The following is a 115,343-nucleotide window of genomic DNA, read 5'->3' as shown; positions in this document are numbered from 1 at the left end:
GCTCTACCAAAATCACCATAAAAACGGCTTACATCAAAATTTCTTGAAGGATGAAAATCAACTTTTGAATTACTATTAGTCAGTTCTAATGTTATGTTTACTAATTCTTCCAAGCTACAAGGTCTGCAAGTGGTAAAATGAATTGGGGGTAGGGAAGACTTGATATTTTGCAAATGACTAACAGTTAAAGATATACCATCTACTACATCTTCTAGGTAAGTAAAATCAAAAACACATTCCTTACCTTCTATTCTTACAGATTCTCCTTTTAATGCGTTAATACAAAATGCTGGAACTACTCTATTATAATGATCTGATAAACCACCATACACATTTGAAAACCTTAAAATTGCTATATTAAAACCAAAATTTTCTAAATTTGCTACAAGTTCTTCTATTAATACTTTGCCCCTAGCATAATTATTCATTGGACTTAAAGGAGCGGATTCTGTTACTGGTAAATTTCTTTGTTCTCCGTATACTTCTCTACTACTTCCATAAATAAACCAAGGTTTATGGGGAAGTAACTTACATAGTTCTAAAAATTTTGTTGTATCTTCAACATTAACCTTCTTACATAAATCTGGATATTGTTCTCCATGAATAACTCTTGAAATTGCTGCAAGATGAACAATTCCAATGCACTCATTAAGCAACGGTATAATTTGTTCTGAGTAAAAATTTAGTGGATTATCCTTTAACCTTATATCACAGCAAATTACTTCATAACCATGTTGTTCTAATTTCTCTACTAAAGCTAATCCAATTAAACCAGCTGCTCCTGTAACCAATATTTTATTCATTATAGCTCAAGTTTTTAAATATTTAGATTAGATTATAATAAGAAAATCAAATTAACAAGTATATTAGCCATAAATTTTATACAAATTGTCAAAATTATCAGTCTCATATTGAATTTTGACTATAATTGTCGGTAATCAAAAGAATTTAGTTAACCCGAGCATCTGGGTTCTGTCGCATCTATTGCGAAGTTTTGAGATATAGAGTATAAGGAGCGAAAAATTATAAACATGCCCTTCCATATATCGCCAGAACTTTTAAGCCATTTTAAGGGGTTTTCTACAGGAAAGGACAATTTTTCTCGCAAGAGGTATTTAGCCCTTTACTTATAAGGCTTTCAGAGGACAAATTGATTTTAAAATCATGAGCTAGTATTACTCTAAAAGCCTGTTAAATCAAGGAATTCGGCTTTGCATAATTTTCATATTTTAAGGCTTGTTTGTAATAGCCCGATAATATACAGATCTGCTAATCCCAACCATATTACAGATTTCGGTTACTGAAAAATCCTTTGATTTTGCTAATGATTTTAATTTTTTAAGCTTTTCGTGAGTAAGAGCTTTAGGTCTTCCACCTTTTCTACCTTTGAGATAAGCCGCTTCAAGCCCCGCTTTAACTCGTTCGGTAATAAGTGCTCTTTCCATTTCAGCAAACGCTGCACATATTATAAACAGTGCCATTCCCATTGGAGTTGTGGTATCAATATTATTTTCTAATGAAATAAATTCAATTCCCTTTACTTTAAAATCATTTATAAGCTCCATTAGTTTTGTGGTTCTTCGTCCTAAGCGGTCAAGCCGAACAACACGCACGGTATCGCCTTTCCGGAGTTTACTGATAAGACGGTTTAACTCTAATCTATCATCTTTTGCTCCGGAAACTTTTTCTTTAAAAATTTCATCACAACCGGCAGCAGTTAGTTTTTGAATTTGAATATCTAAATTTTGTTCATTTTTAGAAACCCTAGCATAACCAAATTTCATTTTTTACTTTTTATTTTAAATAAAATGTTCCAAAAACCTAAATGATAAGGTATTTTCATCTAATGTCAATTGGCATTAGTTTTGGAATAGATATTTACTAAGAATACATTACAGAAGTGTAATATAATTTTGGGATATCAAAAACAGCAGTTTCTGGAATAACAAATTATGACAAGATTGAGAATCTTATCTGATGATGATTACGATAAATTATATAAAATACCTAAACTCACTGATGAAGAACGTCAATTTATTTTTGAGTTAGATGAGATTGATAAAAATTACTTAAATACAATAAATAATACTTCAGTAAAAATTAATTACATTTTGGGACTGTTGCGAGATGAAAAATTTTTGATCAAATTATAAAATATATACCCCGAAATCCTGATACTTTTGTTCTCAAATTAGAAAATTTGAAACAAAACATTTATCTTGCAACAGTCCCATAAAATGCGTTATTACTGCAAGAGCAATCAGCATGGGAATTCACTTAATCCTAAAAGGGTAGCATCATGATATTGTTCTACTGGAAAATGAAAGTTTTTGTTTTCGATGACAGTTACAGGTCTTGGGTGTAGAGGAGGGTAATCATAAACTGGACCACAATCGTCATATATTGGCATCCCAGAGTCTTTGTCCTCTATATCAACACTTATTTGCAGTTGAGTCTTAACTTGTCTTTTAATATGTGGTGTTTCTTTTGTGATCATGCTATAAAAAAACGTACAAATCGAATTAAGATGAGATAAAATAAATCTTAGGAGGATTTGCAATGAGTCAAAAAATATACGATAAAGAATTTAAAATTAATGCAGTAAAACTGTATTTAGCAAATAAAGGTAGTAAAAGCATCAATGATATTGCTAAGGATTTAGGGGTTTCACGCTCTGGTTTGGGATATTGGCTTAAGAATTACAAAGGCAAAGGAGAGGCTAGCTTTGTTGGTAGTGGCAATGTAATGAATCAAGAGGTACGAGATTTAAAGAGGGAATTACATCTTGTAAAACAAGAGCGAGATATCCTAAAAAAAGCAGTGGTCATCTTTTCAGCTCCCGCAAACAAAGGTACGAATTTATGAAGAATCATAGTTCTTGTTTTTGTGTAGATCAGATGGCTAAGATTTTAGGGGTTAGTAGAAGTGGTTATTATGATTTTATTAATCACATGCCAAGTAAAAGAGCTGAATATAATGAGGAATTGATAAGTAAGATTAAAACTATTTTTACAGAAAGTTATAAAACTTATGGAAGTCCAAGGATTCATACAGAGTTAAAAGAACAAGGCTTTGTTTGCTCACGCCCTCGAGTAGCAAGGCTAATGCAAGTAAATAGCATTCAAGCAAAAATGTACAGAAAGTTTAAAAAGACTACAAGGCAGTCTGATAAACCTTATCATAGGGGAGAAGATTTGGTTAAACAAAATTTTTCTGCCTCAAGCCCAAATAGCATTTGGGTAGCTGATATAAGTTATATTTCTGTAAATAATAAATGGGCTTATCTTGCTATAGTACTTGACCTGTTCTCACGGAAAGTAGTAGGTATGGCGTTAGAAGAAACTATGAGAACTGATTTGATAATTAAAGCTCTTAACTCTGCTGCATTACAACGTAAACCCTTAAAAGGGCTTATTCATCATTCTGATCTTGGAAGCCAATTTACTAGTTTTGACTTTTATAATGCAACCAAAAAACACGGAATTGTTTTAAGTCATGGAAAGACTGGTGTGTCCTATGATAATGCTGCTATGGAAAGCTTTTTCCACACTCTGAAAACTGAGCTTGTTTATTTTAAAAAATACCAAAGCTTAGAAGAAGCAAAGCTTGATATATTTACTTATATTTTTACTTTTTATAACCAAAAACGGAGGCACTCTACATTAAATTATCAAACTCCAAATGAGTACGAGTTACATTATAAAAAAATTAAAAACGTCTCTCTTTAATTTGTCCGTTTTTTTGTTGCAAGATCAATTTTAGATGAAGCAACTTCAAGTCTTGATAGTCATACAGAACAAGAAATACAAAAATCTATTAATACAATGCTTGATATTGAGAATGTCACTATAATTGCTATAGCCCATAGATTATCTACCATTAAACATATGGATAGGATTATTGTTATGGATAAAGGGGATATTGTTGAAAGCGGTACTTTTGCAGAACTTATTCGTAAGGAAAAAGGTAAATTTAAGGAACTTTGGGAGCATCAAGTTAACGGGTTTGTTTAACATTAGCTTGCAATAAACTTAAACCTTGGAACTTGCTTTTCATCCACCGGAGTCAATTCATGTTAGTGTTATTGCGTGGATCGAATCTTTGGTGTCATACCAGCGAAAGCTGGTATCTAACTTACTAATTTTGTTATATCGTTAAGTAGATTCCCTCTTTCGAGGGAATGACATCAAACATTTGAGCCAGGCAACAACGCTCTGCCTTTGTGGGAATGACATCAAAGGTGCTTTGTGGCTATCCACGCAACAATGCCGACCGACGGTATAGTGCATACTCAAAAAAAACTACTCTACAATAATACTGCCGATTATTCCTCTATAGTAAATATTTGGATTATACATAGGTTCGCTATAGACGGCAGGGGTTGCGAAGATTCCTTTATTGATAGCTTTTATTTTATATTGATATTTTATTTCGTAATTTGGAATAGTGCCGAATAGAATTACTCTATCTTCACTACGTTCGATATTGATAGGTTGCCATATAAGTGTTTTGTTGTCATCTCGTAATATATTTATAGTATTATTTACTGGTAATAATTCAAAGCCCGCCGGCAATAAGTCTAACACTACGATATTATTCAGCGTATCTTTGCTGCCTGACCGAAGCGTAAGCGAAACAATAATATTTTCACCTAATTTTACTTTATTAACTTCTTTATTATTTTCATCTAAATATTTCTTCGTTATCTCGATTCCTTTACTTATTTCCTGATTATCTTTTAACGATTTATCAAAACCTGAAGTTAAGAGCTGATAAAAGAATCCCTTCGTCGACGAAATTAATTCTAAACTTTGAGTATCGCTTGCCGCAAAGTCGGCAGTCATTATTTTATTGCCTTGCATTGAAAGCTCTTGCTGCTCTTTATCATGACTATAAGCTTTAACCTTAATACTATTTTCTTCTACATTATTTATATTATCGGCATAAGCCACGCTTGCCATAATTGCGTAACTTGCTGCTAAACTATTATAATTATCATTCGACAAGTTAGCAATTTCCTGAACAATTAATTTGTCGATAGTTTTTAATCTTTCCGGAAAATGCCGGGATATTATATATAGATACTGACTATATTTTATTAGAGCATTATAATATTGATAATCTGAAATTGTTGAGGAGTTAATAGCTTTATTTAAAGTAAAACTATCTAGTAAATTATTAGCTTCCTCATTCATTTGTAGCATTTTATAGCTAGCGGCTAAATACACCGAAGTTAAATCGTCCCGCCAAATATCTTTCTGAGAAGTTTCTAAGTAATTTAAAACATTAGCTATATAATTAGTAGTAATCTCGTTATTTTTGGTAAGTATATAAATAGCATAAGCCTTTTCTCGTGCAGAATTTAAAGAATTAATTGATCTATTTGCCGTATTTTTAAGGTAATTTATGCCGGACGTAAAAGTATCGCTCGGTACGGGTAAGTATTTTGCCGAGCTTTCCGTTAAAAAATGCATAGCATAAATGGAAATGAAGTCATCTGAAACGTTGTCGGAGTTACTCCACATATTAAACCCGCCATCGTAATTTTGTCTTTCGCTTAAGGTTTGAAATGCTTTAGATAATGACTTATCGATTTTTTGCCGTTCAAGCTCAAGAGTTTTTACTAATTCTTGTTCATTATATAATACGACATTAGCAAAATTTCGGCTTACTAATTGCTCGGTACAAGCAAACGGGTAATTATCAAGATAACTTTTAAAGCCCCGAATAATAGCTAGCGGTGATTTGGCAACCGATAGCTGAAGTTTAGCAAATTCCGAATATAAATCTCTTGAGGTTTTTAGAGTAATTTTATCTAACTGTGCATATCCCGTATCGATAGTAGTAACATTCGGCAGAGGAGGACGCACGCTAGCGGTGGAAGTCATTACCGATTTTGTATTATTCAAAGAGGCGGTTACTTTAAAATTTGCCGAACCGAGTTTAGAAGTAGCTTGTAATTTAACGTTAATACTCCCTTCTTTACCTTCGCTTATTTTTATCTCTCTAGGATAATCTAGTATTTTCAGCCCTTCGCTTGTTTCAATATTTACTGAAACTTTAGCATCTCCTGAATTTTTTACATTATTGGCGATTGTTACGGGGACTAAAAACTCGTCAGTCGGTGCAACGAATAAAGGTAGGTTCGGGCTAATCACGAAATCCGATTGAACATAAAGCTTAGTATCGGTGCTACCCACGGAATCAAGATTTGCAGCAACAGCCATAACTCTTAAAGTGCCGTTAAAATAATCGGGAATATCAAACGTAATTTGTTTTTTATCAAGCGTCGAGTCAATAATACCTGACCAAAAAGCAACAGGAGGCTGATCTGATCTTTTAAACGGGTTTAAGTTTTTGTTTAAACTCATATAATTACCGCCGCCAGGGGCTGCCATAAAGGTTCGCATCATAATTGAATTTTCCGGTAATATTAAATCCATAATATGCGAAGTTGTGACCTCTAACGCTTTATCTTTAATAAAATAATTAAGTGGATCAGGCGTTTTATAATTGCTAAAAGATAATATACCTTCATCAACGGCAAATATTATGATTTTACCGGGTTTAGAGGTACGATAATTTACGGTTAGCTTCTCACCTGATTTTACCCTGTCAGGTACGGTTAATTCAATTTTTTGTTCATGCTTATAAATATCAGCGGTAAAGGGTAGGCTCGCATAGCTAAAAGGAGAAACAAAAATTTCTTCAGAATCTAGTTCTCGCATAAACTGAACATTAATAAATCCTTTGCCGGTAAAATCTTCAGGGATTTTGATTTCTTGAATACTGCTAGTTCTGTCTGCTTTAAACCAGGTGAAATTATGCACTTTATCGGTTTCAATAGTGATTAAACCATAGCCCGTATAAGGAGCGATAACATTTATAAGAATTTTCTCACCGGATTTATAGTCGCTTTTATTTAGTTTTAAAGTAAGGTTAGCCTTCTCGGTTAAATTTGCCGCAATATTTCCTTCGCCGAGTATTGAAAATTCCGCCTGAGAAAAAATAATATTATTTTTATCCGTTAAATAAATAACATAGTCTCCTATTTCTTTAGTAGGGAGATTATAAACATAGCCGGATTTTTTTGTTATATTAATCTCGGTTGAGGATAAAGGAGCTTCTACCGGTGTTGATTGATATGAATAACTACCGTCACCGTTTGCAACTAAGCTATTTACATAGTTAATTTTCTTCAAGATAAGCTGCAATTTCGTAGTATCTATTTTGTTACCATAGCTATCTATTGCGATAAACTCGACTTTAGAGTTTGATTGTTGTTTTAGATGTTTTAAATCATTGGCAGTTTTAAAGCCGATAATATAAGGTAACGGGGAAACGATAATTGATTTATTAGCGTTAACGCTTCTGCCGGAATCAGGTTCAAACCCTTCGGCTGAAAAAGTTAGATTGTAAGTAGCTCCATTATATTTTGCCAGATTTAAATCAAATATTCCGACGCCCTTATCATCGGTGGTAACGTCACCAAGTCGGTCATTAAAACTTTCTTTATTATCTTTGCCGCTATAAAATATGTAATCCCTAAAAGCAGCTACTGAAAATTTGGCAGGGTTAACTTGAATATAAGCAGTAATTTTTCTATTTGCTGCCGGCGTGCCGTAAAGATTACTTAAATTAACCGTAGCTTTTAGCTTTTCCGGTGCAATCCATAATTTATCCTTAACATCAGCAAAATCTATATTTATTTTCATTCTATCAGGCAGAAAATCTTCTACCCTTACGGATAAATTATTAAGGTAACTAGTAGTTTCTTTATCTTTCGTTAGGTATAAATTTATATTATATGAACCGGTAAAAGAATCCTCGCTAGTTTGAAATAAATACTCGGTAAAGCCTTCTTCATTTAAAAATACTTTCTTCTTATCTATTATTTTTCCGTGTGGATTAGTAACTTGTAGCTCTAGCGGTAAGCCGGCAAATTTACTTTGCCAGTTACTTTGTTTGACGAGTATCCCGATATTGCCTTGCTCACCGGGCTTATAAATTCCACGATCGGAAAATAAATAAGCTTTCAGTCCTTCAGGTGAGCTTTGTGCTCCCGATACATCAAACCGTGAATAATTAACTTCTCTATCAACTCGACCATACGGCATAAAAGAAAAGTCATCGCCGCCTGTTAGCACATAAGCAATAGGTTTCTTTTCTTTAGTAAAATCCCGAATACTGGGCAAAGTCGTATGACCGTTAGAGTCTGTTACACCGCTCGCTAAAACCTCGCCGTTAAGACCGATAATATCCGCCTTAACTCCTTGTGCCGGCTTACCGGTGCTGATAGAGGAAACAAATATATGCTGCAAACCGTCTTTATCTGTTTTAACTATAAATCCAAGGTCGGTTACTAAAATTAACCTTTTATCCTCGGCAATATTATTGCCGTTCTCATCTTTATAAGAAACTTTTGTTAGGAATAAACCTTTGCTATAAGAATCTGAAGAGTCAGGTTTTAAATATTTACCGAAATCTAACGTAGAATAACTAGGTAAGTTGGTATTTTTAGAGTCTATAGCTATATCTTCTTCAAATATTTCAGAAATATTATATTCGTTGAAAGAATATTCATTGATAAAAGTTGGATTTTGGAAACTGTTATATCTACTTGTTTGACTGATTAAATGGTTAATGTCATCTTGGTTAATTTTATCGATTTCTACGTGTAATTTATCTATACCGATCGAGTAAACTGATAATTTCTTTTCTCCCGAAAGCGATAATATTGAGCCGTTAGACATTAATTTAACTTCTTTAAGCTCGCTCGGTACTTGTATTATTTGACTGTAATCATTTCCTAAAACTAAATTTCCTTGAGCTTCCATACCTTGTTTTATTGTGAGCAACAAATATCTAGAGGGAATGGTATTAATTTTAAAACTATGTAGTGTGCCGATTTCTGAAGCAGAAGGCAAAAGTTCAAAATTTACTTTTTCGGCTTTCTTCAATATATCATCGGTGATTTCTTTAGGGCTTTGCCAAGCATAATCCTTTTTCCCTAAGCCTCCATGCAAAGAAGCCGGTTTATCTTTCGGTAATAATAATAATTCTAGGTGGTTTTTAACCTCTTCGCCTGATATAGGGGCATTGGTCGTAACTATTATTATTTGCTGTGGGATATATTTATTATCTTTAACTATCGTAGCCGCTGTCTTGGTAACTTTTAGATATGATGAAAGGCTCGGCACTAATACTTGCTGTTTGTATGAATATTTTTGAGGATCGATATTTTTATGCTCAAAATCCTCTCCGCCATATAACGGTTTAATTCCGTCTTCAATAGTCAAGGCAACAATATATTCGCTATTCTCTAAAGTTTTTATATTAGTAATTATAGTAGCTTCAGTATTGTTATCATTAAATTTTATCAAGAAAGGTAGTTTTTCTTTACTACCGGATTTAACAAAGCTAAGCCTTTCTTCTAAAGTTTTAGGGTCAATAGGATAGTTAAATTCTATCTTTGTTTGAATAAGCTTTTTGTCATTATCTTGCAGATAATTCATTTCTTTGATGAGCGGTAATAAAGGCAGAGTTTTGAAAGTGATATTATTCTGATCTAGATTTATAAATTGTGGGAAAATAGCTTTTTCATTAATAGTGATTTTATAAGTTTGATTAGCTAAAAAATGCTCTTTCGGTGTGAAAATTATATTATAATCCCGGTTAAATCGCCATTCGCCGGCAATTTTGGGTTCGATAGTTACATATTCATTTATTTTTTGTCCTGCAAGCCCTAAATCCCTATTGGGGGTGGCACACCAGTCTTTAATTCGTGTATCGCACAGATTAATGTTTAAAGAATTTTGACCGGCTAATTTGTCTAAATTATATTGCGGTATTTTTAGATATAAGGGGATTTTTTCATCAAAACTTACTTGTGTAAGATTATTTTTACCCTCTGCTAGCGTCGTCAAATTAACTAACAGGAAAAAGATAATAAGCAGAAATTTATAATAAGGATAAAATATATTTCTCATGCTGTCACTTATATTTAACGTTATAAAATTTTTATGCTAGCATATCAGTTAATCAATTAACAGAAATTTATTTTATACTACTCTATAATATTTATGAGCAGGATATATACATAAATAAGATTGTGTTATACAAAATAAATATTTTTATATATATAATATTTACACATTAACTTTATAAATCACCGTAAACTAAAAAATACATATGACTTTTATTAAAGAATTTGCAAATAGGGGATATTTGCACCAATGCACCGATCTTGTGCGGTTAACCGAATTAACGGCAAAAACAAAAATAGCTGCTTATATCGGCTTTGATTGTACGGCTACGTCGCTACATATCGGTAGTTTGATGCAGATAATGATTTTGCGGCTGCTGCAGCAACACGGACACAAGCCGATCGTGATAATCGGCGGCGGAACAAGTAAAATCGGTGATCCCACTTGGAAAGATGAAGCTCGTAAAATCTTAAGTAAAGAAGATATTGCCAAGAATGCCGAAGGTATTAAAAAATCTTTGTCGAAATTTATTAAATTCGGTAGCGGTGAAAGCGACGCTATTATGTTTGATAATGCCGAGTGGTTAGACTCTCTTAATTATTTAGATTTCTTAAGAGATTTCGGTGCGTTTTTCTCCGTTAATCGTATGCTTACTATGGATTCGGTAAAGTTGCGTTTAGATCGTGAGCAGCATTTAAGTTTTCTAGAATTTAACTATATGCTACTACAAGCCTATGATTTTTACCATTTAAGTAAAAATTACGATTGTGTGTTACAGTTAGGCGGTAGCGACCAATGGGGTAATATAGTAATGGGTGCGGAGCTTATCAGAAAGCTAACCGGCAAGGAAGTTTTCGGGATGACGACGCCGCTACTTACGACTTCTTCAGGGGATAAAATGGGTAAGTCGGTCGGTGGAGCGATATGGCTTAACGAAGACCTTTTAAGTCCTTACGAATATTACCAATATTGGCGTAATTGTGAGGATGCGGATGTTATAAGATTTGCTCGATTATATAGTGAGTTATCGGAAAATGCTTTAGCAGAGTTTGAAAATTTAGCAGTTTCGGACATTAACGGTGCAAAAAAACAATTAGCTTATAATTTGACTAAATTATGCCATGGAGAAGAAGCGGCAAAATCGGCATTAGAGACGTCAGTTAAACTATTTGAACAGGGAGAAATTGACGAGAATTTACCGACGATCATAATTGAACAGGAAATTTTGCAATTAGGCATTCCGGCATTTGAATTATTTTATAAAGCAGGGCTTAGCACTTCAAAGTCCGAAAGCCGTAAATTAATTAGAGGTAAGGGGGGCAAAGTTAACAATCAAACTATACTTGATGAAAATATGTTAATTAATAATAGTTTTTTATTGGACGGTCAGATAATTAAGCTTTCCGTCGGTAAGAAGAAGCATATACTGGTTAGAGCTGAATAAATTTAACACCTGTTATTCCCGCTAGGTGTCGTTGCGTGGGCGGTACAAAACACCTTCGATGTCATTCCCGCGAAAGCGGGAATCCAGAAAAAATACTCAAAATAAGCAAAATTATATAAAAATTTACTATATAATCCGCTTAAATATTCTCTGGATTCCCGCTTTCGCGGGAATGACATCAAAAATTCGATTCACGCAACAATGCCGCCTCGCCATGACGTTTGGGGTATCCATGCAACAACGCCGGTATTATTCTTTAAACTGATAGCTATAGAGTATATTATGAGTAAAATTAGGCTTGATGAATATTTGTTAAAGTTGGGTCTCGTTGAAAACATTACTTTAGCACAAAGCCTTATCATACAAGGGAAAGTACATAACGAATCTAGACAATTAACTAAACCCGGCATGCAAGTCAATGTTAATGCTACAAATATTAAGGTAAAGCAACCGGAACATAATTACGTATCACGGGGAGCTTTAAAACTGATTGCTGCTTTAGACCATTTTAAAGTTAATCCGCAAAATTCGGTTTGCCTAGATATCGGCAGCAGTACCGGCGGCTTTACCGAAATATTACTTGAGAGAAAAGCAAAATTAATTTTTGCTGTAGATGTCGGTTACGGAGAATTACATCATAGGTTACGAGATAATCCAAGTATAATAGTGTTAGAGCGAACTAATGCACGTTATTTAACCAATAGACATATCACCGCTCCGCCTGATTTAATCGTTTGTGATGCTAGTTTTATTAGTTTAACAACAATATTGCCGGCTTCTTTAAGCCTGGCTAAACAAGATTGCAAGCTTATTGCTTTAATAAAACCGCAATTTGAAGTAGAAAAACATGAAGTAGAAAAGGGCGGAATTATTAAAAATCCTCTTTTGCACCAAAAAGTATGCGATAAAATCAAAATTTGGCTTGAAGAAGAGCATAATTTTAAAATATTCGGTATAATAGAAAGCCCAATACTCGGAGCAAAAGGTAATAAAGAATTTTTAATCTACGGAAGACGAAAGATTTTATAATTTTGAATTAAATATTGCTAATATATTCTAACTGGTGTATCTTGTTTATAATATGATATATGGGTAGGAAATTAGGTGGGTTATCCCACCTTTTTTGTTGGTAAAGCGATTCGTTGTCATACCGTGGTCAAGCCGGTGCATTATTGCATGGCTCGAAAAAAGCACCGTATGTCATTCCCGCGAAAGCGGGAATCCAGACCTTTTTTTGTCATGCTGAACTTGTTTCAGCATCTCTTGCAAAAGGTCCTGAAATAAATTCAGGATGACTTAAAAATATTTTTTTTCTGGATTCCCGCCTTTAGCTAGAATGACATCAAAAATTCGAGCCATGCGTACAAGTCACGGCATGATATCATCCATAAACTACAAGTAATAAAATTTAAAAATGCCATCCATTGAACAACAAATAACGAGCTTGATAGAAGAAACCTTAACAATTATGGGTTTTGAGTTGGTGGTTGTACGTTTGCGAGGATTAAACTATAAAATACTTGAAATATTAATTGATAGGTTAGACGGCGAAAAAGTAACTATAGAAGATTGCCGACGAGTTAGCCAAAATATTTCCGCTATTCTTGATGTAGAAGATATTATTGATGATGCATATAATTTAGAAGTGTCATCAAGCGGTGCGGAACGCCCATTAGTAAAATTTGCAGATTATAATAGATTTAGCGGTAAAGAAGTTAATATAAAACTTAAAGCATTATTAAACGGAAAAACTCGTTATCAAGGTAAGATAATTAAAGCCGAAGATGATAAAGTTTACGTAAATCTTAAGGGAGAAGAGTTAGTAATTGATTTTAACTTAATTAAAAACGCTTCTTTAGTTCTAACGGATGAAATGTTTCAAGAATTATTAGGTAAAAAATAAAATACGGTAAAAAATTTATGTCTAACATAGGTAATGTGGAAATTTTACAAATTATAGATTCTGTAGCTCGTGAAAAGGGTATATCAAAAGAAAATTTAATTTCGGCAGTTGAGCAGGCAGTCCAGGTTGCGGGACGAAAAAAATACGGTAACGAATATAATATTAAAGCACAAATTAATAAAAAGACCGGCGAAATAAATCTTTTAAGAGTTCTTGAAATAGTAGAAGAGGTAGAAGATTATTTAACTCAAATTTTTCTGAAGGATGCTCTTGAAAAAACAGCGGATGCTAAAATCGGTGATGAGATATATGAATACTTACCGTCGATCGATCATGCAAGGGTGGCGGCACAAGCTGCAAAGCAAGTAATAGCTCAACGTATGGTAGAAGCAGAAAGAGAAAAACAATATTATGATTTCAAAGATCGGAAAGGTGAAATTATAAACGGTATAATTAAAAGAATAGAATACGGTGATGTATTTGTTGATTTGGGACGTACCGAAGCAATCATTAAAAGAGAGCAATTAATTAGAGGAGAAAGCTTTAAAATTAATGATCGTGTTAAAGCTTATGTACAAGATGTAAGATTAGAAGCTAAAGGACCGCAAATTTTCTTATCTAGAACCGATAATCAAATGTTAATTAAACTATTTGAATTAGAGGTACCGGAAATTTATGATAATATTATCGAAATAAAAGCAGTAGCTCGTGATCCTGGTTCAAAAGCTAAAATAGCGGTGTTTGCTTCGGATACAAGCATTGACCCCGTAGGGTCATGCGTCGGCATTAGAGGCAATAGAGTTCGGGCAGTGACAAATGAGCTAAACGGTGAGAAGATAGATATAGTATTATGGACTAATAACGTTGCTCAATTCGTAATTAATGCTTTGGCACCGGCAGAAATTACCAAAATTTTAATTGATGAAGATAAGAGAAAAGTAGAAGTTGTAGTATCTCGGGAAAATCAAAGTATGGCTATCGGCAGGCGAGGGCAAAATGTGCGTTTAGCCTCAAAGCTAACAGGCTGGAATATCGATATAATGACGGAAGAACAAGAATCAAAAAGAAGAAATGATGAATTTTTAACTTCAACCGAATTATTTATGGAAGCCTTAGACGTTGAAGAAGTTATAGCACAGCTTTTATCGGTTACAGGCTTTACTTCAGTGGAACAAATAGCAAATAGTGAAGTTGATTCGTTAACGGCAATTGAAGGTTTTGAAGAAGAACTTGCTATAGAAATTAAAAAAAGAGCGAATGATTATGTTGATATTAAAAACGAAAAAATTGTTAAAAAGCTTGAAGATCTTGGAGTTGAACAAGAATTAATAGATATTTTAGAACTGCAACCTGATGCTATATTAAAATTTGCCGAATACGGTATAAAAACAATAGAAGATTTAGGAGAAGTAAGCTTAAACGAATTTAAAACTTTAGCTCCTGATTCTAATATAACGGATGAAAACATTAAATTGTTAATTAAAACTGCCCGCCAACACGGCGAGTTTAAGGATAGTCAAGAAAAGGATAATATAGTTAATTGAATATGTCATTCTAGCTAAAGGCGGGAATCCAGAGAATATTTAAACGAATTATATAGTAAATTTTTATATAATTTTGCCTATTTTAAGTGTTTTTTCTGGATTCCTGCTTTCGCAGGAATGACATATAGCACTTTTTTAGAGCCATACAACAACGCTTTCAGTCGCTCGCAATGACGTTTGGGGGATTCATGCAACAACGCTCCTATTGCACGTGAATGACATCAAAAATTTGAATTAACTACAATAATTTAATAATTGCTAATTATAGGCGGTAAAGTTATACTACTCGTATTTCGAGAAACTTTATACTAAATATAATATTGCTACGTAAAGGTTTAATATTTATGACGGATAACCAGGAAATCAAACCCAAAAAGTTGACGCTTGGCAATTCAAAACTATCGCTTAATAAATCTATTGAGTCTCTCAGTGGGTCTCAAAGCTTTGTTAATTCTAAATCTAGAACATTAGTTGAAATTAGAAAAAGTACAGTAACCGGCGGTACACTTTCTTTAGGTAAAGAAAAAAATAATTCAAATCAAAATCTAGAATCGACTAATGAAGAGTTTAATAGGCGTTTATCTATTCTTAAAAAAGCTGCAGAGCAGGCAAGGTCTAACGAAAATGCACCAATAAGCACTTTAAGCAGACTTGCAAGCATGAATCAAGTTACTGCTCCGAAAGAAGAAGTCGCAGAAGAGTTATTGCCTAGTGATAGTGAAGCTGAAACATCGAACGATGTTGTTACGGATTTACCGAAACCGGAAAAAAAACTAGAGACTTTTGTAAAATCTCCTTTAATCGGTGTTCGTAGTCGTTTTGGCATTGAATCCGAAAGCGATATGGGAAAGGAAAAGTTAACGGAAGGAAAAATAGTTGCACCAAAAATCAAAATTGAAGAACCAAAGAAGCTAAAAAAGACCGACATCTTTAATATGCTCGGTGAAGACGGCGGTGATTCGGGGGCTAAAACTAGAAGTCTTGCATCAATAAAAAGAGCTAGAGATAAAGAGAAACGAAAATCACAGCAGCAGCAACCGGAAAAAATATATCGAGAAGTTACAATCCCTGAAGTTATAAGTATTAGCGATTTAGCAAGCGGTATGTCGGAGCGGGCTGCCGACGTTATAAAAGAACTAATGAAATTAGGGATTTTGGCAAATACCGCTCAAATGATCGATGCAGATACGGCGGAATTAGTCGCTACAAATTTAGGTCATACGGTAAAAAGAGTTCAAGAATCGGATATTGAAAATATTTTAATTAATAAAAATGAAAAAGGTGAAGATTTAAAGCCGCGTGCTCCTATTGTGACTGTTATGGGTCACGTAGATCACGGTAAAACTTCATTACTCGATGCTTTAAAATCTACTGATATTGCAGCAGGAGAAACCGGCGGCATTACTCAGCATATCGGTGCTTATAGAGTTACTTTGGAGGGCGGTAGAGCCATTACTTTTATTGATACACCCGGGCATGAAGCTTTTTCGGAAATGCGTGGTCGAGGTGCACAAGTAACCGATATAGTAATTATAGTAGTTGCTGCCGACGACGGAATTAAAACGCAGACAATAGAAGCAATTAATCATGCTAAGGCTGCCGGTGTGCCTATAATTGTTGCCATTAATAAAATCGATAAACCTGATATTGATATTGAGAAGGTTAAAAATGAACTTTATGTTCATGACGTTATTAGTGATGAGTCGGGTGGCGATGTCATGGTTATACCGGTTTCTGCTTTGAAAAAAATAAATTTAGATAAGTTAGAAGAAGCGATTTTACTAGTTGCCGAAATGCAAGACCTTAAAGCAAGTCCGGTCGGTGCTGCAGCCGGAGTCGTGATCGAATCAAGAGTTGAGAAAGGTAAAGGAGTAGTTGCAACTATATTAGTGCAACAAGGTACTTTAAAAAACGGTGATATAATAATTGCCGGTACTTCTTACGGTAAAGTTAAACGAATGAGCAATGACAAAGGATTAGATATCCGTGAAGCATTACCATCCGTACCGGTTGAAGTTTACGGTTTAAATGAAGTTCCGCATGCCGGCGATAAATTTAACGTAGTACAAAATGAAAAACAAGCAAAAGATATCGTAGAATACCGCACACGTATAGTAAAAGAACGTAAAATCTCTATTGCTCCAAGGTCAAGCTTGGAGGAGTTATTCCTGAAAGCCGCAGGCACGGGTAAAATAAAAGAATTGCCGGTAATTATTAAAGGGGATGTCCACGGCTCAGTTGAAGCTATTAGCGGTAGCTTATTAAAATTACCGAATGATGAGGTGAAGCTTCGAGTTCTTCATAGCGGGGTAGGACCGATAACCGAGTCCGATATAACTTTAGCACAAGCTTCCAAGGCTATTGTGCTTGGCTTTAACGTTAGAGCCGGTAATAATGCTACGGCAATGGCGGAAGAAGAAAAGGTGGAAATTAGGTATTATAGTATAATATACGATTTATTAGATGACATAAAAGCGATAATGAGCGGTATGCTTGACCCTATTATCCGTGAGCAATATATCGGTTCAGTAGAAATTAGACAAGTATTTAACGTTTCAAAAGTCGGAAAAATAGCCGGCTCTTATGTAACGAAAGGGGTTATAAAGAAAGGTGCCGGCGTACGCTTATTGCGTGATAATGTAGTAATTCACGAAGGCAAGCTTAAAACTCTCAAACGTTTTAAAGAAGAAGTTAAAGAAGTTAGAGAAAATTTTGAATGCGGTATAGCTTTTGAACATTATGAAGATATAAAAGAGGGCGACGTAGTTGAAGTTTTTGAGCTTATTGAAGAGAAAAAACAGTTATAGGCGGCACGGGCATTGTTGCATGGCTCGAGAAATCAGTGTGTCATCCCCCCACGGGTCGGCGTTATTGCATGGATAGGTTAAAGCATGTTCTATGTCATTCTAGCTAAAGGCGGGAATCTAGAAAAAACACTTAAAATAAGCAAAATTATATAAAAATTTACTATATAATTCGTTTAAATATTCTCTGGATTCCCGCCTTCGCGGGAATGACATCAAAAACTGGATGACCACGGCGTCAAGGGACGCCTCGCCATGACAGTTTGGGTATCCATACAACAATGCCAATGCCTCCTCACAATGATGATTTCGGAAGCCAGGCAACAACGCCACAAGTTTACTGTATCTATAAAAGATATCCTGAAACAAATTCAGGATGACCTTTTAAATAATTTTTCTGGATTCCCGCCTATGTGGGAATAACATCAAGGATGTTCAACAAACAAAATTTTCTAGATTCTTTAAATGATCAGCAACGAAAAGCGGCTCTTCACACCGAAGGACCGCTGCTTTTGCTTGCCGGAGCAGGGACGGGCAAAACAAAAGTATTAACTTCCCGGATAGCTAATATCATTTATGAGAATTTAGCCGAACCGCAGAATATCTTAGCCGTTACTTTTACTAACAAAGCTGCTAAAGAAATGGCTGAACGAGTTAATAGCTTAATTAGCTGTTACGGTCTTAATATCGGTACTTTTCACTCAATGGCAGCAAAAATACTTCGTGAGCAAGCCGAACATTTAAATTTATCTTTAACTAGTAGATTTACGATTATCAACCATGATGATCAAATGAAATTAGTTAAAGATATCGTTAAGCAAAAGGATATTGACGTAAAAAAATATGCTCCTAAGTTGTTACATATTATAATTTCACGCTGGAAAGATCAAGGATTGCTACCTTCTAAATTATCAAATTCGGATGTCACTCTTCCTATTCAACGTGTAGCTAAGCTTGTCTATGAAGAATATCAACAAAATTTACTTATCTCTAATGTGGTAGATTTTGGCGATTTATTACTTTACAACAACGAACTTTTTATTAAAAATCCCGATATATTAAGGCATTACCAAAATAAATATCAATATATTTTAATTGACGAGTATCAAGATACTAATATAGTGCAATATTTATGGGCAAGGATGCTGGCTAGCTTTTCTAAAAATATTTGCTGTGTCGGTGATGATGATCAGTCTATTTATGGCTGGCGAGGTGCTGAAGTCGGGAATATATTACGTTTTGAAAAAGATTTTTCAAATGCAACAATCATCAAATTAGAACAAAATTATCGTTCAACTCTGCCGATACTTGCCGCTGCTTCTAACGTCATTAACAATAATAAAAATCGTCATAGTAAAACACTATGGACTGACACAGATAGCGGAGAGAAAATTAAAATTGTTTCATGTTGGAGCGATAAAGAAGAAGCAAGGTTTATTGCCTCCGAAATAGATAGGTTAGTGCGGGAAGGAAAATATAACGCTAGCGGTATTGCAATATTAGTCAGGGCAGGTTTTCAAACTAGAAGTTTTGAAGAGGCTTTTATCAATAGTGCCATGCCCTATAAAATTATCGGCGGTCTTAGATTTTACGAACGAATGGAAATACGAGATTTACTAAGCTATATAAGAATTGCTTTAAATCATAATGATAATTTAGCTTTAGAGCGTATTATAAACGTTCCTCGGCGGTCAATCGGTGCTGCTACGGTTGCTCGTATCAAAAGCTATGCCGCAGAGGTCAATATTTCTATTTTCGTGGCTATTAAAGAAATGTTACAAAAAGGAGAGTTTAAAGCCAAATTATATGATAGCTTAAACGACTTCATTAACAAAATAGAGAGCTGGCAGGCAAGGTATAGCTTAGAAAGTCCGTTAGACGTTACGAAAGCCATATTAGATGAATCCGGTTACCTTGAAATGCTACAGGAGGAAAAAACTGATGAAGCTTTAGGGCGTATTGAAAATATCAATGAAATGCTAAGAGCGATAGCGGACTTTAACGATATTCACGATTTTGTTGAGCATTCTAGTTTAGTTATGGAAAATGAAGCGTTAGAAACAAATTTTGGCGGTTCTGTGACTATAATGACACTACATTCTGCTAAAGGCTTAGAATTTGACGTAGTGTTTTTACCGGGTTGGGAGGAGGGGGTGTTTCCTCATCAAAGAACTCTTAACGAAGACGGTGAAAAGGGTATTGAAGAAGAGCGGCGTATCGCTTATGTCGGTATTACCAGAGCAAAAAAAGAGTTATATATTACCTTTGCCGAAAGCCGTAAGATATTCTTTGAAATAGTTAGGTCGTCACCCTCTAGATTCCTTGCTGAAATCCCCGAAGAAATAACTATTAGAACCTCCTCTACGAAAAAATATTATCCTTATCACAATAAATTTTCTTTTTAAAACTTTACTTTAATTTGATTTCTTTAACTAATTATTGTTTAATTTTAATCGGTAAATAAATAATTGAGGAAATACGGTAATGGAAGGAAAACCAGGTACGCCGTCTGTTACTCCTAAGAACCTATCCAAATCCCAAGTAGAGAAAAAAGGTCATGGTCGTTAAAGTGTTGTTGCATGGATCGAAAAAGTGCTATATGTCATTCCCGCGAAAGCGGGAATCCAGAGAATATTTAAGCGAATTATATAGTAAATTTTTATATAATTTTGCTTATTTTAAGTGTTTTTTCTGGATTCCCGCTTTCGCGGGAATGACATCAAAAATTTGATTCATACAACAATGCCGATCATTAATAAGAACGGATAATAAATTTTAATTTAATTAACAAATAATTAATCGAGGAAGAATATGCCGCAATTAGATGAAGAATTACAAAAAAAATATGAAGGAGTAATAAAAGGTATAAGGAAAGACGCATTGGACAATATAGGGTTTTATGCACAAAGTTTGTATACTGCCGCTACTAATAATAACGGTATAGTAGATATGGATAATCCGGCTCTTAAAGATGCTATAGATCGTAGTCTTGGGAAAGTAGAAGAAAAGAAGGAAGAAGGTACTGAAGAACAAAAATTAAAAGAACAAATAGGAAAGGATGGGTATAGTGTAGAAGGAGTATTATATAGTGCTAAAAAAGCAATAATAGAACTGCAAGAAGCAGGAGTGCCGGAAGAAAATTTTGTAGAAATTACAGAGGAACTAAAGAAGTATAAAGAAGATGTAGGAAATAAAATGTCTTCTAAAGAGGGAGTAACCTCTTTAATTAATGATTACATAAAGGATAAGGGGATTGTAAACAGTATTGGAATAGTAGACGAAAATAGTAATTTTATTCCTGATAAAGGAGACATAGTAAAAAAGGTTGGAACAAATTTAAAATTACCTGAAGAGGTTTTAAATGCTGGCTTAAAAAGAATTGATCTCATAAGCCCATTGCATAAAGGAATAAATAAACATATGGCTCAGTGTTTTGCAATAGAGGGACAACAAGAAAATCCAGTGTGGTGTGTCCTCGATAGAGCGAAATTAACCCCAGAAAATATTGAGAAATTTACTAAATTAGTCAATCATGATATGAAGGCTTTTTCAGTCATTCAAGAAAATTTAACTTCTGAAATAAATGTTGAAAAAAATAAAGAAATTACTTCAGTATTATTACCAACAATAACCAAATTAAACCCTGAAGAAATGCAAGAAAAAGGTAAGGAAATTGTTAAAAATTTTGCTCCATTACTTGAAAGTAAAAACGAGAAGCTTGCCAAATCAACGGAATCGGCGTTAGCTAAATTAGATAGCGGGTATTTATCCGAGTATAGTGCGGTGATAGCAGCAGAGTTAAAAACGGTAAATGAAAAGGGAACTTCATTGTGGGAGAAGTTTAAATCGGTCTTTACGCATACAGATTACTTAGCAGAAAGGTTGAAAAAAGTTACCGATAATTATGTTTTAAAAAATAACGAATACGTTGAAAAAGAAATTAATAATAAAATCTTTTTAAATGCTATGCCGGAAAAACAACTTGCAACAGGGCTATCAGAATTTATTGAACAAAATAAAGATAAATTACAGGGTTTAGAAGACATTACATCAAAAATAAAAACTTCTTCTAAAAAAATTAATTCAAAAGAACTTGCAGAACTTCGTAAAGTTAACCCTGTCGGATTTGATAAAGCATTATTTGGTCAAGCACCGCATTATACAGTACCGGAAAATAGAGAAGAAATACAGGCAGCAATGGTAGTACCGCCGCCGCCGTTAATTTCTCCGGAAGAAGAATTAGCAAAAGAACTTGCATCTGTTCCACCGCCTCCTCTTGAGCAATCAGCAAAGGTAGCACAGCAAACACAACAAGCTAAGCAAGCACCGTCTTATGATAAAATTCCACCGCCGCCGCCATCGCCTGAAGTAACAAGAGAAGTAGCACAGACACAAAAACCGGTTACCCCTACTAAGACTCCTTCGTGGCAACAAACAGTAAGCAACCGAGGAGAAAGCCAGAAAAAAGACGGAGGGATAGCACCGTAATATATAATCAATGCATAAAAATATCGATGTCGTTCCAGCCGAGCAGGTCTAAGTTAATTCTAGTCGGTAGGAAGCTAAAAATATTTTTAGCTATTTCAAGCCTATCCTCGGCGATGAGCATTTTTTGTAAAATATCTCTTAATTGATGTAAATAAAGCACATCTTTAGCGGCGTATTCTTTTTGCTCATTAGATAATTGCTCGGCTCCCCAATAGGAAGATTGTTGTTGTTTTGAGAGCTGCATAGAAAGTAATTCACGGCATAAATCTTTGAGTCCGTGGCTTTCAGTATAAGTTCTAACTAATTTTGACGATATTTTAGTACAAAAAATATTTTCTAAATCAATTTGTAAATATTTTTTTATTGCTGCCAAATCAAATCTAGCAAAATGGAATATTTTACATCTATCTTTATCTAATAATAATTTTTTTAAATTAGGAGCGGCATAATTTTTATCAATGAAATTTATCAGATAAGCATCACCGTTGCCGTTGCTTAGCTGTAATAGGCATAATTTATCCCGATGGAGATTTAAGCCCATTGTTTCGGTATCAATTGCTAAATCCCCTTCAAGGTTAAAATCATCCGGAAGGTCGTGTTGATAAATCGTAATAGCCATAGTTATATTACCTTTATTGGTGTTATGTTTAAGAAATAATGCTTGAATATGTCATTCCCTATAGTACTTTATGTCATTCCCGCGAAGGCGGGAATCCAGAGAATATTTAAGCGAATTATATAGTAAATTTTTATATAATTTTGCTTATTTTAAGTGTTTTTTCTGGATTCCCGCCTTTAGCTAGAATGACATCAAAGAAGTATTTATAATCAAATCATTTAACCGTGTATACCTTTTCGTTAGGAGAAGCTACCCCTAAAACTTTTCGTGCTTGCTCATCTAACATATCCTTATCCAGCGATTCCGGTCTTAATAATTTTACGTTATGTTCAAGCTCGACTCTTTCCGCTCTTAAAGTTCGGAGTTCGCCATATGCTTTTTCAAGCTGCTGATTCACTCTTAAATAAGCAATAATACCTTTATTGCCATAAATTGAATGAAAAACAAAATAGCCGAGCAATAAGGCTAAAGATATATTAAATATCAATTTTTTAGAGTTATTATTTAATATAAAATTAAAAATAGTCATAAAGATACAAAAATAATAAGATTGGAGCAGTTAAAATTATGCTATCAAATCGGTCTAACACACCGCCGTGACCGGGTATTATAGTGCCGCTATCTTTGATATTAAATTTTCGTTTAAAATATGAAACAAATAAATCACTTAATTGTGCCGTTAATGCTAAGCTACAACTTATTATAAATAAATAATAAGCTCGTGAAAAATAACTATGTAAAAAATAATAATTTACAAAAACAGTAATAAACCCTGCCGAGATTACGCCGACAATTAAGCCGCTCCAGGTTTTCTTTGGGCTAATTTTAGGTGCTAGCCTTAGCCCCCCGACAATTTTACCGCCGATCATTGCAAAAGTATCGACCGACCAAATAATAACAAAGTAAAGCAATATTAACCATTGATTATTATCCCTTGCATGTAATAGAATCAGCGAGCCGATAGGCAGCGGAATAACAACCAAACCCGTTAACAAGTGCAAAAGTGAGGAACTTGTCATATCATACCACTCGCACAGCATACCTATTGCCACTAAAATCATTAAAACATAAAATAACGGTTTTAGCCACAATATAGCAACAATAAATAACGGTCCTAAAACCATAGCTGATAAAATTCGTAATAACATAATAATATTTGTTTAGTATTTTAAGAATTAAAAATGTCACCCCGTGGCTTGTACCTGTGTTGTTGCATGGCTCTAAAAAAGTGCTATATGTCATTCTAGCTAAAGGCGGGAATCCAGAGAATATTTAAGCGAATTATTATAGTAAATTTTTATATAATTTTGCTTATTTTAAGTATTTTTTCTGGATTCCCGCCTTTAGCTAGAATGACATCAAAAATTTGAGTTATGCAACAAAATTTCTGAGCGATATTTTAGCGTTTACCAAAAGTCCTCTTCCTTTTTGAATAATCATTTAATGTCTCTATTATATCATCTTTATTAAAATCAGGCCAATATTTAGGAGAAAAATATAATTCGGCATAAGCAGCTTGCCACAGTAAAAAATTACTAATCCGAAAAACTCCGCCCGGGCGTAATAATAAATCTACGTCCGGCATTTCTGGATCGTAAAGAGCATTTTTAAAATCATTTTCGGTAATTTCTTTTTTACCGCTAATAATAAGTTTTTGACAAGCATCGATTATTTCGTCACGGCTACCATAGCTAAAAGCTATACATACCGTTATTTTATTATTAAATTTTGTTAATTCTATTGCATCTTTTATTTGTTTTTGCAAGAGAGGGCTTAAACGCTCAAGTCGCCCTATTACTTTTATTCTAACACCTTCTTTATGAAGAGTATTTACTTCCTTTGTTAAATACACACCTAATAACTTTATTAAAAAAGCAATTTCCGACTCTGATCGCTGCCAATTTTCCGAAGAAAAAGTATATAATGTTACGTAAGGTATTTTGAGCTTAATAAGCTCCGGTAGCAGCTCACGGATTTTATTAGCTCCGACTCGGTGACCTTCCGCTTTCGGTAAATTATGTTTTTCTGCCCAGCGTGCGTTGCCGTCCATGATAATTGCTAAGTGTTTTATGTTTATAACCATTGTAATTTATATTTTTAAGTTTTTATGTCATTCCCGTGAAAACGGGAATCCAGGCTTTTTTTTGTTATGCTGAACTTGTTTCAGCATCTAATTCAAGAGATCTTGAAATAAATTCAGGATGACTATAATTTTTCTGGATTCCCGTTTTCACGGGAATGACATAGAACACGCTTAACCTATCCACATAACAACGCTGAACTAAAATGATATCTAGAGTGCTTTGCACAAAGGCAATTCTATTCTAACCGACAATCCGCCTAAATCCTGACTATCCTCCAAGTAAATAAATCCTTTATGATCATTTATTATTTCGCGAGTTATAGCAAGCCCAAGCCCGACACTGCCTGAATCGTCAAGATGCCTTGCCTTATCGGAGCGATAAAAAGGCTTAAAAACAAACGGTTTTTCTTCATCACTTATGCCGATGCCGTTATCTTCGATTTTTATCGTTACTAAAGAAGAATGAGACTGCATTGATATTTTTATTTTAGTTGAGTATTTTATAGCGTTACCGATTAAATTTGCCAAGGCTCTTTCAAAAGAATTTGGTTTAATTTGTATTTGTACATTATTTATATTATCTAAATTTATTAATTCTATATCTATATGCGACCATTTATTTAAAAAAGATGCAATCCACGAATAAATAAAAACTACTTCAAATTCTTCGGTATTTTCACCTTTGGCAAAATCAAGATAAGAATTGATCATTTGCTGCATGGTTAATATATCTAGCTTTAATCCTTCTGTTTCTTCAGAAATTTCCATTAACTCTAATTGTAATTTCATCCGAGTCAAAGGAGTACGTAAATCGTGCGAAATCATGGCCAGCATATTAGTTCTTTTGGTAATTTGCTTTTCAATACGATTTTTCATTTTTAAAAAAGCAAGCCCGGCTTTTTTTATTTCTAAAGCACCGGAGGGCTTAAAGTTTTTGGCCTTTTGGACTCCACGACCGAATTCATCAGCTGCATCAGCTAAAGCTAAAATTGATTTTATTTGATTTTTGGAAAAAATTATAGATACGGTAAGTAAGACGATAGTTAAAAATATTAACCATAAAACAAAAATATATACTGTCGGGTTAAGTAATAGCTTTGCCGGAAAAGTAATGTGTAATACGCCTGAAGCTAGTTGAAAAGATGCTTCTATTTTATGGTCGTTATTTAATTTAACAATATTTTTTTCGGTGATTTTGGCGTTTAAAATATTTTTAAAAATTTCTAACGATTCGTTTAATTTCGGTTGCTTTGCAGGCAACTTGGCATTTGGCTGAAATTGATATAACAAATTAAGATAATTTTCCTCTAACTGTGTTTTTTTTCGACCGCTATCTTTATATTCTTTAATTAAAGATTCTATTTCGTTAATAATAATCGTACTGGTATAATATGAAACATTGTACCAATGGCGATCATAAAATAAAAATATTGCTAAAAGTTGACCTATTAAAATTGGAATAATTATAATAAGCATGAAACGTGCAAATAACGTTTTAGGTAAAGCATATTTCAGGAAGCTTGATTCAAGCGAATTTTTAGATATAAAGTGCATAACCCTCATTCCGCACGGTTTTTAAATATCTAGGTTCTTTGGGGTTATCTTCAATTTTACTTCTAATCCTAGTAATTTGTACGTCAATAGAACGCAAGCTAAGTCCGCCCATTATTTTGGATAATTCATCACGTGATATTGCTTTTCCCGTACGTTCTATTAGTATTTCAAGTAATTTTTGTTCGGTTGAGCTTAAGGGGATTAGCTGATCGTCTTTAATAAATTCTTTGGTATCAAAGTTATAATAATTATTACCGAATTTTTTTATATTTTTTTCTTTTTTATACGTGTTATAATTATTAATTAAATTATTTATTCGCAGTAATAGCTCTCTTGGCTCAAAGGGTTTTGTTAGATAGTCCGAAGCTCCGGCTTCTAAGCCCTTAACTCGATCGTCAGGTTCGGATAAAGCCGTTAACATAACAATCGGTATAGTATTGCCGGCATCCCTGATAGTTTCAGCAAAATCAAGCCCAGTTATCTCAGGCAGCATGACATCAAGAATGATTAAATCATAATTAGAATGCACAAGTAAATTTTTAGCTTCAATAACAGATTCTGCTGTCGATACTAAAAAATCATTTTTATGTAAAAATTTCTTCAAAAGTGCTAATATTCTGTTATCATCATCGACAATTAAAATATGAGCTTTATATTCTTTCATAATTAAAACGTTATAGGGTTTAATTTTTTTAAGTTTAATCTAATTAAGGTTTATTGACAATGACAATTCTACAAGAACAGCCTGTTTATCTAGAACAATCTGCCGGTTATATATGGATTAACGGTAAGTTAATTTCTTGCCTTGATGCCAAAATTAATGTTTTAACGCATAGTTTACATTATTCAGGAGCGGTATTTGAAGGAGAAAGAGCTTATAACGGCAAAGTTTTTAAGTTAAAAGAACATACGATAAGGCTGATAAAATCAGCAGAAGCTTTAAAATTACAAGTTCCTTACAGCGTTGATGAGATTATAGAAGCACATAAATTAGTTATTGAAAAGAATAATATTAAAGATGCTTATGTAAGACCGCTTATTTGGTGTGGTAGTGAGTCGATGAATATTAGTCATGAAAGTTTAAGTGTTAATGTGATGGTTGTTGCTATTCCTTCGGAGCCGAGATTCCCAGCAGAAGGAATAAATGTGCATATTAGCCGCTGGCGTAAAGCATCACCGGATAGCTTACCGCCGCAATGCAAAGGGGCAGGACATTATAGTACGATGATAGTAAGTATAAGAGAAGCTACAGCCCTTGGCTATGACGATGCAATTTTACTGGACTTTCGTGGATATATTGCCGAATTTACCAGTAGTAATATTTTTTTTGTTAAAGATAATACATTATACACCCCTATAGCCGATGCTTTTTTAAATGGTATAACCCGCCAAACTATTATTGAAATTGCTAAAAAATTAGGGATAGAAGCTAAAGAAGAATATATAAAATTAGAAGATATAGAAAATTTTACTGAATGTTTTGCCACAGGTACGGCTGTTGAAATACAAAAAATTCGTTCTATAGATTTGGGAAATAAAAAAATAACTTTTAAGGATCACAAAATTACCGACTCTTTAAAAAAAGAATACGATAAATTAGTACGGCAGTAATTAGAGCTTGTCATTGCGAGGAGGCATTGTTGTGTAGCTCCCGAAATCGTCATGGCGAGGAGCCTCTTGGGGCATTGTTGCGTGGATCGGAATCATTACAAAAAACCCCGTCATTGCGAGGAGGGACGTAGTGTCGACGTGGCAATCTAGGAAAAAAACAGCAAAAAATGCTATGAAAATTATTATTTTCTAGATTGCCACGCCGCTTGCAGCGGCTCGCGATGACGTTACAGGTATCCACGCAACAATGCCGTCTCTTAGTGCCGTGACCATCCAGAAAATCATAGTCATCCTGAATTTATTTCATGTTTATATTAGGAGCATTCTATAAAATTATTATACTAATGAAAAAAAAGCTTAAGTTAATATTAGTTATATTTGCGGCATCTCTATTGTTATATACAGCGATATGGTTTGCTATTCTTATCTCTCTATCAAATTCGATCAATCAACAATATTCTAACCGCTATATTGACGCAAAAATATTTAATAATAATGAGCCGTATTTTATTAAATTTTCTAAAGTTAGACCGTACGGTTTTCCTTTTAAATTTGCTATTGCTATAATTAATTGGTCGGAAGAAAGTAGTACCAGAAAAGTTGAATTTAATTCTCCTATTCATATGGGGTATGATTTACTAGCACAACATTTATTCCTATCTTTTGGCGGGGAGGCAATAGGGCGACATAAACCGGTAGAAAGAGGCTTCGGTGTAAAATTTAATAATAAAGAAAGTATTTTGTCGGCTAAAATCCCGTTAAGTTTTCAATTATTTAAAATAATCTGGTTTAAAATCTCGGGACAAAAAAGAGATTTATTTGAAATTATTAATTTAATAGAAATTTTTAAATTTCGCTCTGATAAAGTAGAGATATTTGATTTAATAGATAACCAAAAGCTTTATGATGAAGATTATACGTTATTTTCTTTAGCGTTTGATAAAAGTAAATATTATTTAGATAAAGGCGATTTTTTGGAGAACATACCGCAAAAGTTAGATATTATTTATTCAACTAAAATATCTGAAAGTAACCTTGAGGATAGAACAATCCCCGCCGGATTATTATTATATAGATTTGCGTGGCCTCATAGCTTTACGTTTGAAAGTAAATTTTATATTAAGACTAAAGCGTTGAATTTTAATGCCAAAAATATTAACGATTGGGCTAAAGACTTTGAGATAGGGATAGATTACGCTAAAATCATCAGTGATATTTGTGAAGGATCGACGCAATTATTATATAAAGGGGCGGTAGATGATTTAGGTAATAATAATATCGTCCTTAAGATTGACTCGCAAATTAAATTAAAGCAAGATTTTATAGAAAAATTATTAAACGCTATAAAAACTTATAATGATAAGCAAGCCTATTTATTAAAGCTTTCCAAACTCGATAGTGCCAACGAAGAACTTGTATATATTATTAATAATAAGGATAAGTTTGATTTTACTCCTCTTGAGAATCGAGTGTATGAATTTGCCTTAGACGTTAATTTAGTTACGGAATTAAATAAAGTAACCAGAGCACAAATAAATAATTTAAGCTTATTTTCCGGCAGCTCCGGTTTTAATTTTACAAATGAGAGTACGGTAAATATACTTAAAAAATCTGTAAGTAAAGGGGTAATAATATTTAATAATTACTTTAAAATAATAGATATTTTAGGTGCATATTTTTATAATTTAGGAAAATTTAAAGCTTTTTCCGATGAGAGTAGAGAGTTATATAAAGACGCTTTAAAATCATTTTTAAGAACTATTTCGGATCATCCGGATTCTAACTCAACCGATATAAGCTTTGAGTATGAATTAGATTTATCTAACCTAAATAATACCAAAATAGGGATGATTGACGATATAAACAAAATTATACCGTTATATTATTTATCGCTATATAAAAGTGCGGTGGAAAAAGTTGAAGTGGGAGATAATATAAAAGAAAAAATGCAGGAATTAATCCCTGATTTTGCTCAACATCAAAAGATATTAGAGCAATTTAGCTTGCCGCAATTTCAAGAAATTACTCAAAGCCTTTGGGAAGAAATTATAAAATAAGGTTTGAAAATTGGATATTATAGAAAAAATACATCACGATTTAAAGGATGAAGTCATTAAGTTAAATAACCTTATTATTAACTGCTTAAAAAGCGATGAGGAACTAATTGAAAGAGTCGGAAAATATTTATTAGAAGCAGGAGGAAAAAGGATTCGTCCTATCCTTACTATTTTAACTAGTAAAATATTTGATTATCAAGGTGAGAATCATATAAAACTTGCCGGTGCCGTGGAGTTTATCCATACTGCAACGTTGCTACACGATGATGTAGTTGATGATAGCACGATGAGAAGATTTAAACCTACGGCAAATGTTATTTGGGGAAGCAAAACGAGTATTTTAGTCGGTGATTTTCTTTTTAGTCAGTCATTTAAGTTAATGGTAGCTTCGGGTTCTATTTCAGCTATGGAAATTTTGGCAAAAGCTTCGGCGATTATTTCCGAAGGAGAGGTAGCACAGCTGGTAAAACTTAATGAGTGCCGAATTATCACGAGAGAAGAATATCATGAAATAGTACACTCAAAAACTGCCGAGTTATTTGGAGCTTCCTGCTCGGTAGGTGCTATTATTGCAGGACAATCTAGTTCTGTCTCTACTATAATGCAAAATCTTGGCAAGTTGTTAGGTAACATATTCCAAATCATCGATGATTTACTTGATTATCTAGGAAATAGCCAGCAAGTAGGGAAAAATATCGGTGATGATTTTTTAGAAGGAAAAGTTACGCTACCGCTGATTTTTTTATATGAAAAATTAGATAATGAAGGAAGGTTAAAACTTGAAAATATGATTAAAGCGGATAAACGCACCAATGATGAATTTCAAGAAATACAGAATTTAATAATAGAAAATGAGATAAAACAGCAAATTATAAATTATTTAAGTCTGTTAGAAGACGAAGCAAATAAATTATTAACACAAATCACACAGCAAAATATTTATAAAGATTATCTTTCTTCCCTTATTAAATTTATTTCAAGTAGATCGTATTAGTAGACTTTAAATTTAAAATATGATATAAGACAAAGATAATATGGTATCATAGGGAGACGGCTTAAGTATAAGAATATCCCAATTAGGAAAACCCTAAGGAGATTATGTGAGAACTATTATTGATATAGCTGATTCGCAAATTAAAATTCTAGATCAACTATCCCAGAAAAAAAAAGTAGCGAGAGCTGACATTATAAGGCAAGCTTTAGCTGATTATATTGCTAACTATAATCAGAGTAAAAAAGGCTTTGACGCTGCTTTGGGACTTTGGAAGGATAAAAATCTAGATAGTTTAGAGTATCAGGCTAAATTACGTAATGAGTGGAACAAAAAAAGCTAGGATTAAAAAATGTCACCTTTCCATAATCTATTTAAAAATTCTTTGATAGGTAATATATTAATTTCCTGGGCTTCTAAATATATTTTTCTTGGAGCTTCTTCTAAGCAGATAATATAGCCTTTATCAAGCTTATGCTCTTCCATAAAAGCTTTCATTCCTCGAAGTTCGCTTTTATGTAAATTTGAAGATATTTTTACTTCAATTGCTAACGGTTTGCTTTTTATAGTACTAATTATAAAATCAATTTCTAAACCTGTTTTAGTACGCCAGTAATTTATACGATGATCTAAATCATTTAAACTTATATATGCTTTTAATTCCGTAAATACATAATGTTCTAGTGCTTTACCTGCCGCTGCACCTTTTAGATCATCAAAATTATTTTCCGTGATATTACTTGCTACTCCTACATCAAAAAAATAAAATTTAGGAGTTGATGATATAATTTCTCGATTAACTTTTTTTGTGTATGGATAAATCAAATATCCAACCAACGTATCAATAAGTATTTGATAATATTCTTTAACTGTTTTGGCATCAATATAGCAATCACGAGCAATATTAGAATAATTTAATAACTCTCCATGAGAGAAAGCCGTGCTATCCATAAATCTACTAAATGCAGTAATATTGCGTACTAGTCCTTCGGCACGTATTTCATTAGTTAGATAATCTTCCACATATGCTTTAAGTAATTTATGTGGGTTATTGTTGATAAAATGTAAGGGAATTAAACCATGATTAAATATTCTTAAAAGATTAAATTCTTCTTTTATTTCCGGATATACTAAAGGATAAAAATGATACTTTATAGCTCTACCGCCAAGTAAGTTTGTACCGGATGATCGTAACTTCCTACTACTTGAACCGCATAAAATAAAATAACTATCTGTATTTTCTATAAGCCAATGAATTTCATCAAGTAATGCCGGTACTTTTTGTATTTCATCGACTATTATAGGGAAGGTAAGTTTTGTGTATCTAATGCTAAGATTTCTTCCCGAAATATGGATGGTTGTTTTAGATATTTAAATTGCAAATCAGTTTTTAATAAATCATATATATTGCTTCAGGGTAGAGATTTTTTAAATAAGTTGATTTTCCTACTTTCCTTGCTCCCCATAGAAAGCTGTTTGTTTCTTTTCCAAATGTAATTTTAAATATCTATTATACATAATATGCTAACTTATTAGGAGTTAATTCCTAATTAGTATAAACTTATTAGGAGTTAAGTCCAGAATTTTCTTATTAAGATAATTGTTAGAGTCTTGTTAAATCAAGCGGTTCTTTAATAACATAACGCCATAATTTATCTATTCCTTTAGTAATGCCGATACGAGAGGTGATAGAAAAAGAAGTTTCAAGACCTATATCGCTTACAAAAAATCATTATTATTAATAATATCACATTTATTATGAGCAATATTAATTCCTAAATATCGACATAATTTACCGGGGACCGTTTAAATGCTGATTTTCGGGTGTGATAATATGTGCACCTCTTATCAAGGTTGCGGCAGGGAAGCCTTCTTGTTCCGTTACAAAGTTTAAACAATAATACATGCCGTAAATTAGATATACATAACTAAATCCAGGCAAACCAAACATTATATCGGTTCTTTTTGTGCGTCCTCTTGCAGCATGACAAGCAGGATCATCTTGACCTATATAGCTTTCCGTTTCGGTAATAATAGCTTTTTTTCCTTGAAAATATAATAATTTCCCCAGTAATTCTTGACTTACTATATTAGTATCTCGAGCGAAAAAATCACGGGTTAGGGGATTAGATTATTATTCATTTGATATCGTCATTGCGTAGTGGTACAGGATCATAACCGCCTTGACAGAAAGGATGGCATTTAATTATTCTCTTAAGAACTAACCATAACCCTGTGAAACTTCCGTATATTATTATTGCATCCTTGGCATATTCCGAGCAGGAAGGATGAAAACGACAATTATTGCCGAGTAGCGGAGATATAAAATATCGATAGAATTTAAGTAGTAATAATAATATTCTAGCCATTTTGGAGTTTGCTTATTATCTCTTCTATTTTTTCTGCGGTTAGATCCTCAAAATAATCATCGTTAATTTGCACGACAGGGGCATTTACGCAAGCACCTAAACATTCTATTTCTACTAAACTAAATTTTTTATCCGGTGTTACTTCACCGCATTTAATTTTTAGTGTTTGCTCACAAGCTTTAACTATTTGATCGCTACCACGAAGCCAGCAGGGCGTAGTAGTACATATTTGAATATGATGTTTGCCGACAGGCTTTAAATTAAACATAGTATAGAAGCTTGCTACCTCATAAGCTCGCATATAAGGCATATCAAGTAAGTTTGCTACATATTCCATAGCAGCGGTAGGAAGCCAGCCGCCCACTTGACGTTGAGCAAGATCAAGCAGCGGTAAAACAGCACTTCTTTTGCCTTCCGCCGGATATTTTTTTATAATATCCTCTGCCAGCTTCGAGTTTTTCTTATCGAATGTAAAATTTGTAATTTTTGTAGTCATATACTCCTAATAAATACATTTGATGTCATACCGTGGCTTGACCACGGTATCCAGAAAAAACATAATAAAAAGACTGGATGCCGTGGTCAAGCCACGGCATGACACCGAATGCTTTGCAAAAATTCGATCCATGCAACGACGCCCGAAAGTAGGAATGTCATAAAAAGGTGCAGGAATGACACAGTAAGAGTATCATCGATCAATTTCTCCAAACACAATATCAAGCGTGGCGATAATAGCCACTATATCTGCCATCAAATGACCTTTTGCCATAAAATCAAGCCCTTGCAGATGTGCAAACCCGGGAGCTTTAATTCGGCATCGATAGGGTCTATTACTGCCGTCGGAATATAAATATACGCCGAATTCGCCTTTCGGGGCTTCCACCGCTTTATAAGTTTCTCCTTCCGGCACGTTGTAACCTTCAGTATAAAGCTTAAAGTGATGAATCATTGCTTCCATAGATTCTTTCATTTTAGCACGAGTCGGCGGTGTAATTTTATGATCATTAGTTTTAATCTCTCCTTGCGGTATTTTTTCAATGCATTGCTTAATTATTCTTAACGATTGATATATTTCTTCAACACGCACTAAATATCGATCATAACAATCGCCCGATTTGCCAATAGGTACGTCAAAATCCATTTCATTATAAACGTCATAAGGGTTTGATTTACGTAAATCCCAAGCAATTCCTGAACCTCTAAGCATTGGTCCGGAAAACCCCCAATCCATCGCTTCTTTCTGCGAAACAACACCGATATCGACTAATCGCTGTTTCCATAACCTATTATTATTTAACAATGTTTCGACATCTTGCAAGCGGGTAGGGAACTGCTCTATGAAAATAGCGATATCCTCTAATAACCTATCCGGCAAATCCTGTGCAACGCCGCCCGGTCTAAAATAATTGGCATGCATGCGAGAACCTGAAACACGCTCGTAAAATTCCATGATTTTCTCTCGCTCTTCAAATAGCCATAATAAAGGAGTAGTAGCACCGACGTCTAACGCTTGGCTACCGATATTTAAAGTATGGTTAAGAATGCGAGTAAGCTCGGAAAACATGACTCTAATAAACTGTGCACGCCTCGGTACATCACAGCCTAGCAGCGACTCAACGGCTAAAGCAAAAGCGTGTTCTTGACACATCGGGGATACGTAATCCAGCCGATCAAAAATAAGGTATGGCTTGCAGATATGTTTTATGCTCGATTAACTTTTCAGTACCGCGATGCAGCAAACCGATATGCAGATCGGCTAGATTTACTACTTCGCCGTCCATCTCAAGAATTAGCCTGAGCACCCCGTGAGTAGCCGGATGCTGCGGACCAAGATTTAGAGTTATAGTTTTGGTGTTATCGGGCATAATATCGGGCATAATGTTTGGTTGTTGTGGTTATATGACACTGATGTCATTCCTGCGAAAGCAGGAATCCAGGAAAAATATCCTTAATAAATTTCATACTTGACAAAATAAAGCTATAAAAAAACAAGTTTTTTATAGCTTTTACTGGATTCCTGCTTTCGCAGGAAAGACATAAAGAATACAGGTATGACACCCTACTTCGCCTTCTCATCACCTGGTAACACGTAACTCGGACCTTGCCAAGGAGAAGAAAAATTAAACTCTCTATATTCTACATCAAGTTTGACAGGTTCATATACTACTTTTTGTAAAGTTTCGTCATATTTAACCTGCGTATAACCGGTTAGCGGAAAGTCTTTGCGTAAAGGATGACCCTTCAAAGCCGTAATCGGTTAAGATACGCCGAATATCATGGCTATCCGTGAAATTTTATCCCGAACATACAAATGCCTCCCTCTCATACCAACAAGCAGCATTAAATATTTTAGTTATAGAAGGCAGAGCTTCATTTTCAGCAACGATAATTTTTAGCAATAAACGCTTATTTAACTTTAAACTTAGTAGATTATAAACTATTTCAAATCTTCTATCACGCTCCGGAAAATCTGCACCGAATAGATCGGTTAAGATAGTAAAACGTAAATCTTCCGACTCCTTTAAAAAAGTAATAAAAGATATAAATTATCCTGTTCTATTTTATAACTACTAAAACCCGTTATCTCTATAGGAGTTGATTTGATATATGTGCAGATATAAATTTATTGATAATTTTTACCGGATCACTCATATTTCCTGCCGTCATATTTAAAGCCCGTGCTACGCTTAATTTTCTTTTGTAGCTGCAATAATCCGTAAATTAAAGCTTCAGCAGTAGGAGGGCAACCGGGGACGTATATATCAACCGGTACAATCCGATCACAGCCTCGTACTACCGCATAAGAAAAATGATAATACCGCCGCCGTTAGCACAGCTCCCCATAGATAAAACCATTTAGGTTCAGGCATTTGATCATATACTTTGCGGAGTGCCGGTGCCATTTTATTAGTTAGCGTGCCTGCAAACTATCATTAAATCGGCTTGGCCTTGGGCTTGGTCTAATAACATCCCGAAACGATCCATATCGTAGCGGCTCGCTGCTGCCTGCATCATCTCAACCGCACAGCAAGCAAGCCCGAAAGTCATCGGCCATAAAGAATTTGCTCTTGCCCAGCCGACTACATCATCAACCGTAGTTAACAAAAAACCCCGATTAGAAAGCTTCTCGTTAATTAGTTCGTTTTCTTCATGAAAGCTATTTTTCATAATATTCCTGTAAAATAAAGGAAGGTTAGACGAAGATCAACTTCAAAAAGAGTAATCGGTCTACAAAGCGAGGATCGGAGCGTATACTTAATACGTGAGAACCGAAGCTTTTGTAAGACGACGTAGCCAATTTTTGAAGTTCATCGAGTATAACTATTCCCACTCTAATGCACCTTTCTTCCACTCATATATAAAACCGATAATAAGTACAAAGAGGAAAAACATCATTGAAAAGAAACCCATTTACCGATTTTTCCGAGAGTAATAGCCCACGGTATTAAAAACGTCACTTCGAGATCAAAAATAATAAATAAAATGGCAACTAAATAAAAACGTATATCAAATTTAGCTCGTGCGTCGCTAAAAGGCTCAAAGCCGCATTCATAAGGCTCTAATTTATCTTTATTATACTTCTTAGTAGCTAATAAATTCGGTAAAATCATTATTAAGCTAGATATTAATACCGCAATACCGAAAAAAAACACTAATAGTATAATATTCCTGTAAAAATTTTGATTCTTGCCACATAGGATTTGTTTTATGTTGTTCCTAAAAGGTATAAATAGGAGCGATTAAAGCCGGTTTTATGTCATTCCCGCCTTTGCGAGAAGGCTTGCGTGGCTCTAAAAAAGTGCCTTATGTCATTCCGCGAAAGCGGGAATCCAGAGAATATTTAAGCGAATTATATAGTAAATTTTTATATAAATTTTGCTTATTTTAAGTGTTTTTTCTGGATTCCCGCTTTTAGCTAGAATGACATCAAAAATTCGCTCCACACAACAACGCTGTCGTAGCCACGGTATGACAACAAGTCACTTCATTTTTATTAGATTACATTAACCAAGCTTAATTATCAATTATTATATCGGATTTAACTAATAACTTCATTAAAACCAATGCCCAAATACCAACAGCCACCCACCATACTTGCCAAATACTATAAGAAACCATACCGATAAAATAATAAATTTATAAAGCAGGCATAAGAAATAGAGCGATAATTAATAGACCTATTGCATAACTTGCTTCTAAAGGTAATTTGTACGTCAAGCCGGTGCTCGAATCCTCACGTACTCCTTTGTACGCTTCGGTTCTGTGCTCCGTGTTTCCTTCAAATTCCTCTTATTAGCTACGTTATGCAATAGGTCTATTGTTAAGTTACTGATTTGCTTGAGATATTATAAATTAAAGCTAAAAATAATATTAGTCCGATTAAACCGGTCTCAAGAATAATTTGTAGTATGTTATTATGAGGGTGCAAGGGGTAGGGGATACCATTCTACCCATTATGTTTAATTATTTCACCGTTCTTTACTTCTATATGTTTTGAAGAGGCAAAAACCATAACCGAAAATTGTTTTTCTACAATTTTACCGGCAACAAAATGCCAAATAAATAGCCGATGTTTTGCTGAATCTTGAATAGATGAGGTATATTTTTCCGATATATATTGCGGGTTTATATTGCCGGTAATTATCGGAATTGATAATGAACCGGCTATTAAGCCTATAATTATCAATTGGAAAATATCTTTTGTTTTATTATTTTACTAGCTATAAACGTTAACCCGCCGACTGCAAAACCTAAAAAACCTTGCTAAGCTAGTCGGATATAAATAATAAATACAGCACTAATACGTAAAATAATAAAGAAATAATAGGCTTTTTATAAGAAATTAAGATTGTTATTATTATCCATGCGGTAATTGATAGTAAAGCACAACCTCGATCTAACATATAAAGGTTAAAAAACTGCGTGGAAGAAGGTTGAAAAATAGCACGAAAAGCTTTAGTTAGTAGACCGTTAGTCAGATATTCAATAAAAAATAAAATTATTGCTACCATAACTCCGCTTATAAGGTAGCATTTAATATTCCGGTTATTTTGAAAAATATAGACGTATCCATGTAATTACTAGCCGTAAAGCCTAGCAGTAAAACCGAAAAACTTGTAAAAAAGTAAGGAAACTACTTATAGGATTAATTGCGTAGATGCATGATATCAAGCACCAGCTAGCAAATAATAATTCTATTTTATAGGTAGAAAATAAAAAGCGTAATGTGATCTTATCTTTTATAGAAAATAAGAAAGTTATTAAAAAAATCGGTATAGTGATTGCCAGTGATAACCCGCCTATTATACTGATAGCAGGAATTAAAAATATTAGACCGGAAATTAAATAATAGTGCATATCAAGTGCTTATAGACAGTTTTTGGCAAAAATTTCATAAATCGGATGTTCGAAAGTAGAGAGTGAAATGCTGCTACTGACCATCCATCCTTGAAAAAGTAACTTCGGATCTTCATCAATTTTATATTCGGTAATTGTTAATAATAAATAATTATCCTCTTTATACGGATCAAGGTTTTTAACGCATTTATGGAGCTTGATTTTTATATTACCGAAATATTGTTCTTCACCGACTTTAAAAATTAATTCACGAGAAGTAGCGGTAATTTTGTTTAAGGCAATAACTTTACCCTGCTGATAATTTTTTAATTCAGCACTATTATTAAGTTCAATATTCTCAAAACTAGGTAAATTATCCTCGATAACAGGAGTAAAATCGCTGCTTTCGGTATCTTCGGTAGTATAAAAAGATTCTATATCGATGTTTGTGTTTTCTGCTTGCGAGAGGCTAGTAAAGCTTAGCAGGATAACAGTAACTAAAATAATTTTAGGTAATATCATAAGCCACAATTTATTTTTTAAGAATTATATAGCATTGCCGATTAATCACAACAAAGTTTTATGCTAATCTGCTTGCAAATATAAATAAAACATAAATATCAATGGCTTATTCGAAAGAGTTACTAAATGCTGTATTACGCCAAGATTTTCATAGCTTCATAATTAAAGTTTTTAATACCATTAATCCAGGCATAGAATACCGATTAAATTGGCATACCGAACTAATTAGCGATTATTTGCTGGCGGTGCAAAACGGTGATATTAATCGTTTGATAATTAACGTGCCGCCAAGGTCTTTAAAATCTGTATGCGTAAGTGTTGCGTGGTCGGCTTGGATATTAGGGCACGATCCGACTAAAAGGATTATGACCGCCAGCTATTCGCAAATATTAAGTATTAAACATTCTTTAGATTGTCGGTTTGTTTTATCTACCGATTGGTATAGGCAGCTTTTTCCCGATACTATTTTAAGTAAAGAGCATAATCAAAAAAGTAAATTTTTAACGACGGCAAACGGTTTTAGATTTGCTACTTCCGTCGGCGGTTCGGCTACGGGTGAGGGCGGTGATATCTTAATTATCGATGACCCTCATAATCCTAGCCAAATAAATTCCTATAAAATGCGTAAAAAAGTAATTGAGTGGTTTGAACAGGTTTTTGTAACTAGGTTAAATATATAGAAATACCGGTGCAATAATACTAGTTATGCAAAGATTACACGAAGAAGACTTAACAAGCTATCTTTTAGCAGCTTCAAATTCATGGCATCATTTGAAAATTCCGGCTATTGCCGATAAAGATTATTTTTTTAAATTACTAGTTAATGGTCAAATAAAAGAATATCAATACCTTAGCGGCGATTTATTAGATAATTTTAAAGATTCTAGTAACCTTTTAAGTAAGCTAGAGCAGGAAATAGGCAGTTCTAATTACTCGGCTCAATATTTACAGCAACCTTTGCCTAAAGGCTCTTCACTACTAAATATCGAAGATATTAGTTTTTACGAAAATTTGCCGGAAAAATTTGATTATTTCATTCAAAGCTGGGATACGGCAATTAAAATTTCAGAAAATTCCGATTATAGCGTTTGCACTATCTGGGGGATTCTGGATAAAAAATATTATCTTGTTACAATGACCAGAAAAAAACTTACCTATCCCGAACTTAAAAAATTAGTAGAGAGATTAGCAGAGCAATATAGCCCAAGATTTATATTAATTGAAGATAAAGCTAGCGGTCAACAAATACTTCAAGACTTACGGAACTTTAACGATAATATACGTATAATCGGTATAAAACCAAGGCTTGATAAAATTACCAGATTTGCATCAATAGTGCCGTTATTTCAATCTTCTAAGGTTTTACTACCTAAACAATCAACGTTTAATAATATAATTTTAAAAGAATTATTATATTTCCCGCATGTAAAAAATGACGATATAGTAGATTCCGTTAGTCAGTTCTTAAATTTTGTCAAAGAATTATCATTAAAGCCGCCCGCAAGGATTAGAGAGCTTTAAAAGGAGCTTTGTGACATTATCCCTGAAGAAGCAGTATAACCGTCAGACCTATTACGCCTGTGTCTTATCTCTACTCCCTTAAAGTCATTTCTTTATATTGACCTCTTATTTATTATATCATATTTTAGCATGGATCGAGAAAAGCACTGTATGTCATTCCCGCGCAGGCGGGAATCCAGAAAAATACTTTTAAGTCATTCTGAATTTATTTCAGGATCAAATATTATAGATGCTGAAACAAGTTCAGCATGACAAAAAAAGCTGGATTCCCGCCTGCGCGGGAATGACATCAAAAATTCGATCTATGCGAAAATGACATTAGTGTTTAAGTTAATAAATTATGATATACTCTAGAATAACCCCTTTATTACTCGGTATGCTTAGCGGGCTTGTTTTTGCACCGACCTTTTTTTTGCCGCTACTCTTTACTTTATCGTATCTATGCTATCAGGTTAAGAGCTGCAAAAATTGGCAGCAAGCGGCAATAGTTAGTTTTATATTCGGCTTCGGGCATTTTTCAGTCGGTATGTATTGGATTAGCCTCGGGGTTAGTGTTTATATTGAAGAATTTTGGTGGGCTATTCCGTTTGCGTTAATAGGGTTACCGCTTATCTTAGCTTGTTTTATTTCGGCTAGCTGTATATGTAGTTTTTTTGCGAGAGATAATGAATATTATCAATTTATATTTTGTTTATATTGGATATTATTCGAGTGGGCTAGGTCATGGATATTTACCGGTCTTCCTTGGAATCTTATAGGCTATGCTTTTTCATTTTCGGATATATTAATTCAAGTCGTTAGTATAATAGGGATATACGGGCTTAGCTTTATCGTGATTTATATTTCTACTAGTTTTTATCCTCTTTTTGCTAAACAGTATAAGCAGTTTAAAATATTGTTAATCAATTCGATTATTATAGTAACTATTATTGCTATTTACGGAAAAGTTAGATTAGATAACAATCCTACCCATTTTTCGGATATCAAAGTACGATTAGTACAACCGAGTATTGCACAAACTGCTAAGTGGGATGCAAGCGAGTTCTGGAAGAATTTAATGCTACATATTAAATTATCCGAAGATTCTTCTGCCGACTTAATTATCTGGTCGGAAGCAGCGTTAGTAGTTCCATTTAATCAACCGGAAGTAAAGTCGGAATTGTTGAAAATGTTAAGACCGTCTAAAGCAATTTTAATTACCGGCGGAGTAGATAGTAACGAGGAGCCGGGCGATAACTTTGAGCTTTATACTAGTATGTATGCAGTCGCAAAAAACGGTAGTAAATTATTTGAATATCATAAATCTCACTTAGTCCCGTTCGGGGAATATATGCCTTTAAAAAATATATTGCCCTTTAAAAAACTAACACATGGGTTTGTTGATTATACTGAAGGAAAAAGCGAGCTTGTTTACCTTGAAAAGCTTAATCTTAAAATCAAACCGCTTATTTGTTATGAATCGATTTTTCCGGATTTCGTCCGTACTTCAAATAAAATTGCCGATTTGATAATTAATATTACTAACGATGCTTGGTACGGTGAATCGAGCGGTCCTTATCAGCATTTTCAAATTAGTCGCAGTAGAGCAGTGGAAAACGGTTTGCCTATGATTAGGGTAGCAAATAACGGTATTTCCTCTATAATTGACCCCTTAGGGCGTATAATAAAGAAATTAGACTTAAATAAAATCGGCTATATAGACGGATTAATTCCTCAGAAAGTCAATTCCCCTACTATATATTCACAATTTGGCAATAAATGCATTTTAATAGTTATTATTGCTATATTGCTAACTCATTATCTAATAAACAGAATAATACGTAGACAAAAATAAAAAATTAATAAATTTTTCAATAAGTTACTTGATTAAGAAAAAACTATCATTATTCTATATCTAGAATTGAATAAATATTTCAATAATTAAATTAATTGTAAAGATGAACGAATCAAGAGAACACGTTGAGAAGCTTGCTAGCAAGCGCCTAAAACAACGCCGCATTGCTTTGGGGTTAAGTCAAAAAGATTTAGGTAAAGTTACTGAGATAAGTACTCAGCAAATACAAAAATACGAAGAAGGATTAAGTAAAATACCGGTAAGTAGGCTATATGTTTTTGCAAAAATTTTAAATACTCCGTTAAAATACTTTATAGATAGTTCAGAAAAAACTGAAAAAGAAATAGAAATAGAATATTTATTTAAAGAACCAAAAAACAAAGCAAAAGCGGTTGCCGAAGAAGATGAAAAATATAAAGGACGTGATGACTCTTAAAGTTGTTTAGCAATATTTTTTAATAAAACGATAATTTTTTATTGACTTAAAATTATATAATTTCTAATGTTTTTTTAAGGGATCGGCGTTATTGCATGGATACCCTAAACGTCATTGCGAGCGACTGAAAGGAGCGTGGCAATCCAGTTAAACATATTTTTATACTAAACTTGTTTAGTACTCTAATTAAATCCCTCATATATTCGGGATAGCCTGGATTGCCACAGCCACTTCGTGGCTTCGCAATGACGTTTGGGATGGCCACGACGCAAAGAGGCGTCTCGCCATGACGGTTTGGGGAGTAATGCCTACAATGGCACGCAATGATGATGCTGATATCCACGCTTACCCCTAGAGGTAATGCTCACTTGCGTTTAAGCGGCATATTTTTTTAATAATATTAAGCAAGCAATGAATATAAGCCCTGATTACTTAATTGAAAGAAGACAGAAGAAATCACAATTGTTAATTTGGAAATTAATTGCAATTTTATTGATCATAATTTTAGTCGCTATTGTCAGTAAAAATTTTATATCGAAAGATAGCTTGCCTATTAATCAGGAATATATAGCTTCAATACTAATAGACGGTATAATTCTTGAAGATGCAAAGCGTGATAAAAAACTCAAAAAAATAATTAACGATACGCAAATTAAAGCGTTGATAGTTAACGTTAATTCACCGGGTGGAACGGTAGTAGGGTCAGAGAAAATTTATAATATCTTACGTAAAATATCCGAGAAAAAACCGGTGGTGATAATCATGGGAACGATGGCAGCAAGCGGCGGCTATTTAATATCTCTCGGCGGTGATTATATAGTGAGTCATAACGGCACGATTACGGGCTCAATCGGGGTGATATTACAAACTGCCGAAGTCACGGATTTGGCTGAAAAATTAGGAGTTAAGTTTACTAGCTTTAAATCGGGTGAACTAAAAGCCGCTCCAAATCCTACGGAAAAAGTTACGGAAGCCGTGCGTATTGCTATAATGGAAAATATTTATGATACCTATGATTATTTTATTGAGCTTGTCGCATTACGTCGAAAAATTCCGCTTGTAGAGGTGAAAAAAATAGCAGACGGTAGAATATATTCAGGGCGTCAAGCTTTAAAGCTCAACTTAGTAGATAGCGTCGGTTCCGAAGATACGGCATTAAAATGGTTATATGATGTTAGAAAGGTTAGTTCGGAGTTGGCGGTAAAAGAGTTTAAACTAAAACCGAAACCTAAATTATTTGAAATGATTTTTGAGGATTTTGATAATATCGTCCCAAGTTTCTTTAAAAATAATTTTCACGGGGCAAAAGCAATTTTTAATGCAGGCAATTTTCAATAATGGCTACTAAATCTTCCCCTAAATCTCATTCTAAGGCTTACCTTGTTGATAAAATACATAATGAATTAAATTATCTTTCTAAAGAAGATATTGCAGATTCGGTAAATCTAGTTTTAGATTATTTGCAGCAATCGCTTAAAGAGGAAAAGCGAATTGAAATAAGAGGTTTCGGCAGTTTTTCTATCCGGCAACGTAAATTCCCACAAAGTGATAAGCTTTATAAAACTATTTATTATAGAATGCCTAAAAATTTATTTAAGAATGATTAGCTTCTGTGAACAAAATTTAAATTATATAAATGTGGTGTACCCTAGTGTATGATTTGCTAACCACAGCCACTAAAAGGCAGTATATAAATGATGCTTTCATTATGCAACAAAATTTACAAGTAGCATAAAAATTTAAAGGTTAGGGAAAATTTTACGATAGGATATTTAAAGATTCAACAATTGAGGAAAAAATAGAATTTTTAAATTTTGTATTTGCGAACCTATCCTTAAAAGGCGGGAATCCTGATTATACCCCTTGGCTTCCCTGTTCAATAAACTGCAAGAATTGACTAGCTGTCCTGACTAGCCGAGAGCGTGGTACGAACCTTTAACCAGTTTAGAGTGGCTTTGGTTCAGGCAGTACTTAAACCTATATATAATATCCCCTTAATAATTTATTCGTTTAATAAACTTCCTCAACCACCATAATTGCCAAACTTATCTTCAAGGCCACCGGTGCAATCATCCCGATAATCTAACGCTAAACGCTTTATCTGAAAATTATTTTGTTGTAACATATACGTTATCAAATCCGCCTTACAAATTAATCTAAAGCTCTAACTCCTCCATGATAACCGTCTAATTCAAAAGAGTTTGGGTGTATATTTTTACAAGCATCAGAGCCTATTAAGTTGATCATATCAGTATGATTGTCTATACGATCTAAGGCATTAATAATATCTGTAAAATACTTATAAGATTCTGACGAATCATTTCCTCCAATTACTCGTACTTTTATTAAATCTCGCTCTGTTACTTTATTTTCAGTAAATTCAACAATTAATTTCTCTAATTGCTTTATATCAATATTCCTAGCTAAAGCTATTTTTCCTAATTTAGGAGAAAAAAAACTACAGGCAATTTCTTTATTTAAATTTTTAGTATAAATTATTAAATCATCATTTATATCAAATATTTTGTATTCTTGGGATTTAATCTCTATTTTCATAATTTACCTACTTAGTTTATTGTTTTTAAGATGAAGAGATTTCATTGTATATGAAACATGAGCAGGCGGAGCTATATTTGCTTTATTAACTATTTTTACATTAGCATTTGCTTGTATTATACCTACCTTAGCATTTACTAAGTTTAGGGTTTGTTCTTTTTTTACTTCATCTTTATTAATAATAATATTTTTTGTTTTATTTAGGTTAATAGGAACGTTTGTTTGTTGTACTTGAGGCTTGGTAATATTATTTTTTATAAAATTGCTAACTTTATTTGAAATATTAGTAAGCAAATCCTTTATTTTTTGCACTGCAGACTTTTTGGTAGTCTCAACTTTTAAAGATTCGTTAACTTTAAGCTGAGTATCAACTAATAAATTAGATTTATTTGATAATAAATTTTCTGTTTGAATAGCTAGTTTATTTATTATTTTTGCTTTTCTTTTGTCACTAATATTTAAATTTTGAGTTTTTTTATTGATATTTTCAGTAATTACGTCTTTCACCAGCGAAGTATCAGTTTGGTGAATTTCCTTTGCTGCTTTAATCAATGGCTTAGATACTTGATTTGCTTGCCACATTTCAACAGCATTAGATGCTTCAGTCTGTCCAGATAAATATTTTTGTGATCTTGCAACAAAAAAACGGACAAATTAAAGAGAGACGTTTTTAATTTTTTTATAATGTAACTCGTACTCATTTGGAGTTTGATAATTTAATGTAGAGTGCCTCCGTTTTTGGTTATAAAAAGTAAAAATATAAGTAAATATATCAAGCTTTGCTTCTTCTAAGCTTTGGTATTTTTTAAAATAAACAAGCTCAGTTTTCAGAGTGTGGAAAAAGCTTTCCATAGCAGCATTATCATAGGACACACCAGTCTTTCCATGACTTAAAACAATTCCGTGTTTTTTGGTTGCATTATAAAAGTCAAAACTAGTAAATTGGCTTCCAAGATCAGAATGATGAATAAGCCCTTTTAAGGGTTTACGTTGTAATGCAGCAGAGTTAAGAGCTTTAATTATCAAATCAGTTCTCATAGTTTCTTCTAACGCCATACCTACTACTTTCCGTGAGAACAGGTCAAGTACTATAGCAAGATAAGCCCATTTATTATTTACAGAAATATAACTTATATCAGCTACCCAAATGCTATTTGGGCTTGAGGCAGAAAAATTTTGTTTAACCAAATCTTCTCCCCTATGATAAGGTTTATCAGACTGCCTTGTAGTCTTTTTAAACTTTCTGTACATTTTTGCTTGAATGCTATTTACTTGCATTAGCCTTGCTACTCGAGGGCGTGAGCAAACAAAGCCTTGTTCTTTTAACTCTGTATGAATCCTTGGACTTCCATAAGTTTTATAACTTTCTGTAAAAATAGTTTTAATCTTACTTATCAATTCCTCATTATATTCAGCTCTTTTACTTGGCATGTGATTAATAAAATCATAATAACCACTTCTACTAACCCCTAAAATCTTAGCCATCTGATCTACACAAAAACAAGAACTATGATTCTTCATAAATTCGTACCTTTGTTTGCGGGAGCTGAAAAGATGACCACTGCTTTTTTTAGGATATCTCGCTCTTGTTTTACAAGATGTAATTCCCTCTTTAAATCTCGTACCTCTTGATTCATTACATTGCCACTACCAACAAAGCTAGCCTCTCCTTTGCCTTTGTAATTCTTAAGCCAATATCCCAAACCAGAGCGTGAAACCCCTAAATCCTTAGCCCGGATATTGCATGAGATATAGGAGACAAAATCCTCGTAAAGCTGTATAATACTGGTATTTCATTAGAATAATACAAAGGATTTTGTCATGACAAATTGTATAGCATATAGTTACCAGTTTTCCAAAGTAAAAAATCGGACAATAGAGATAAATTTCACTGGAGGTGATATTAGTAGCGATGGAGGTGTGTTGTTATTAAGAGAAGCAGATAAAAGGCTTGGTATAACAGAGGAGCTTGCTAAAATATTTCCTGATAGACGAGATGGTAGTAAAATTACCCATAATATGGCAACAATGCTGAGGCAACGAATTTATGGTATTGCATTAGGTTATGAAGATTTAAATGACCACAATTATCTACGAAAATGTCCTGCTATGCAAACAGCTATGGAAACAATTGATGATATGGCAAGTAGTTCTACCTTATGTCGTATAGAAAACAATGCTGATAGACACTTTGCAATTAAAGTGCATGAACTAATGCTTGATAAATTTATTAAGTCTCATAAAATTATAATGGTACCCAAAAACTAGACAAGAAAATAGAGAAAAGTAGGTATAATATCTCCTAGGAAAAGGAGCAAAAAATGAAAAAACAAGTTAAAAAATATAGTGCAGAAGAAAAAGCAAAAATAGCAATTGAAGCAATATCTGGAGAAATGACTATAGCTCAAATTACCAGCAAATATGGTGTTCACGCTAATCAGATTTATAAATGGAAGAAAGAAGCTTTAGATTTTATGGTTTCTGGATTTAAATCGAAATCTAAACAACAAGATACCGGCCAAGAAGATTTAATTAAATCATTATTTGAGCAAATAGGCCAGTTAACAGTTGAAAGAGACTGGCTTAAAAAAAAATCTAGTATCTTTGGATTTAGAGGTTAGGAAAAAAATGATAAGTTATGCTTCAAATTTAACCATAGCAAGACAATGCAAACTTTTAGATTTAAACCGCTCAAGTTACTACTACCGAGCTAGGAATACCTTAGATGATAAGGAGTATAGAGTACTGAACAGAATTGATGAGATTTTTACAGAGCATCCCTATTATGGTACTAGAAGAATGTCTCATGTCCTAAAATCCGAAGGGTTAAATGTTAGTCGTAAGATGATAAGAAAATATTATAAAATACTTGGTATTGAAGCAGTATACCCAAAGATTAATTTAAGCCGTAGGAATCAGGCTCATAAAGTATACCCATATCTATTAAATAATATAGAGGTGGTTTGCTCCAATCAAGTTTACTGTGCAGATATTACTTACATAAGATTAAAGCAAGGTTTTGTATATTTGGTTGCTATAATGGATTGGTATAGTCGTTATATTTTGAGTTGGCGGGTGTCGATTAGTTTAGAAAATGATTTTTGTATTGAAGCTCTAAATGAAGCAATATCTATACATGGCAAGCCTGACATTTTTAATACGGATCAAGGAGTACAATTTACATCAAAAGATTTTACTCAAATACTTGAGCAACAAGGCATAGCTATTAGTATGGACGGCAAAGGCAGAGCCTTAGATAATGTATTTATTGAACGTTTTTGGCGATCTTTGAAACAAGAGAAGATTTATCGTTTTGATCTTGAAACAGTACGTGAAGCAAAGATAGCTATCAGAGATTATATAGAATTTTATAATCAGCAAAGACCTCATCAATCGCTTGAATATAAGACACCTGAAATGATACATTTTGCAGAAAAACTAGAAAATTATCAAGAGGCTATATGACATAGAAAATGCAAACTTTACTTTGAAAAACCAATACATTAATACAGGAGAATTACACCTCTAAAATTTAAAAAATTTGTCTAGACAAAGGGTACCACCTCAATGCTTGGAGAAAATCCAAGGTATATAGTAACTAATTTATCAGATAAACCTGAAGATTTATACGACAAAGTTTACTGTGGTCGTGGTGATATGGAAAACCGTATAAAAGAGCAACAACTAGAATTATTTGCAGATCGTACTTCTTGTCATAGATGGTGGGCTAATCAGCTCAGAATGATTTTATCGGGTCTTGCATACACTTTAGTAGAATATATCAGAGGTAATTTATTACAAGGTAGTGCATTAGCAAAAGCACAAATAGGTACAATACGTTTAAAATTATTAAAAATTGGGGTAGTAATTATCCGTAATACTAGGCGTATTAAGTTTTTGTTATCTTCATCATATCCTTACCGACAGGTATGGAATCATGTGATGAAGAAATTAGCATTAGAATAACCTAGATTAGTACTGTTCCCGGTGCTTAGAAAAAATGGGGTAAGGGGCATTACATCTAAAATTTGAAAATAACGGCTTCAAAGCACTTTTTGGCAAAATTTTTACAAAAGTATCATTGCTAATATTATAAATTACTCAATTTCTTACTTTAAATCTCACTTCATGCAATATCCGGGTTAGCAATATCATTGATGCTTTTACTACCTTTATTTGCTAAATACAGTTTTACTGCATTAATTTTAAATTCTTTATCGTATATTTTTTGACTCATTGCAAATCCTCCTAAGATTTATTTTATCTCATCTTAATTCGATTTGTACGTTTTTTTATAGCATGATCAGTTTTTTTTGTTAACGGATCATGTAAAATCACCGCAACACATTGTTGAATGTTATCAGTACCAATTTTTTCTTTATTTGTAAAGCCCACCTCATGCTGCTCTACACGAACAGCATCATAATCAACTCTACCTTGCTGCAAAGAATAAGCATGTGCATATTGCTCTATAGAATTTTCTCTACGATTTTGTGCCTTATAAGCAGCCCCAAGCCCTAACCTTGCCATTAGTTCGCTGCTTGGATCGTTTTCAGCTTGGCTCTTCATCAAGTTTAATTCTTGAGCTTCAATAAATTTTCCTAATGTTCCTTGTTTTTGATGTGCCGTAACTAATTCTTTATATAAATTTTCTGCATCGTAATATCCCTTAGCTTCAAAAGTATTATTTATACTACCTTGAAATTTTTGAATAGCATTACCGAAATCTCCCATAGATTCATAATTACGTGCCATTGTAGCATTAATATGAGATAAAAAAACGTTATCAGTTTTTACAGCTATTTGCTCAGCTTGTTTTAACTGAACAACTGCTGCAGGATGATTTCCTGCTTTAAATAACCCTATTCCTGCATTGTAGGAATTAACAGCGTGATTCTGCGTATTTACTTCTTCCGGGCTTAGCGGCTTTGGAGCAAGATTACTAATATATTCAGGAAAACTAGAAGGTATATTTCCTAGTTTTTGAAAAATTTTATCTTCGACTTGTTTCCCATTAATAAGCATAATTAATTTTTTTGTAATTGGTTATTAATATTATTAAAAACCAAGCTTCTAATAATATCAAGTTATTTATTTAAATATAGGAAATATATTTAGCACAAAAGTTTAATATTATATAATAAATTAATAAAATTAGGGAGCCATGTGGGGTGGGCATTGTTGCGTGGATCGAATTTTTGATGTCATTCCTTGTAAAGGTTACTTAAGCAAAACTCAAATTTACAATCCCTTACAGAATCCTTTTTATTATGGAGTAATGAGGGTATTAAAAACCGGTAAGCAATACCCACATAAATACCCGCCAATTATCAGCAAAGAGTTATTTGATAGCTGCCAAAAAGTCCGTCTCGGGAAGAACCAACCTTATAAATATAGAGGAAACGAATATATTTAGGGGATTAATAAAATGTGCAAATACAGGGCGTGTTGTAACTCCCGACATCAAAAAGAAAACTTACGCTAGTGGAAAAACCGGGGAATGGGCATATTTAAGAATATGGAATTTGCAGAATCAGCAAAATCAGCAAAAAGCCGTATATATAAGAGAAGAAAGAATATTAAAAGAAGTAGAGAAAGTTTTTAAATCGATGCAGTTAAAACCCAAGCTATTAGAAGAAATACAATTATATATAAAGGACTCGGCAAATGCCGAAAAAGATTATCACAAGCAACGGTTAAGTGTGTTATATGCGGAAGATACAAAAATAAAAACACGTGTAGATAGGCTAATGGATTTATACCTTGATGGTGAATTAGATAAAACAACACATGAAGAGAAGCACTTACAATTAATACAAAAAAAAGAAGAGATCATTAGAGAAATCGAAGCACACCATAAAGCAGATAATAGCTTTGCAAAAACGTTGATTTCCTTGATTGAATTAGCTTCCAACGCCTTTGACACGTTTACAGGTTCGACTGTCGATGGCAAACGGAACTTAGTAAATTTGGTGTTTGCTAACCTGGAATTAAACAGCGAGAAACTTGATTACTCTCTACGTCCGCCATTTGATACATTCGTAAATTTATCCGAAAATTCCGACTGGTGCATTCGATTGGATTTGAACCAACGACCTTTGCCTTCGGAGGGCAATGCTCTATCCAGCTGAGCTACGAATGCTTATATTATTGATGTCATTATAACGGGTTTTTTGGCGTTGTTGCCTGGCTCGAATTTTTGATGTCATTCCCGCGAAAGCGGGAATCCAGAAAAAAGCGAAATATTTTGAGCTTTTAATTTTAAAAATCCAAGGCATTCACACCTTTTTATTACTAGATTCCTGCTTTCGCAGGAATGACATACTGCTACTTTTATCGAGCCATGCAACAATGCCCTCCTCGCAATGGCGGGAACGACATATGGCATTGAGGTGGTACCCTTTGTCTAGACAAATTTTTTAAATTTTAGAGGTGTAATTCTCCTGTATTAATGTATTGGTTTTTCAAAGTAAAGTTTGCATTTTCTATGTCATATAGCCTCTTGATAATTTTCTAGTTTTTCTGCAAAATGTATCATTTCAGGTGTCTTATATTCAAGCGATTGATGAGGTCTTTGCTGATTATAAAATTCTATATAATCTCTGATAGCTATCTTTGCTTCACGTACTGTTTCAAGATCAAAACGATAAATCTTCTCTTGTTTCAAAGATCGCCAAAAACGTTCAATAAATACATTATCTAAGGCTCTGCCTTTGCCGTCCATACTAATAGCTATGCCTTGTTGCTCAAGTATTTGAGTAAAATCTTTTGATGTAAATTGTACTCCTTGATCCGTATTAAAAATGTCAGGCTTGCCATGTATAGATATTGCTTCATTTAGAGCTTCAATACAAAAATCATTTTCTAAACTAATCGACACCCGCCAACTCAAAATATAACGACTATACCAATCCATTATAGCAACCAAATATACAAAACCTTGCTTTAATCTTATGTAAGTAATATCTGCACAGTAAACTTGATTGGAGCAAACCACCTCTATATTATTTAATAGATATGGGTATACTTTATGAGCCTGATTCCTACGGCTTAAATTAATCTTTGGGTATACTGCTTCAATACCAAGTATTTTATAATATTTTCTTATCATCTTACGACTAACATTTAACCCTTCGGATTTTAGGACATGAGACATTCTTCTAGTACCATAATAGGGATGCTCTGTAAAAATCTCATCAATTCTGTTCAGTACTCTATACTCCTTATCATCTAAGGTATTCCTAGCTCGGTAGTAGTAACTTGAGCGGTTTAAATCTAAAAGTTTGCATTGTCTTGCTATGGTTAAATTTGAAGCATAACTTATCATTTTTTTCCTAACCTCTAAATCCAAAGATACTAGATTTTTTTTTAAGCCAGTCTCTTTCAACTGTTAACTGGCCTATTTGCTCAAATAATGATTTAATTAAATCTTCTTGGCCGGTATCTTGTTGTTTAGATTTCGATTTAAATCCAGAAACCATAAAATCTAAAGCTTCTTTCTTCCATTTATAAATCTGATTAGCGTGAACACCATATTTGCTGGTAATTTGAGCTATAGTCATTTCTCCAGATATTGCTTCAATTGCTATTTTTGCTTTTTCTTCTGCACTATATTTTTTAACTTGTTTTTTCATTTTTTGCTCCTTTTCCTAGGAGATATTATACCTACTTTTCTCTATTTTCTTGTCTAGTTTTTGGGTACCATTATACATTTTTCGAGCCACACAACAACATCTCATGCAGGCAGGAATGACATCTAGCCCGGATATTGCATGAAGTGAGATTTAAAGTAAGAAATTGAGTAATTTATAATATTAGCAATGATACTTTTGTAAAAATTTTGCCAAAAAGTGCTTTGAAGCCGTTATTTTCAAATTTTAGATGTAATGCCCCTTACCCCATTTTTTCTAAGCACCGGGAACAGTGCTAATCTAGGTTATTCTAATGCTAATTTCTTCATCACATGATTCCATACCTGTCGGTAAGGATATGATGAAGATAACAAAAACTTAATACGCCTAGTATTACGGATAATTACTACCCCAATTTTTAATAATTTTAAACGTATTGTACCTATTTGTGCTTTTGCTAATGCACTACCTTGTAATAAATTACCTCTGATATATTCTACTAAAGTGTATGCAAGACCCGATAAAATCATTCTGAGCTGATTAGCCCACCATCTATGACAAGAAGTACGATCTGCAAATAATTCTAGTTGTTGCTCTTTTATACGGTTTTCCATATCACCACGACCACAGTAAACTTTGTCGTATAAATCTTCAGGTTTATCTGATAAATTAGTTACTATATACCTTGGATTTTCTCCAAGCATTGTCATTTCTGCCTTACCAATTATTCTACGTTCATGACTCCAACTACCAGCCTTATATGGAAACTCACTAAAAAGACGTTGCTTTTCTTGGGTTATAATAAATGCTGCTTTTGACTTCTCCATTGTAGGTTTCAGTAACTCATTTAGTCTGTTATTTTGGGGCATTCCTACAATATATTTTATATTATGAATATCACACCAATCAAACATCTGATGACGACAAAATCCACTATCACCACGAAAAATAATCTTTACCTCTGGCCAAGCTTGGCGAAAACGTTTTACTAACAATGATAATATTGCCCAAGAATGTTTTGCTTGATCCTGCTTTGACGTCCTAAGATAACTAACTAACAGATGCTTTCCACAAAAAACATACAAAGGTAAAAAGCAATTATGACCGTAATAACCATGATAAAACTTACCTTCCTGTTGCCCATGAATTTCATCATCCGTAGCATCAAAATCAAGTATTAGCTGCTTTGGTACTATTTTATGAGACTTAATAAATTTATCAAGCATTAGTTCATGCACTTTAATTGCAAAGTGTCTATCAGCATTGTTTTCTATACGACATAAGGTAGAACTACTTGCCATATCATCAATTGTTTCCATAGCTGTTTGCATAGCAGGACATTTTCGTAGATAATTGTGGTCATTTAAATCTTCATAACCTAATGCAATACCATAAATTCGTTGCCTCAGCATTGTTGCCATATTATGGGTAATTTTACTACCATCTCGTCTATCAGGAAATATTTTAGCAAGCTCCTCTGTTATACCAAGCCTTTTATCTGCTTCTCTTAATAACAACACACCTCCATCGCTACTAATATCACCTCCAGTGAAATTTATCTCTATTGTCCGATTTTTTACTTTGGAAAACTGGTAACTATATGCTATACAATTTGTCATGACAAAATCCTTTGTATTATTCTAATGAAATACCAGTATTATACAGCTTTACGAGGATTTTGTCTCCTATATCTCATGCAATATCCGGGTTAAAGTCCTTTATTCTATAAGGCTTCAAGAGATTTTTATTTTTTTATACACCTTGGTAAAAACCTGCTATTTTTAAAGTAGTTAATATTGACAACCAAAAGAATAAAATATAGCTTTATAGACCAAAAGTTTGCTGATAATAGCTTAGCTTTTGCACTCCTTCCTACTTTTACGGAAGATTTAGTTGTTTAACGAGTTTATTTTTTATCCTTTTTTCCATAAGGTCATACGCAACTTATACTTCTAATATATTAAGCATCCCTTTTAAATCTATGTTACCATTACTCTTTTTAAAATTATAGCGACTCGTGTTCCTTATCCTTCTTGTCCTTAACGAAATTTAAAATTTCCGGCACAAAGCTACCCAGGAAGCCTATTAAACTGCTGATAATCGTTAACATATTATTCCTTATATCGTTTTTAAGAAGAGTGATAACTAGGGACAATATGCAAGACAATAAAGACGATAGTAAGCATTACGGCAATAGCATAACAGGTATTATTGCCGCATCGATAAAGGGCTTGTTTGGTAGGTTCAAAGGCGTCACTCCTGTTTTAGGAATAAACAAATGACATGATTGACAACGTTAAAACTATGGATAGATTGTTAGAAGAAGCACAAGAAGCCTCAATTGATTCATGCAGTGCAATAATGCCACTTGATATGGCGGATAAGCTGCAAGAACCACAAACAAATATAGATGACAATATAATTGAAGCTACGAAAGAAATAGCCAACATAGTCCAAGACCTCCACAAGCTACAAGAGCTAAAGCAGATGTTGTTTGCAAAAGAGGAAGACCTGCAAGATATCGTTAAGGATTATATGGGGTTACGTACCACCTTAACCATTAACGACAAACCCGTCATCTCATGGAAAAACTGCACACGTTGCAGCCTCGACCTTCCGGTTTTCAAAGCCGAATATCCCGAACTTTACGGGCTGTTTCTTAAAGAAACCACCAGCTGAGTATTTAAATTAAACTAACCCGTACTGAAACCTAATCTTTAATTTTTTAACCTTTCCTTATTTTTTTTATTTGACTTGTTACCGAGATACTTGTAATTATTTTAGCAAATATAAAGGTTAACTTATAATTAATAAATTTTAATAAAATTAAGCAAAGAGGCAGTTATGTTTACGCAAGCTAAGTTAACAACAACGAAAACGTCAAATGAGCTATTAATAGAGTTTTTAGAAAAAAGAGGACTAAAACAAAAAGCCGAGAGTTTAAGAAACGATGCCACTTCGCTTGACCTTGGACATAACCAAATAGAGGCTGAAGGGGCAAAAGTACTCGCTGACGCTCTTAAAACTAATTCTTCTATTGCTTCGCTTGATATTGGTTGGAACCAAATAGGGGATGAAGGGATTAGAGTATTTGCTGATGCTCTTAAAATTAATAATTCTATTACTTTGCTTGATATTGGATATAGCAAAATAGGGGACGAAGGGGCTAGACTACTCGCTGATGCTCTTAACCCGGATATTGCATGAAGTGAGATTTAAAGTAAGAAATTGAGTAATTTATAATATTAGCAATGATACTTTTGTAAAAATTTTGCCAAAAAGTGCTTTGAAGCCGTTATTTTCAAATTTTAGATGTAATGCCCCTTACCCCATTTTTTCTAAGCACCGGGAACAGTGCTAATCTAGGTTATTCTAATGCTAATTTCTTCATCACATGATTCCATACCTGTCGGTAAGGATATGATGAAGATAACAAAAACTTAATACGCCTAGTATTACGGATAATTACTACCCCAATTTTTAATAATTTTAAACGTATTGTACCTATTTGTGCTTTTGCTAATGCACTACCTTGTAATAAATTACCTCTGATATATTCTACTAAAGTGTATGCAAGACCCGATAAAATCATTCTGAGCTGATTAGCCCACCATCTATGACAAGAAGTACGATCTACAAATAATTCTAGTTGTTGCTCTTTTATACGGTTTTCCATATCACCACGACCACAGTAAACTTTGTCGTATAAATCTTCAGGTTTATCTGATAAATTAGTTACTATATACCTTGGATTTTCTCCAAGCATTGTCATTTCTGCCTTACCAATTATTCTACGTTCATGACTCCAACTACCAGCCTTATATGGAAACTCACTAAAAAGACGTTGCTTTTCTTGGGTTATAATAAATGCTGCTTTTGACTTCTCCATTGTAGGTTTCAGTAACTCATTTAGTCTGTTATTTTGGGGCATTCCTACAATATATTTTATATTATGAATATCACACCAATCAAACATCTGATGACGACAAAATCCACTATCACCACGAAAAATAATCTTTACCTCTGGCCAAGCTTGGCGAAAACGTTTTACTAACAATGATAATATTGCCCAAGAATGTTTTGCTTGATCCTGCTTTGACGTCCTAAGATAACTAACTAACAGATGCTTTCCACAAAAAACATACAAAGGTAAAAAGCAATTATGACCGTAATAACCATGATAAAACTTACCTTCCTGTTGCCCATGAATTTCATCATCCGTAGCATCAAAATCAAGTATTAGCCCGGATATTGCATGAAGTGAGATTTAAAGTAAGAAATTGAGTAATTTATAATATTAGCAATGATACTTTTGTAAAAATTTTGCCAAAAAGTGCTTTGAAGCCGTTATTTTCAAATTTTAGATGTAATGCCCCTTACCCCATTTTTTCTAAGCACCGGGAACAGTGCTAATCTAGGTTATTCTAATGCTAATTTCTTCATCACATGATTCCATACCTGTCGGTAAGGATATGATGAAGATAACAAAAACTTAATACGCCTAGTATTACGGATAATTACTACCCCAATTTTTAATAATTTTAAACGTATTGTACCTATTTGTGCTTTTGCTAATGCACTACCTTGTAATAAATTACCTCTGATATATTCTACTAAAGTGTATGCAAGACCCGATAAAATCATTCTGAGCTGATTAGCCCACCATCTATGACAAGAAGTACGATCTGCAAATAATTCTAGTTGTTGCTCTTTTATACGGTTTTCCATATCACCACGACCACAGTAAACTTTGTCGTATAAATCTTCAGGTTTATCTGATAAATTAGTTACTATATACCTTGGATTTTCTCCAAGCATTGTCATTTCTGCCTTACCAATTATTCTACGTTCATGACTCCAACTACCAGCCTTATATGGAAACTCACTAAAAAGACGTTGCTTTTCTTGGGTTATAATAAATGCTGCTTTTGACTTCTCCATTGTAGGTTTCAGTAACTCATTTAGTCTGTTATTTTGGGGCATTCCTACAATATATTTTATATTATGAATATCACACCAATCAAACATCTGATGACGACAAAATCCACTATCACCACGAAAAATAATCTTTACCTCTGGCCAAGCTTGGCGAAAACGTTTTACTAACAATGATAATATTGCCCAAGAATGTTTTGCTTGATCCTGCTTTGACGTCCTAAGATAACTAACTAACAGATGCTTTCCACAAAAAACATACAAAGGTAAAAAGCAATTATGACCGTAATAACCATGATAAAACTTACCTTCCTGTTGCCCATGAATTTCATCATCCGTAGCATCAAAATCAAGTATTAGCTGCTTTGGTACTATTTTATGAGACTTAATAAATTTATCAAGCATTAGTTCATGCACTTTAATTGCAAAGTGTCTATCAGCATTGTTTTCTATACGACATAAGGTAGAACTACTTGCCATATCATCAATTGTTTCCATAGCTGTTTGCATAGCAGGACATTTTCGTAGATAATTGTGGTCATTTAAATCTTCATAACCTAATGCAATACCATAAATTCGTTGCCTCAGCATTGTTGCCATATTATGGGTAATTTTACTACCATCTCGTCTATCAGGAAATATTTTAGCAAGCTCCTCTGTTATACCAAGCCTTTTATCTGCTTCTCTTAATAACAACACACCTCCATCGCTACTAATATCACCTCCAGTGAAATTTATCTCTATTGTCCGATTTTTTACTTTGGAAAACTGGTAACTATATGCTATACAATTTGTCATGACAAAATCCTTTGTATTATTCTAATGAAATACCAGTATTATACAGCTTTACGAGGATTTTGTCTCCTATATCTCATGCAATATCCGGGCTAGAGGGGTTTAACTATCCTCAAAAATAATAAAATTACCCGTTATTATAAATTATTTGTTCAATAAGGTATAGAGAAATTTTATTACAAAACCCCTTGTACAAACGTATTTTCATTTAAATTAAGCTGCTGCTTCATTGCTTTTACGGTATTCTTTAATAAAAAGGCAATAGTCATAGGACCGATTCCACCCGGAACGGGAGTGATATATTTTACTTTATTTACGACGTGTTCAAAATCAACATCGCCGACAATTTTATTATTAGGTAACCTAGTAATCCCTACATCAATTACTAAGGTGCTTGAATTAAAATATTCCGCCGTTAGTTGCAAAGGTGAGCCTATAGCAGATATTATTATGTCGGCTTTAGAAGTTATAGAACTTAGATTTTGCGTTTTAGAGTGGCAAATAGTAACTGTACAATTTTCTTTTAACAATAAAGCAGCGAGTGGCTTACCGACAATATTTGAGCGTCCTATAATCACCGCATTTTTGCCGGTTAAATTTTTTTCATAGTGTTTTATTACCTCAAGGCAACCAAGAGCGGTGCAAGGTATGAATCCCTTATTTAATCCGCTATGTAAATAACCGACATTTAAAGGATGGAATCCGTCAACGTCTTTGCTCGGTGCAACCGCCGATAAAATACTTTCTTTGTCTATATTAGTCGGCAGCGGTAATTGCACGATAATCCCCGAAATTTTAGGGTCATCGTTTAATTGATTAATTTGTTTTATTAGCTCACTTGTTGTTATTGTTTCCGGCAATTTTAACTGTAGAGTATCCCCCCCTATTTTAGTTGCACTTTTTACTTTATTTTGTACATATATATTACTTGCGGCGTTATCACCTACCATTATAATAGCGAGCTTTGGGGAAATACCTATATTGTTTTTAATTGCCTCAATTTCTAATTTTAATTCGGCTAATATTTTATTAGCTAAAAGCTTTCCGTCAATTATATTATTCACTGTTTTTTTACTCCTTGGTGGAGAATTTAGTAGTAGAATACTCAAAATGCAAAGCTTTTCCGTCAAATACACGGCTATAAGCATGATGAAGGCTGCTTGCCGCTTCAGCAAAACCGGTAAGGATTAATTTAAGCTTACCGGTATAATGAGCAATATCGCCGATTGCGTAAATATTTGGAATATTAGTTTGGAAATATGGCGGTTCTACTTCAATATGATGCAAATTAATATTTAAACCCCAATTACTTATCGGTCCGAGTTCCTGTTTAAGTCCAAAAAACGGCAATAAAATATTAGCGGTTAATAAACGAGTATTACTATGCAAATCTTTTACGCCGACCTTTTCAAGTATTCCGTCCTTTCCCTGAAGAGAATGAAGTTGATAGCCGATAACTAGCTCAATTTTACCGCTATCTGCTAGATTTTTTAATTGTCTTAAACTTTCATTTGCTGCTCTAAATTTATCACGCCTATGCACTAGATATATTTTTTTAGCGATCTCGGAAAGCGAAATAGCCCAGTCAACGGCTGAATCACCACCACCGGCTATTACTATTTCTTTATCCTTAAAGCTATTGCGGTTATTTACAAAATAAAACACCGATTTATCCTCAAATTTTTCAATATCCGCTAAAGGCGGTTTATTCGCTCCGAAGGAACCGGCACCGGCGGCAATAATAATAACCTTACCTTTGATAGTGATATTTTTTGAAGTTTTAACCTCAAAAATTCCGTCTTGCTCTTTTAACTCTATAGCTTGCTGGTTAAGGTGATATATCGGATTAAAAGGTGCAGCTTGTAACTCTAATTGTTTTATTAGCTCCTCCCCCATAATTTTAGGGTGAGCAGGTATATCATATATAGGTTTTTCGGGATAAAGGGTAATACATTGCCCCCCTATTATTTCTTGCGAGTCGATAACGTGGCATTTCATACCGAGCATGCCGGCTTGAAAAATAGTAAATAGCCCAACCGGTCCTGCACCGATTATTATAACATCTGTATTGTGCATGATAATTTATAAATAGAATTTGTTAGTCTGTTGGGATTTTATTGTAGAATTAACAAATAATCAACCTTCTTAAAAAAATAACTAAGCTTTAGTTATAAATTATATTGAAGTTTGCAATATTATAACCGATTATGTTAATGTATAAGGTGTCATACTGTGGCTACGACGGCGTTGTCGAATTTTTGATGTCATTCCCGCATAGGCGGGAATCCAGAGAATATTTAAGCGAATTATATAGTAAATTTTTATATAATTTTGCTTATTTTAAGTGTTTTTTCTGGATTCCTGCTTTCGCAGGAATGACATACTGCTACTTTTATCGAGCCATGCAACAACGCTATAAAATACATAAGGGTTGCTATGCTTAATATTTGTTTAATTATCCTTTTCCTATTTATTGGCTTAATGACTTATCTTTTCATTAAGGCGATAGATGTGTTTACTCAGCTGTTAGTATTAAATAGCTTTACCGGCATTACGACATTATTAATTTGTGTTTGTGGATCATATTTAAGAAATAGCTCTTATTTAGATATCGCACTTATTTATTTTTTCTTAAGTTTTATAGCAAGTAACGCTTATTTAAAATATTTTTTACATCAATCTAATCAAACTTAAACATGGTTATAGATATAGCACACGTTGTAATATTGGGAAGTGGCTTAAGCGGTATGCTTACAGCACTATCGATGGCAAAAGTCGGTATTAAAACTACTATTGTCGAGAGTAAGTCTATTACGGCAAATAATTTCTATAGCGATATAAGGACTACCGCAATAACTCCATATTCTCAAAATTTTTTAAATAGCCTTGAAATATGGTCAGAGCTGGAAAATTTAGCGGCTGAAATGCAGGACGTTTACGTAGTGGATAATAAAGCACCGGAAATATTGCATTTGAGAAATAAGCTACGATGTCATTCCCGCGAAGGCGGGAACGACATCAACGAGCTAGCAGCTCCTCTTGGATATGTAGTAAAAAATAGTGAGTTTAAAAAACTCCTCGTAACAAAAATAAAAGAGAATTCTTTAATTAATCTAATCGATGAATGCGAATATAAAAAAGTGGATAGTAAAGCTGATCACTCTGTTATAACTTTAGATAATAATAAGCAAATTACTTGTAATTTACTAATAGTGTGTGACGGATATCACTCAAAAGTTCGATCATATTATTTTAGTGATGAAATAGAAGAATCTTATCAAACGGCACTTACCTTTAATATTAAGCATGAAATAAATCATGATAATTGTGCTATGGAGCATTTTCTGCCCTTAGGTCCTTTTGCTCTTCTGCCGTTAAAAGATCAAAATAGCTCTTCGGTAATATGGTCTACTAGTGCTAAACAGGCGTCGTTGCTACAAAATTTACCTGCCGAAGAATTTGAATATTTAGTACAAAGAAATTGCGGTAAGTCTTTAGGGAAAATTACTATTGATAGCAAGATTTCTGCTTTTCCGTTAAAAGCACGTTTAGCTAAGAGGTATTTTTATAATCGCATAGTGCTGATTGCCGATAGTGCACATATTATTCACCCGCTTGCCGGTCAAGGTCTTAACCAAGGTATAAAAGATATAGAAGCCTTAACAAAACTAATAGATGTTATGGGCATAAAAGAGGAAACCTTACAACAATATCAAAAATTAAGGCAAGAAGATAATTTTATTATGTATAAAATTACTGATGAGTTAAATAATATTTTTTCAAATTATTCAAAAAATTTATGGTATTTACGGCGTTTAGGTTTCAAGGCTATCGATAACTTAAAACCGATTAAAAATTTGATAACGCAATATGCGATGGGTGAGAGGTAAGGCACTGTCATACCGAGGCCTCTTCCACGGTATCCAGAAAAAACCTTAATAAAAGACTGGATGCCGTGGTCAAGCCACGGCATGACACCCGAACGCTTTGCAAAAATTCGAGCCATGCAACAACGCCCCTTTGTGGGAATGACATAAAGGGCTGTAGGAATAATACCTCAAGAGTAGTACTGACATAATTTTAAGAGTGTATTTATGAGTAAGGAAAATCAAAACAATACTCCATATGAATCGTCAATTAAGCCACCGGCTGAAGGCGTTGAAGCAGCACGAGAAAACAATGCAAAGCTGCTACAATCGTCAATTGGTACTCCTATCAAACCTTTAGAAAATCCTCAAGAAGTAAAAGAGCCTGAAATTCCTAAGCAAAGCAAAACTAGGAGAACACTTGAAGATACTAAAAGTCTCTATGCAGCTAGAGCGGCAAGAGTCGGTGCTGCTGCTGTTATAGTTGGGGCAGCAGGTGTAAAAGCGTTAGGACAAGGTGCAAAAGCAGCAGGGAAAATTGTAAGTGGTGATATTATTACAGGTACCCAAGATGCTGTAGAGGCAGGCATTACTTTAGCTTCCGACCTTGCAAAAGCAGTTGATCCTGTTGATAAACTTCTACAAAAAGGCAAGATTAAAGAAAAAGGTCCTGAAAGTCCCGGTATATATGATAAAGTACTCAATAAAGTTAAAACTCTTCCTGGGGGTGTGCCGGTTGCAAATGCAATAGATAAAACATATAACACTTTGAGTAGTAAGGCAGTAAAGCGAGGGGCAAAAATTACCGGTGCCGTAGTTTCGTTAGCAGTTAATCCAACACCTATAGGCCTTGGTATTGCAGCACTTTCTTTGACTTCCGTTGCGTATGGTGTTGTCAAGGAAACTCTGGAGGTTAGGGAAGATAAACATTTAGATAATGAAAAAAAGTCATTAGAAGCTATTAAACATAATAAACAAGAACAGATTAAATTAGCAATTAATGCTAGAAAAGATATAGGAAAAGATAGTCCTGAGCTTCAAAATTTTTTAGATTTTAAATTACCGCAAATTTACGTAAACCCACCGGCTGAAACAAATTTTAAAGGTAGTAAAGCAAAAGAGATATTCAAAGCCGTTCGAGATAGTACTCTAGGAGGGGGATCGTTGTTACTTGAAGGTATAGCTAGAGGGGGTTTAGTCGGAGGAATAATGGCAGCCGCTGCAACATTTGTCAATACTACCGGAGAAGCAGAAGCAAATTTAGTACATATGGTGCGAAAACACGATACGATAAATAAGATAAATAATTTAAAATTATCAGCCGAAAATTATACAAATACCAAAGAGCTTCGAGAACAAGAGCGTCAAGAAAAAATAAATACCAAAACACTAGAAGAATTTTTAGAAAAAACTCCGGGTATTGATAAATTGAATAAAATTCAGCTTGAAGCGGCATTTGCAACAAAACAAAAAGAAGTAGAAGCAAGACCGGAATTTGCACCTCCGGCGGAGCGAACTAACTTTGAAAAAGTTAAATCGGCAGTAAAAGCCGGAGCGGGTTATTTTGTTGAATCACAATTCGGTGATTTAAAAGAGTTATACGGTAAAGATAAAGAAAAAGGTGAAAATCCACCTCAACAAACCCCAAAACCAGAAGTAGCAAATTCTAAATCACCGACACTTTCTAGAGAGCAAACAAAAAGCAAAGCTGCAGAATATGCACATAATATGCAAGAAGAATTTTCTAAAAGTGGAATATCTAATAAGGGCAACCCAGGTCCCTCAAATAGTCCACGTAATAAAGAACAACATAAATCTGCACGAGGAATTAATTGACAATACTTAAACCGGTTAGCAAGTTTTATAATTACATAATAAATTATATTTTACCGCCACGATGTTTGTCATGCTCGGAAATACTAAATAGTAAAGGGGAATTTTGTGCTAACTGCTGGGGTAAGCTTGATTTTATTGCTAAACCTTATTGCCAGTTATGCGGTCGCAAACTTGCAATAGCGATTTTAGATAATTTTTGCTGTACTCGTTGTTATAACAGCAAACCGAATTATGATTCAGCTCGTAGCCTACTTAAATTTAATGAATATAGTAAAAAAATAATCCATCAATTTAAATATCAAGATAAAACCGTATTTGCTAAGACTTTTGCCAAGCTGTTATATAATAGGTACGGCAAAGAAATTGAGGATATCGATTTAATCGTTCCCGTGCCGATGAATAGGTTTAAGAGGTTACTACGAATGTATAACCCCGCTCATATTTTAGCACAGGAAATTGCCAAAATAACCGATAAGAATATAAAAGCAGATATATTAATCAAAGCAAAATGGACGAAATCACAAACATTTTTGTCAAAAAAACAAAGGATGAATAACATCAAAAAGAGTATTAAATTTAATAAAAAATACAAAATTACTAAACAAAAAATTTTATTAGTCGATGATGTAATAACTACCGGTACTACTATTAATGAATGCACTAAAATTTTACGCCGAGCGGGTGCTAGTTCAATATATGTTATGGCAATTGCGATGACTTGAAAATGTAAGTTGTTGCTACGATACGGTATTGTTGTATAGGGCAAAATCATTGAAAAAAACTTGCCATTGCGAGTGAGTACAGGTCTTATTGCATGGCTCGAAAAAAGTATAATGGTACCCAAAAACTAGACAAGAAAATAGAGAAAAGTAGGTATAATATCTCCTAGGAAAAGGAGCAAAAAATGAAAAAACAAGTTAAAAAATATAGTGCAGAAGAAAAAGCAAAAATAGCAATTGAAGCAATATCTGGAGAAATGACTATAGCTCAAATTACCAGCAAATATGGTGTTCACGCTAATCAGATTTATAAATGGAAGAAAGAAGCTTTAGATTTTATGGTTTCTGGATTTAAATCGAAATCTAAACAACAAGATACCGGCCAAGAAGATTTAATTAAATCATTATTTGAGCAAATAGGCCAGTTAACAGTTGAAAGAGACTGGCTTAAAAAAAAATCTAGTATCTTTGGATTTAGAGGTTAGGAAAAAAATGATAAGTTATGCTTCAAATTTAACCATAGCAAGACAATGCAAACTTTTAGATTTAAACCGCTCAAGTTACTACTACCGAGCTAGGAATACCTTAGATGATAAGGAGTATAGAGTACTGAACAGAATTGATGAGATTTTTACAGAGCATCCCTATTATGGTACTAGAAGAATGTCTCATGTCCTAAAATCCGAAGGGTTAAATGTTAGTCGTAAGATGATAAGAAAATATTATAAAATACTTGGTATTGAAGCAGTATACCCAAAGATTAATTTAAGCCGTAGGAATCAGGCTCATAAAGTATACCCATATCTATTAAATAATATAGAGGTGGTTTGCTCCAATCAAGTTTACTGTGCAGATATTACTTACATAAGATTAAAGCAAGGTTTTGTATATTTGGTTGCTATAATGGATTGGTATAGTCGTTATATTTTGAGTTGGCGGGTGTCGATTAGTTTAGAAAATGATTTTTGTATTGAAGCTCTAAATGAAGCAATATCTATACATGGCAAGCCTGACATTTTTAATACGGATCAAGGAGTACAATTTACATCAAAAGATTTTACTCAAATACTTGAGCAACAAGGCATAGCTATTAGTATGGACGGCAAAGGCAGAGCCTTAGATAATGTATTTATTGAACGTTTTTGGCGATCTTTGAAACAAGAGAAGATTTATCGTTTTGATCTTGAAACAGTACGTGAAGCAAAGATAGCTATCAGAGATTATATAGAATTTTATAATCAGCAAAGACCTCATCAATCGCTTGAATATAAGACACCTGAAATGATACATTTTGCAGAAAAACTAGAAAATTATCAAGAGGCTATATGACATAGAAAATGCAAACTTTACTTTGAAAAACCAATACATTAATACAGGAGAATTACACCTCTAAAATTTAAAAAATTTGTCTAGACAAAGGGTACCACCTCAATATGGCAAGTAGTTCTACCTTATGTCGTATAGAAAACAATGCTGATAGACACTTTGCAATTAAAGTGCATGAACTAATGCTTGATAAATTTATTAAGTCTCATAAAATAGTACCAAAGCAGCTAATACTTGATTTTGATGCTACGGATGATGAAATTCATGGGCAACAGGAAGGTAAGTTTTATCATGGTTATTACGGTCATAATTGCTTTTTACCTTTGTATGTTTTTTGTGGAAAGCATCTGTTAGTTAGTTATCTTAGGACGTCAAAGCAGGATCAAGCAAAACATTCTTGGGCAATATTATCATTGTTAGTAAAACGTTTTCGCCAAGCTTGGCCAGAGGTAAAGATTATTTTTCGTGGTGATAGTGGATTTTGTCGTCATCAGATGTTTGATTGGTGTGATATTCATAATATAAAATATATTGTAGGAATGCCCCAAAATAACAGACTAAATGAGTTACTGAAACCTACAATGGAGAAGTCAAAAGCAGCATTTATTATAACCCAAGAAAAGCAACGTCTTTTTAGTGAGTTTCCATATAAGGCTGGTAGTTGGAGTCATGAACGTAGAATAATTGGTAAGGCAGAAATGACAATGCTTGGAGAAAATCCAAGGTATATAGTAACTAATTTATCAGATAAACCTGAAGATTTATACGACAAAGTTTACTGTGGTCGTGGTGATATGGAAAACCGTATAAAAGAGCAACAACTAGAATTATTTGCAGATCGTACTTCTTGTCATAGATGGTGGGCTAATCAGCTCAGAATGATTTTATCGGGTCTTGCATACACTTTAGTAGAATATATCAGAGGTAATTTATTACAAGGTAGTGCATTAGCAAAAGCACAAATAGGTACAATACGTTTAAAATTATTAAAAATTGGGGTAGTAATTATCCGTAATACTAGGCGTATTAAGTTTTTGTTATCTTCATCATATCCTTACCGACAGGTATGGAATCATGTGATGAAGAAATTAGCATTAGAATAACCTAGATTAGCACTGTTCCCGGTGCTTAGAAAAAATGGGGTAAGGGGCATTACATCTAAAATTTGAAAATAACGGCTTCAAAGCACTTTTTGGCAAAATTTTTACAAAAGTATCATTGCTAATATTATAAATTACTCAATTTCTTACTTTAAATCTCACTTCATGCAATATCCGGGCTAGATTCTCGTGGATCATCTTCTGAAACTAGCTGAGAAGTAGAAAATTCTATATATGAACGATAATGAAATATATGGTAGTAATATTTACTAACTTTATCTTTTTTTTGAACTGTGAGCTTAAACGTAAAGCTATATGAACCTTTATAATGATCATATTCATCATCACTTGGTCCTGTAAGATAAGTTAATGCTGCGTAGAGTTTAGGTAATATTAATGGATTCTCAGTTATTCTACGTCCAAAATGAAAATAAGCTGAATTTTCGATAGGTATAAATTTAAAGGGTTTAAAATAGTTCGTATCAGTTATTCGTTCAATTTCAATAACGGATTCTGACCCTGCATAAAAAGTTTCTTTGAAGTTAATCATATATTTAATTTATTGACTTTTTTTATTTTTTGCATCTTGTGATTTTATATTATATACATTAATACTACTTTTGTATATACTTAAATTTCTTTTTTTTACTCTTAACATATTTTATTATACTTTTTTTAAAGATTGAGTATAATTGCCTTTAAACTCATACCTCAAAAGATATAATATAAGTTATGGATAATACGGCACAAATATTAAGACTGGCTGAAGAAAAAATTTTGTTGGTGCGAAATAGCCAAGAATTGCAACAATTTAAAGTAGAATTTTTAGGCAAGCAAGGTATAGTAACGGCAGAACTTAAAAAACTAGCTGCTTTAAATGAGAGCGAACGGAAAGATTTTGGTATAAAAATCAACAGCTTAAAAGAAGAAATACAGAATATTATAAAAACAAAACAAGATGTTTTAGAGGAAGAAGAGTTAAATCAAAAACTTACGAGTGATAAAATTGACTTAAGCATTCCGGCTAGAAAATATAAACAAGGCTCAATCCATCCGATCACGCAAGTGACGGAAGAATTGATGCAAGTATTTTCAAAATTCGGTTTTTCTATTGAAGACGGTCCGACAATTGAAACAGACTTTTATAACTTTACTGCACTTAATTTTGAAGATGACCATCCGGCACGACAAATGCACGATACTTTTTATTTAAAGGGACAAGAAGAAGATGGAAAGCATTTATTACTACGTACTCACACCTCAACAGTGGAAATTAGAACAATGAAAAAAAGACCACTGCCTTTTAGGATTATAGCACCGGGCAGAACCTATAGATCGGATTCGGATATAACTCATACCCCAATGTTCCACCAGATTGAAGGACTCATCATTGATAAAAATATCCATATGGGGCATTTGAAATACGTTATTACCGAGTTTATAAAAAGTTTTTTTGAGAATGCCGATATCGAGTTACGTTTTAGACCGAGTTTTTTCCCTTTTACCGAACCGTCCGTCGAGGTGGATATTCGCATGCAAAAAAACGATAAATGGCTTGAGGTGCTTGGCTGCGGGATGGTTCATCCGAACGTATTAAAAAATGTCGGTATAGATAGCAATATTTATCGAGGTTTTGCTTTTGGTCTCGGGGTAGAGCGTTTTGCCATGTTAAAATATAACATTAAAGATTTAAGGCAATTTTTTGAGGGTGATTTGCGTTGGCTAAAACATTATAATTTTTCTAGTTTTGATATCCCTAATTTAGCAGCGGGGTTAACGAAATGAAATTTACTTTATCGTGGCTTAAACAATTTTTAGATACTGATTATACTGTCCTAGAAATAGCTAACGCACTAACTGATATCGGTTTAGAAGTTGAAGAAATAATTGACAGAAGTGAGGAATTAAAAAGCTTTGAAGTAGCACATATTATATCTACTAGACCCCACCCGTCAGCCGATAAGTTAAAGCTTTGTAATGTACAAACTAAAAATGGTTTAGTGCAAATAGTTTGCGGAGCAAGTAATGCTAGAGAAGATATTAAAGTAGTGCTTGCTCCTATCGGTACTGAAATACCGAATGGAAAATTTAAAATTAAAGAATCGGTAATTAGAGGGGAAAAAAGCTTTGGGATGCTCTGTTCCGAAGAAGAGCTATTACTCTCACCAGAGTCGGAAGGCATTATTGAGTTGCCGTTTTCTGCTAGCGTCGGAGAGAACTTTATTAAATATTACGGCTTAGACGATCCGGTTTTCGATATTAACGTTACTCCCAATCGTGGTGACGCTTTAGGCGTTTATGGAATAGCAAGAGATCTAGCAGCAAAAGGAGTCGGAACGTTAAAAGAGTTAGATATCCCGCAGTTAACTAGTAAATATACGGCTACAACCGGTTTAGAAATAAAAGATAAAATTGCATGCCCCTTATTTACCTTTCGAGAAATAAAAAATTTAAAAAATAAACAAAGCCCCGAATGGTTAAAAAAATTACTGCAAAATATTAAGGTAAAGTCTATTTCGGCGATAGTCGACGTTACAAACTATATTTCCTATAGCTTTGGCCAACCGATGCATGCTTATGATTTAAGTAAATTATCCGGTAATATTAGTGTTGAACGTGTTCAGTGTCATACCCGCATAGGCGGGTATCCAGAAAAAAGTATCAAAAGTCTGGATTCCCGCTTTCGCGGGAATGACATAAGGGAGCACGGGGATGACATAAGAGAGTGCGAAAATGAAGTACTTAAATTCCAAGCTCTAAACGGACGTGAATATGAATTACAAACAGGAGATTTGGTAGTAAAGGACGATAAAGAAATACGAGGGCTTGCCGGCGTTATCGGAGGGGAATCTAGTGCTTGTACTGAGGATACCGTAAATATTTTATTAGAAGCGGCTTGCTTTGATGCTAAACTAGTTGCGGCTAGCGGTCGGCGATTACAAATTGATACCGATTCACGTTATCGCTTTGAGCGTAATATTGACAGAGAATTTACTAACAAGGCTTTAGATATTGCTGCTGCTTTAATTCTATCAATATGCAAAAAAAATGAATTATCGGGTGGTGAAGTATCAGAATTAGTAACGGCAGGTGAAGCCGAAATGAAGCAGCGCTTCTTAAATTTCCCCGTTAATTACTTAGAGAAAATTACCGGAATTCGGTTAAATATCAACGAGATATGTAGTATATTGAATAAATTAGGCTTTAATACCGGCATTAACGGCGAGGTTATTGATATAGCTATTCCGTCCTGGCGTCATGATATAAATATTTTCGAAGATATCGTCGAAGAAATTATCCGTATTTACGGTTATGATAAGTTAGAAAGTATCAAACTGCCGGAAATGGAGCAGGATAAAGTTATATCTAAAGAACAAAAAAGAATTTCTTCTTTTAAAAGAATATTAGCCGTACAAGGTTACGATGAAGTAGTAACAAACTCGTTTATGGGGAGTAAAGAAGCTAATTTATTTTCGGAAACAAAAGAAGAATTATTTTTATTAAACCCTATTAACCGGGACAGCGATTATATGCGTAGTAGCATATTGCCGAACTTACTAAAGATAGTGGAAAAAAATCTAACTAGATCAATAAAAAATATAGCTATATTTGAAATCGGACCTATTTTTACGGGAGTTAAGCCGGAAGATGAGTTAACTTTTTTATCAGCTGTTAAATGCGGCTCTTATGCTTTAAAAAATGTTCATTCAGAAGGACGAGCTTATGATGTCTTTGATATTAAAGCCGATTTAGAAATGATATTTGATTATGCCGGTCTTGCAATCGATAAATGCAAGTTAAATCAAGTCACGTTACCTTATTTTCATCCAACAAGGTCGGTAAGTATCAGTTTAGGTAAGAATGTAATAGGTTATTTCGGACAAATTCATCCCAAAATATTAAAACATTTTAATATTTGCGAAGAAATATTTGCTTTTGAATTAAATATTATGAATATCCCTTTTGCTAAAGCAAAATTCGGTAAAAGAGATGAATTTATTATATCAGACTTTCAAGCAAATTTTCGGGATTATGCTTTTGTTGTGGACGAAAATCAACTGGTTGGGGAAATAATATCATATATAAACAGCTTTAATAAAAAACTTATTAAGTCAGTCACGTTATTTGATATTTATGTAGGGGATAAACTGCCTGTGGATAAAAAATCTGTAGCTATTAAAGTTGAGCTGCAAGCAGATGACCGCACTTTAACCGAACAAGATTTAAATTTATTTAGTAAAGACTTGATAGCTAATATTGAACAAAAATTTCAAGGAAAATTAAGAGAGTGAAGTTTTAGCGTTATTGGTGTATAGATAGGTTAAAGCATGTTCTATGTCATTCCCGTGAAAACGGGAATCCAGAAAAAACACTTAAAATAAGCAAAATTATATAAAAATTTACTATATAATCCGCTTAAATATTCTCTGGATTCCCGCTTTTGCGGGAATGACATCAAAAATTCGATCCATGCAACAATGCCTCGCAGGAATGACACAAAGTGCAAAACCGATCCACGCAACAATGCTTCCTCGCAATGACGCTGTAAGGTAACATAAAGGGAACAAATTAAAAGGAATAAAATGGAAACAATTAGTAAAAACGAGAATAACAACAAGTTAAAGATAATAATTAACACTAAATCCTTAGTTCATGCTTTAGCATTTGCCAGTTCCGTCGTCGAAAAACGTAACGTAATATCCGAGCTTGCAAATATTAAATTATCGGCAAAAGATAATATGTTAGAACTTAGTTCTACCAATATGGATTTATATTTGAGCCAAAAAATAGGGGTTCAGGTAATAAATGAAGGGGAGTTAACGGTAGCAACAAAAACTTTAAATGATATAGTTAAAAAACTTCCTGATGCTGAGCTTACTTTAACCGATTTAGGTAAATCGGGATTGCAAATATTAGGTAAAAATTGTCATTTTAATTTGTTCACTCTACCGGTTGAATCATTTCCGGTAATGGATAATATTCAGGTGGAAGCAAGTTTAAAAATCTCTAGCATAGATTTTGCTAAAATAATTGAATCGACAAAATTTTCAATTTCTACCGATGAAACCCGTTATAATTTAAACGGGATTTATCTGCATGTGAAAGACGGCGAGTTTTGTGCTGCTAGTACCGATGGTCATAGGCTTTCGGTTTCATCTGTAGCATTAAAAGAAAAAATAGAAGATTTTGGCATTATTATTCCACAAAAAAGTGCCGAAGAAATCTTAAAAATAGTAAAAGATGCCAAGAATATTCAGTCGGATATCGAGATTTTCTTAAGTATGAACAAAATTAAATTTATATGTAATGAAGACACTATTATGCTATCCAAGCTAATAGACGGTATTTTTCCTGATTACGGGGCTTTTATTCCGGCGAGTAGCAACACTAAACTAGTGATTAACCGCAAAATATTTGCTGATTCTATAGATAGGATTGCTACAATAACGGTTGATAAATTTAAGGCGGTGAAATTAACTTTATCTGCTGAAAGTCTTGAAATTAGTGCTACCGGTGAAGCAAGAGGAGACGCAAAAGAGATTATTGAGTCTTCTAAAGAAACGGAGGCTTTTTATGAATATGACGGCACAGAGTCTTTAACAATAGGGTTTAACCCACAATATTTAGAAGATGTATTAAAAGCGAAAGCCGATATAGTGGAGTTATATTTTATTGATGTTTCTTCGCCGGTACTTATTAAATTCCCTGAAAACCCACAAGATATTTTTGTCGTTATGCCGGTAAAAGTTTGATTTATGCTGCACTCCGGTGTATAGCATATTTCATAAAGCTTCGGCGTTGTTGCGTGGCTCCCCAAACGTCATTGCGAGCGACTGAAGGGTTTGTTGCATGGATCGAGTTTTTGATGTCATTCCCGCGAAAGCGGGAATCCAGAGAATATTTAAGCGAATTATATAGTAAATTTTTATATAATTTTGCTTATTTTAAGTGTTTTTTCTGGATTCCCGCTTTCGCGGGAATGACATATAGCACTTTTCTTAATCCATGCAACAAGGCTGCGACTGAAAGAAGCACGGCAATCTAGAAAATAATAAATTAATAGGGCTTATTAACTTAGTGAACCCTAGACTAAATAAGCATAGTAAACACACATGAGAATGCCGCATTTTCCGCTCCCAACCTGGAAAAATAACGAGGAATACGACCTTGAAAATATTGCTATTCTGCTGAAAGCTTTAGGTGATCCTCATCTAAAGCTCCCGCCTGTTATTCATATAGCCGGCACTAACGGTAAAGGCTCAAGTGCAGCTATGCTTAAAAGTATTTTTACCGCCGCCGGCTATAAAGTACATGTTTATATATCCCCGTATTTATTAGAATTTAACGAAAGAATAGTAATAGCCGGTGAGAAAATTTCTGATTCGGAACTTTGGGAAGTTTGTGAGCAAACTAGAATAGCAAGCATAAAAGCAAATGTTGAACCGACTTTTTTTGACGGTACTACGGCAGCGGCTTTTTTAGCATTCGCAAATAATAAAGCCGACATATTAATTTTAGAGACGGGGCTTGGCGGTCGCCTAGATTCCACTAATATAGTGCCAAATCCTTTAATTACGTTAATTACGCCGATTTCATACGATCATATGGATCGACTAGGTGAAACATTACCTTTAATTGCTAACGAGAAAGCCGGTATTATTAAACCATTTGTACCTTGCGTTATTAGTAGCCAAGTGGAAGAGGTTTATGAAGTACTACTTACCAAGGCTGCAGAACTAAACTCGCCGGCTTTTTGTTATGAATATGATTTTGGGATGAAAAAAACAACTGAAGGTTTTACTTACCTATCTAAAAATTTTACTTATGAATTTCCGGCTCCGTCTCTTCTAGGTGATCATCAATTAATAAATGCCGCTGCGGTTATTGCCGTAATAAGCTTAATTAACAAACAATTTAATATTAATAATAAAGCTATAGAAAAAGGACTCAAAAATACTATTTGGCCTGCAAGAATTCAAAAAATCGACCCACAAAAATATTCTAAGCTAGCTAAAAATAATGTGCAGGTCTGGGTGGATGGGGCACATAATAATAGCGGTGCACAAGTGCTAGCTGCTTGGGCGTATGATAACCTTGAACCTCCGATATACCTAATACTCGGAATTACGAAAAATAGGAATATTGAAGAATTTTGTTCGTATTTTAGGGGTTTGACAATTAAGGGGTACGGTGTTAAAATGTTATCTGAACCCTTAAGCTCTAGTGCAGAAATAATTAGCCAAAGAGGAAAGAAGAGCGGTATTGATTTCGCCGCAGCCGACTCAATTGAGGAAGCAATTAAAGAAATAAGTGAATTAAACACTAATAACAAAGCAAATATTATAATAACCGGCTCACTTTTCTTAGCTGCGGACTTTTTTAAGTTGATTTAATTTTACGTAGCATTTTCTTAAAATACAGAATATAATAATACTAGACAATAAACTAGTTTACTTACATGCAAAATTCAATCACTGCCTTTGATGCTAAAACTCATTTTTCTAAGATACTTGATCGAGCTAGTAAAGGTGAAGAAATCTTAATTACAAGAAGAGGCGTTGCTGCTGCAAAGATTGTACCGGTTAATGCTACACACGATATTGAGGTTGCAAAGCTAGCTGCCATAAGGCTTAGAAAACTGGCTAAAGAGATTAATTTACAACCTTTCGATTGGGAAGAATGGAAGAAATATAGAAATATAGAGATATAGGTAAATTATACTACAGAGAATGTACTGATAGTTTTGTAAGAGAAGAATATTTGCAAGACCGAAAACCGTTTGAATTAAGTAAGGATTGTTGAGTGGATAGATTAAAGCATGTTGTATGTCATTCCCGCGCAGGCGGGAATCCAGAAAAATTATAGTCATCCTGAATTTATTTCAGGATCTACTACAAAAGATGCGGCAAACTTGTTCAGCATGACAAAAAAAAGCCTGGATTCCCGTTTTCACGGGAATGACATACTGCTGCTTTTACCGAATCATGTAACTAAGCCCTGCTTTTGCGAGGATGACATAATTAACTAAATAGGAGAAAAATATATGGTTTACTGTACTAAATCTAATCAAACTTCTTATCCTTTCGTTTTACCTGATTTACCTTATGATAAAGATAGCTTTAAACCGCATTTTACGGCCGAGACTTTTGACTATCATCACGGTAAGCATCATCAAACCTATGTTACCAATTTAAATAACTTATTAAAAGACAATACAGAATTACAAAAAATGGATTTAGAAGAGTTAATAGCTCATTCTTCTAGTAATTCAAATTATGCAATTTTTAATAATGCAGCACAAATATGGAATCATAGTTTTTTTTGGCACTCAATCAAACCGAAAGGCGGCGGTAATCCTACCGGCAAAATATTAGAATTAATCAATAAAGATTTCGGTAGTTTTGAAAATTTTTGTGAGCAATTTAAAGCGGCAGCGATAGGGCAGTTCGGTAGCGGCTGGGCGTGGCTTGTGCAGCATGATAACAAATTACAAATTATAAAAACCGCTAATGCCGAAACTCCTATAGTTAACGGCATAAAACCAATAATTGCTTGTGATGTTTGGGAACATGCTTATTATATTGACTATAGAAATAAACGTCCTGATTATGTTGATATTTTTATTAAACATATGATTAATTGGGAGTTTGCTGAAAGTAATTTAATAAAATAGTAAATAAGTCATGTCTAAAATTAAAGAAATACAAGAAGCTCAAGAAATTCCTATTGAATATATGGCTTTTAGCGGCGGCGGAGCTAAAGGTACAATATATTCAGGTGCTTATGCAGCTGCAAAAGAATCAGGAATATTTGACGGGGTGAAAGCCGTTGCCGGTTCTTCTGCCGGTGCTATAACGGCAGCACTTGCAGCATTAGGTACTTCTCCTAAAAAATTTGAGGAAATTTCTAAAAATACCAATTTACAATCATTACTTGGGAAAAAAGGACTTTCTGCCGGCATAGTGCAATTAAATAAAGACGGTAAACCTTTATATGATTTGTTAGAGAGTACTATTAAAGAAAATATAGGAAATTTTTTGCAAAGATCGGATATCGTCAATGTAGCAGATGATAAAGCACTTGATGAGCTACGAGAAAGATACCAAAATCAAGGAAAAATATATTTTAAGGATATAGCATTATTGCGACAATATGACCCTGTGCAATATAAAGATTTAGTCGTTACCGCAGTGCAAAAAGATACCGGCGAGTTAACTATTTTTAATAGTTTTGATACTCCGAATGTTGAAATTGCTTTAGCGTGCCGTGCTTCTGCCTCGATTCCATTAGTTTTTGAACCGGTAGAAATTGACGGTAAGTTATATGTTGACGGCGGTTATAGGGATAATATCCCGACAAAATATTTCTCCGGAAATGAGCCGGAATTTGATGTAAAAGACGTAAGCGATGATATGGAGGAAATTACCTTAGCAAAAAAACAAGGAAGAACGCTTGCTATGGCTTTCGGTAGCGATATGGATGCTAGTGCAAATATTGCTATATATAGCACTAAAAAATTTAATAGTCCCGGAGAAATAGTAAAGTTTTTAGTAGATATATTGTTTAAAACTATAGCAAGGGTCGGCGGAAAATTTAAATATACTGAAACAGAAATAGCAACTAGCGAAGAGTTACGTGAAAATGCTTTAAATACCGTTGTATTAAATACTCAAGGAGTAAGTACTCTTGACTTTAACGATGCACAAAAATATGCCGATTATTTACATATCAAAGGATATTGTCAAACTAGAGAGTATTTAGATAATCATCAATTAGGCAAGGAAGCCGATAAAACATTTGAGCATCAAAAATTTTTATTAAATGTCTATGAAATTTATAATAATAAAAATTTAAATAAAACTTTCGGCACAAAATTATTAGAGATGATAATTCCCTCAAATGAACAAAAACCTTCGAAATGGCAAGACGGTATTATTGAAAATCAAGAAGATAAAGCAAAAATACTGTTATCTTTTTGTAAGCCTTCGGCATTACCGGAACAAGACTTACAAACAAAGCTTAAGGGATATGTAATAGTTGCGGCACAAGCACGCGGCAGAGAATTAAAAGCCGATACAAATTCTTTGAAAGCTTTGATTCACGGGCTAAATGACCCTACTACTTCAAATAAAATAAAAGAAGATTTTATTAAATTACTTGCTGTCGATAAAAATAAAGACGCTAGGTTTGATAAAAATAAATCCTATAATGAAAATATCGCTAAATTTAAATTTACTAATAAAGATTTTGAATTATTTCTTGATAAAAATAAAGGTGAAGCTTTAAAATTTCAAAATAAAACTGATAGAGGGATAGGGTAGGTTTGTAGGTTATTATTGTTGCGTGGATAGGTTAAGCGTGTTCTATGTCATTCCTGCGTAGGCGTTGTTGCATGGTTCTAAAAAAGTGACGTATGGGGTATCCATGCAACAATGCCTCCTCACAATGACGAGATAAAATCGAGCCAGGCCAACAATACCTTGTTTGAACTAGAATGACACAATAACCTTTCAAATGAATCTCTAAATCATATGCAAAGACTAGCTAAAGCAATTAGTAATGCCGGAATATGTTCTAGGCGTGATGCAGAAGGATTAATCATTGCGGGTAAGGTAAAAGTTGACGGTTCTGTAGCCCTATCTCCTGCAATAAATGTTAACGACGATAATCAAATTGAGGTGTCAGGGAAGTTAATAAACCGGCAGCAACCAACGCGGTTATGGATTTATTACAAACCGGTAGGTTTAATTACCACTCATAAAGACCCATTTGCTCGAAAAACAGTATTTGAAGAATTAGTTAATTTGCCTCGTGTAATTTCAGTAGGTAGATTAGATTTAAATAGTGAAGGATTGTTATTGCTCACTAATAACGGTGATTTAGCAAGGCAATTTGAATTACCTACGAATAAAATAAAGCGTGTATATAAGGTAAGAGCTTACGGAAACCCTAAATCTTTATTAAATAGTAATTACCGCAATATAAAAATTAACGGCATATATTATAACCCGGAATCAATAAAGCTAATTCAGGAAGGCACAACTAATTCATGGTTTGAGGTAGTTTTAACTGAAGGAAAAAATCGTGAAATCAGAAAAATATTTGAATATTTCAGTTTAAAAGTTAATCGTTTAATCCGGACTGGCTACGGTGAATATGTGTTAGGTGACTTGAAAGCCGGAGAATATACAGAAGTCAAGGCAAAATAAGTGTTAAAAATTATAGCTGGTAAGTATAAAAATCGGTTAATACCTACGTTAGAAAAAGCGAAATACAGACCTTCTACCGGCAAATTTCGTGAAGCATTATTTAGTATTTTAAGCTCAGGGGAATTTATTGACTATAAATTATTTGCAAATAACATCAATGTTTTAGATTTATTTTCCGGTAGCGGTAGCCTCGCTTTTGAAGCTTTATCAAGAGGCGTCGGCACTATTACCTTGATTGATGCAAATCTTGAATGTTTGAGAGTGGCGAAAGAATTTGCTAAAACGTTAGGAGAGGTTGATAAAGCTTATTTTGTTAATATAAACGCTTTAATTCTACCCAAAGCTAATAAAGTGTTTGACCTTGTTTTTATTGACCCCCCATATTACAATAATATAGTTCCTAAAGTAATGAAGGAACTCATAAAAAATAACTGGTTAAAAAATGGCTCTATCATTGTTATTGAAATGTCTAAAACCGATAATTACATATTAGATAAAGATGTAGAAATACTTAAAGATAAGGTATATGGTAAGAGTAGACTGCTTGCTTTAAAATACTCCTGTGAAATGAAGAATGGGTAGACGAAGATCAACTTCAAAAAGAGCAAGGAGTCTACAAAGCGAGGATCGGAGCGTATACTTAATACGTGAGAACCGGAGCTTTTGTAAGACGACGTAGCCAATTTTTGAAGTTCATCGAGTATACAATGAGTAAAGAAAAAAAACACTATACCTGCTCAAATTGCGGTAATATTAGCCTTAAATGGTCAGGGCAGTGTTTTGACTGCGGAGTGTGGGGAACAATTATTGAAGAAATAATAAATATCAATAAAATCCCTATTAAAACAGGCAATAAACAAAATATAGAAAAACTTTCAAATGCTGCAACCGAGCAATTACGTATCCCGACACCTATCCAAGAACTAAACAGAGTTCTCGGCGGCGGGCTAGTTCTTGGTTCGGCTGTTTTACTCGGCGGTGATCCGGGAATTGGTAAATCCACCTTATTACTTCAGTTAGTTGCCAGCTCATTTCCTATAAATATCAACTGCTTATATATAACAGGTGAGGAATCGCTTGATCAAATAAAACTCCGAGCTTTAAGGTTAGAACTTGAAAATAAAGACACAAATATTTTAGCCGCTACTAATTTAGAAGATATTATTTCCACCATTGAGTCAAATAAAGAAAATATTGATTTAGTAGTTATCGACTCAATCCAAACCATAGCGACAAAAGAATTATCCTCCCCGCCGGGTACTGTTTCCCAGATTCGTGCTTGTGCTTATGAGCTGGTGAATTATGCTAAGCAAAATAATATTATCCTTTTGCTTAGTTGTCACGTAACAAAAGACGGGCAGCTAGCAGGACCTAAAATATTAGAGCATTTAGTAGATACGGTATTATATTTTGAAGGAGATCATAATAACCATTTTCGTATTTTACGCTCCTATAAAAATCGTTTTGGCGGAGTAGGGGAGATTGGTGTTTTTGAGATGAGTAGTACGGGTTTGATAGAAGTATCTAACCCGTCGGAATTATTTTTAATGAAGCGTGATAAAAACGTAACCGGCATCGCAATTTTTGCGGGTCTTGAAGGGGCAAGACCGCTACTTATGGAAGTTCAAGCGTTAATTGTGCCGTCAAATATGGTTACCCCTAGACGCTCTGCGGTCGGGTGGGATTTAAATCGGTTATCGATGATACTCGCCGTGCTTAGTAGCAGGATAGGGCTTAATTTGTCCGCTCATGAAGTGTATTTAAGTGTGGCGGGAGGTCTTAAAATTACCGAACCGGCTTCGGATTTAGCAGTAGCAGCCGCATTAATTTCAGCCGCAACAAATATAGCCGTACCTGAGCAGAGCGTATTTTTTGGGGAAATAGGTTTGTCCGGAGAAATAAGAAAAACATCGCAAGCCAATGCTAGAATAAAAGAAGCCGTCAAATTAGGATTTAATAGAATTATTTGCTCCAAGCTAGAAAATTTGCAATATGATTTTATTTCTTCCGTTACTCATTTAAGAGAGTTAAAAGAGATAATTAAGGAATAAAGTATGGTGTCATACCGTGGCCCCTCCCACGGTATCCAGAAAAACCTTAATAAAAAGGCTAGATGCCGTGGTCAAGCCACGGCATGACACCGTACGCTTTGCAAAAATACTACTCATGCAACAACGCTGTACGAGAATGTGACGTAGAGGTTATTATGAATACACCACAGCCGGTAGTTTATGAAATAGAAAATCTAGAGGATGCTAGAAATTTTTTATTGTCTTGTAATGCTCCGGTTATATTAACAAATAAGCCGGGCAGTACGCAATATTACGGGATGTTAGTTATTGATTATATGTTTAAGCAATTAACTAAAGAATTTCCGGAGAAAATTATAAAAATCATTGTAAATGTAGAAGATAACCATCCGGCATTATTTACGGCAATTAAGCTTAACTATAAAGATATAACATATACCGGTAATTCAGCTGAAGCAATAAAAATATATGAATTTCAAAGACATAGGAATAATAATTGCTAAAAAACCTTTGAAAGAAAATTCTTTTATTCTTACGGTTTTTACTGAAAATCATGGGTTATATTCAGGATTCACTAAGGAATCGACCAAAAAAACTAAAGCGATATATCAAGAAGGAAATATTATAGATTTTTTTTGGCAGGCAAGGTTACATGAGCATATAGGGCTAGCAAGGGGCGAGCTTATTAAAGCTTATAGCGGTTTATTATTAAGTAATAAAGCTAAGCTTTATGCGTTCAATTCCATTATCTCGTTAATTAAGCTTGCTTTTCAGGAACGAGAAAGTCATCCTAATTTTTTTACTTTTCTGGTAAAGTATTTGGGAGAATTAACAGAAAATTTTTGTTTCCGGAATTATATTAACTTTGAGCTTGCAATGCTAGCCGAAGCGGGTTATGAGCTAGTGCTTGATAAGTGTGCAGTTACCAAGGTAACAAGCAATTTAAGTTATGTTTCTCCCAAATCAGGGCGAGCGTTATCTGAAGAAATAGGCTCACCTTATAAGGATAAGCTATTGATTTTACCGGAATTTTTAACTTTAGACGCAAGGAATATTACTAAAGAAATTACTTTAACGGAAAAAAAACAAGCTTTAACTTTAACTACTTATTTTTTTAATAGATATTTTTTTTATAATAATCAGCAACCTTACGCAAGGCAGGCTTTTATTGATTATGTACTAGGCTCTATATGAAAATCTTAGCATTTGATACAGCCAATAATAGTGCATCTGTGGCACTTTCGGAAAATGAAAATATTTTAGCCTATCAAGAAGAGCTTTCGCCTTCTAAGCAAGCAGAAGCTATATTACCGATGATAGAGAAGGTGCTTGAAATCGAAAAATGCAAATATGAGGATATTGATTATTTAGCCGTAACTAACGGACCAGGGAGTTTTACCGGTATCAGAATAGGCTTAGCTGTTGCTAAAGCTATTTTATTTGCTACAAAAATCAAAGGGTTAGCGGTAAGTAATTTTGAATTTGCCTATTTTAGAGCAATAGAGCAGGTTAAAGACTATGATAAGATATATATATTTTTAAATGCTTATAGGGGGCAATTATATAGCCAAATTTTTAACAAAATGGGCGAGGCAAGTAAGCCTATGCTAATAGATTATGATTTTGCTATTAATCTGTTAGCCCAAGAAAAAGGTAATATAGTCTGCACCGGTAGCGGCGTAGAGTTTATTTATCCACAAATCAAGCATTTACCGAATTTAATAATACTACCACGCTTTGCTAGAGTTAAGGCATCTATTATTTGTAAATATGTAGCTGCCAAGCTCAATGCAGGGCAAGATATAAATGATTCAATAGAACCTCTTTATATTCGCCCCCCTGATGCAAAAATTAAACTTTAAGTAATTTTTTCTAGACAGTGATAGTATCATATGATACTATCATTTTATTATGAATAATAAACCTCCTTTTCAAATAACTAATAATATCCTAGAATTATTACAAAATATTTCTCACGAATTAGGTGTTTTATTAGGTGCTAAGCTTTACTGCCCTCCTGTAAAGCTTAGAAAAAATAATCGTATTAAAACTATACACTCTTCTCTTGCAATTGAAGGGAATACCTTAAGCATAAAACAAATAACCGATTTGATAAACGGCAAGAGAGTGTTAGCTCCTGAAAAAGATATTATTGAAGTTAATAATGCTATCAAATTATATAATAATTTAAATATATTAAATCCATTATCAATAGAATCATTGTTAGAAGCTCATAAATTACTGATGCAAGGTTTAATAACTGATAATGGGCGTTGGCGAAACAGCGGTGCAGCTATATTTAAAGGTAAGGAAATAGCTCATCTTGCTCCTCCTGCAAAACGTGCTGCTTTATTAATGAAGGATTTATTCTATTTCATAAACCACAATAGCGATATTCCTGAAGTAATTAAAGCCTGTGTATTTCATTATGAATTAGAATTCATTCATCCTTTTTCAGACGGTAACGGTAGAATGGGAAGATTATGGCAGCAATTATTGTTAATTAAAACTAATGCCATCTTTGAATATATTTCTGTTGAGAGCTTAGTAAGAAATAACCAAAGCGAATATTATAATACTCTAAATAAATGTGATAAGCTTGGGGAACCTACATTATTTATTGAATTTATGATGACTCAAATATTAGAAGCATTAAAGCTATATACTAATGATGCCACACCTAACGCTAATACCGCTTCATCACGAATTGAGATTGCTAAAATTAATTTATCAAATAAATGGTTTTCTAGAAAAGATTATATTCTTATACATAAAGACATGTCTACTGCAACAGCTAGTAGAGATTTATCTTTTGGAATAGAACAAGGAATTTTAATTTGTAAAGGTATAAAAAATCAGACTTATTACAAATTTAAAGAAAAAGAACTCTAATGTTTAATATTATGCACTTTATACTTTTGTTGCCGTTGGTGATTTTAAGTAGTTGTACCTCTGTTAATGACTCTTCTACCAGTACTCAAATAACAAAACCTGCAGCACAAAGAAATATAGAAAATTTTGAACGGCTTAACAAAGAATATTTCCAGAATCTTTTAACCGGTGATTATTTATATCGTTTCCCAGCAGATAAATATAAAAAACCAAACTAATAATAGAGATTATTTAAGTTGTTGTATGGCTCGAATGGTGTTGTTGCCTGGCTCGAATATTCTCTGGATTCCCGTGAAAACGGGAATCCAGAGAATATTTAAGCGAATTATATAGTAAATTTTTATATAATTTTGCTTATTTTAAGTGTTTTTTCTGGATTCCTGCTTTCGCAGGAATGACATATAGCACTTTTCTCGATCCATGCAACAACACCAGTCAAGTCACGGTATGTAATAATCGTAATACGATAAGACACACTCAAATCACCCATATTTAATTTTTGCTTGTGCAGCGGCTATTCGTGCGATGGGGATACGGTAAGGGGAGCAGGAAATATAATCTAATTTCATTCGATGAAAAAAATCTATGGATGTTGGGTTGCCTGCATGCTCACCGCAAGCCCCGAGTTTTAAATTAGCGTTACTAGCTTTTCCACGTTTTATAGCAATCTCTATTAGCTCCCCGACGCCTTCTTCGTCTAAGGTAGTAAAAGGATCAAAATCAAAAATCTTCTCTTCTAAATAATAAGGAAAAAATGAAGCTACGTCATCTCTAGAAATACCGTAAGTAGTTTGAGTTAAATCGTTAGTACCAAAACTAAAATAATCGACTTCTTTGGCTATTTCTCTGCTATTTAAAGCAGCTCTCGGTAGTTCAATCATTGTACCGATTGTGAAAGAAAATTTGTATTTATAGCGATTTTCTAGGTCATTCACTACTTCGTAGATATAAGATTTTAATTTTTTTATCTCATTAACATTGCTGATTAAGGGAATCATTAATTCTAAAATGCAATCTATATTTTCTGTGCGGTGTAATTCATATATCGCCGTAAAAATTGCTTCTATTTGCATTTGATAAATCTCCGGCGATGAGATACCTAAACGGCATCCACGATGCCCAAGCATAGGGTTTGTTTCATGCATCGCATGCAAACGTTGACGAATTAAAGATAGAGGTAAATTTAAATTATCCGCTAAATTTTGTTTATCAAATTCGGTTGTCGGTAAAAATTCGTGTAAAGGCGGATCGAGTAACCTAATATTTATCGGCTTACCTTGCATGATACGAAATAATGCTTTAAAATCCTCAATCTGCAAAGGTAATAGCTCATCTATTGCCCGTTTCCTTCTTTCTATGTCAGGGGCAATGATCATTTCCCTAACTAATGGAATCTTATTTTTATCAAAAAACATATGTTCGGTGCGGCATAACCCTATTCCTTTAGCACCGAATTTTAGAGATACTGCCGCATCCGTGACGGTTTCAGCATTAGCTCGAACTTTTAAATGACTTATTTCATCAGCCCAAGTTAAAATTAATTCCGATTCTTCGGTAAAAACCGGCTGAATTAACGGCACTGCCCCTAAAAAAACTTTGCCGGTTCCACCGTCTATTGTTATCGTTTCACCTTGTTTAATAGTTATATCGCCTGCTTTTAATAATTGATTTTTCTCGTCTATTATTAAATTATTCGTACCGCAAACACAGGGCTTTCCCATACCTCTTGCAACCACTGCTGCGTGTGAGGTCATGCCGCCTCTAACGGTTAAAATTCCGCTTGAGACATGCATGCCGTTGATATCTTCGGGGCTAGTATCATGACGAACTAAAATTACTTTATGGTGATGAGACATTTTTTCGGCGTCATAAGGAGAAAAAACTACAATACCCGTTGCAGCTCCGGGAGAAGCCGGCAAGCCCTCGGTTATAGCAGTAAGACTTTGACTATAATCAATTCTTGTATGCAGCAGCTGGTTTAGTGATTCAGGATCGATATGCATTATAGCTCGATCTTTAGAAATTAATTTTTCTTGAACCATCTGTACGGCAATTTTAATGCTGGCAAGTGCCGTTCTTTTGGCACTACGAGTTTGTAAAATATACAATTTATTATTTTCTATAGTAAATTCTATATCTTGCATATCAAGATAATGTAATTCTAGTTTTTTACAAATTTCTTCTAATTCGGCAAATATTTTCGGCATTACTATCTGCATCGAAGGAGTTGAATCTGTACCCTCTGAAACGATAGGGAAGGGGGTACGTGTGCCGGATACTATATCTTCGCCTTGGGCATTTATTAAAAATTCTCCGAAGATTCCTTTTTCACCGGTAGAAGGGGAGCGAGTAAACGCTACGCCCGTTGCCGAATTATTACCTAAATTACCGAAAACCATAGATTGAATATTAATAGCAGTACCGAATGACTCAGCTATATTATGAATTCTTCTATATATTACCGCTCTATTGCTCATCCATGATTGTAAGACCGCTTTAATTGCCGATTCTAATTGTTGGTAAGGGTCGCTAACTAATTGATTTTTATGCTTTATAATTATCTTTTTAAAATCTTCAATTATCTTTTCTAAAATTTCTATCGTAACGTCGTTATCTCTATAAATATTAGCTTGAATCTTATGTGCTTCGTATATTTGATCAAATAAATCAGCTTGTATAGATAACACGGTCGAGCCATACATTTCCAAAAACCGTTTATAACTATCAAGAGCAAAACGTTTATCATTGCTAGAAATAGCAAGTGCAGTGCAAACTTCATCATTCATACCAAGATTGAGAACGGTATCCATCATACCGGGCATGGAAATTGTCGAGCCTGAGCGTACCGATAATAATAAAGGATTTTTACTATCGCCGAAAATTTTACCGGTAGTTACCTCAAGCTTTTTAATAGCCTTTTTTAAATCACTGCTGAAATTTTTAGGAAAACTATGATTATGGTTATAAAAATAATTATAAAGTTCGGTAGTAATAGTAAAGCCGTCGGGGATAGGCAGGTTTAAATTAGACATCTCGGCAAGCCCTGCACCTTTATTACCGAGTATATTTTTCATGCTAGCGTTGCCGTCGCTACCGCTAGCCCCGAAATAGTAAATTAATTTATTCATATAGTAAAAATAATTATAACTGTTTTATAATATAGTATGAGCGAAATAGCCGCAATAATAAATTTTTTATTATTGACTAAAATGGGAAAATTTAGCATAATTAACATGGTCGTGCAGTTGCGTGTTTAAATTCTTCTGAATTTCACGAGGAAAGTCCGGACTCTATAGAGATATGGTGCTGGGTAACGCCCAGCTAGGTAGAACACCTAAGGGATAGTGCCACAGAAAATAAACCGCCGATTTTTTCGGTAAGGGTGAAAAGGTGCGGTAAGAGCGCACCGGTAGATTGGTAACAAACTACGCATGGAAAACCCCGCCAGGAGCAAGATCAAATAGGCGTTACAGAACTTCACGTTCCCGGGCATCTCTAACCGGTTGTAACGCGGGTGGATTGCTTGAGGTAAATGGTAACATTTATCCCAGATAAATAACTGCAATGGATGAAATAGCTTAACCGCTCTATAGTCCATACAGAATCCGGCTTATAGACCATATAAAAGAAGTATAGCCATCCCGAACTTATTTCGGCGTTGTTGCATAGGTCGAATCGATGTCATTCCCGTGAAAACGGGAATCCAGACTTTTTGTGTCATGCTGAACTTGTTTCAGCATCCCTTGAAAAAGATCCTGAAATAAATTCAGGATGACTTAAAAGTATTTTTTCTAGATTCCTGCTTTCGCAGGAATGACATACAACACTTTTTTTGAGCCATGCAACAATGCCACTTGTTTCAGGATCTATATGACTTAAGACTGAATAGTCATAAAATAATGAAAAAATTATATCACTATCCTATCTGTCCTTTATCAAGACAAGCAAGAGTATTTTTAAAAGAACTGGATATTCAGTTTACAACGATTAAAGAAGATTATTGGCAATTTAACAAAGAATTTTTAAAAATAAATCCTGCAAGCACTTTACCGGTTTTAGAAGACTCTTATGGATTATTTATAATCGGAATTTATCCTTTTATTGAATATCTCCATGAAAAATATCCAAATTTTAATTTTTTAGATGAAGACGTAAATATACGTTGCGAAACACGTCGATTATTTTCTTGGTTTAACGATAAATTCTATCGTGAAGTAACAAAAATTATTATCGATGAAAAAGTAATAAGGTCGATTTCAAATATGGGTAGCCCAAGAACGGAATTTTTGCGTGCTGCTAAAAATAATTTAAATCGTCATTTAGAATATATGACAAATCTATTTGAGCAAAGAAGCTTTATCGCTTCGGATTCTCTTAGTGCCGCCGATATTGCCGGTGCTTGTCATTTATCGGTTCTTGATTATTTTGGCGAAATTTATTGGGAAAAATGGCCTCATATTAAATACTGGTATTCGTTAATAAAGTCACGCCCGTCTTTCAGGTTGCTATTACAAGATAGAATCCCCGGCTTCTCCCCCCCTCTTTGCTATGCAGATTTAGATTTTTGACTTGAGTATACATTTCTAACAAATAACATTCACAATCTTTTTCGGTACGTAAATAATTTTCTTTGGTTCTTTGCCTTCTAAAAATTTTTGGATTTTCGGTAAAGAGGTAACAGTTTTTTTTATTTCTTCCTCATCGGCAAAAATAGTAAATTCATAGGTATCACGAAGTTTGCCGTTAACTTGAATTGCTAGAACATAAGCCTCCGGCGTAAGCAAAGACTCATCAAAATCCGGAAATGCTGTTTTATATAGATAATTTTGATTTCCTAGTTTCTGCCAAATTTCTTCTGTAACATGAGGGATAAACGGATTTAATAACTGAATTAAAATAGTAAAACCTTTTTCAAAGGTTCTTGTATCTGCAAATTCCCCTTTTTTTAGTTCTTCATCTAAGCCGTTAAATAATTCACGCATTCTAGCAATAGCTTTATTTAAGCGAAAATGTTTTATATCCTCGCCGACATGTTTTATTGTAGAGTGAATTAACCTATTGAGTTCCTTGTTATAGGTGATATTAGGGACAATTTTTATTACTGACGCTAATATTCCCGTACTTTCAAGTTTTACAATAAAGCGTGCACAGCCTTCAATGCCGCTTACCAACCATTCTAAATCCTTTTCCGGCGGGCTGTCGGATAACACAAATAGCCTGATTGCATCGGCTCCGTAATTAGCTAGCATCGTCTCAAGGTCAATAAGATTCTTTTTAGATTTGCTCATTTTCTCGATGCGACCCTGCTTTACTTGCTCCTTGGTATCTTTATGAACAAAATTATCGCCTTGTTTTATAACTTCATCGGGGTATAACCAATTATTATTAGCATCTTGATAAGTCGCATGTAAGACCATCCCTTGAGTAAATAAGCCGGTAAAGGGTTCTCGAATGCTTAAATAATTTTGCTCATTCATTACTTTGGTAAAAAACCTTGCATATAGTAAATGCATAACGGCATGCTCGATACCGCCGATATATTGATCTACCGGTAGCCAGTAATCGCAAGCGGCTTTATCGGTCATCTCTTTAGCGTTAGGTCCGCAATATCTGGTAAAATACCAAGAAGATTCAAAAAACGTATCAAACGTATCGGTCTCACGAATAGCCGGTTGCCTACAATTCGGACAATTAACATGTTTCCAACTAGGATGGTTATCAAGTGGATTACCGTGCCCGTCAAACGTTACGTCATCTGGTAATTTCACAGGTAAGTCATTGTAAGGTACAGGAACTACACCACAAGTCCCGCAGTGAATCATTGGAATAGGGCAGCCCCAAAATCTTTGCCGAGATACCCCCCAATCCTTTAAGCGATAATTAGTAACAGACTTACCTATGGAAAGTTTTTCAAACTCTTCGATAACTTTTTGTTTAGCATCCGAAGCAGTTAAGCCGTTTAGAAAATCGGAGTTGATTAGAATATCATCATTATTTATTACTTGTTTGATCGGAAGTCCCATATTCGTTGCTAATTCATAATCACGTTCATCATGAGCAGGGCAGCCGAAAATTGCACCCGTGCCGTAATCCATTAGAACGAAATTGGTAATAATAACCGGTATAATGATATTAGCATCAAAGGGGTGAATCGCATAAAGACCGGTAAATATTCCTTCTTTCTCGGCTTTATCAAGCTCGAGACTACTAACGACATTTGAACATTTAGTAATAAAATCAGTTATTTCCGGTGTTTTTTCTACTAACTGTTCAATTATCGGATGGTTAAAAGCAATTCCGACAAAAGCTGAGCCATAAATAGTTTCCGGTCTAGTTGAAAATACTTCAATGCGAAACTCTACTGCGTTTGGTAATTTGTACGTCGAGCCGGTACTCGAATCCTCACGTACACTAGAGTACGCTGCGGTTCTGCGTTCCGTGTCTCCTTCAAATTCCCGAAACGCAGCGAGTTTCGCAAGAGGTATTTTATCTTTGTAACCCTTAATCTGAAAATGAAAATTAGCACCGATTGATTTACCTATCCATTTTTCTTGCATAAAACGAACGGAATCAGGCCAACCTGTCAGATTTTGTAGCTCGTTTAATAACTCTTCTGCATAATCGGTGGTTTTTAAAAACCACTGCTTAAGGTAACGTTTTTCGACTAATGCACCGGAACGCCAGCCACGTCCGTCTACTACCTGCTCGTTGGCTAGAACTGTATTATCGATAGGATCCCAATTAACAAGCGATTCTTTTCTGTAAGCTAAACCCTTTTCATATAATTCTAAAAAGAATTTTTGTTCATGTTTATAATAATCGGGATCACAACTAGTTATCTCTCTAGACCAATCATAGGAAAAACCCATAAACTTCAACTGCTTACGCATAGTTGCGATATTTTCGTAAGTCCATTCTTTCGGATGCGAGTTATTTTTGATAGCGGCGTTTTCGGCAGGCAGCCCAAAAGCGTCCCAGCCCATCGGATGAAGTACGTTAAAACCCTTGGTCGTCATGAATCTTGCTATTACGTCGCCGATAGAGTAATTGCGTACATGCCCGACATGAATTTTCCCCGAAGGGTAGGGTAGCATCTCCAGCACGTAATATTTGGGTTTATCGCTATTATTCGAAACTTCAAAAGCTTTTTCATCATGCCAAATTTTTTGCCATTTCTCTTCAATATCTTTCATAATTTTATTATTTTCTATCGGCATTAATGTAAAGAGTACGGGCTTTTCTTAAAATTTTATCTTCAAGAATAAGAGCAAGGTCGGATTTACTATCACTTTGTTGCCAATTATTATTTTTAAGTATTTCTTCAAATATTTTTACCTCTAACGCATCAGGGTGGATTACATCATCTTTAATAAAAATATTTATTTTAAAACGAAAATTTTGTTTACCGCGAGGACTATACCATTCGGTAATTATAACCCCGCCATTTGAATCAACTGAGGCTAAAGGTGCAAAGCTTAAAGTTTCTATTGAAGCTTGCCAAAGATATTTGTTAACCAAACATCCGCTTGCTTTGGTTGACTCGTTTTTAACTTTACCCGGTCTAAAAATTAATCCTTCACCGCCTGCCGCCGACCCTATTTCTTCCCATTTTTTGTCTCTCTCGCTTTGCGGATAGTCGTCATCTGCTAAAATATTACTACTTGCACTTATATTATAAGTAATAAGAATCATTGAAAAAAATAATTTTAAATTCTTGTTCATGGTCACCATTAATAAATTTAAATTCTTTGAACAAAAATATAGAGAAGCTTTTTATATTAGTCAAAATAAAAACAACGTTATTGAGAGGATGTCTTGTTGCATGGCTTGATCTTACTTCGTCATTTGTAACTCCTTATGACTATTTTGAACCTTTCCTAATATTTTACCCATTATTTTGTTGTGTGACTGAAATTAATATAGTAATCTTAAATTGAAAAGTTAGTTCTTAAGTAGTGAAGTATGAAATTTAATTAACAAAGGGTCAGATTATGCAACGTATACCCTATAATTATTTTATTAATCTTTCAATCTTAATTTTTACAGTTTTCAGTTTTTCCCCTTCTAAAGCTGTTATCTCCAAAGAAATCAGAAAACAAGAACCCCCAGGATACCAAGTTCAATTTGATTATCAAAATTACTCAAAAGAAAGGGAAATAGCTAAGCAATATTTTGATAAAGTTTATAATGATAGCTCAGTATTTGCAAATATTAATGTAAAATATGTAGGTATTGATTTGTTTGATATTAACGATGATGGCAAAAAAGAAATTTTTGCCTACATAAATTATGGTGATAAATGCCCATTAGCTGGATGTCCGTTTGTAATTTTAAAACAAACTAAAAACCATAAATATATTAAAATTCCGTGGGATGAGCACTCAGTTCTCGATATGCACTGCAATGCAAAAATCAAAATCTTAGCTGCTAGGAACTTAAATTATAATAACTTGTTATTTTATAATAGAGATGGTAGCCCAGCAGCAATTTGGGAATGGAAAGGATCTTATTATAATATAAAGCAAAATTTTTAATGTCATTCCCGCAAAGGCGGGAATCTAGACTTTTTTTTTGCCATGCTGAACTTGTTTCAGCATCTCTTGCAATAGATCCTGAAATAAATTCAGGATGACTATTTTTTCTGGATTCCCGCTTTCGCGGGAATGACATCGAATGTACTAATCTATAGCACAATAATGAGTTATATCAGAAATAAATCTACTAAACTCTTTTTTGTTAGAATATTCAAGAGTTGTTTTTTCTTTTATTTGATTTTTAAACCAAGTAATTTGTCTTTTAGCATATTGCCTGGTTTTATTTTGAGCTAAAATTAAGGCTTTATCTAAAGTTGTATCGCCGTTTAAATAAGCTAAAATTTCGCTTACACCGACAGCTTTTATTGCCGAGCCGGTGAAGTCTTGAAAATTTTCTTTAATTGCAGCTATTTCGGTAATTGCTCCTTCCTTAAATATTTTTTCTAATCGTTCATTGCATGTTTTGTATAAAAATGTTCGTTCAGGAGAAAGAAATATTACCTTAAAATTAAATTCTGATAAAACTGATTCCTTGGGAAGAGTTTGAAAGAAAAAAATAGATTTATCTGTTTGCAAAAACACTTCATAAGCTCTGCTTAAACGCTGGCTATCATTTGGCTTTATTTTAGCAGCCGCCAAAGGGTCAAGATTTTTCAGTTGTTGCCAAAGCTCCGCTGCACCTATTTTAGTTAGTATATCTCTAACATGCTGCCTTAAATCTTGTGATATGTTAGGAATCTGATTATAGCCGAATAACAAAGAGTTAACGTATAAACCTGTGCCGCCGACTAATATTATTAATTTATTTCTTTTACTTATATCTCGTATTTTTTCTGCTGCTAACTGCAAATATTTTACCACCGAAAATTCCTCGGTGATAGGCAAAAAGTTATATAAATGATAAGGTATTTCGGCTTTATAAACTTCCGACGGTGAGGCGGTAATAATCGGGATTTCTTTATATACCTGCATGGAGTCGATATTTACTATTTCGCCGTTATAAGTTTTAGCCAAACGGTGGGCTAAATAAGATTTACCGCTAGCCGTCGGACCGCATATAATAATTACTTCTTTTTTCACTTTAATTTAAGTTTTTTAATGGGTAACTAAAATTGATGTCATTCTCGCATGGTATTATTACATGGACGGTTAAACATCATTGCCGCATCGGGAAGGCGTTGTTGTATGGATAGAATTTTTGATGTCATTCCCGCGAAAGCGGGAATGACATACTGCTACTTCTCTCGAGCCATTTTCTTAATAATCTACAGTAAGTCCGTATCTGCTTAACAAATTCTCTAATATATTCTTTAAGTCCTCTAATCCTTTAGCAGTCGTGGACTCGGCTCGTGCGATAATTGCAGGTTCGGTATTGGAGCTTCGCAGCAACCACCAACCTGTTTCAGTATTGACACGCAGCCCGTCAATATCATTAAATTCTATTCCTTTTTTTAATAGTTGTTCTTTTATCTCACTAATTATTTTAAATTTCATTGTACTTACAACAAAAATTTTCATTTCCGGCGTATTATATGATTTCGGTAGGCTTTGTATAAGTTCGTCTAATGATTTATCTGAACGAGATAATAAATCAAGAAAACGTAAAGCTGCGTAAATTGCATCATCATAACCGTAATATTTATCGGCAAAAAATATATGACCGCTCATTTCTCCGGCAAGTAAAGCATTTGTTTCCTGCATTTTACTTTTTATAAAAGGATGACCGGTACGCCATATTAAAGGCTGCCCGCCGTATGACTTAATTTGATCAATTACCGACTGGCTTGCTTTTACGTCAAGTATAATTGTTGCGTTAGGATGCTTCTTTAAAATATCTTCGGCAAATAAACAAACAATTTGATCACCGAATAATATTTGTCCCTCGCTACTAACAATGCCTAATCGATCACCGTCACCGTCAAAAGCTATACCGATATCACAATTTTCTCGAGTCACAACTTCTATTAATTCCTTAAGGTTGGAGGGTCTTGTCGGGTCGGGGTGATGGCTTGGAAAATTTCCGTCAATTTTACTATTTATAACTATATTATTATTCGGTAACCTTGTCTTTAAAGCTTCCGTAATATTCCCTGCTGCTCCATTTCCCGGATCCCAGGCTACTTTTAGTTTAGAGTTAATAGATATATTATTTAAAATTCGCTCGAGATAGCCGGCGGTAACATCAATTTCATTTATATTGTTAAATGGGGAATTTGTTATTGATATATTTGAGCGATCAAGATCAAGGATTTTTGTAAGTAAGTCTTGTAGCTGAGAACCGAAAAACGGTTTGCCCATTGCTAGCATCTTAAAACCGTTATCATCTTTTGGGTTATGAGAACCGGTAACCATGATGCTAGCTGCCGGCATTAGTTGTTTATCGGCAAAATATAGCATCGGCGTCGGTACGATGCCTATTGTAATTACGGCTGCACCTCCGTCTACTAATCCTTTAATTAATGCATCACAAAGGGCAGGGGAGCTAAGCCTGCCGTCACGACCGATACAAATTTTATTATTGTTATTGCTTATAGTAGTTTCGGCAAAACAAAATCCAATTTTATAAGCGGTTGTTTCAGTTATATCTGTAAAGCTATTGCCTCTTATATCATAAGCTCTAAAAATTTCTTTATTGATTGACATTAACTTTTTAACTAACCTAATGTTATACTTTTTGATGTCATTCCCGCGAAGGCGGGAATCCAGAGAATATTTAAGCGAATTATATAGTAAATTTTTATATAATTTTGCTTATTGTAAGTGTTTTTTCTGGATTCCCGCCTTCGCGGGAATGACATATAGCACTTTTCTCGAGCCACGCAACAAAATGCCGTCAAGCCGCAGGCATGACAAGTGCCCTATGCTTCATAAATCCTAGTTGCAATTTCCTCAAGCTCCTTTGCTACCGCAGGTAAATTCGTACAGTTTGCCATTGATATATAAACATCCAAAGTTTCTTTGGCAATTCTTTTTTGCTTTTCAATTGATTTTATATTAGTAATAGTCCTCATATTATGTAAACGATCTATAACTTTAATAGTGCAGGTTTTACGCTCTAGGTCAGGGAAGTTATTGATTTTATAAAGGATTTCTTCTTTAGATAATTGGTGTTCGGTAGTTAATTTAGTTACAATATCGACTATTTCCGCTACTCTTTTATTGAAAAGTAATTCAATTTGTTTAAGAGAAGAAGAGGTATCTTCGACCACGTCATGTAAAATAGCCGCGATAATAGTATCCGTATCAAAGAGATAATCCGAAACCATTGAAGCAACTTCCATAGGATGCGAATAATAAGGCTCGCCGGAATGTCTTTTTTGCTCACCGTGAGACTTTTTTGCAAAGTAAATTGCTTTTTCGATTTCATTAAGGTTTATTTTATTTTTTGCAATTTCATTTTTTTTAGCAAGTTTATAAAATAGTTCCTTAGCATAATAATTATCTGATTCACGCCCCTCATTCATAATTATCTCCAATAACTATAACTATTTGATTATTAAGTAAAGTATCAGCTAAAAGTATTTCCTAGATATACTTTTTTTACTTCCTCGCTTGTAGCTACTTCTTTTGAATTACCTTCTAACAATACTTTGCCGTCAAAAATAACATAAGCTCGATCTACAATATCTAAGGTATCACGTACATTATGATCGGTAATTAAAATACCGATATTAAACTCACGCAAATAAGTAATTAGGTTTTTTATATCTGAAACGGCAAGGGGGTCAATCCCTGCAAGCGGCTCATCTAACATAATAAATTTAGGTTCGATAGCCAAAGTTCTAGCAATTTCAAGCCTACGCCGCTCCCCGCCCGATAACCCTACGGCAGGTAAATCTTTTAAATGTAAAATAGAAAATTTCTTTAATAAATCATTTGTTTTTTGTTCAATTATTTCCTTATCGTTTTCGGATATTTCTAATATTGCCTTAATATTATCCTTGACCGATAACCCACGAAAAATTGAAGGTTCTTGAAGGAGATAACCAAGACCTAACCTCGCTCTTAAATATATCGGTAAATTAGTAATATTTTTATTATTTAATAATAACTTCCCCTTGTCCGGTTTCATTAACCCGATAATAATACTAAAACAAGTAGTTTTTCCTGCTCCGTTGGGACCGAATAATCCAACTACTTCACCTTTATTTAGCTCAAGAGAAATATCGCGCAGTATCATCCTTTTTTTATAGGACTTTGATATATTTTTAATTTCTAATTTATCCATTAATCTTTTTTCATTGCAGTGTTTAAATCAATATAATAAATTAGTTTATCGGTTTTTAAAATACTACCGTCATGCTGTAATATTACGTTACCGAGTAAAATAAGTTGTTTATTGTCTAAAAAATATTCTGCCGAATCGGCAATTAACAATTCATCATGCATTTCTCTCTTTACCGTTAATTTTGTCGGAATAATAATACGATCAACGGTTTTTTTATTTCCTTCTATTTTATAAATAACTTCTAATATCTCTGTTCTTAATACTGCATCCTCAAAATATATGATTACTTTCCCTATATATTCTATTTTCTGCCTTATTCTATCGATAATCAAACTATCGGATTGTATATATAGATTAGAGGGAAGAATTTTAACTTCTTGCTCTTTTGCAAATATTTCCGTTTCGAATAAAAACAGTAAAATAAATAATATCTTATATTTAAATCTAAACCGGAACATAAACATAATCCCAATTAAAAATTTAATAGATTGATAGTTGTAAAAACATTCCCTTTAAAAATTATAAGGTTATTATCATTTTGAGTACTAAAACTATTTGATATTACACTAGAATTTTTATAAGTTAATGTGACGGAAGAGTTACTTATTATATCTTTTTGAATTAAATCAATTTGTGCGTCATTAGTATTAAATGCTATATCTTCTAAAAAAACTCTTACATCATTTTGTAAGTTTAAAACATTTGATTCCTTATTTAAAAAACCGTTTTTTGCATTAATAGTAAGTAGGTGCTTGTCCTTTAATTCATACAATACATTTATTTTATCTAATTTATATTTATCATCTGAATCTTTTATAGCTTGCTCGGCTTTAATCGTATATGAATTTAAATTTTTATTCAGCCCTTCAAAAACAGAATCTTTTAATATAATTTTATATTCTAGATTATGATTGGTAGTATGGTCGACCTTGGCAGAAGAGGATAGGGGAGTATTTAGCTTGTGATCGTGTTTTTCAATTATATTAGAAGTATTTTTTATTAATACATATCCGATATATAAAATTCCTATTATGCATAAAAAAGAGAAAATTTTTAATGAAGCAGTTTTTATTTTATAAGATAACATATTGATTTTATATGTGGATTGCTATGAGGTCGTTGTGTCATTTTATGGTTAGTTGCAAGCACGGTGTCATACTGTTCCACGGCATGACACCCGAACGCATAGTTTAACTAACTCCGCTTCTTAGTAAATCATGAATATGAACAATACCTTTAACTATATTATTCAAAACTACCGGTATGGTAGTGATTTTTTCATTTTTTATCAAATCCAATGCCTCTTTGGCAAAGATTAACGGCGAAATATAAGTAGGGTTTTTAGTCATTATATCGATCGCAAATTTTGCATTTATCTTATCGTTAATATGACGACGCAAATCGCCGTCCGTTATAATTCCCAGTAAACGTAAATCTTTATCAACTACTAAAGCACACCCCAAGCATTTTTCATTCATTATGATTATAGTATCGGTAAAAGGCGTGTCTTCATATACTAAAGGTATTTGATCACCGCTACGCATCAAATCACCGATTTTTGTCAGATTTGCTCCAATCTTGCCGCCTGGATGATATAGCCGAAAATCATCTTTAGTAAAGCCACGCTCTTCATGTACTGCCGTTATTAAAGCATCACCGAGTGATAGCATTATTAAGGAAGAAATAGTAGGGGCACCGATTAACGAAGCTTCCGCATATTTCGGAACTATCAATAAAAAATCACTTTTTTGTGCTAAAGTAGAAGTAGCGTTCATTGTCATGGCCACAATTTTTATAGACAAGTTTCGGCAATATTCAATTATATTAATTAATTCTTTAGTCTCACCGGAATTAGATAGCATAATAACTAAATCATCAGAGGTTACCATACCTAGGTCGCCGTGGCTTGCTTCTGCCGGATGAAGATAAAAAGCCGGCATACCGGTCGAGGCAAAGCTAGCTGCTATTTTCCTGGCAATATAACCGCTTTTACCCATACCGGTTAAAATTACTCTACCTTTAAAATGTAAAAGATAATTTATAATTTTATCAAAATCATTCGGTATATTATCAGATAATTTTTGTAAAGCGGTAGCTTCTGCGAAAATAACTCTTTTAGCAATAGCCGAATAATTATTATTAATCTTTTTGGTCATAACAACATTATATTACAAAAATTAAGCTTTGACTAGATTAGATTTAAAAACAGGTTTTTTATTAAAGATAAAATATGGAAAGAATAATAATATTACAAAAATTAAGCTTTGAATGGAAAATGGAAAGAATAATAATAATAACAAGTATAGATCAACACGGTAGAATGCTTATACCTTCCTCAGTTAGAGAAAAATTTAATATACATTGATTAAAAAATAGCGGTATTATTAAATTAATTTGGCTATATAGCACGTTTACTTTCCATAATATAGATTATAGAACTTTTATTTGTAGCCGGTTTATCTGATATTTATGCCCTGCTCTAACTTTTTTTAACAAGCATTATGCTAACTTATAGTTATTAGTAAAATTATACTTAAAGAAGCAAATCAACATCTATATCTAATTCTTTAGATATTTTTTTATATAAATCTATATTACCTTTTTATTCTCTATTTGCGATAAGTATGCTTCACTTATATTTAACTTTCTAGCAAGCTGTGTTAAATTATATCCACGCTGTTTCAGCACGTGGCAGCTGCGATTAAATCTGGAAATGCTGGAAAAAAGAGCAGTTACGGAGCATTATCTTTAACCATTCTATTATGACATGGACACACTTGGTGAATACGATCTTTCCAAAGAAAAGCGTAATAAGTAATATATGGCACGATGCCCTTGACTTCTTAGTTGAGGCAACAATATATTCAACGTATTAGTTTTACCGGAACCGGTAGTACCAATTAGTATTATATGCTGACCTTCACTGTTTTTTACCAAAGGTAACCCTGCAATTTTGATCAAGGATGCTGCTTTTGCTTTGTAAAGCATTTTAGCTAGCACTTTTGGTTCTACCAATTTACCGTTTTGTTTTTTAATATAATAAAACTTAATATTTATTGATGAATTATGATAAAAAAATTGTCCTATTAACAATTTGATTTGTACATACCTTTCAATGAAAAAATAATATAATCCTATATATGTTATTTTATGACATGAACGAAATATAATCCAAATTACGGTTAATATTAAGCCGACAATAAATGAATTAATACACCCTTGCAAAAACATCCGTACTTGATGTGCAAAAACTTGAGAACCTCTAGTAAAACTATCTTGTTTTTGAGATTTCATATTTATTGTATATCGCTTTCTAATAAATTTCTATTCTCATAAATTCTTTTTGCTTGTAATACTATTTCTTGAATTTTTTTCTGAAAAATTTCTATAGGTGGTAATTCTGTCCAATACTGTGCAACATGTATACCGCTTGCTGACATTTCTAAAAGTTCTACTTGAGCATCTGATTTTTCAGAACACAAAATAATACCTATTGGAGGGTTTTCATCTTGAAAACATTCATTCCTCTTTAGCCAATTTAAATATAACTCCATTTGACCTTTATATTCTGCTTTAAATTTTCCTGTTTTTAATTCAATTGCTACTAATCTTTTTAGTTTTCTGTTGAAAAATAATAAATCTAAGTGAAAATGTTCATTATCTATAGTCATACGCTTTTGCCTTGATATAAAGGAAAAGCCGGTACCTAATTCTAAAATAAATTGCTCAATCCGTTGTAAAATTGCATTTTCTAAGTCACTTTCATAATGCTCATCCGGAAGTTCTAAGAAATCAAGTAAATAAGGGTCTTTAAGAATTAAATCTGGTTCTAACCTAGAATCTATTTTTAAGAGTGATATTGCTTGTCCACTTGACTTATGCGACAGCTTAGTTCTTTCATATAGCATTTTATCGATATTACTACGTAATTGCCTTACACTCCAGTTTTCTTGTATAGACATGTAAGCATAAAAATCTCTTTTATTACATTCATCTACAGGCAATAATTCTATTATATGACTCCAGTTTAATTGTCGCGACAGTGTCGCGACAATTTGTTCTTCAGAAAAAGCTTCATAAAATTGAAGCATTCTAAATAAACTTGCTCTAGTAAAACCTTTGCCATACTTAATGCGTAAATGCTGAGCTAAAGTTTGAATAATCTGTTTGCCATATTCTGCCCTTGTGTTTTTAAGAGTTTCTTCCTAAATTTTTTTACCAATGTGCCAATATAACATTGTCATTTCAGAGTTAGCTTTATTTGCTATTCGTATTTTAGTATTCTCAATAAGAACACTGATATCTTTTACTAACTCATTAGTAGTAGTTATTATTTCATTCATAATGGATTTTTTTTATTTAAGGTAAAAGAGAATTGTCGCGACAGTGTCGAGACGATTATTATTTTCTTTAATTATTGCTATTCTTGCACTGATCAATTTTGTTTTGAATTTCTTGGTATATTTCAAGAGGATTTTCAATACTAAAAAACTTTATTCCTGCTTTTTTTGCAGTAGCATTACTTAACATAGAAATAGTACCAAGGTTACAAACACGTTGTAAAAGATCACATTTTAAATTTATTTCTTTTATATCTTCATACCTAATATCTATCACGGTATAATTAAAGAAGCGATTAACGTATGAAACTTTATGCTCCTCAATTAAAAAATCTACACCATCAAAGAAAATTTTAAGTCCGTACATCGAAAACGCCGTTAATATACAAAAACTTACTAACTGTAGAGGAATTGACCATGTTATATATCCAACTTGCATAATGATAGAGTAAGGGATCAAAGCTGGAATTGCTAAAATACAATAACATTTCAAGTGATATTTCAAATTAAATTTTGGCTTAATTAATTTCATAAATTTTATTTATTTTTATCTTTTATATAAACATCTTTTCCATCACTTGCAGGTGTATTTTCAAACTCTCTTTTAATCTTATCTTTATCTTTAGTAATTGTACCACGTAAATTTTGCAAGCTAGTTCCTTCAGGATAACCAGTATTATACATTTTTTGTCCTATATCTACATCATTTTCTGTATTTTCAGCTAAAGATTGAGTGTTCCTTGTTGTACTACTGCTGATTGGTGTCTCTGCAAACTTTTTAGCATTGCTATTGTACTTAGAATTTAACTCCGCTTTAGTTGGACTATTGCTATACGCATTGCTAACATTAGAATGAATATCCGATAAACTTTGGACTTGTGATTCTACATTATTTATATGTGCATTCCCTATTTTATTAACTGGATCAATTATCTCTCTTGCGATGTTACCTGCTTCCATTCCGTGAGCCTGAATCCATCTTACGGCTTGCTCTTTACTATTAATTTCCGGATGAGTATCTATAATTCTTTGTAACACCTGATCATTCATATTACGATCTATGCTCCTGCTTTTAATGAATCTTGAGCTTTTAAAGCCTTTTGCTGACCGGTAATCGGTGATAGCGGTATAAAATTTCCGCTACCTAAAATTTTTTCAGGTACGACTATTACCTTGCTTATTGCAAGACTTTCTGCTATATTCATATATGTACGGTTATCAGCATTCCAAAACAGCTAGAGTCATAAGGGATTTAGCTGCAGTATATCTTGCTAGAGGTAAACTCGAGAAGGCTGAAAAACTATTTTATGAATCGATGGCTATAGCTAAAAAAATGCAGCACCCTGATGAATTTAAATGTCTAGAATTCCTTGGTGAAATTTATATACAAAAATCTAAAAATTCAACTAAGCAAAGTCAGAAGGTCGCATACAAAACAAAAGCATGTAAAAATTTTATAGACGCTTTAGAATTAGTAAAAAAATATCTAGGGCAGGATTCTTCTTATTATACTAGAATAAATGCTAAATTAACTGAAACTCAAGGTGCGTAGATTACTTTTTTTATAATTTAAAAAGCAAGTTGATCAACTTGATATTGCAGTGCTACCTCTTTACCACAAAAAGCCATAGAGACTTTGATAACTTTTTGAACATGACTATGTTCTTTTATTTTCGTATCATATTGTAGGTTGTTAATTTGAGCAAGTCCTGATTTTGCGACTAGTTCTAACTCTTCCTCTTTTTTTGCTATTTTATATTCTATAATAATTGCATTATTGTTTCGATCCATTTTAGGAATTAATACTATATCCGCCCTGCCCTTACCTGTTTCTTTCTCACTATCTATTATGTGACTAACTGCTAGCATATTCATTAAGCCTAACATAAACCCACTATAAAATAACTCAGCTTTTGCCTCACCGGTTTGATAAAAGCTAGTACTATTTCGTAATAATCTTTGTAGTTCTTCTTTAAATTCTTCTACTTGACCACTAGCTAACAAGCTAATAAAAGAATAATATCTAGAACTATCAATTTTTAACTTGTTAGTTACCCATTGTAGTACCCTTGTTTTATATATATGCCTTACTTCTTTATTAGGAACAGATAATTCATATATATTTTCTTCTAATTCTTTAGCAACCGGATTTAAATAACCACTAAATAATAATAGGCTAAATAGTCCTATCGGTTTTTCTATATCAGTAAAACTTATTTGTTTAGTAATCGGTGATACTAGTATAGCATTTCCTCAGTGCTAATTTTGCGAGGCTTATTATAATCAGCCCGTTGAATAGAACGTGGTTTACTGTAGTTTTTTATTGCTCTTCTTACTGTGGAAAATGAAACATTAAAAGTTTGTGCAGCTTCTTTAATGAGTCGATTTCTATCAGGAGGTTTCGCAGACAAGTTTGCAAGTTGATGATATAAACCCACTATTACTTCAGTAGGAAGTGGCTTTTTTATCATTTTATGCCACCTGTTTTAAAGGAATTGGTTGAATCTTTGTAAGTCCTCGCTTTTTGAGCCAATAATGCAAATTAGCTTCTGTGCTACCATAACGCATAGCAATAAACTTCTGTGTTGTTCCGTTAACCAGTAAAGCCTCAATCTCAGGACGGTAAATATCTAATTTGCTTTTACCTACTCCACATGGACGACCTAAACGTAGCCCGGCATCTTTGCGTACTCGTAAAGCTTCACTAGTACGTTTAGAAATCAAATCCCGCTCTATTTCTGAAGCCATGGAAAATGCCATCGCAACAATTTTACTTTGAATAGTATTATCTAATTGCCAGTTACCTTTAACAGAATAAATAGCAATACCTTTTTGAGTAGCAATTGATAAAATTTCCATACATTCCAGCATACTACGACCTAACCGCGATAGTTCACTAACAATGATTTTATCACCACTCTGCAGCTCATTCAAAATAGAAGCTATTTTACGTTTACGCCAACTAATTTTACCAGAGATAATTTCTTCCACAAAATGGACTTTACCTAAATTTCTCTCATTAGCTAAATGTAAGATAGCGGCTTTATTTTTTTTGAGATCTTGATCAATTGTTGACACTCGTAAATATGCTATTGTTTTGGTCATGACATTATTTATTTAAGCTAAAAATCCATATTAAAAGAAAAGTCAATTTTTGCTTAAATTTTATAATAATTCTTATTAAAATAGCAATGATTTTATCTTAATTTCTATTATAAAAATAACGACCGTTTTCATTTAATAATTTACTCTTAAGAAAGACGTATAAACCAAAATTTACAAACCTGATAATGTCAAATAATGTGAGCCGGCGGAAAATATAGAAGCGGTTAATTTGAGCCAAAGAATTTTCAGAGTCAATTAAATCGAGCCGAGTTGAATTTTGAAAGTCATTTAATTTGAGCCGGTTGTTGCCGATAAAAGCAAGCCAAGCTCATTTCGAAAGCAAGCCGCTACACTTTACTTACTAAAACTGTATCTATTAATTCTTTAATCTCATTTACTTGTTTAGAAAAATTTTCTAAATTTGCTGCTAATTTTTTTTCATAATTGAAAATTTTTGTTTCTATTGAATTCATAAAAATATTTTCCCTATTTTTAGTTGGTGCCCTAACCCGGATATTGCATGAGATATAGGAGACAAAATCCTCGTAAAGCTGTATAATACTGGTATTTCATTAGAATAATACAAAGGATTTTGTCATGACAAATTGTATAGCATATAGTTACCAGTTTTCCAAAGTAAAAAATCGGACAATAGAGATAAATTTCACTGGAGGTGATATTAGTAGCGATGGAGGTGTGTTGTTATTAAGAGAAGCAGATAAAAGGCTTGGTATAACAGAGGAGCTTGCTAAAATATTTCCTGATAGACGAGATGGTAGTAAAATTACCCATAATATGGCAACAATGCTGAGGCAACGAATTTATGGTATTGCATTAGGTTATGAAGATTTAAATGACCACAATTATCTACGAAAATGTCCTGCTATGCAAACAGCTATGGAAACAATTGATGATATGGCAAGTAGTTCTACCTTATGTCGTATAGAAAACAATGCTGATAGACACTTTGCAATTAAAGTGCATGAACTAATGCTTGATAAATTTATTAAGTCTCATAAAATAGTACCAAAGCAGCTAATACTTGATTTTGATGCTACGGATGATGAAATTCATGGGCAACAGGAAGGTAAGTTTTATCATGGTTATTACGGTCATAATTGCTTTTTACCTTTGTATGTTTTTTGTGGAAAGCATCTGTTAGTTAGTTATCTTAGGACGTCAAAGCAGGATCAAGCAAAACATTCTTGGGCAATATTATCATTGTTAGTAAAACGTTTTCGCCAAGCTTGGCCAGAGGTAAAGATTATTTTTCGTGGTGATAGTGGATTTTGTCGTCATCAGATGTTTGATTGGTGTGATATTCATAATATAAAATATATTGTAGGAATGCCCCAAAATAACAGACTAAATGAGTTACTGAAACCTACAATGGAGAAGTCAAAAGCAGCATTTATTATAACCCAAGAAAAGCAACGTCTTTTTAGTGAGTTTCCATATAAGGCTGGTAGTTGGAGTCATGAACGTAGAATAATTGGTAAGGCAGAAATGACAATGCTTGGAGAAAATCCAAGGTATATAGTAACTAATTTATCAGATAAACCTGAAGATTTATACGACAAAGTTTACTGTGGTCGTGGTGATATGGAAAACCGTATAAAAGAGCAACAACTAGAATTATTTGCAGATCGTACTTCTTGTCATAGATGGTGGGCTAATCAGCTCAGAATGATTTTATCGGGTCTTGCATACACTTTAGTAGAATATATCAGAGGTAATTTATTACAAGGTAGTGCATTAGCAAAAGCACAAATAGGTACAATACGTTTAAAATTATTAAAAATTGGGGTAGTAATTATCCGTAATACTAGGCGTATTAAGTTTTTGTTATCTTCATCATATCCTTACCGACAGGTATGGAATCATGTGATGAAGAAATTAGCATTAGAATAACCTAGATTAGCACTGTTCCCGGTGCTTAGAAAAAATGGGGTAAGGGGCATTACATCTAAAATTTGAAAATAACGGCTTCAAAGCACTTTTTGGCAAAATTTTTACAAAAGTATCATTGCTAATATTATAAATTACTCAATTTCTTACTTTAAATCTCACTTCATGCAATATCCGGGCTAATACTTGATTTTGATGCTACGGATGATGAAATTCATGGGCAACAGGAAGGTAAGTTTTATCATGGTTATTACGGTCATAATTGCTTTTTACCTTTGTATGTTTTTTGTGGAAAGCATCTGTTAGTTAGTTATCTTAGGACGTCAAAGCAGGATCAAGCAAAACATTCTTGGGCAATATTATCATTGTTAGTAAAACGTTTTCGCCAAGCTTGGCCAGAGGTAAAGATTATTTTTCGTGGTGATAGTGGATTTTGTCGTCATCAGATGTTTGATTGGTGTGATATTCATAATATAAAATATATTGTAGGAATGCCCCAAAATAACAGACTAAATGAGTTACTGAAACCTACAATGGAGAAGTCAAAAGCAGCATTTATTATAACCCAAGAAAAGCAACGTCTTTTTAGTGAGTTTCCATATAAGGCTGGTAGTTGGAGTCATGAACGTAGAATAATTGGTAAGGCAGAAATGACAATGCTTGGAGAAAATCCAAGGTATATAGTAACTAATTTATCAGATAAACCTGAAGATTTATACGACAAAGTTTACTGTGGTCGTGGTGATATGGAAAACCGTATAAAAGAGCAACAACTAGAATTATTTGTAGATCGTACTTCTTGTCATAGATGGTGGGCTAATCAGCTCAGAATGATTTTATCGGGTCTTGCATACACTTTAGTAGAATATATCAGAGGTAATTTATTACAAGGTAGTGCATTAGCAAAAGCACAAATAGGTACAATACGTTTAAAATTATTAAAAATTGGGGTAGTAATTATCCGTAATACTAGGCGTATTAAGTTTTTGTTATCTTCATCATATCCTTACCGACAGGTATGGAATCATGTGATGAAGAAATTAGCATTAGAATAACCTAGATTAGCACTGTTCCCGGTGCTTAGAAAAAATGGGGTAAGGGGCATTACATCTAAAATTTGAAAATAACGGCTTCAAAGCACTTTTTGGCAAAATTTTTACAAAAGTATCATTGCTAATATTATAAATTACTCAATTTCTTACTTTAAATCTCACTTCATGCAATATCCGGGTTAAGAGCATCAGCGAGTAGTCTAGCCCCTTCGTCCCCTATTTTGCTATATCCAATATCAAGCAAAGTAATAGAATTATTAATTTTAAGAGCATCAGCAAATACTCTAATCCCTTCATCCCCTATTTGGTTCCAACCAATATCAAGCGAAGCAATAGAAGAATTAGTTTTAAGAGCGTCAGCGAGTACTTTTGCCCCTTCAGCCTCTATTTGGTTATGTCCAAGGTCAAGCGAAGTGGCATCGTTTCTTAAACTCTCGGCTTTTTGTTTTAGTCCTCTTTTTTCTAAAAACTCTATTAATAGCTCATTTGACGTTTTCGTTGTTGTTAACTTAGCTTGCGTAAACATAACTGCCTCTTTGCTTAATTTTATTAAAATTTATTAATTATAAGTTAACCTTTATATTTGCTAAAATAATTACAAGTATCTCGGTAACAAGTCAAATAAAAAAAATAAGGAAAGGTTAAAAAATTAAAGATTAGGTTTCAGTACGGGTTAGTTTAATTTAAATACTCAGCTGGTGGTTTCTTTAAGAAACAGCCCGTAAAGTTCGGGATATTCGGCTTTGAAAACCGGAAGGTCGAGGCTGCAACGTGTGCAGTTTTTCCATGAGATGACGGGTTTGTCGTTAATGGTTAAGGTGGTACGTAACCCCATATAATCCTTAACGATATCTTGCAGGTCTTCCTCTTTTGCAAACAACATCTGCTTTAGCTCTTGTAGCTTGTGGAGGTCTTGGACTATGTTGGCTATTTCTTTCGTAGCTTCAATTATATTGTCATCTATATTTGTTTGTGGTTCTTGCAGCTTATCCGCCATATCAAGTGGCATTATTGCACTGCATGAATCAATTGAGGCTTCTTGTGCTTCTTCTAACAATCTATCCATAGTTTTAACGTTGTCAATCATGTCATTTGTTTATTCCTAAAACAGGAGTGACGCCTTTGAACCTACCAAACAAGCCCTTTATCGATGCGGCAATAATACCTGTTATGCTATTGCCGTAATGCTTACTATCGTCTTTATTGTCTTGCATATTGTCCCTAGTTATCACTCTTCTTAAAAACGATATAAGGAATAATATGTTAACGATTATCAGCAGTTTAATAGGCTTCCTGGGTAGCTTTGTGCCGGAAATTTTAAATTTCGTTAAGGACAAGAAGGATAAGGAACACGAGTCGCTATAATTTTAAAAAGAGTAATGGTAACATAGATTTAAAAGGGATGCTTAATATATTAGAAGTATAAGTTGCGTATGACCTTATGGAAAAAAGGATAAAAAATAAACTCGTTAAACAACTAAATCTTCCGTAAAAGTAGGAAGGAGTGCAAAAGCTAAGCTATTATCAGCAAACTTTTGGTCTATAAAGCTATATTTTATTCTTTTGGTTGTCAATATTAACTACTTTAAAAATAGCAGGTTTTTACCAAGGTGTATAAAAAAATAAAAATCTCTTGAAGCCTTATAGAATAAAGGACTTTAACCCGGATATTGCATGAGATATAGGAGACAAAATCCTCGTAAAGCTGTATAATACTGGTATTTCATTAGAATAATACAAAGGATTTTGTCATGACAAATTGTATAGCATATAGTTACCAGTTTTCCAAAGTAAAAAATCGGACAATAGAGATAAATTTCACTGGAGGTGATATTAGTAGCGATGGAGGTGTGTTGTTATTAAGAGAAGCAGATAAAAGGCTTGGTATAACAGAGGAGCTTGCTAAAATATTTCCTGATAGACGAGATGGTAGTAAAATTACCCATAATATGGCAACAATGCTGAGGCAACGAATTTATGGTATTGCATTAGGTTATGAAGATTTAAATGACCACAATTATCTACGAAAATGTCCTGCTATGCAAACAGCTATGGAAACAATTGATGATATGGCAAGTAGTTCTACCTTATGTCGTATAGAAAACAATGCTGATAGACACTTTGCAATTAAAGTGCATGAACTAATGCTTGATAAATTTATTAAGTCTCATAAAATAGTACCAAAGCAGCTAATACTTGATTTTGATGCTACGGATGATGAAATTCATGGGCAACAGGAAGGTAAGTTTTATCATGGTTATTACGGTCATAATTGCTTTTTACCTTTGTATGTTTTTTGTGGAAAGCATCTGTTAGTTAGTTATCTTAGGACGTCAAAGCAGGATCAAGCAAAACATTCTTGGGCAATATTATCATTGTTAGTAAAACGTTTTCGCCAAGCTTGGCCAGAGGTAAAGATTATTTTTCGTGGTGATAGTGGATTTTGTCGTCATCAGATGTTTGATTGGTGTGATATTCATAATATAAAATATATTGTAGGAATGCCCCAAAATAACAGACTAAATGAGTTACTGAAACCTACAATGGAGAAGTCAAAAGCAGCATTTATTATAACCCAAGAAAAGCAACGTCTTTTTAGTGAGTTTCCATATAAGGCTGGTAGTTGGAGTCATGAACGTAGAATAATTGGTAAGGCAGAAATGACAATGCTTGGAGAAAATCCAAGGTATATAGTAACTAATTTATCAGATAAACCTGAAGATTTATACGACAAAGTTTACTGTGGTCGTGGTGATATGGAAAACCGTATAAAAGAGCAACAACTAGAATTATTTGCAGATCGTACTTCTTGTCATAGATGGTGGGCTAATCAGCTCAGAATGATTTTATCGGGTCTTGCATACACTTTAGTAGAATATATCAGAGGTAATTTATTACAAGGTAGTGCATTAGCAAAAGCACAAATAGGTACAATACGTTTAAAATTATTAAAAATTGGGGTAGTAATTATCCGTAATACTAGGCGTATTAAGTTTTTGTTATCTTCATCATATCCTTACCGACAGGTATGGAATCATGTGATGAAGAAATTAGCATTAGAATAACCTAGATTAGCACTGTTCCCGGTGCTTAGAAAAAATGGGGTAAGGGGCATTACATCTAAAATTTGAAAATAACGGCTTCAAAGCACTTTTTGGCAAAATTTTTACAAAAGTATCATTGCTAATATTATAAATTACTCAATTTCTTACTTTAAATCTCACTTCATGCAATATCCGGGTTAACAAAATAAAACAGCAAAAATGGGTCTTCTTCCACTAGACCACTTATATATAGGTTGTTAATACTTCCTAATTTTAAAGCTTTAAATACCTTGACTATAATAATATGTATATTATTATAGTTATAACCATATTAATGTGTACGTTATAATAGTTACAATAAATATATGAAAAGAATTTATGAATCAGTAATAAAAAATCATTTACAAGAAAATAAGCAGATGGTCTTTATAGAAGGAGCACGTCAAGTTGGCAAGACTACGTTGGCTAAAAAAATAAAGAATAAGAATTATTATTTAAACTGGGATGAAGAAAAAGCTCGGATGATAGTTTTTAAAGGAACACAGGAGGTAGCAGATTTCATAAATTTACATATTCCAAGTCGAGATAACCCAATTATTATCTTTGATGAATTACATAAATTCTCAAAGTGGCAAACTTTTCTAAAAGGATTTTACGATGTTTATGGGACTCAAACTCACATTATAGTTACTGGTAGCTCAAAGCTTGGAGTATATAAAAAAGGTGGTGATAGTATGATGGGTAGATATTTCCCATATCGCATGCACCCTTTATCAGTTGCAGAAATAATAGAAAATTTTAATGATTTAGCTAAAGATATAAATTTGCCGAAGGAAATATCTGAGGAGCAGCTTGAATCCTTATTTAAATTTGGTGGCTTTCCTGATCCTTACCTTAAGGGATCCTCAACATTTTGGCATAGATGGAAAAAAACTAAAAATACTCAACTCTTTAAAGAAGATATTAGAGAGTTAACACAAATCCAAGAATTATCTCAAATGGAAGTCTTAGGAAGTTTCTTGACATCTTCTATAGGAGGACTAACATCGTATAGCTCTCTTGCAAATAAAATTAAAGTATCAACCCCAACCATTACTAGATGGCTTGAATCCTTTGAGTCATTTTTTTATAGCTATCGTATTTATCCATGGTCAAACAACATACCACGAAGCTTAATAAAAGAGCCAAAAATATATTTATGGGATTGGTCTCTTGTAGAGGATATAGGAGCAAAATATGAAAATTTTATTGCAAGTCACTTATTAAAATTTTGTCATTTTTGGAGTGATTTAGGGTTTGGAGAATATGAATTATATTTTGTTCGAGATAAACAAAAAAAAGAAGTAGATTTTTTAGTAGCAAAAGATAAAAAACCATGGATGCTAGTTGAAGCTAAAACTTCTCTAAATCAAGGATTAAATCCAAATTTGGGATATTTTCAAGAACATTTAAAGTGTCCTTTTGCTTTTCAAGTAATACTTGATATGGAATATAAAGAAATTGACTGTTTCAGTTATAATTATCCTGTAATTGTGCCGGCAAAGACTTTCTTATCACAATTAGTTTAAATAAAAAGCTATTCTTTGAAGTTAATCCCAGCTTTTCCTTTAGCACAGCATTTTCTAATCTTAACCCGGATATTGCATGAGATATAGGAGACAAAATCCTCGTAAAGCTGTATAATACTGGTATTTCATTAGAATAATACAAAGGATTTTGTCATGACAAATTGTATAGCATATAGTTACCAGTTTTCCAAAGTAAAAAATCGGACAATAGAGATAAATTTCACTGGAGGTGATATTAGTAGCGATGGAGGTGTGTTGTTATTAAGAGAAGCAGATAAAAGGCTTGGTATAACAGAGGAGCTTGCTAAAATATTTCCTGATAGACGAGATGGTAGTAAAATTACCCATAATATGGCAACAATGCTGAGGCAACGAATTTATGGTATTGCATTAGGTTATGAAGATTTAAATGACCACAATTATCTACGAAAATGTCCTGCTATGCAAACAGCTATGGAAACAATTGATGATATGGCAAGTAGTTCTACCTTATGTCGTATAGAAAACAATGCTGATAGACACTTTGCAATTAAAGTGCATGAACTAATGCTTGATAAATTTATTAAGTCTCATAAAATAGTACCAAAGCAGCTAATACTTGATTTTGATGCTACGGATGATGAAATTCATGGGCAACAGGAAGGTAAGTTTTATCATGGTTATTACGGTCATAATTGCTTTTTACCTTTGTATGTTTTTTGTGGAAAGCATCTGTTAGTTAGTTATCTTAGGACGTCAAAGCAGGATCAAGCAAAACATTCTTGGGCAATATTATCATTGTTAGTAAAACGTTTTCGCCAAGCTTGGCCAGAGGTAAAGATTATTTTTCGTGGTGATAGTGGATTTTGTCGTCATCAGATGTTTGATTGGTGTGATATTCATAATATAAAATATATTGTAGGAATGCCCCAAAATAACAGACTAAATGAGTTACTGAAACCTACAATGGAGAAGTCAAAAGCAGCATTTATTATAACCCAAGAAAAGCAACGTCTTTTTAGTGAGTTTCCATATAAGGCTGGTAGTTGGAGTCATGAACGTAGAATAATTGGTAAGGCAGAAATGACAATGCTTGGAGAAAATCCAAGGTATATAGTAACTAATTTATCAGATAAACCTGAAGATTTATACGACAAAGTTTACTGTGGTCGTGGTGATATGGAAAACCGTATAAAAGAGCAACAACTAGAATTATTTGCAGATCGTACTTCTTGTCATAGATGGTGGGCTAATCAGCTCAGAATGATTTTATCGGGTCTTGCATACACTTTAGTAGAATATATCAGAGGTAATTTATTACAAGGTAGTGCATTAGCAAAAGCACAAATAGGTACAATACGTTTAAAATTATTAAAAATTGGGGTAGTAATTATCCGTAATACTAGGCGTATTAAGTTTTTGTTATCTTCATCATATCCTTACCGACAGGTATGGAATCATGTGATGAAGAAATTAGCATTAGAATAACCTAGATTAGCACTGTTCCCGGTGCTTAGAAAAAATGGGGTAAGGGGCATTACATCTAAAATTTGAAAATAACGGCTTCAAAGCACTTTTTGGCAAAATTTTTACAAAAGTATCATTGCTAATATTATAAATTACTCAATTTCTTACTTTAAATCTCACTTCATGCAATATCCGGGTTAAAGCCTCATTCTCAGACTTTAAAACCATCATCTCTTCTCCTAATCTTTCTATTATTTCTTCTAACTTACTCATTAAGTTATAAATTATTTTATATGTTTCTTCTTTAAAGCCAGGCATCGTATAATATTATTAACGGCTCCCTGCAGTTTTGTGTCACGAATTTTCATGAAATTACCTGATACTTCCATACACAAACGCTGTTGTATAGTCATAGCATGTAGCGGGTTATCTACTTCCAATTCCTTGTAAAAATAATCAACATTTTCCTCTAGGACTTTGGCAATAAGAACTAGCCTACCGACAGAAAGCCTATTTATTCCTTTTTCATATTTGTGTAGTTGTTGAGGCGTCACGTCTATTAATTCTGCAAGTTTGATACAGGATAACCCTTTTTTCTGCCTTAAGGAGCTGATTTTTTTGCCAATCAATTTATTTTATATAGTCATTTGCTCTTGCCATTTATAGTGTCGTATTATAGTTATTATAAATAGATCATGGGTTTAGTCCTAGCAGCAATATAAATACTCTTAACAAATTTTTAGAAACTGTCTATAATTAAATGACTTATTATAAGTCATATTGATTCGCAAACCATATAGGATCATGAACCAACAAGGCATTCTTATCTACCTTTAGTTAGGAATATCACTAATTTAGCTTATGTTGTTCTAGCATTTTTGTTTTTGTAATTTATCTTTAATATCCATAAATTTTTCTAAAGCTTTTTCAGCTTCTGAATTATACCCTAAGTTTTTCAAAGCTTCCGATTTCCAATAATAAGCTTCAACTGAACCTATATAAGAAGTAAATAAAAACTGACCTTCTAAATCAACTATGCTTGTTTGGGTACAAGTAATTGCTGCAAGTTTTAATTTTACCGCTTCCTGCCATTTATTTACAAAATTACTAGACACTTTAGCAATGCCATTACTCTCTACCCAACCTATAACATCCGATACCATTATTAGTGACCAATTTTTATCTTTTATAGTACCTATAATGTAAAGAGGAGTTCCAGCCCAAACAGATGACATTTGTAGGTTATCAAATGGATATCCTTGCCCAGCTATTTTATTGCTGTAAAAATTCACATCATTTGTTGGAAGGTCTCGTACATACAAATTACTAACAGCAATAGCTCTATTATCAGGACTATAGTTTAAATTACCAAATGGAGTTATATTGATGTTGTCGGTAATTTTATCAGCCCAAGCTGGAGTATAAGGTCGGAAGTTCTCTCCATAGCTGATTTCCTTACCTGTCTTACCTCTATTATTAAATTTGATACTCTCATCTTTTATAATAGTTACTATACCTCCTGATGAAGTTTTATGTAAAACCTTGTTTACATAATTTTTGTTCCAAGGAGATAGCTCACCATAAACATGCTCATAAAACAATTTAAAATGTTTTTGTTGTATATCGGTATTTAATAATGGGGTATTATAATGAGGATCATCAGGATTAATCCATTGAGTAATATTTTGACTATAATTATCCAGCGGAAATAATGAAAGAACTCCTTGATTAGCTTCCTGTTGAGGTATATTTTTATTCTTTGTAGAATCGCAACTTGTTAGAAGCCATGTAACGGATATTAATAAACTGATATATTTTTGCATATTTAAAGTAGTAATTAAACTATTAATTGTTACCAACAATAACTATAATTTTTATTAATACCACTGAAAACTAAACAAATCACGATTTGCAATTATTCTTTATATGAAGCGTAAAATATGACTAGCTCTTAAAGTAAGGATTATTGATGAATTTTTAAAAGTCATCTACTTTTTCTCTCATAAAATTTGTTCTTTCTCTCTATTTGCAATGGGATTAAATTTTTAGTCATTTAGTAATTATAATTACTCGGTTTAAGTAGCCAAAAAGTTACAGAAGTTACAGTTTATTAAATAGT

113 protein-coding genes, 1 tRNA gene, 1 other RNA gene and 8 pseudogenes (1 of these 123 running past the window's edge) are annotated in these 115,343 nt (G+C 33.6%); 61 read left to right on the top strand and 62 right to left on the bottom strand.

Translation table 11 applies throughout. The annotated features are described in order from the left end of the window. Together AAGD48_RS05895 and AAGD48_RS05890 are read right to left on the bottom strand one after the other, a co-directional pair. Nucleotides 1-803: the 5' portion of an NAD(P)-dependent oxidoreductase gene (locus AAGD48_RS05895; RefSeq protein ID WP_341789371.1), read on the bottom strand. Its footprint begins 160 nt before the window's first position; only the first 803 of its 963 coding nucleotides appear in the window; its start codon is at nt 801-803; its stop codon lies off the left edge, out of view. Between the two features lie 426 nt (nt 804-1,229). Further along, nucleotides 1,230-1,784 carry a recombinase family protein gene (locus AAGD48_RS05890; RefSeq protein WP_341789370.1) on the bottom strand — a complete coding sequence of 185 codons (555 nt, stop codon included), beginning with the start codon at nt 1,782-1,784 and terminating at the stop codon, nt 1,230-1,232. Nucleotides 1,785-1,952: 168 nt separating this feature from the next. Between AAGD48_RS05890 and AAGD48_RS05885 the strand changes: the two genes are divergently transcribed. Then, on the top strand, nt 1,953-2,153 hold the full coding sequence (locus AAGD48_RS05885; RefSeq protein WP_341789369.1) for a hypothetical protein: 201 nt from the start codon (nt 1,953-1,955) through the stop codon (nt 2,151-2,153). Nucleotides 2,154-2,260: 107 nt separating this feature from the next. Here the strand turns inward: AAGD48_RS05885 and AAGD48_RS05880 are convergent, their stop codons facing one another. After that, nucleotides 2,261-2,497 (bottom strand): hypothetical protein, encoded by a 237-nt coding sequence (locus AAGD48_RS05880; protein ID WP_341789368.1) that lies wholly within the window; start codon nt 2,495-2,497, stop codon nt 2,261-2,263. A 62-nt stretch (nt 2,498-2,559) separates the two neighbouring features. Between AAGD48_RS05880 and AAGD48_RS05875 the strand changes: the two genes are divergently transcribed. The 3 genes from AAGD48_RS05875 to AAGD48_RS05865 all read left to right on the top strand — a co-directional run bounded on the left by AAGD48_RS05875 (nt 2,560) and on the right by AAGD48_RS05865 (nt 4,013). Beyond that, nucleotides 2,560-2,865 (top strand): transposase, encoded by a 306-nt coding sequence (locus AAGD48_RS05875; protein WP_341789367.1) that lies wholly within the window; start codon nt 2,560-2,562, stop codon nt 2,863-2,865. Further along, the gene (locus AAGD48_RS05870; protein ID WP_341790717.1) at nt 2,778-3,728 is read left to right on the top strand and encodes an IS3 family transposase; all 951 of its coding nucleotides are present in this window, start codon (nt 2,778-2,780) and stop codon (nt 3,726-3,728) included. The genes AAGD48_RS05875 and AAGD48_RS05870 overlap by 88 nt, the downstream gene beginning before the upstream one ends. Nucleotides 3,729-3,824: 96 nt before the next feature. After that, entirely contained in the window at nt 3,825-4,013 is a 189-nt protein-coding gene (locus AAGD48_RS05865; protein ID WP_341789366.1) for a multidrug ABC transporter permease, read from the top strand. Between the two features lie 288 nt (nt 4,014-4,301). On the opposite strand, the gene AAGD48_RS05860 is transcribed toward AAGD48_RS05865, so the two are convergent. Then, the gene (locus tag AAGD48_RS05860; protein WP_341789365.1) at nt 4,302-9,989 is read right to left on the bottom strand and encodes an alpha-2-macroglobulin; all 5,688 of its coding nucleotides are present in this window, start codon (nt 9,987-9,989) and stop codon (nt 4,302-4,304) included. A 202-nt stretch (nt 9,990-10,191) separates the two neighbouring features. Here AAGD48_RS05860 and tyrS point away from each other — a divergent pair, with 202 nt between their 5' ends. The 7 genes from tyrS (at nt 10,192) to AAGD48_RS05825 (ending at nt 22,169) form a co-directional block, all read left to right on the top strand. After that, entirely contained in the window at nt 10,192-11,430 is a 1,239-nt protein-coding gene (gene tyrS, locus AAGD48_RS05855; RefSeq protein WP_341789364.1) for a tyrosine--tRNA ligase, read from the top strand. Nucleotides 11,431-11,712: 282 nt separating this feature from the next. After that, nucleotides 11,713-12,459, top strand: a complete 747-nt coding sequence (locus tag AAGD48_RS05850; protein WP_341789363.1) for a TlyA family RNA methyltransferase — start codon at nt 11,713-11,715, stop codon at nt 12,457-12,459. A 385-nt stretch (nt 12,460-12,844) separates the two neighbouring features. After that, nucleotides 12,845-13,333, top strand: coding sequence for a ribosome maturation factor RimP (gene rimP, locus AAGD48_RS05845; RefSeq protein WP_341789362.1), 489 nt, complete (start codon nt 12,845-12,847; stop codon nt 13,331-13,333). 17 nt (nt 13,334-13,350) lie between these two features. Next, nucleotides 13,351-14,877 (top strand): transcription termination factor NusA, encoded by a 1,527-nt coding sequence (gene nusA, locus AAGD48_RS05840; protein WP_341789361.1) that lies wholly within the window; start codon nt 13,351-13,353, stop codon nt 14,875-14,877. A 344-nt stretch (nt 14,878-15,221) separates the two neighbouring features. Further along, nucleotides 15,222-17,684, top strand: coding sequence for a translation initiation factor IF-2 (gene infB, locus AAGD48_RS05835; protein ID WP_341789360.1), 2,463 nt, complete (start codon nt 15,222-15,224; stop codon nt 17,682-17,684). A 428-nt stretch (nt 17,685-18,112) separates the two neighbouring features. Continuing rightward, entirely contained in the window at nt 18,113-20,086 is a 1,974-nt protein-coding gene (gene pcrA / locus AAGD48_RS05830) for a DNA helicase PcrA (RefSeq protein ID WP_410526005.1), read from the top strand. 544 nt (nt 20,087-20,630) lie between these two features. Next, complete coding sequence (locus tag AAGD48_RS05825) at nt 20,631-22,169, top strand: hypothetical protein (RefSeq protein ID WP_341789359.1); 1,539 nt, start codon at nt 20,631-20,633, stop codon at nt 22,167-22,169. 7 nt (nt 22,170-22,176) lie between these two features. On the opposite strand, the gene AAGD48_RS05820 is transcribed toward AAGD48_RS05825, so the two are convergent. From AAGD48_RS05820 to AAGD48_RS05795, 6 genes are all read right to left on the bottom strand, one after another. Further along, nucleotides 22,177-22,788, bottom strand: a complete 612-nt coding sequence (locus tag AAGD48_RS05820; RefSeq protein ID WP_341789358.1) for a ribonuclease D — start codon at nt 22,786-22,788, stop codon at nt 22,177-22,179. A gap of 214 nt (nt 22,789-23,002) precedes the next feature. Then, complete coding sequence (locus tag AAGD48_RS05815) at nt 23,003-23,317, bottom strand: septum formation initiator family protein (protein ID WP_341789357.1); 315 nt, start codon at nt 23,315-23,317, stop codon at nt 23,003-23,005. Beyond that, complete coding sequence (locus AAGD48_RS05810) at nt 23,304-23,936, bottom strand: phosphatidate cytidylyltransferase (RefSeq protein WP_341789356.1); 633 nt, start codon at nt 23,934-23,936, stop codon at nt 23,304-23,306. Before AAGD48_RS05810 ends, AAGD48_RS05815 begins: the two co-directional genes overlap by 14 nt. Before the next feature lie 251 nt (nt 23,937-24,187). Continuing rightward, nucleotides 24,188-24,871 (bottom strand): polyprenyl diphosphate synthase, encoded by a 684-nt coding sequence (uppS, locus tag AAGD48_RS05805; RefSeq protein ID WP_341789355.1) that lies wholly within the window; start codon nt 24,869-24,871, stop codon nt 24,188-24,190. A 210-nt stretch (nt 24,872-25,081) separates the two neighbouring features. Further along, nucleotides 25,082-26,425: an ATP-binding protein gene (locus AAGD48_RS05800; protein ID WP_341789354.1), complete on the bottom strand. Its 1,344-nt coding sequence runs from the start codon at nt 26,423-26,425 to the stop codon at nt 25,082-25,084. Beyond that, nucleotides 26,409-27,089, bottom strand: coding sequence for a response regulator transcription factor (locus AAGD48_RS05795; protein WP_341789353.1), 681 nt, complete (start codon nt 27,087-27,089; stop codon nt 26,409-26,411). Before AAGD48_RS05795 ends, AAGD48_RS05800 begins: the two co-directional genes overlap by 17 nt. A 59-nt stretch (nt 27,090-27,148) precedes the next feature. On the opposite strand from AAGD48_RS05795, the gene AAGD48_RS05790 reads away from it, so the two are divergent. The 4 genes from AAGD48_RS05790 to AAGD48_RS05775 all read left to right on the top strand — a co-directional run bounded on the left by AAGD48_RS05790 (nt 27,149) and on the right by AAGD48_RS05775 (nt 31,427). Continuing rightward, the gene (locus AAGD48_RS05790) at nt 27,149-28,036 is read left to right on the top strand and encodes a branched-chain amino acid transaminase (RefSeq protein ID WP_341789352.1); all 888 of its coding nucleotides are present in this window, start codon (nt 27,149-27,151) and stop codon (nt 28,034-28,036) included. Nucleotides 28,037-28,380: 344 nt separating this feature from the next. Continuing rightward, the gene (locus AAGD48_RS05785; RefSeq protein ID WP_341789351.1) at nt 28,381-30,093 is read left to right on the top strand and encodes a hypothetical protein; all 1,713 of its coding nucleotides are present in this window, start codon (nt 28,381-28,383) and stop codon (nt 30,091-30,093) included. 10 nt (nt 30,094-30,103) lie between these two features. Further along, the gene (locus AAGD48_RS05780) at nt 30,104-31,087 is read left to right on the top strand and encodes a polyprenyl synthetase family protein (RefSeq protein WP_341789350.1); all 984 of its coding nucleotides are present in this window, start codon (nt 30,104-30,106) and stop codon (nt 31,085-31,087) included. Between the two features lie 106 nt (nt 31,088-31,193). Further along, complete coding sequence (locus AAGD48_RS05775; RefSeq protein WP_341789349.1) at nt 31,194-31,427, top strand: ribbon-helix-helix domain-containing protein; 234 nt, start codon at nt 31,194-31,196, stop codon at nt 31,425-31,427. 2 nt (nt 31,428-31,429) lie between these two features. On the opposite strand, the gene AAGD48_RS05770 is transcribed toward AAGD48_RS05775, so the two are convergent. From AAGD48_RS05770 to AAGD48_RS05710, 11 genes and pseudogenes are all read right to left on the bottom strand, one after another. After that, nucleotides 31,430-32,107 carry a DUF4143 domain-containing protein gene (locus AAGD48_RS05770; protein WP_341789348.1) on the bottom strand — a complete coding sequence of 226 codons (678 nt, stop codon included), beginning with the start codon at nt 32,105-32,107 and terminating at the stop codon, nt 31,430-31,432. Between the two features lie 153 nt (nt 32,108-32,260). After that, nucleotides 32,261-32,341 (bottom strand): annotated as a pseudogene (locus AAGD48_RS05765) (hypothetical protein); the annotation flags it as partial. A gap of 346 nt (nt 32,342-32,687) precedes the next feature. After that, nucleotides 32,688-33,226, bottom strand: a pseudogene (locus AAGD48_RS05760) (DNA-3-methyladenine glycosylase). Next, nucleotides 33,223-33,453, bottom strand: a complete 231-nt coding sequence (gene yidD / locus AAGD48_RS05755; protein ID WP_341789347.1) for a membrane protein insertion efficiency factor YidD — start codon at nt 33,451-33,453, stop codon at nt 33,223-33,225. Before yidD ends, AAGD48_RS05760 begins: the two are co-directional and overlap by 4 nt. After that, complete coding sequence (gene nuoE, locus AAGD48_RS05750; RefSeq protein ID WP_341789346.1) at nt 33,446-33,949, bottom strand: NADH-quinone oxidoreductase subunit NuoE; 504 nt, start codon at nt 33,947-33,949, stop codon at nt 33,446-33,448. The genes yidD and nuoE overlap by 8 nt, the downstream gene beginning before the upstream one ends. A gap of 192 nt (nt 33,950-34,141) precedes the next feature. After that, a pseudogene (nuoD, locus tag AAGD48_RS05745) lies at nt 34,142-35,318 on the bottom strand (NADH dehydrogenase (quinone) subunit D). 194 nt (nt 35,319-35,512) lie between these two features. Further along, nucleotides 35,513-36,076, bottom strand: a pseudogene (locus AAGD48_RS05740) (NADH-quinone oxidoreductase subunit C). A 21-nt stretch (nt 36,077-36,097) separates the two neighbouring features. Continuing rightward, nucleotides 36,098-36,621, bottom strand: a pseudogene (locus tag AAGD48_RS05735) (NuoB/complex I 20 kDa subunit family protein). Between the two features lie 153 nt (nt 36,622-36,774). Next, a pseudogene (locus AAGD48_RS05730) lies at nt 36,775-37,149 on the bottom strand (NADH-quinone oxidoreductase subunit A). A gap of 318 nt (nt 37,150-37,467) precedes the next feature. Then, nucleotides 37,468-38,811, bottom strand: a pseudogene (locus AAGD48_RS10645) (O-antigen ligase family protein). 9 nt (nt 38,812-38,820) lie between these two features. Further along, a complete protein-coding gene (locus AAGD48_RS05710) occupies nt 38,821-39,312 on the bottom strand; it encodes a DUF2155 domain-containing protein (RefSeq protein WP_341790751.1) in 492 nt (163 codons plus the stop codon). A gap of 101 nt (nt 39,313-39,413) precedes the next feature. On the opposite strand from AAGD48_RS05710, the gene AAGD48_RS05705 reads away from it, so the two are divergent. The 6 genes from AAGD48_RS05705 (at nt 39,414) to AAGD48_RS05680 (ending at nt 44,710) form a co-directional block, all read left to right on the top strand. Further along, complete coding sequence (locus tag AAGD48_RS05705; protein WP_341789344.1) at nt 39,414-39,992, top strand: hypothetical protein; 579 nt, start codon at nt 39,414-39,416, stop codon at nt 39,990-39,992. Nucleotides 39,993-40,017: 25 nt separating this feature from the next. Continuing rightward, complete coding sequence (gene terL, locus AAGD48_RS05700) at nt 40,018-40,833, top strand: phage terminase large subunit (RefSeq protein ID WP_341789343.1); 816 nt, start codon at nt 40,018-40,020, stop codon at nt 40,831-40,833. Between the two features lie 340 nt (nt 40,834-41,173). Beyond that, nucleotides 41,174-42,667 carry an apolipoprotein N-acyltransferase gene (gene lnt, locus AAGD48_RS05695; RefSeq protein WP_341789342.1) on the top strand — a complete coding sequence of 498 codons (1,494 nt, stop codon included), beginning with the start codon at nt 41,174-41,176 and terminating at the stop codon, nt 42,665-42,667. 103 nt (nt 42,668-42,770) lie between these two features. Continuing rightward, on the top strand, nt 42,771-43,103 hold the full coding sequence (locus tag AAGD48_RS05690) for a helix-turn-helix transcriptional regulator (protein WP_341789341.1): 333 nt from the start codon (nt 42,771-42,773) through the stop codon (nt 43,101-43,103). A gap of 411 nt (nt 43,104-43,514) precedes the next feature. Further along, nucleotides 43,515-44,441, top strand: coding sequence for a signal peptide peptidase SppA (gene sppA, locus AAGD48_RS05685; protein ID WP_341789340.1), 927 nt, complete (start codon nt 43,515-43,517; stop codon nt 44,439-44,441). Further along, entirely contained in the window at nt 44,441-44,710 is a 270-nt protein-coding gene (locus AAGD48_RS05680) for an HU family DNA-binding protein (RefSeq protein ID WP_341789339.1), read from the top strand. Before sppA ends, AAGD48_RS05680 begins: the two co-directional genes overlap by 1 nt. Nucleotides 44,711-45,254: 544 nt before the next feature. Here the strand turns inward: AAGD48_RS05680 and AAGD48_RS05675 are convergent. From AAGD48_RS05675 to AAGD48_RS05660, 4 genes are all read right to left on the bottom strand, one after another. After that, nucleotides 45,255-45,491: a hypothetical protein gene (locus AAGD48_RS05675; RefSeq protein WP_341790750.1), complete on the bottom strand. Its 237-nt coding sequence runs from the start codon at nt 45,489-45,491 to the stop codon at nt 45,255-45,257. Between the two features lie 171 nt (nt 45,492-45,662). Continuing rightward, nucleotides 45,663-46,241: a hypothetical protein gene (locus tag AAGD48_RS05670; protein ID WP_341789338.1), complete on the bottom strand. Its 579-nt coding sequence runs from the start codon at nt 46,239-46,241 to the stop codon at nt 45,663-45,665. A gap of 72 nt (nt 46,242-46,313) precedes the next feature. Continuing rightward, nucleotides 46,314-47,264 (bottom strand): IS3 family transposase, encoded by a 951-nt coding sequence (locus AAGD48_RS05665; RefSeq protein WP_341790717.1) that lies wholly within the window; start codon nt 47,262-47,264, stop codon nt 46,314-46,316. After that, the gene (locus AAGD48_RS05660) at nt 47,177-47,362 is read right to left on the bottom strand and encodes a hypothetical protein (protein ID WP_341789337.1); all 186 of its coding nucleotides are present in this window, start codon (nt 47,360-47,362) and stop codon (nt 47,177-47,179) included. The genes AAGD48_RS05665 and AAGD48_RS05660 overlap by 88 nt, the downstream gene beginning before the upstream one ends. 118 nt (nt 47,363-47,480) lie before the next feature. Between AAGD48_RS05660 and AAGD48_RS05655 the strand changes: the two genes are divergently transcribed. The 4 genes from AAGD48_RS05655 (at nt 47,481) to AAGD48_RS05640 (ending at nt 49,625) form a co-directional block, all read left to right on the top strand. Next, on the top strand, nt 47,481-47,927 hold the full coding sequence (locus AAGD48_RS05655) for a transposase (RefSeq protein WP_341789336.1): 447 nt from the start codon (nt 47,481-47,483) through the stop codon (nt 47,925-47,927). A gap of 53 nt (nt 47,928-47,980) precedes the next feature. Further along, on the top strand, nt 47,981-48,280 hold the full coding sequence (locus AAGD48_RS05650; RefSeq protein WP_045812944.1) for a transposase: 300 nt from the start codon (nt 47,981-47,983) through the stop codon (nt 48,278-48,280). Nucleotides 48,281-48,287: 7 nt separating this feature from the next. Continuing rightward, complete coding sequence (locus AAGD48_RS05645; RefSeq protein WP_341789327.1) at nt 48,288-49,124, top strand: IS3 family transposase; 837 nt, start codon at nt 48,288-48,290, stop codon at nt 49,122-49,124. Nucleotides 49,125-49,226: 102 nt separating this feature from the next. Then, a complete protein-coding gene (locus AAGD48_RS05640; RefSeq protein ID WP_341789335.1) occupies nt 49,227-49,625 on the top strand; it encodes a transposase in 399 nt (132 codons plus the stop codon). Between the two features lie 339 nt (nt 49,626-49,964). Here the strand turns inward: AAGD48_RS05640 and AAGD48_RS05635 are convergent. Further along, a pseudogene (locus tag AAGD48_RS05635) lies at nt 49,965-50,189 on the bottom strand (hypothetical protein); the annotation flags it as partial. A gap of 634 nt (nt 50,190-50,823) precedes the next feature. Between AAGD48_RS05635 and AAGD48_RS05630 the strand changes: the two are divergent. Continuing rightward, on the top strand, nt 50,824-51,075 hold the full coding sequence (locus tag AAGD48_RS05630; RefSeq protein ID WP_341789334.1) for a recombinase family protein: 252 nt from the start codon (nt 50,824-50,826) through the stop codon (nt 51,073-51,075). Nucleotides 51,076-51,724: 649 nt separating this feature from the next. Here the strand turns inward: AAGD48_RS05630 and AAGD48_RS05625 are convergent. From AAGD48_RS05625 to AAGD48_RS05610, 4 genes are all read right to left on the bottom strand, one after another. Further along, nucleotides 51,725-51,801: transfer RNA gene (locus AAGD48_RS05625), tRNA-Arg, on the bottom strand. Between the two features lie 348 nt (nt 51,802-52,149). Continuing rightward, nucleotides 52,150-52,986 carry an IS3 family transposase gene (locus AAGD48_RS05620; RefSeq protein WP_341789327.1) on the bottom strand — a complete coding sequence of 279 codons (837 nt, stop codon included), beginning with the start codon at nt 52,984-52,986 and terminating at the stop codon, nt 52,150-52,152. Nucleotides 52,987-52,993: 7 nt separating this feature from the next. Further along, a complete protein-coding gene (locus tag AAGD48_RS05615) occupies nt 52,994-53,293 on the bottom strand; it encodes a transposase (RefSeq protein ID WP_045812944.1) in 300 nt (99 codons plus the stop codon). Nucleotides 53,294-53,595: 302 nt separating this feature from the next. Continuing rightward, entirely contained in the window at nt 53,596-54,909 is a 1,314-nt protein-coding gene (locus AAGD48_RS05610; RefSeq protein WP_341789277.1) for an IS1380 family transposase, read from the bottom strand. A 537-nt stretch (nt 54,910-55,446) separates the two neighbouring features. On the opposite strand from AAGD48_RS05610, the gene AAGD48_RS05605 reads away from it, so the two are divergent. From AAGD48_RS05605 to AAGD48_RS05595, 3 genes are all read left to right on the top strand, one after another. Continuing rightward, on the top strand, nt 55,447-55,572 hold the full coding sequence (locus AAGD48_RS05605; RefSeq protein ID WP_341789285.1) for a hypothetical protein: 126 nt from the start codon (nt 55,447-55,449) through the stop codon (nt 55,570-55,572). A gap of 1 nt (nt 55,573) precedes the next feature. After that, a complete protein-coding gene (locus tag AAGD48_RS05600) occupies nt 55,574-55,969 on the top strand; it encodes a hypothetical protein (RefSeq protein ID WP_341789286.1) in 396 nt (131 codons plus the stop codon). A gap of 165 nt (nt 55,970-56,134) precedes the next feature. Then, on the top strand, nt 56,135-56,497 hold the full coding sequence (locus AAGD48_RS05595; RefSeq protein WP_341789287.1) for a hypothetical protein: 363 nt from the start codon (nt 56,135-56,137) through the stop codon (nt 56,495-56,497). Nucleotides 56,498-56,657: 160 nt separating this feature from the next. On the opposite strand, the gene AAGD48_RS05590 is transcribed toward AAGD48_RS05595, so the two are convergent. The 4 genes from AAGD48_RS05590 to AAGD48_RS05575 form a co-directional block, all read right to left on the bottom strand. Then, nucleotides 56,658-57,530 (bottom strand): IS1380 family transposase, encoded by an 873-nt coding sequence (locus AAGD48_RS05590; RefSeq protein WP_341790749.1) that lies wholly within the window; start codon nt 57,528-57,530, stop codon nt 56,658-56,660. A 179-nt stretch (nt 57,531-57,709) separates the two neighbouring features. Next, entirely contained in the window at nt 57,710-59,023 is a 1,314-nt protein-coding gene (locus tag AAGD48_RS05585; protein WP_341789277.1) for an IS1380 family transposase, read from the bottom strand. Between the two features lie 173 nt (nt 59,024-59,196). Beyond that, the gene (locus tag AAGD48_RS05580; protein ID WP_341789333.1) at nt 59,197-60,084 is read right to left on the bottom strand and encodes a tetrahydrofolate dehydrogenase/cyclohydrolase catalytic domain-containing protein; all 888 of its coding nucleotides are present in this window, start codon (nt 60,082-60,084) and stop codon (nt 59,197-59,199) included. 7 nt (nt 60,085-60,091) lie between these two features. Continuing rightward, nucleotides 60,092-61,096 carry an NAD(P)/FAD-dependent oxidoreductase gene (locus AAGD48_RS05575; RefSeq protein WP_341789332.1) on the bottom strand — a complete coding sequence of 335 codons (1,005 nt, stop codon included), beginning with the start codon at nt 61,094-61,096 and terminating at the stop codon, nt 60,092-60,094. Between the two features lie 360 nt (nt 61,097-61,456). Between AAGD48_RS05575 and AAGD48_RS05570 the strand changes: the two genes are divergently transcribed. The 7 genes from AAGD48_RS05570 to AAGD48_RS05540 all read left to right on the top strand — a co-directional run bounded on the left by AAGD48_RS05570 (nt 61,457) and on the right by AAGD48_RS05540 (nt 67,870). Then, nucleotides 61,457-61,714 carry a monovalent cation/H+ antiporter complex subunit F gene (locus AAGD48_RS05570; RefSeq protein WP_341789331.1) on the top strand — a complete coding sequence of 86 codons (258 nt, stop codon included), beginning with the start codon at nt 61,457-61,459 and terminating at the stop codon, nt 61,712-61,714. Between the two features lie 2 nt (nt 61,715-61,716). Next, the gene (locus AAGD48_RS05565; RefSeq protein ID WP_341789330.1) at nt 61,717-62,910 is read left to right on the top strand and encodes an FAD-dependent monooxygenase; all 1,194 of its coding nucleotides are present in this window, start codon (nt 61,717-61,719) and stop codon (nt 62,908-62,910) included. A gap of 204 nt (nt 62,911-63,114) precedes the next feature. Next, a complete protein-coding gene (locus AAGD48_RS05560) occupies nt 63,115-64,722 on the top strand; it encodes a hypothetical protein (protein WP_341789329.1) in 1,608 nt (535 codons plus the stop codon). After that, nucleotides 64,719-65,444, top strand: coding sequence for a ComF family protein (locus AAGD48_RS05555; RefSeq protein ID WP_341789328.1), 726 nt, complete (start codon nt 64,719-64,721; stop codon nt 65,442-65,444). The genes AAGD48_RS05560 and AAGD48_RS05555 overlap by 4 nt, the downstream gene beginning before the upstream one ends. 182 nt (nt 65,445-65,626) lie before the next feature. After that, a complete protein-coding gene (locus AAGD48_RS05550; RefSeq protein WP_045812944.1) occupies nt 65,627-65,926 on the top strand; it encodes a transposase in 300 nt (99 codons plus the stop codon). Nucleotides 65,927-65,933: 7 nt separating this feature from the next. Next, nucleotides 65,934-66,770, top strand: a complete 837-nt coding sequence (locus AAGD48_RS05545; RefSeq protein ID WP_341789327.1) for an IS3 family transposase — start codon at nt 65,934-65,936, stop codon at nt 66,768-66,770. 104 nt (nt 66,771-66,874) lie between these two features. Further along, nucleotides 66,875-67,870, top strand: a complete 996-nt coding sequence (locus AAGD48_RS05540; protein WP_341789326.1) for an IS1380 family transposase — start codon at nt 66,875-66,877, stop codon at nt 67,868-67,870. Nucleotides 67,871-68,030: 160 nt separating this feature from the next. On the opposite strand, the gene AAGD48_RS05535 is transcribed toward AAGD48_RS05540, so the two are convergent. After that, nucleotides 68,031-68,417, bottom strand: a complete 387-nt coding sequence (locus AAGD48_RS05535) for a hypothetical protein (RefSeq protein WP_341789325.1) — start codon at nt 68,415-68,417, stop codon at nt 68,031-68,033. A 182-nt stretch (nt 68,418-68,599) separates the two neighbouring features. Here AAGD48_RS05535 and pheS point away from each other — a divergent pair, with 182 nt between their 5' ends. The 15 genes from pheS to AAGD48_RS05460 all read left to right on the top strand — a co-directional run bounded on the left by pheS (nt 68,600) and on the right by AAGD48_RS05460 (nt 84,217). Further along, nucleotides 68,600-69,652, top strand: coding sequence for a phenylalanine--tRNA ligase subunit alpha (gene pheS, locus AAGD48_RS05530; RefSeq protein ID WP_341789324.1), 1,053 nt, complete (start codon nt 68,600-68,602; stop codon nt 69,650-69,652). Beyond that, nucleotides 69,649-72,159 (top strand): phenylalanine--tRNA ligase subunit beta, encoded by a 2,511-nt coding sequence (pheT, locus tag AAGD48_RS05525; RefSeq protein ID WP_341789323.1) that lies wholly within the window; start codon nt 69,649-69,651, stop codon nt 72,157-72,159. Before pheS ends, pheT begins: the two co-directional genes overlap by 4 nt. A gap of 291 nt (nt 72,160-72,450) precedes the next feature. After that, entirely contained in the window at nt 72,451-73,620 is a 1,170-nt protein-coding gene (gene dnaN / locus AAGD48_RS05520) for a DNA polymerase III subunit beta (protein ID WP_341789322.1), read from the top strand. A gap of 360 nt (nt 73,621-73,980) precedes the next feature. Beyond that, entirely contained in the window at nt 73,981-75,261 is a 1,281-nt protein-coding gene (locus AAGD48_RS05515) for a folylpolyglutamate synthase/dihydrofolate synthase family protein (RefSeq protein WP_341789321.1), read from the top strand. Between the two features lie 65 nt (nt 75,262-75,326). Next, nucleotides 75,327-75,578 carry a type II toxin-antitoxin system Phd/YefM family antitoxin gene (locus AAGD48_RS05510; RefSeq protein WP_341789320.1) on the top strand — a complete coding sequence of 84 codons (252 nt, stop codon included), beginning with the start codon at nt 75,327-75,329 and terminating at the stop codon, nt 75,576-75,578. Nucleotides 75,579-75,911: 333 nt separating this feature from the next. After that, on the top strand, nt 75,912-76,541 hold the full coding sequence (locus AAGD48_RS05505; protein WP_341789319.1) for a superoxide dismutase: 630 nt from the start codon (nt 75,912-75,914) through the stop codon (nt 76,539-76,541). A gap of 10 nt (nt 76,542-76,551) precedes the next feature. Next, a complete protein-coding gene (locus AAGD48_RS05500; protein WP_341789318.1) occupies nt 76,552-78,189 on the top strand; it encodes a patatin-like phospholipase family protein in 1,638 nt (545 codons plus the stop codon). Between the two features lie 210 nt (nt 78,190-78,399). Further along, nucleotides 78,400-79,077: a pseudouridine synthase gene (locus tag AAGD48_RS05495; RefSeq protein WP_341789317.1), complete on the top strand. Its 678-nt coding sequence runs from the start codon at nt 78,400-78,402 to the stop codon at nt 79,075-79,077. Then, a complete protein-coding gene (gene rsmD / locus AAGD48_RS05490) occupies nt 79,078-79,659 on the top strand; it encodes a 16S rRNA (guanine(966)-N(2))-methyltransferase RsmD (protein WP_341789316.1) in 582 nt (193 codons plus the stop codon). 125 nt (nt 79,660-79,784) lie between these two features. After that, complete coding sequence (gene radA, locus AAGD48_RS05485; protein WP_341789315.1) at nt 79,785-81,128, top strand: DNA repair protein RadA; 1,344 nt, start codon at nt 79,785-79,787, stop codon at nt 81,126-81,128. A 155-nt stretch (nt 81,129-81,283) separates the two neighbouring features. Further along, nucleotides 81,284-81,610, top strand: coding sequence for a hypothetical protein (locus AAGD48_RS05480; protein ID WP_341790748.1), 327 nt, complete (start codon nt 81,284-81,286; stop codon nt 81,608-81,610). Next, nucleotides 81,576-82,301, top strand: a complete 726-nt coding sequence (recO, locus tag AAGD48_RS05475) for a DNA repair protein RecO (protein WP_341789314.1) — start codon at nt 81,576-81,578, stop codon at nt 82,299-82,301. The genes AAGD48_RS05480 and recO overlap by 35 nt, the downstream gene beginning before the upstream one ends. After that, a complete protein-coding gene (gene tsaB / locus AAGD48_RS05470; protein ID WP_341789313.1) occupies nt 82,298-82,969 on the top strand; it encodes a tRNA (adenosine(37)-N6)-threonylcarbamoyltransferase complex dimerization subunit type 1 TsaB in 672 nt (223 codons plus the stop codon). The genes recO and tsaB overlap by 4 nt, the downstream gene beginning before the upstream one ends. Before the next feature lie 49 nt (nt 82,970-83,018). Beyond that, nucleotides 83,019-83,999 (top strand): Fic family protein, encoded by a 981-nt coding sequence (locus AAGD48_RS05465; RefSeq protein WP_341789312.1) that lies wholly within the window; start codon nt 83,019-83,021, stop codon nt 83,997-83,999. An 11-nt stretch (nt 84,000-84,010) separates the two neighbouring features. Then, complete coding sequence (locus AAGD48_RS05460) at nt 84,011-84,217, top strand: hypothetical protein (protein WP_341789311.1); 207 nt, start codon at nt 84,011-84,013, stop codon at nt 84,215-84,217. A 264-nt stretch (nt 84,218-84,481) separates the two neighbouring features. On the opposite strand, the gene ppdK is transcribed toward AAGD48_RS05460, so the two are convergent. Then, entirely contained in the window at nt 84,482-87,127 is a 2,646-nt protein-coding gene (gene ppdK / locus AAGD48_RS05455) for a pyruvate, phosphate dikinase (protein WP_341789310.1), read from the bottom strand. A gap of 101 nt (nt 87,128-87,228) precedes the next feature. Between ppdK and rnpB the strand changes: the two genes are divergently transcribed. Both rnpB and AAGD48_RS05445 read left to right on the top strand, forming a co-directional pair. After that, an RNA gene (rnpB, locus tag AAGD48_RS05450) (RNase P RNA component class A) lies at nt 87,229-87,628 on the top strand. A gap of 270 nt (nt 87,629-87,898) precedes the next feature. Next, nucleotides 87,899-88,567, top strand: coding sequence for a glutathione S-transferase family protein (locus AAGD48_RS05445; protein WP_341789309.1), 669 nt, complete (start codon nt 87,899-87,901; stop codon nt 88,565-88,567). Nucleotides 88,568-88,582: 15 nt separating this feature from the next. On the opposite strand, the gene leuS is transcribed toward AAGD48_RS05445, so the two are convergent. Further along, nucleotides 88,583-91,192 carry a leucine--tRNA ligase gene (leuS, locus tag AAGD48_RS05440; RefSeq protein WP_341789308.1) on the bottom strand — a complete coding sequence of 870 codons (2,610 nt, stop codon included), beginning with the start codon at nt 91,190-91,192 and terminating at the stop codon, nt 88,583-88,585. A 7-nt stretch (nt 91,193-91,199) separates the two neighbouring features. Next, nucleotides 91,200-91,721: a DUF3576 domain-containing protein gene (locus AAGD48_RS05435; protein WP_341789307.1), complete on the bottom strand. Its 522-nt coding sequence runs from the start codon at nt 91,719-91,721 to the stop codon at nt 91,200-91,202. A 269-nt stretch (nt 91,722-91,990) separates the two neighbouring features. Here AAGD48_RS05435 and AAGD48_RS05430 point away from each other — a divergent pair, with 269 nt between their 5' ends. Next, complete coding sequence (locus AAGD48_RS05430; RefSeq protein ID WP_341789306.1) at nt 91,991-92,533, top strand: hypothetical protein; 543 nt, start codon at nt 91,991-91,993, stop codon at nt 92,531-92,533. A gap of 144 nt (nt 92,534-92,677) precedes the next feature. On the opposite strand, the gene miaA is transcribed toward AAGD48_RS05430, so the two are convergent. The 7 genes from miaA to AAGD48_RS05395 form a co-directional block, all read right to left on the bottom strand. Beyond that, nucleotides 92,678-93,613: a tRNA (adenosine(37)-N6)-dimethylallyltransferase MiaA gene (gene miaA / locus AAGD48_RS05425; protein ID WP_341789305.1), complete on the bottom strand. Its 936-nt coding sequence runs from the start codon at nt 93,611-93,613 to the stop codon at nt 92,678-92,680. 177 nt (nt 93,614-93,790) lie between these two features. After that, entirely contained in the window at nt 93,791-95,176 is a 1,386-nt protein-coding gene (locus AAGD48_RS05420; RefSeq protein WP_341789304.1) for a phosphomannomutase/phosphoglucomutase, read from the bottom strand. 215 nt (nt 95,177-95,391) lie between these two features. Next, nucleotides 95,392-96,009, bottom strand: coding sequence for an HD domain-containing protein (locus tag AAGD48_RS05415; RefSeq protein WP_341789303.1), 618 nt, complete (start codon nt 96,007-96,009; stop codon nt 95,392-95,394). 32 nt (nt 96,010-96,041) lie between these two features. Further along, complete coding sequence (lptB, locus tag AAGD48_RS05410) at nt 96,042-96,761, bottom strand: LPS export ABC transporter ATP-binding protein (RefSeq protein ID WP_341789302.1); 720 nt, start codon at nt 96,759-96,761, stop codon at nt 96,042-96,044. Then, nucleotides 96,761-97,219: an LptA/OstA family protein gene (locus AAGD48_RS05405; RefSeq protein WP_341789301.1), complete on the bottom strand. Its 459-nt coding sequence runs from the start codon at nt 97,217-97,219 to the stop codon at nt 96,761-96,763. Before AAGD48_RS05405 ends, lptB begins: the two co-directional genes overlap by 1 nt. A gap of 14 nt (nt 97,220-97,233) precedes the next feature. Beyond that, the gene (gene lptC / locus AAGD48_RS05400; protein ID WP_341789300.1) at nt 97,234-97,848 is read right to left on the bottom strand and encodes an LPS export ABC transporter periplasmic protein LptC; all 615 of its coding nucleotides are present in this window, start codon (nt 97,846-97,848) and stop codon (nt 97,234-97,236) included. Between the two features lie 103 nt (nt 97,849-97,951). Next, nucleotides 97,952-98,917 (bottom strand): KpsF/GutQ family sugar-phosphate isomerase, encoded by a 966-nt coding sequence (locus tag AAGD48_RS05395; RefSeq protein ID WP_341789299.1) that lies wholly within the window; start codon nt 98,915-98,917, stop codon nt 97,952-97,954. A gap of 74 nt (nt 98,918-98,991) precedes the next feature. On the opposite strand from AAGD48_RS05395, the gene AAGD48_RS05390 reads away from it, so the two are divergent. After that, the gene (locus AAGD48_RS05390) at nt 98,992-99,126 is read left to right on the top strand and encodes a hypothetical protein (protein ID WP_341789298.1); all 135 of its coding nucleotides are present in this window, start codon (nt 98,992-98,994) and stop codon (nt 99,124-99,126) included. Between the two features lie 224 nt (nt 99,127-99,350). Here the strand turns inward: AAGD48_RS05390 and AAGD48_RS10640 are convergent, their stop codons facing one another. The 7 genes from AAGD48_RS10640 to AAGD48_RS05360 all read right to left on the bottom strand — a co-directional run bounded on the left by AAGD48_RS10640 (nt 99,351) and on the right by AAGD48_RS05360 (nt 102,306). Next, on the bottom strand, nt 99,351-99,449 hold the full coding sequence (locus AAGD48_RS10640; protein ID WP_410526004.1) for a helix-turn-helix domain-containing protein: 99 nt from the start codon (nt 99,447-99,449) through the stop codon (nt 99,351-99,353). A gap of 72 nt (nt 99,450-99,521) precedes the next feature. Next, on the bottom strand, nt 99,522-100,055 hold the full coding sequence (locus tag AAGD48_RS05385) for a type IV secretion system DNA-binding domain-containing protein (protein WP_341789297.1): 534 nt from the start codon (nt 100,053-100,055) through the stop codon (nt 99,522-99,524). 2 nt (nt 100,056-100,057) lie between these two features. Then, entirely contained in the window at nt 100,058-100,921 is an 864-nt protein-coding gene (locus AAGD48_RS05380) for a YhcG family protein (RefSeq protein ID WP_341790747.1), read from the bottom strand. A 45-nt stretch (nt 100,922-100,966) separates the two neighbouring features. Continuing rightward, entirely contained in the window at nt 100,967-101,104 is a 138-nt protein-coding gene (locus tag AAGD48_RS05375) for a hypothetical protein (protein ID WP_341789296.1), read from the bottom strand. A gap of 67 nt (nt 101,105-101,171) precedes the next feature. After that, on the bottom strand, nt 101,172-101,633 hold the full coding sequence (locus tag AAGD48_RS05370) for a PH domain-containing protein (RefSeq protein ID WP_341789295.1): 462 nt from the start codon (nt 101,631-101,633) through the stop codon (nt 101,172-101,174). A 5-nt stretch (nt 101,634-101,638) separates the two neighbouring features. Then, nucleotides 101,639-102,151 carry a hypothetical protein gene (locus AAGD48_RS05365; RefSeq protein WP_341789294.1) on the bottom strand — a complete coding sequence of 171 codons (513 nt, stop codon included), beginning with the start codon at nt 102,149-102,151 and terminating at the stop codon, nt 101,639-101,641. Between the two features lie 8 nt (nt 102,152-102,159). Then, a complete protein-coding gene (locus AAGD48_RS05360; protein WP_341789293.1) occupies nt 102,160-102,306 on the bottom strand; it encodes a hypothetical protein in 147 nt (48 codons plus the stop codon). A gap of 2 nt (nt 102,307-102,308) precedes the next feature. On the opposite strand from AAGD48_RS05360, the gene AAGD48_RS05355 reads away from it, so the two are divergent. Beyond that, nucleotides 102,309-102,653, top strand: a complete 345-nt coding sequence (locus AAGD48_RS05355; RefSeq protein ID WP_341789292.1) for a tetratricopeptide repeat protein — start codon at nt 102,309-102,311, stop codon at nt 102,651-102,653. A 17-nt stretch (nt 102,654-102,670) separates the two neighbouring features. On the opposite strand, the gene AAGD48_RS05350 is transcribed toward AAGD48_RS05355, so the two are convergent. The 4 genes from AAGD48_RS05350 to AAGD48_RS05335 all read right to left on the bottom strand — a co-directional run bounded on the left by AAGD48_RS05350 (nt 102,671) and on the right by AAGD48_RS05335 (nt 104,679). After that, nucleotides 102,671-103,105 (bottom strand): PD-(D/E)XK nuclease domain-containing protein, encoded by a 435-nt coding sequence (locus AAGD48_RS05350; RefSeq protein WP_341789291.1) that lies wholly within the window; start codon nt 103,103-103,105, stop codon nt 102,671-102,673. Nucleotides 103,106-103,338: 233 nt separating this feature from the next. Next, nucleotides 103,339-103,572: a hypothetical protein gene (locus tag AAGD48_RS05345; RefSeq protein ID WP_341789290.1), complete on the bottom strand. Its 234-nt coding sequence runs from the start codon at nt 103,570-103,572 to the stop codon at nt 103,339-103,341. Between the two features lies 1 nt (nt 103,573). Next, nucleotides 103,574-104,206 (bottom strand): recombinase family protein, encoded by a 633-nt coding sequence (locus AAGD48_RS05340; RefSeq protein ID WP_341789289.1) that lies wholly within the window; start codon nt 104,204-104,206, stop codon nt 103,574-103,576. A 347-nt stretch (nt 104,207-104,553) separates the two neighbouring features. Then, complete coding sequence (locus AAGD48_RS05335; RefSeq protein WP_341789288.1) at nt 104,554-104,679, bottom strand: hypothetical protein; 126 nt, start codon at nt 104,677-104,679, stop codon at nt 104,554-104,556. 124 nt (nt 104,680-104,803) lie between these two features. Between AAGD48_RS05335 and AAGD48_RS05330 the strand changes: the two genes are divergently transcribed. Together AAGD48_RS05330 and AAGD48_RS05325 are read left to right on the top strand one after the other, a co-directional pair. After that, nucleotides 104,804-106,117: an IS1380 family transposase gene (locus AAGD48_RS05330; protein WP_341789277.1), complete on the top strand. Its 1,314-nt coding sequence runs from the start codon at nt 104,804-104,806 to the stop codon at nt 106,115-106,117. A 152-nt stretch (nt 106,118-106,269) separates the two neighbouring features. Continuing rightward, on the top strand, nt 106,270-107,169 hold the full coding sequence (locus AAGD48_RS05325) for an IS1380 family transposase (RefSeq protein WP_341790746.1): 900 nt from the start codon (nt 106,270-106,272) through the stop codon (nt 107,167-107,169). A 160-nt stretch (nt 107,170-107,329) separates the two neighbouring features. Here the strand turns inward: AAGD48_RS05325 and AAGD48_RS05320 are convergent, their stop codons facing one another. From AAGD48_RS05320 to AAGD48_RS05310, 3 genes are all read right to left on the bottom strand, one after another. Further along, a complete protein-coding gene (locus AAGD48_RS05320) occupies nt 107,330-107,692 on the bottom strand; it encodes a hypothetical protein (protein ID WP_341789287.1) in 363 nt (120 codons plus the stop codon). Between the two features lie 165 nt (nt 107,693-107,857). After that, complete coding sequence (locus AAGD48_RS05315) at nt 107,858-108,253, bottom strand: hypothetical protein (protein ID WP_341789286.1); 396 nt, start codon at nt 108,251-108,253, stop codon at nt 107,858-107,860. Nucleotide 108,254: 1 nt separating this feature from the next. Continuing rightward, nucleotides 108,255-108,380 carry a hypothetical protein gene (locus AAGD48_RS05310; protein WP_341789285.1) on the bottom strand — a complete coding sequence of 42 codons (126 nt, stop codon included), beginning with the start codon at nt 108,378-108,380 and terminating at the stop codon, nt 108,255-108,257. Nucleotides 108,381-108,917: 537 nt separating this feature from the next. Between AAGD48_RS05310 and AAGD48_RS05305 the strand changes: the two genes are divergently transcribed. Both AAGD48_RS05305 and AAGD48_RS05300 read left to right on the top strand, forming a co-directional pair. Continuing rightward, the gene (locus AAGD48_RS05305; RefSeq protein WP_341789277.1) at nt 108,918-110,231 is read left to right on the top strand and encodes an IS1380 family transposase; all 1,314 of its coding nucleotides are present in this window, start codon (nt 108,918-108,920) and stop codon (nt 110,229-110,231) included. 344 nt (nt 110,232-110,575) lie between these two features. Further along, complete coding sequence (locus tag AAGD48_RS05300; protein ID WP_341789284.1) at nt 110,576-111,778, top strand: ATP-binding protein; 1,203 nt, start codon at nt 110,576-110,578, stop codon at nt 111,776-111,778. Here AAGD48_RS05300 and AAGD48_RS05295 read toward each other — a convergent pair. Further along, entirely contained in the window at nt 111,720-111,872 is a 153-nt protein-coding gene (locus tag AAGD48_RS05295) for a hypothetical protein (RefSeq protein WP_341789283.1), read from the bottom strand. The two genes, AAGD48_RS05300 and AAGD48_RS05295, sit on opposite strands and share 59 nt — an antisense overlap. A 59-nt stretch (nt 111,873-111,931) precedes the next feature. On the opposite strand from AAGD48_RS05295, the gene AAGD48_RS05290 reads away from it, so the two are divergent. Further along, entirely contained in the window at nt 111,932-113,245 is a 1,314-nt protein-coding gene (locus tag AAGD48_RS05290) for an IS1380 family transposase (protein ID WP_341789277.1), read from the top strand. A gap of 263 nt (nt 113,246-113,508) precedes the next feature. Here the strand turns inward: AAGD48_RS05290 and AAGD48_RS05280 are convergent, their stop codons facing one another. Together AAGD48_RS05280 and AAGD48_RS05275 are read right to left on the bottom strand one after the other, a co-directional pair. Then, on the bottom strand, nt 113,509-113,853 hold the full coding sequence (locus tag AAGD48_RS05280; RefSeq protein ID WP_410526003.1) for a helix-turn-helix domain-containing protein: 345 nt from the start codon (nt 113,851-113,853) through the stop codon (nt 113,509-113,511). Nucleotides 113,854-114,093: 240 nt separating this feature from the next. Then, on the bottom strand, nt 114,094-115,047 hold the full coding sequence (locus tag AAGD48_RS05275) for an SH3 domain-containing protein (protein ID WP_341789281.1): 954 nt from the start codon (nt 115,045-115,047) through the stop codon (nt 114,094-114,096). Between the last annotated feature and the right edge of the window lie 296 nt (nt 115,048-115,343).

Source organism: Rickettsia endosymbiont of Polydrusus tereticollis (assembly GCF_964026385.1).
In the GTDB taxonomy this organism is placed as follows: domain Bacteria; phylum Pseudomonadota; class Alphaproteobacteria; order Rickettsiales; family Rickettsiaceae; genus Rickettsia.
Note: the sequence above shows the minus strand (reverse complement) of the source record. Positions and strands in the feature narration are given on the sequence as shown.

Coding starts and splice junctions, on each gene's coding strand:
- AAGD48_RS05890 (WP_341789370.1), bottom strand. CDS start 1,784: ATGAAATTTGGTTATGCTAGGGTTTCTAAAAATGAACAAAATTTAGAT.
- AAGD48_RS05885 (WP_341789369.1), top strand. CDS start 1,953: ATGACAAGATTGAGAATCTTATCTGATGATGATTACGATAAATTATAT.
- AAGD48_RS05880 (WP_341789368.1), bottom strand. CDS start 2,497: ATGATCACAAAAGAAACACCACATATTAAAAGACAAGTTAAGACTCAA.
- AAGD48_RS05875 (WP_341789367.1), top strand. CDS start 2,560: ATGAGTCAAAAAATATACGATAAAGAATTTAAAATTAATGCAGTAAAA.
- AAGD48_RS05865 (WP_341789366.1), top strand. CDS start 3,825: ATGCTTGATATTGAGAATGTCACTATAATTGCTATAGCCCATAGATTA.
- AAGD48_RS05860 (WP_341789365.1), bottom strand. CDS start 9,989: ATGAGAAATATATTTTATCCTTATTATAAATTTCTGCTTATTATCTTT.
- tyrS (WP_341789364.1), top strand. CDS start 10,192: ATGACTTTTATTAAAGAATTTGCAAATAGGGGATATTTGCACCAATGC.
- AAGD48_RS05850 (WP_341789363.1), top strand. CDS start 11,713: ATGAGTAAAATTAGGCTTGATGAATATTTGTTAAAGTTGGGTCTCGTT.
- rimP (WP_341789362.1), top strand. CDS start 12,845: ATGCCATCCATTGAACAACAAATAACGAGCTTGATAGAAGAAACCTTA.
- nusA (WP_341789361.1), top strand. CDS start 13,351: ATGTCTAACATAGGTAATGTGGAAATTTTACAAATTATAGATTCTGTA.
- infB (WP_341789360.1), top strand. CDS start 15,222: ATGACGGATAACCAGGAAATCAAACCCAAAAAGTTGACGCTTGGCAAT.
- pcrA (WP_410526005.1), top strand. CDS start 18,113: ATGTTCAACAAACAAAATTTTCTAGATTCTTTAAATGATCAGCAACGA.
- AAGD48_RS05825 (WP_341789359.1), top strand. CDS start 20,631: ATGGATAATCCGGCTCTTAAAGATGCTATAGATCGTAGTCTTGGGAAA.
- AAGD48_RS05820 (WP_341789358.1), bottom strand. CDS start 22,788: ATGGCTATTACGATTTATCAACACGACCTTCCGGATGATTTTAACCTT.
- AAGD48_RS05815 (WP_341789357.1), bottom strand. CDS start 23,317: ATGACTATTTTTAATTTTATATTAAATAATAACTCTAAAAAATTGATA.
- AAGD48_RS05810 (WP_341789356.1), bottom strand. CDS start 23,936: ATGTTATTACGAATTTTATCAGCTATGGTTTTAGGACCGTTATTTATT.
- uppS (WP_341789355.1), bottom strand. CDS start 24,871: ATGGTTATAAACATAAAACACTTAGCAATTATCATGGACGGCAACGCA.
- AAGD48_RS05800 (WP_341789354.1), bottom strand. CDS start 26,425: ATGCACTTTATATCTAAAAATTCGCTTGAATCAAGCTTCCTGAAATAT.
- AAGD48_RS05795 (WP_341789353.1), bottom strand. CDS start 27,089: ATGAAAGAATATAAAGCTCATATTTTAATTGTCGATGATGATAACAGA.
- AAGD48_RS05790 (WP_341789352.1), top strand. CDS start 27,149: ATGACAATTCTACAAGAACAGCCTGTTTATCTAGAACAATCTGCCGGT.
- AAGD48_RS05785 (WP_341789351.1), top strand. CDS start 28,381: ATGAAAAAAAAGCTTAAGTTAATATTAGTTATATTTGCGGCATCTCTA.
- yidD (WP_341789347.1), bottom strand. CDS start 33,453: ATGGCTAGAATATTATTATTACTACTTAAATTCTATCGATATTTTATA.
- nuoE (WP_341789346.1), bottom strand. CDS start 33,949: ATGACTACAAAAATTACAAATTTTACATTCGATAAGAAAAACTCGAAG.
- AAGD48_RS05710 (WP_341790751.1), bottom strand. CDS start 39,312: ATGATATTACCTAAAATTATTTTAGTTACTGTTATCCTGCTAAGCTTT.
- AAGD48_RS05705 (WP_341789344.1), top strand. CDS start 39,414: ATGGCTTATTCGAAAGAGTTACTAAATGCTGTATTACGCCAAGATTTT.
- terL (WP_341789343.1), top strand. CDS start 40,018: ATGCAAAGATTACACGAAGAAGACTTAACAAGCTATCTTTTAGCAGCT.
- lnt (WP_341789342.1), top strand. CDS start 41,174: ATGATATACTCTAGAATAACCCCTTTATTACTCGGTATGCTTAGCGGG.
- AAGD48_RS05690 (WP_341789341.1), top strand. CDS start 42,771: ATGAACGAATCAAGAGAACACGTTGAGAAGCTTGCTAGCAAGCGCCTA.
- sppA (WP_341789340.1), top strand. CDS start 43,515: ATGAATATAAGCCCTGATTACTTAATTGAAAGAAGACAGAAGAAATCA.
- AAGD48_RS05680 (WP_341789339.1), top strand. CDS start 44,441: ATGGCTACTAAATCTTCCCCTAAATCTCATTCTAAGGCTTACCTTGTT.
- AAGD48_RS05670 (WP_341789338.1), bottom strand. CDS start 46,241: ATGTGGCAAGCAAATCAAGTATCTAAGCCATTGATTAAAGCAGCAAAG.
- AAGD48_RS05655 (WP_341789336.1), top strand. CDS start 47,481: ATGACAAATTGTATAGCATATAGTTACCAGTTTTCCAAAGTAAAAAAT.
- AAGD48_RS05650 (WP_045812944.1), top strand. CDS start 47,981: ATGAAAAAACAAGTTAAAAAATATAGTGCAGAAGAAAAAGCAAAAATA.
- AAGD48_RS05645 (WP_341789327.1), top strand. CDS start 48,288: ATGATAAGTTATGCTTCAAATTTAACCATAGCAAGACAATGCAAACTT.
- AAGD48_RS05640 (WP_341789335.1), top strand. CDS start 49,227: ATGCTTGGAGAAAATCCAAGGTATATAGTAACTAATTTATCAGATAAA.
- AAGD48_RS05630 (WP_341789334.1), top strand. CDS start 50,824: ATGTGGGGTGGGCATTGTTGCGTGGATCGAATTTTTGATGTCATTCCT.
- AAGD48_RS05620 (WP_341789327.1), bottom strand. CDS start 52,986: ATGATAAGTTATGCTTCAAATTTAACCATAGCAAGACAATGCAAACTT.
- AAGD48_RS05615 (WP_045812944.1), bottom strand. CDS start 53,293: ATGAAAAAACAAGTTAAAAAATATAGTGCAGAAGAAAAAGCAAAAATA.
- AAGD48_RS05610 (WP_341789277.1), bottom strand. CDS start 54,909: ATGACAAATTGTATAGCATATAGTTACCAGTTTTCCAAAGTAAAAAAT.
- AAGD48_RS05605 (WP_341789285.1), top strand. CDS start 55,447: ATGCAAGACAATAAAGACGATAGTAAGCATTACGGCAATAGCATAACA.
- AAGD48_RS05600 (WP_341789286.1), top strand. CDS start 55,574: ATGATTGACAACGTTAAAACTATGGATAGATTGTTAGAAGAAGCACAA.
- AAGD48_RS05595 (WP_341789287.1), top strand. CDS start 56,135: ATGTTTACGCAAGCTAAGTTAACAACAACGAAAACGTCAAATGAGCTA.
- AAGD48_RS05585 (WP_341789277.1), bottom strand. CDS start 59,023: ATGACAAATTGTATAGCATATAGTTACCAGTTTTCCAAAGTAAAAAAT.
- AAGD48_RS05575 (WP_341789332.1), bottom strand. CDS start 61,096: ATGCACAATACAGATGTTATAATAATCGGTGCAGGACCGGTTGGGCTA.
- AAGD48_RS05570 (WP_341789331.1), top strand. CDS start 61,457: ATGCTTAATATTTGTTTAATTATCCTTTTCCTATTTATTGGCTTAATG.
- AAGD48_RS05565 (WP_341789330.1), top strand. CDS start 61,717: ATGGTTATAGATATAGCACACGTTGTAATATTGGGAAGTGGCTTAAGC.
- AAGD48_RS05560 (WP_341789329.1), top strand. CDS start 63,115: ATGAGTAAGGAAAATCAAAACAATACTCCATATGAATCGTCAATTAAG.
- AAGD48_RS05550 (WP_045812944.1), top strand. CDS start 65,627: ATGAAAAAACAAGTTAAAAAATATAGTGCAGAAGAAAAAGCAAAAATA.
- AAGD48_RS05545 (WP_341789327.1), top strand. CDS start 65,934: ATGATAAGTTATGCTTCAAATTTAACCATAGCAAGACAATGCAAACTT.
- AAGD48_RS05540 (WP_341789326.1), top strand. CDS start 66,875: ATGGCAAGTAGTTCTACCTTATGTCGTATAGAAAACAATGCTGATAGA.
- AAGD48_RS05535 (WP_341789325.1), bottom strand. CDS start 68,417: ATGATTAACTTCAAAGAAACTTTTTATGCAGGGTCAGAATCCGTTATT.
- pheS (WP_341789324.1), top strand. CDS start 68,600: ATGGATAATACGGCACAAATATTAAGACTGGCTGAAGAAAAAATTTTG.
- pheT (WP_341789323.1), top strand. CDS start 69,649: ATGAAATTTACTTTATCGTGGCTTAAACAATTTTTAGATACTGATTAT.
- dnaN (WP_341789322.1), top strand. CDS start 72,451: ATGGAAACAATTAGTAAAAACGAGAATAACAACAAGTTAAAGATAATA.
- AAGD48_RS05515 (WP_341789321.1), top strand. CDS start 73,981: ATGAGAATGCCGCATTTTCCGCTCCCAACCTGGAAAAATAACGAGGAA.
- AAGD48_RS05510 (WP_341789320.1), top strand. CDS start 75,327: ATGCAAAATTCAATCACTGCCTTTGATGCTAAAACTCATTTTTCTAAG.
- AAGD48_RS05505 (WP_341789319.1), top strand. CDS start 75,912: ATGGTTTACTGTACTAAATCTAATCAAACTTCTTATCCTTTCGTTTTA.
- AAGD48_RS05500 (WP_341789318.1), top strand. CDS start 76,552: ATGTCTAAAATTAAAGAAATACAAGAAGCTCAAGAAATTCCTATTGAA.
- AAGD48_RS05495 (WP_341789317.1), top strand. CDS start 78,400: ATGCAAAGACTAGCTAAAGCAATTAGTAATGCCGGAATATGTTCTAGG.
- radA (WP_341789315.1), top strand. CDS start 79,785: ATGAGTAAAGAAAAAAAACACTATACCTGCTCAAATTGCGGTAATATT.
- AAGD48_RS05480 (WP_341790748.1), top strand. CDS start 81,284: ATGAATACACCACAGCCGGTAGTTTATGAAATAGAAAATCTAGAGGAT.
- recO (WP_341789314.1), top strand. CDS start 81,576: ATGAATTTCAAAGACATAGGAATAATAATTGCTAAAAAACCTTTGAAA.
- tsaB (WP_341789313.1), top strand. CDS start 82,298: ATGAAAATCTTAGCATTTGATACAGCCAATAATAGTGCATCTGTGGCA.
- AAGD48_RS05465 (WP_341789312.1), top strand. CDS start 83,019: ATGAATAATAAACCTCCTTTTCAAATAACTAATAATATCCTAGAATTA.
- AAGD48_RS05460 (WP_341789311.1), top strand. CDS start 84,011: ATGCACTTTATACTTTTGTTGCCGTTGGTGATTTTAAGTAGTTGTACC.
- ppdK (WP_341789310.1), bottom strand. CDS start 87,127: ATGAATAAATTAATTTACTATTTCGGGGCTAGCGGTAGCGACGGCAAC.
- AAGD48_RS05445 (WP_341789309.1), top strand. CDS start 87,899: ATGAAAAAATTATATCACTATCCTATCTGTCCTTTATCAAGACAAGCA.
- leuS (WP_341789308.1), bottom strand. CDS start 91,192: ATGAAAGATATTGAAGAGAAATGGCAAAAAATTTGGCATGATGAAAAA.
- AAGD48_RS05435 (WP_341789307.1), bottom strand. CDS start 91,721: ATGAACAAGAATTTAAAATTATTTTTTTCAATGATTCTTATTACTTAT.
- AAGD48_RS05430 (WP_341789306.1), top strand. CDS start 91,991: ATGCAACGTATACCCTATAATTATTTTATTAATCTTTCAATCTTAATT.
- AAGD48_RS05420 (WP_341789304.1), bottom strand. CDS start 95,176: ATGTCAATCAATAAAGAAATTTTTAGAGCTTATGATATAAGAGGCAAT.
- lptB (WP_341789302.1), bottom strand. CDS start 96,761: ATGGATAAATTAGAAATTAAAAATATATCAAAGTCCTATAAAAAAAGG.
- AAGD48_RS05405 (WP_341789301.1), bottom strand. CDS start 97,219: ATGTTCCGGTTTAGATTTAAATATAAGATATTATTTATTTTACTGTTT.
- lptC (WP_341789300.1), bottom strand. CDS start 97,848: ATGTTATCTTATAAAATAAAAACTGCTTCATTAAAAATTTTCTCTTTT.
- AAGD48_RS05395 (WP_341789299.1), bottom strand. CDS start 98,917: ATGACCAAAAAGATTAATAATAATTATTCGGCTATTGCTAAAAGAGTT.
- AAGD48_RS05390 (WP_341789298.1), top strand. CDS start 98,992: ATGGAAAGAATAATAATATTACAAAAATTAAGCTTTGAATGGAAAATG.
- AAGD48_RS05385 (WP_341789297.1), bottom strand. CDS start 100,055: ATGAAATCTCAAAAACAAGATAGTTTTACTAGAGGTTCTCAAGTTTTT.
- AAGD48_RS05375 (WP_341789296.1), bottom strand. CDS start 101,104: ATGAATGAAATAATAACTACTACTAATGAGTTAGTAAAAGATATCAGT.
- AAGD48_RS05370 (WP_341789295.1), bottom strand. CDS start 101,633: ATGAAATTAATTAAGCCAAAATTTAATTTGAAATATCACTTGAAATGT.
- AAGD48_RS05365 (WP_341789294.1), bottom strand. CDS start 102,151: ATGAATGATCAGGTGTTACAAAGAATTATAGATACTCATCCGGAAATT.
- AAGD48_RS05360 (WP_341789293.1), bottom strand. CDS start 102,306: ATGAATATAGCAGAAAGTCTTGCAATAAGCAAGGTAATAGTCGTACCT.
- AAGD48_RS05355 (WP_341789292.1), top strand. CDS start 102,309: ATGTACGGTTATCAGCATTCCAAAACAGCTAGAGTCATAAGGGATTTA.
- AAGD48_RS05345 (WP_341789290.1), bottom strand. CDS start 103,572: ATGATAAAAAAGCCACTTCCTACTGAAGTAATAGTGGGTTTATATCAT.
- AAGD48_RS05340 (WP_341789289.1), bottom strand. CDS start 104,206: ATGACCAAAACAATAGCATATTTACGAGTGTCAACAATTGATCAAGAT.
- AAGD48_RS05335 (WP_341789288.1), bottom strand. CDS start 104,679: ATGAATTCAATAGAAACAAAAATTTTCAATTATGAAAAAAAATTAGCA.
- AAGD48_RS05330 (WP_341789277.1), top strand. CDS start 104,804: ATGACAAATTGTATAGCATATAGTTACCAGTTTTCCAAAGTAAAAAAT.
- AAGD48_RS05320 (WP_341789287.1), bottom strand. CDS start 107,692: ATGTTTACGCAAGCTAAGTTAACAACAACGAAAACGTCAAATGAGCTA.
- AAGD48_RS05315 (WP_341789286.1), bottom strand. CDS start 108,253: ATGATTGACAACGTTAAAACTATGGATAGATTGTTAGAAGAAGCACAA.
- AAGD48_RS05310 (WP_341789285.1), bottom strand. CDS start 108,380: ATGCAAGACAATAAAGACGATAGTAAGCATTACGGCAATAGCATAACA.
- AAGD48_RS05305 (WP_341789277.1), top strand. CDS start 108,918: ATGACAAATTGTATAGCATATAGTTACCAGTTTTCCAAAGTAAAAAAT.
- AAGD48_RS05300 (WP_341789284.1), top strand. CDS start 110,576: ATGAAAAGAATTTATGAATCAGTAATAAAAAATCATTTACAAGAAAAT.
- AAGD48_RS05290 (WP_341789277.1), top strand. CDS start 111,932: ATGACAAATTGTATAGCATATAGTTACCAGTTTTCCAAAGTAAAAAAT.
- AAGD48_RS05275 (WP_341789281.1), bottom strand. CDS start 115,047: ATGCAAAAATATATCAGTTTATTAATATCCGTTACATGGCTTCTAACA.